At 66.3% G+C, this 112949-nt stretch carries 106 protein-coding genes and 2 tRNA genes (2 of these 108 cut by a window edge); 67 read left to right on the forward strand and 41 right to left on the reverse strand.

Translation table 11 applies throughout. The features are described 5' to 3' along the window. The 3 genes from ACFPQ5_RS22125 to ACFPQ5_RS22135 form a co-directional block, all read left to right on the forward strand. Positions 1-600 carry the final stretch of a methyl-accepting chemotaxis protein gene (locus tag ACFPQ5_RS22125; RefSeq protein ID WP_379760867.1) on the forward strand. 1335 nt of this gene lie to the left of the window's left edge, so 600 of the gene's 1935 nt are visible here — the last part of the coding sequence; its start codon lies beyond the left edge, outside the window; it ends in the stop codon at positions 598-600. 77 nt (positions 601-677) lie between these two features. Beyond that, on the forward strand, positions 678-1508 hold the full coding sequence (locus ACFPQ5_RS22130) for a transporter (RefSeq protein ID WP_379760869.1): 831 nt from the start codon (positions 678-680) through the stop codon (positions 1506-1508). 183 nt (positions 1509-1691) lie between these two features. Beyond that, positions 1692-3839, forward strand: coding sequence for a family 10 glycosylhydrolase (locus ACFPQ5_RS22135; protein WP_379760871.1), 2148 nt, complete (start codon positions 1692-1694; stop codon positions 3837-3839). 45 nt (positions 3840-3884) lie between these two features. On the opposite strand, the gene ppc is transcribed toward ACFPQ5_RS22135, so the two are convergent. Further along, positions 3885-6692 carry a phosphoenolpyruvate carboxylase gene (gene ppc / locus ACFPQ5_RS22140; RefSeq protein WP_379760873.1) on the reverse strand — a complete coding sequence of 936 codons (2808 nt, stop codon included), beginning with the start codon at positions 6690-6692 and terminating at the stop codon, positions 3885-3887. Positions 6693-6857: 165 nt separating this feature from the next. On the opposite strand from ppc, the gene hemC reads away from it, so the two are divergent. The 5 genes from hemC (at position 6858) to ppa (ending at position 11787) form a co-directional block, all read left to right on the forward strand. Beyond that, on the forward strand, positions 6858-7832 hold the full coding sequence (hemC, locus tag ACFPQ5_RS22145) for a hydroxymethylbilane synthase (protein WP_379760875.1): 975 nt from the start codon (positions 6858-6860) through the stop codon (positions 7830-7832). 15 nt (positions 7833-7847) lie between these two features. After that, positions 7848-8615 carry a uroporphyrinogen-III synthase gene (locus tag ACFPQ5_RS22150; protein WP_379760877.1) on the forward strand — a complete coding sequence of 256 codons (768 nt, stop codon included), beginning with the start codon at positions 7848-7850 and terminating at the stop codon, positions 8613-8615. A gap of 32 nt (positions 8616-8647) precedes the next feature. Then, positions 8648-9745 carry a uroporphyrinogen-III C-methyltransferase gene (locus tag ACFPQ5_RS22155; protein ID WP_379760879.1) on the forward strand — a complete coding sequence of 366 codons (1098 nt, stop codon included), beginning with the start codon at positions 8648-8650 and terminating at the stop codon, positions 9743-9745. Positions 9746-9749: 4 nt separating this feature from the next. Continuing rightward, positions 9750-10946: a heme biosynthesis protein HemY gene (locus tag ACFPQ5_RS22160; RefSeq protein WP_379760881.1), complete on the forward strand. Its 1197-nt coding sequence runs from the start codon at positions 9750-9752 to the stop codon at positions 10944-10946. A gap of 301 nt (positions 10947-11247) precedes the next feature. Then, positions 11248-11787, forward strand: a complete 540-nt coding sequence (ppa, locus tag ACFPQ5_RS22165; RefSeq protein WP_379760883.1) for an inorganic diphosphatase — start codon at positions 11248-11250, stop codon at positions 11785-11787. An 81-nt stretch (positions 11788-11868) separates the two neighbouring features. On the opposite strand, the gene ACFPQ5_RS22170 is transcribed toward ppa, so the two are convergent. The 9 genes from ACFPQ5_RS22170 to ACFPQ5_RS22210 all read right to left on the reverse strand — a co-directional run bounded on the left by ACFPQ5_RS22170 (position 11869) and on the right by ACFPQ5_RS22210 (position 22188). Next, on the reverse strand, positions 11869-13299 hold the full coding sequence (locus tag ACFPQ5_RS22170; RefSeq protein WP_379760885.1) for a PA domain-containing protein: 1431 nt from the start codon (positions 13297-13299) through the stop codon (positions 11869-11871). Then, positions 13292-13759: a post-PEP-CTERM-1 domain-containing protein gene (locus ACFPQ5_RS22175; protein WP_379760887.1), complete on the reverse strand. Its 468-nt coding sequence runs from the start codon at positions 13757-13759 to the stop codon at positions 13292-13294. The genes ACFPQ5_RS22170 and ACFPQ5_RS22175 overlap by 8 nt, the downstream gene beginning before the upstream one ends. Before the next feature lie 315 nt (positions 13760-14074). Then, entirely contained in the window at positions 14075-15148 is a 1074-nt protein-coding gene (locus tag ACFPQ5_RS22180) for a branched-chain amino acid ABC transporter permease (protein ID WP_379760889.1), read from the reverse strand. A gap of 4 nt (positions 15149-15152) precedes the next feature. Beyond that, entirely contained in the window at positions 15153-16178 is a 1026-nt protein-coding gene (locus ACFPQ5_RS22185) for a branched-chain amino acid ABC transporter permease (RefSeq protein WP_379760891.1), read from the reverse strand. A gap of 10 nt (positions 16179-16188) precedes the next feature. After that, the gene (locus ACFPQ5_RS22190; protein WP_379760893.1) at positions 16189-16929 is read right to left on the reverse strand and encodes an ABC transporter ATP-binding protein; all 741 of its coding nucleotides are present in this window, start codon (positions 16927-16929) and stop codon (positions 16189-16191) included. Next, positions 16922-17704, reverse strand: coding sequence for an ABC transporter ATP-binding protein (locus ACFPQ5_RS22195; RefSeq protein ID WP_379760895.1), 783 nt, complete (start codon positions 17702-17704; stop codon positions 16922-16924). Before ACFPQ5_RS22195 ends, ACFPQ5_RS22190 begins: the two co-directional genes overlap by 8 nt. A gap of 1 nt (position 17705) precedes the next feature. Next, complete coding sequence (locus ACFPQ5_RS22200) at positions 17706-18902, reverse strand: substrate-binding domain-containing protein (RefSeq protein WP_379760897.1); 1197 nt, start codon at positions 18900-18902, stop codon at positions 17706-17708. Positions 18903-18935: 33 nt separating this feature from the next. After that, positions 18936-19808: an alpha/beta fold hydrolase gene (locus ACFPQ5_RS22205; RefSeq protein WP_379760899.1), complete on the reverse strand. Its 873-nt coding sequence runs from the start codon at positions 19806-19808 to the stop codon at positions 18936-18938. Positions 19809-19914: 106 nt separating this feature from the next. Beyond that, positions 19915-22188, reverse strand: coding sequence for a TonB-dependent receptor (locus ACFPQ5_RS22210; RefSeq protein WP_379760901.1), 2274 nt, complete (start codon positions 22186-22188; stop codon positions 19915-19917). A gap of 297 nt (positions 22189-22485) precedes the next feature. Here ACFPQ5_RS22210 and ACFPQ5_RS22215 point away from each other — a divergent pair, with 297 nt between their 5' ends. From ACFPQ5_RS22215 to ACFPQ5_RS22265, 11 genes are all read left to right on the forward strand, one after another. Further along, complete coding sequence (locus tag ACFPQ5_RS22215; RefSeq protein ID WP_379760903.1) at positions 22486-23379, forward strand: LysR family transcriptional regulator; 894 nt, start codon at positions 22486-22488, stop codon at positions 23377-23379. Between the two features lie 38 nt (positions 23380-23417). Then, the gene (locus tag ACFPQ5_RS22220; RefSeq protein ID WP_379760905.1) at positions 23418-24332 is read left to right on the forward strand and encodes a LysR family transcriptional regulator; all 915 of its coding nucleotides are present in this window, start codon (positions 23418-23420) and stop codon (positions 24330-24332) included. A gap of 226 nt (positions 24333-24558) precedes the next feature. Beyond that, the gene (locus ACFPQ5_RS22225) at positions 24559-25980 is read left to right on the forward strand and encodes an SLC13 family permease (RefSeq protein WP_379760907.1); all 1422 of its coding nucleotides are present in this window, start codon (positions 24559-24561) and stop codon (positions 25978-25980) included. Between the two features lie 31 nt (positions 25981-26011). Then, the gene (gene mdcA, locus ACFPQ5_RS22230) at positions 26012-27679 is read left to right on the forward strand and encodes a malonate decarboxylase subunit alpha (protein ID WP_379760909.1); all 1668 of its coding nucleotides are present in this window, start codon (positions 26012-26014) and stop codon (positions 27677-27679) included. Positions 27680-27688: 9 nt separating this feature from the next. Continuing rightward, positions 27689-28003 (forward strand): malonate decarboxylase acyl carrier protein, encoded by a 315-nt coding sequence (gene mdcC / locus ACFPQ5_RS22235; RefSeq protein ID WP_379760911.1) that lies wholly within the window; start codon positions 27689-27691, stop codon positions 28001-28003. Further along, positions 28000-28908, forward strand: coding sequence for a biotin-independent malonate decarboxylase subunit beta (locus ACFPQ5_RS22240; RefSeq protein WP_379760913.1), 909 nt, complete (start codon positions 28000-28002; stop codon positions 28906-28908). The genes mdcC and ACFPQ5_RS22240 overlap by 4 nt, the downstream gene beginning before the upstream one ends. Next, positions 28908-29624 (forward strand): biotin-independent malonate decarboxylase subunit gamma, encoded by a 717-nt coding sequence (gene mdcE / locus ACFPQ5_RS22245; protein WP_379761396.1) that lies wholly within the window; start codon positions 28908-28910, stop codon positions 29622-29624. The genes ACFPQ5_RS22240 and mdcE overlap by 1 nt, the downstream gene beginning before the upstream one ends. Then, positions 29608-30285 (forward strand): malonate decarboxylase holo-[acyl-carrier-protein] synthase, encoded by a 678-nt coding sequence (gene mdcG / locus ACFPQ5_RS22250; RefSeq protein ID WP_379760915.1) that lies wholly within the window; start codon positions 29608-29610, stop codon positions 30283-30285. The genes mdcE and mdcG overlap by 17 nt, the downstream gene beginning before the upstream one ends. Next, positions 30273-31184: a triphosphoribosyl-dephospho-CoA synthase MdcB gene (gene mdcB / locus ACFPQ5_RS22255; RefSeq protein ID WP_379760917.1), complete on the forward strand. Its 912-nt coding sequence runs from the start codon at positions 30273-30275 to the stop codon at positions 31182-31184. The genes mdcG and mdcB overlap by 13 nt, the downstream gene beginning before the upstream one ends. Further along, positions 31184-32116: an ACP S-malonyltransferase gene (locus ACFPQ5_RS22260; RefSeq protein WP_379760919.1), complete on the forward strand. Its 933-nt coding sequence runs from the start codon at positions 31184-31186 to the stop codon at positions 32114-32116. The genes mdcB and ACFPQ5_RS22260 overlap by 1 nt, the downstream gene beginning before the upstream one ends. Before the next feature lie 125 nt (positions 32117-32241). Beyond that, on the forward strand, positions 32242-32382 hold the full coding sequence (locus ACFPQ5_RS22265) for a hypothetical protein (RefSeq protein WP_379760921.1): 141 nt from the start codon (positions 32242-32244) through the stop codon (positions 32380-32382). Between the two features lie 118 nt (positions 32383-32500). Here ACFPQ5_RS22265 and ACFPQ5_RS22270 read toward each other — a convergent pair whose 3' ends face one another. Further along, positions 32501-33091: a PEP-CTERM sorting domain-containing protein gene (locus tag ACFPQ5_RS22270; protein ID WP_379760923.1), complete on the reverse strand. Its 591-nt coding sequence runs from the start codon at positions 33089-33091 to the stop codon at positions 32501-32503. 185 nt (positions 33092-33276) lie between these two features. Next, complete coding sequence (locus ACFPQ5_RS22275) at positions 33277-34416, reverse strand: GNAT family N-acetyltransferase (protein ID WP_379760925.1); 1140 nt, start codon at positions 34414-34416, stop codon at positions 33277-33279. A gap of 63 nt (positions 34417-34479) precedes the next feature. Between ACFPQ5_RS22275 and ACFPQ5_RS22280 the strand changes: the two genes are divergently transcribed. Together ACFPQ5_RS22280 and ACFPQ5_RS22285 are read left to right on the forward strand one after the other, a co-directional pair. Then, positions 34480-36528 carry an NAD(+) synthase gene (locus tag ACFPQ5_RS22280; protein WP_379760926.1) on the forward strand — a complete coding sequence of 683 codons (2049 nt, stop codon included), beginning with the start codon at positions 34480-34482 and terminating at the stop codon, positions 36526-36528. 30 nt (positions 36529-36558) lie between these two features. Continuing rightward, positions 36559-36897, forward strand: coding sequence for a P-II family nitrogen regulator (locus ACFPQ5_RS22285; protein WP_136222194.1), 339 nt, complete (start codon positions 36559-36561; stop codon positions 36895-36897). Between the two features lie 15 nt (positions 36898-36912). Here the strand turns inward: ACFPQ5_RS22285 and ACFPQ5_RS22290 are convergent, their stop codons facing one another. From ACFPQ5_RS22290 to trxB, 4 genes are all read right to left on the reverse strand, one after another. Beyond that, the gene (locus tag ACFPQ5_RS22290) at positions 36913-37521 is read right to left on the reverse strand and encodes a trimeric intracellular cation channel family protein (RefSeq protein WP_379760929.1); all 609 of its coding nucleotides are present in this window, start codon (positions 37519-37521) and stop codon (positions 36913-36915) included. 409 nt (positions 37522-37930) lie between these two features. Beyond that, positions 37931-40120 carry an ATP-binding protein gene (locus ACFPQ5_RS22295; RefSeq protein WP_379760931.1) on the reverse strand — a complete coding sequence of 730 codons (2190 nt, stop codon included), beginning with the start codon at positions 40118-40120 and terminating at the stop codon, positions 37931-37933. 142 nt (positions 40121-40262) lie between these two features. Continuing rightward, complete coding sequence (locus tag ACFPQ5_RS22300; RefSeq protein WP_417568523.1) at positions 40263-40922, reverse strand: Smr/MutS family protein; 660 nt, start codon at positions 40920-40922, stop codon at positions 40263-40265. A 20-nt stretch (positions 40923-40942) separates the two neighbouring features. After that, positions 40943-41908, reverse strand: a complete 966-nt coding sequence (gene trxB / locus ACFPQ5_RS22305; RefSeq protein WP_379760935.1) for a thioredoxin-disulfide reductase — start codon at positions 41906-41908, stop codon at positions 40943-40945. Between the two features lie 194 nt (positions 41909-42102). Here trxB and ACFPQ5_RS22310 point away from each other — a divergent pair, with 194 nt between their 5' ends. The 4 genes from ACFPQ5_RS22310 (at position 42103) to ACFPQ5_RS22325 (ending at position 49777) form a co-directional block, all read left to right on the forward strand. After that, positions 42103-44595 carry a DNA translocase FtsK gene (locus ACFPQ5_RS22310; protein WP_379760937.1) on the forward strand — a complete coding sequence of 831 codons (2493 nt, stop codon included), beginning with the start codon at positions 42103-42105 and terminating at the stop codon, positions 44593-44595. Between the two features lie 108 nt (positions 44596-44703). Next, a complete protein-coding gene (gene lolA / locus ACFPQ5_RS22315; RefSeq protein WP_379760939.1) occupies positions 44704-45336 on the forward strand; it encodes an outer membrane lipoprotein chaperone LolA in 633 nt (210 codons plus the stop codon). 182 nt (positions 45337-45518) lie between these two features. Then, on the forward strand, positions 45519-48359 hold the full coding sequence (locus ACFPQ5_RS22320; protein WP_379760941.1) for a hypothetical protein: 2841 nt from the start codon (positions 45519-45521) through the stop codon (positions 48357-48359). A gap of 116 nt (positions 48360-48475) precedes the next feature. Next, positions 48476-49777, forward strand: a complete 1302-nt coding sequence (locus ACFPQ5_RS22325) for a replication-associated recombination protein A (protein WP_379760943.1) — start codon at positions 48476-48478, stop codon at positions 49775-49777. Between the two features lie 26 nt (positions 49778-49803). Here ACFPQ5_RS22325 and ACFPQ5_RS22330 read toward each other — a convergent pair whose 3' ends face one another. After that, positions 49804-50970 (reverse strand): hypothetical protein, encoded by a 1167-nt coding sequence (locus ACFPQ5_RS22330; protein WP_379760945.1) that lies wholly within the window; start codon positions 50968-50970, stop codon positions 49804-49806. A gap of 210 nt (positions 50971-51180) precedes the next feature. Here ACFPQ5_RS22330 and serS point away from each other — a divergent pair, with 210 nt between their 5' ends. The 3 genes from serS to ACFPQ5_RS22345 all read left to right on the forward strand — a co-directional run bounded on the left by serS (position 51181) and on the right by ACFPQ5_RS22345 (position 53039). Beyond that, entirely contained in the window at positions 51181-52479 is a 1299-nt protein-coding gene (serS, locus tag ACFPQ5_RS22335) for a serine--tRNA ligase (protein ID WP_379760947.1), read from the forward strand. Between the two features lie 66 nt (positions 52480-52545). Beyond that, a tRNA-Ser gene (locus ACFPQ5_RS22340) sits at positions 52546-52635 on the forward strand. Positions 52636-52949: 314 nt separating this feature from the next. Then, positions 52950-53039, forward strand: a tRNA-Ser gene (locus ACFPQ5_RS22345). Positions 53040-53073: 34 nt separating this feature from the next. Here ACFPQ5_RS22345 and ACFPQ5_RS22350 read toward each other — a convergent pair. Continuing rightward, positions 53074-53514, reverse strand: a complete 441-nt coding sequence (locus tag ACFPQ5_RS22350; RefSeq protein ID WP_379760949.1) for a thioesterase family protein — start codon at positions 53512-53514, stop codon at positions 53074-53076. Between the two features lie 95 nt (positions 53515-53609). Here ACFPQ5_RS22350 and ACFPQ5_RS22355 point away from each other — a divergent pair, with 95 nt between their 5' ends. After that, positions 53610-54575, forward strand: coding sequence for a GlxA family transcriptional regulator (locus tag ACFPQ5_RS22355; protein ID WP_379760952.1), 966 nt, complete (start codon positions 53610-53612; stop codon positions 54573-54575). Between the two features lie 70 nt (positions 54576-54645). Here ACFPQ5_RS22355 and ACFPQ5_RS22360 read toward each other — a convergent pair whose 3' ends face one another. Next, a complete protein-coding gene (locus ACFPQ5_RS22360) occupies positions 54646-55587 on the reverse strand; it encodes a methyltransferase (RefSeq protein WP_379760954.1) in 942 nt (313 codons plus the stop codon). 176 nt (positions 55588-55763) lie between these two features. On the opposite strand from ACFPQ5_RS22360, the gene ACFPQ5_RS22365 reads away from it, so the two are divergent. The 5 genes from ACFPQ5_RS22365 (at position 55764) to ACFPQ5_RS22385 (ending at position 60873) form a co-directional block, all read left to right on the forward strand. Further along, entirely contained in the window at positions 55764-55940 is a 177-nt protein-coding gene (locus tag ACFPQ5_RS22365) for a hypothetical protein (RefSeq protein WP_379760956.1), read from the forward strand. After that, a complete protein-coding gene (ypfJ, locus tag ACFPQ5_RS22370; RefSeq protein ID WP_379760958.1) occupies positions 55937-56812 on the forward strand; it encodes a KPN_02809 family neutral zinc metallopeptidase in 876 nt (291 codons plus the stop codon). Before ACFPQ5_RS22365 ends, ypfJ begins: the two co-directional genes overlap by 4 nt. A gap of 200 nt (positions 56813-57012) precedes the next feature. Further along, on the forward strand, positions 57013-58197 hold the full coding sequence (locus tag ACFPQ5_RS22375) for a zinc-dependent alcohol dehydrogenase (protein WP_379760960.1): 1185 nt from the start codon (positions 57013-57015) through the stop codon (positions 58195-58197). A gap of 10 nt (positions 58198-58207) precedes the next feature. Further along, positions 58208-58810 carry a hypothetical protein gene (locus ACFPQ5_RS22380; protein WP_379760962.1) on the forward strand — a complete coding sequence of 201 codons (603 nt, stop codon included), beginning with the start codon at positions 58208-58210 and terminating at the stop codon, positions 58808-58810. 266 nt (positions 58811-59076) lie between these two features. Then, complete coding sequence (locus tag ACFPQ5_RS22385) at positions 59077-60873, forward strand: M4 family metallopeptidase (RefSeq protein ID WP_379760964.1); 1797 nt, start codon at positions 59077-59079, stop codon at positions 60871-60873. 129 nt (positions 60874-61002) lie between these two features. Here the strand turns inward: ACFPQ5_RS22385 and ACFPQ5_RS22390 are convergent, their stop codons facing one another. Further along, positions 61003-61725, reverse strand: coding sequence for a M23 family metallopeptidase (locus ACFPQ5_RS22390; protein ID WP_379760966.1), 723 nt, complete (start codon positions 61723-61725; stop codon positions 61003-61005). 37 nt (positions 61726-61762) lie between these two features. Beyond that, on the reverse strand, positions 61763-62776 hold the full coding sequence (locus tag ACFPQ5_RS22395; protein ID WP_379760968.1) for a L,D-transpeptidase family protein: 1014 nt from the start codon (positions 62774-62776) through the stop codon (positions 61763-61765). A 113-nt stretch (positions 62777-62889) separates the two neighbouring features. Between ACFPQ5_RS22395 and ACFPQ5_RS22400 the strand changes: the two genes are divergently transcribed. Then, the gene (locus ACFPQ5_RS22400; RefSeq protein ID WP_379760970.1) at positions 62890-63189 is read left to right on the forward strand and encodes a 2Fe-2S iron-sulfur cluster-binding protein; all 300 of its coding nucleotides are present in this window, start codon (positions 62890-62892) and stop codon (positions 63187-63189) included. Here the strand turns inward: ACFPQ5_RS22400 and ACFPQ5_RS22405 are convergent. After that, the gene (locus ACFPQ5_RS22405; RefSeq protein WP_379760972.1) at positions 63158-64093 is read right to left on the reverse strand and encodes an alpha/beta hydrolase family protein; all 936 of its coding nucleotides are present in this window, start codon (positions 64091-64093) and stop codon (positions 63158-63160) included. The genes ACFPQ5_RS22400 and ACFPQ5_RS22405 overlap by 32 nt on opposite strands. Positions 64094-64224: 131 nt before the next feature. Between ACFPQ5_RS22405 and ACFPQ5_RS22410 the strand changes: the two genes are divergently transcribed. Then, the gene (locus ACFPQ5_RS22410; protein WP_379760974.1) at positions 64225-64407 is read left to right on the forward strand and encodes a hypothetical protein; all 183 of its coding nucleotides are present in this window, start codon (positions 64225-64227) and stop codon (positions 64405-64407) included. Positions 64408-64512: 105 nt separating this feature from the next. Next, entirely contained in the window at positions 64513-64689 is a 177-nt protein-coding gene (locus ACFPQ5_RS22415; protein ID WP_379760976.1) for a hypothetical protein, read from the forward strand. 58 nt (positions 64690-64747) lie between these two features. On the opposite strand, the gene ACFPQ5_RS22420 is transcribed toward ACFPQ5_RS22415, so the two are convergent. After that, complete coding sequence (locus ACFPQ5_RS22420) at positions 64748-64936, reverse strand: hypothetical protein (protein ID WP_379760978.1); 189 nt, start codon at positions 64934-64936, stop codon at positions 64748-64750. A gap of 172 nt (positions 64937-65108) precedes the next feature. Between ACFPQ5_RS22420 and ACFPQ5_RS22425 the strand changes: the two genes are divergently transcribed. Further along, complete coding sequence (locus tag ACFPQ5_RS22425) at positions 65109-65243, forward strand: hypothetical protein (RefSeq protein WP_379760980.1); 135 nt, start codon at positions 65109-65111, stop codon at positions 65241-65243. Positions 65244-65320: 77 nt separating this feature from the next. Beyond that, positions 65321-65692 carry a hypothetical protein gene (locus ACFPQ5_RS22430; RefSeq protein ID WP_379760982.1) on the forward strand — a complete coding sequence of 124 codons (372 nt, stop codon included), beginning with the start codon at positions 65321-65323 and terminating at the stop codon, positions 65690-65692. A 90-nt stretch (positions 65693-65782) separates the two neighbouring features. On the opposite strand, the gene ACFPQ5_RS22435 is transcribed toward ACFPQ5_RS22430, so the two are convergent. From ACFPQ5_RS22435 to ACFPQ5_RS22445, 3 genes are all read right to left on the reverse strand, one after another. After that, entirely contained in the window at positions 65783-65986 is a 204-nt protein-coding gene (locus ACFPQ5_RS22435) for a hypothetical protein (protein ID WP_379760984.1), read from the reverse strand. 89 nt (positions 65987-66075) lie between these two features. Continuing rightward, entirely contained in the window at positions 66076-68925 is a 2850-nt protein-coding gene (locus ACFPQ5_RS22440) for a bifunctional diguanylate cyclase/phosphodiesterase (protein WP_379760987.1), read from the reverse strand. 121 nt (positions 68926-69046) lie between these two features. Then, positions 69047-69775, reverse strand: a complete 729-nt coding sequence (locus tag ACFPQ5_RS22445) for a fused MFS/spermidine synthase (RefSeq protein WP_379760989.1) — start codon at positions 69773-69775, stop codon at positions 69047-69049. 147 nt (positions 69776-69922) lie between these two features. On the opposite strand from ACFPQ5_RS22445, the gene ACFPQ5_RS22450 reads away from it, so the two are divergent. The 4 genes from ACFPQ5_RS22450 (at position 69923) to ACFPQ5_RS22465 (ending at position 73124) form a co-directional block, all read left to right on the forward strand. After that, complete coding sequence (locus ACFPQ5_RS22450) at positions 69923-70198, forward strand: hypothetical protein (RefSeq protein WP_379760991.1); 276 nt, start codon at positions 69923-69925, stop codon at positions 70196-70198. Further along, on the forward strand, positions 70192-71382 hold the full coding sequence (locus tag ACFPQ5_RS22455; RefSeq protein ID WP_379760993.1) for a GGDEF domain-containing protein: 1191 nt from the start codon (positions 70192-70194) through the stop codon (positions 71380-71382). Before ACFPQ5_RS22450 ends, ACFPQ5_RS22455 begins: the two co-directional genes overlap by 7 nt. Positions 71383-71452: 70 nt before the next feature. Beyond that, a complete protein-coding gene (locus ACFPQ5_RS22460) occupies positions 71453-72430 on the forward strand; it encodes a Ppx/GppA phosphatase family protein (protein ID WP_379760995.1) in 978 nt (325 codons plus the stop codon). A 40-nt stretch (positions 72431-72470) separates the two neighbouring features. Next, on the forward strand, positions 72471-73124 hold the full coding sequence (locus ACFPQ5_RS22465; RefSeq protein ID WP_379760997.1) for a hypothetical protein: 654 nt from the start codon (positions 72471-72473) through the stop codon (positions 73122-73124). A gap of 149 nt (positions 73125-73273) precedes the next feature. On the opposite strand, the gene ACFPQ5_RS22470 is transcribed toward ACFPQ5_RS22465, so the two are convergent. From ACFPQ5_RS22470 to ACFPQ5_RS22495, 6 genes are all read right to left on the reverse strand, one after another. Then, a complete protein-coding gene (locus ACFPQ5_RS22470) occupies positions 73274-73561 on the reverse strand; it encodes a hypothetical protein (protein ID WP_056339789.1) in 288 nt (95 codons plus the stop codon). A 207-nt stretch (positions 73562-73768) separates the two neighbouring features. Then, positions 73769-74413, reverse strand: a complete 645-nt coding sequence (locus tag ACFPQ5_RS22475; RefSeq protein WP_379760999.1) for an ABC transporter ATP-binding protein — start codon at positions 74411-74413, stop codon at positions 73769-73771. A gap of 11 nt (positions 74414-74424) precedes the next feature. After that, a complete protein-coding gene (phnE, locus tag ACFPQ5_RS22480) occupies positions 74425-75210 on the reverse strand; it encodes a phosphonate ABC transporter, permease protein PhnE (RefSeq protein WP_379761001.1) in 786 nt (261 codons plus the stop codon). Beyond that, positions 75207-76034, reverse strand: coding sequence for a PhnE/PtxC family ABC transporter permease (locus tag ACFPQ5_RS22485; protein WP_379761003.1), 828 nt, complete (start codon positions 76032-76034; stop codon positions 75207-75209). The genes phnE and ACFPQ5_RS22485 overlap by 4 nt, the downstream gene beginning before the upstream one ends. Further along, a complete protein-coding gene (locus ACFPQ5_RS22490) occupies positions 76035-76847 on the reverse strand; it encodes a phosphonate ABC transporter ATP-binding protein (protein ID WP_379761005.1) in 813 nt (270 codons plus the stop codon). Positions 76848-76863: 16 nt separating this feature from the next. Beyond that, positions 76864-77736, reverse strand: coding sequence for a putative selenate ABC transporter substrate-binding protein (locus ACFPQ5_RS22495; RefSeq protein ID WP_379761007.1), 873 nt, complete (start codon positions 77734-77736; stop codon positions 76864-76866). 161 nt (positions 77737-77897) lie between these two features. Between ACFPQ5_RS22495 and egtD the strand changes: the two genes are divergently transcribed. The 4 genes from egtD to ACFPQ5_RS22515 all read left to right on the forward strand — a co-directional run bounded on the left by egtD (position 77898) and on the right by ACFPQ5_RS22515 (position 81345). Further along, positions 77898-78884 carry an L-histidine N(alpha)-methyltransferase gene (egtD, locus tag ACFPQ5_RS22500; RefSeq protein WP_379761009.1) on the forward strand — a complete coding sequence of 329 codons (987 nt, stop codon included), beginning with the start codon at positions 77898-77900 and terminating at the stop codon, positions 78882-78884. A gap of 20 nt (positions 78885-78904) precedes the next feature. Beyond that, entirely contained in the window at positions 78905-80113 is a 1209-nt protein-coding gene (gene egtB, locus ACFPQ5_RS22505) for an ergothioneine biosynthesis protein EgtB (RefSeq protein WP_379761398.1), read from the forward strand. Next, positions 80110-81066 (forward strand): YihY/virulence factor BrkB family protein, encoded by a 957-nt coding sequence (locus ACFPQ5_RS22510; protein WP_379761011.1) that lies wholly within the window; start codon positions 80110-80112, stop codon positions 81064-81066. The genes egtB and ACFPQ5_RS22510 overlap by 4 nt, the downstream gene beginning before the upstream one ends. A 108-nt stretch (positions 81067-81174) precedes the next feature. Continuing rightward, positions 81175-81345, forward strand: coding sequence for a hypothetical protein (locus ACFPQ5_RS22515; RefSeq protein ID WP_379761013.1), 171 nt, complete (start codon positions 81175-81177; stop codon positions 81343-81345). A gap of 4 nt (positions 81346-81349) precedes the next feature. Here ACFPQ5_RS22515 and ACFPQ5_RS22520 read toward each other — a convergent pair whose 3' ends face one another. The 3 genes from ACFPQ5_RS22520 to senB form a co-directional block, all read right to left on the reverse strand. Then, positions 81350-82501: a GGDEF domain-containing protein gene (locus tag ACFPQ5_RS22520; RefSeq protein ID WP_379761015.1), complete on the reverse strand. Its 1152-nt coding sequence runs from the start codon at positions 82499-82501 to the stop codon at positions 81350-81352. Between the two features lie 168 nt (positions 82502-82669). Continuing rightward, positions 82670-83737 (reverse strand): selenide, water dikinase SelD, encoded by a 1068-nt coding sequence (selD, locus tag ACFPQ5_RS22525; RefSeq protein ID WP_379761017.1) that lies wholly within the window; start codon positions 83735-83737, stop codon positions 82670-82672. Positions 83738-83759: 22 nt separating this feature from the next. Beyond that, the gene (gene senB, locus ACFPQ5_RS22530; RefSeq protein ID WP_379761021.1) at positions 83760-84737 is read right to left on the reverse strand and encodes a selenoneine biosynthesis selenosugar synthase SenB; all 978 of its coding nucleotides are present in this window, start codon (positions 84735-84737) and stop codon (positions 83760-83762) included. 192 nt (positions 84738-84929) lie between these two features. Between senB and ACFPQ5_RS22535 the strand changes: the two genes are divergently transcribed. Further along, positions 84930-85196, forward strand: a complete 267-nt coding sequence (locus ACFPQ5_RS22535) for a hypothetical protein (RefSeq protein ID WP_379761023.1) — start codon at positions 84930-84932, stop codon at positions 85194-85196. 55 nt (positions 85197-85251) lie between these two features. Here ACFPQ5_RS22535 and ACFPQ5_RS22540 read toward each other — a convergent pair whose 3' ends face one another. Together ACFPQ5_RS22540 and ACFPQ5_RS22545 are read right to left on the reverse strand one after the other, a co-directional pair. Further along, the gene (locus ACFPQ5_RS22540) at positions 85252-86796 is read right to left on the reverse strand and encodes a DEAD/DEAH box helicase (protein ID WP_379761025.1); all 1545 of its coding nucleotides are present in this window, start codon (positions 86794-86796) and stop codon (positions 85252-85254) included. A gap of 412 nt (positions 86797-87208) precedes the next feature. Continuing rightward, positions 87209-88522 (reverse strand): transglycosylase SLT domain-containing protein, encoded by a 1314-nt coding sequence (locus ACFPQ5_RS22545; RefSeq protein ID WP_379761027.1) that lies wholly within the window; start codon positions 88520-88522, stop codon positions 87209-87211. A 445-nt stretch (positions 88523-88967) separates the two neighbouring features. Here ACFPQ5_RS22545 and ACFPQ5_RS22550 point away from each other — a divergent pair, with 445 nt between their 5' ends. The 4 genes from ACFPQ5_RS22550 (at position 88968) to ACFPQ5_RS22565 (ending at position 95259) form a co-directional block, all read left to right on the forward strand. Then, complete coding sequence (locus ACFPQ5_RS22550; RefSeq protein ID WP_379761029.1) at positions 88968-89537, forward strand: DUF1415 domain-containing protein; 570 nt, start codon at positions 88968-88970, stop codon at positions 89535-89537. Continuing rightward, entirely contained in the window at positions 89518-89742 is a 225-nt protein-coding gene (locus tag ACFPQ5_RS22555; RefSeq protein ID WP_379761031.1) for a DUF1289 domain-containing protein, read from the forward strand. The genes ACFPQ5_RS22550 and ACFPQ5_RS22555 overlap by 20 nt, the downstream gene beginning before the upstream one ends. A gap of 95 nt (positions 89743-89837) precedes the next feature. Continuing rightward, positions 89838-92984, forward strand: coding sequence for an EAL domain-containing protein (locus ACFPQ5_RS22560; RefSeq protein WP_379761033.1), 3147 nt, complete (start codon positions 89838-89840; stop codon positions 92982-92984). Further along, the gene (locus ACFPQ5_RS22565; protein WP_379761035.1) at positions 92944-95259 is read left to right on the forward strand and encodes a xanthine dehydrogenase family protein molybdopterin-binding subunit; all 2316 of its coding nucleotides are present in this window, start codon (positions 92944-92946) and stop codon (positions 95257-95259) included. Before ACFPQ5_RS22560 ends, ACFPQ5_RS22565 begins: the two co-directional genes overlap by 41 nt. A 4-nt stretch (positions 95260-95263) precedes the next feature. On the opposite strand, the gene ACFPQ5_RS22570 is transcribed toward ACFPQ5_RS22565, so the two are convergent. Then, positions 95264-96397, reverse strand: coding sequence for a putative sulfate/molybdate transporter (locus ACFPQ5_RS22570; protein ID WP_379761037.1), 1134 nt, complete (start codon positions 96395-96397; stop codon positions 95264-95266). Then, positions 96394-97488, reverse strand: coding sequence for a substrate-binding domain-containing protein (locus tag ACFPQ5_RS22575; protein ID WP_379761039.1), 1095 nt, complete (start codon positions 97486-97488; stop codon positions 96394-96396). The genes ACFPQ5_RS22570 and ACFPQ5_RS22575 overlap by 4 nt, the downstream gene beginning before the upstream one ends. 176 nt (positions 97489-97664) lie before the next feature. Between ACFPQ5_RS22575 and ACFPQ5_RS22580 the strand changes: the two genes are divergently transcribed. Continuing rightward, positions 97665-98504: an ABC transporter substrate-binding protein gene (locus ACFPQ5_RS22580; RefSeq protein ID WP_379761041.1), complete on the forward strand. Its 840-nt coding sequence runs from the start codon at positions 97665-97667 to the stop codon at positions 98502-98504. Positions 98505-98603: 99 nt separating this feature from the next. Here the strand turns inward: ACFPQ5_RS22580 and ACFPQ5_RS22585 are convergent, their stop codons facing one another. Further along, positions 98604-99029, reverse strand: a complete 426-nt coding sequence (locus ACFPQ5_RS22585) for a thioredoxin family protein (RefSeq protein WP_379761043.1) — start codon at positions 99027-99029, stop codon at positions 98604-98606. Between the two features lie 90 nt (positions 99030-99119). Between ACFPQ5_RS22585 and tsaB the strand changes: the two genes are divergently transcribed. The 4 genes from tsaB to ACFPQ5_RS22605 are packed head-to-tail and all read left to right on the forward strand — an operon-like array spanning position 99120 to position 102133. After that, positions 99120-99836, forward strand: a complete 717-nt coding sequence (tsaB, locus tag ACFPQ5_RS22590; RefSeq protein WP_379761045.1) for a tRNA (adenosine(37)-N6)-threonylcarbamoyltransferase complex dimerization subunit type 1 TsaB — start codon at positions 99120-99122, stop codon at positions 99834-99836. Further along, positions 99833-100309, forward strand: coding sequence for a ribosomal protein S18-alanine N-acetyltransferase (rimI, locus tag ACFPQ5_RS22595; RefSeq protein ID WP_379761047.1), 477 nt, complete (start codon positions 99833-99835; stop codon positions 100307-100309). Before tsaB ends, rimI begins: the two co-directional genes overlap by 4 nt. After that, the gene (locus tag ACFPQ5_RS22600) at positions 100306-101184 is read left to right on the forward strand and encodes a uracil-DNA glycosylase (protein ID WP_379761049.1); all 879 of its coding nucleotides are present in this window, start codon (positions 100306-100308) and stop codon (positions 101182-101184) included. The genes rimI and ACFPQ5_RS22600 overlap by 4 nt, the downstream gene beginning before the upstream one ends. Next, positions 101165-102133, forward strand: coding sequence for a DUF1853 family protein (locus ACFPQ5_RS22605; RefSeq protein ID WP_379761051.1), 969 nt, complete (start codon positions 101165-101167; stop codon positions 102131-102133). The genes ACFPQ5_RS22600 and ACFPQ5_RS22605 overlap by 20 nt, the downstream gene beginning before the upstream one ends. Before the next feature lie 112 nt (positions 102134-102245). Here the strand turns inward: ACFPQ5_RS22605 and lplT are convergent, their stop codons facing one another. Continuing rightward, on the reverse strand, positions 102246-103496 hold the full coding sequence (gene lplT, locus ACFPQ5_RS22610; RefSeq protein ID WP_379761053.1) for a lysophospholipid transporter LplT: 1251 nt from the start codon (positions 103494-103496) through the stop codon (positions 102246-102248). A gap of 138 nt (positions 103497-103634) precedes the next feature. Between lplT and alr the strand changes: the two genes are divergently transcribed. From alr to phoR, 10 genes are all read left to right on the forward strand, one after another. After that, positions 103635-104741, forward strand: coding sequence for an alanine racemase (gene alr, locus ACFPQ5_RS22615; protein ID WP_379761055.1), 1107 nt, complete (start codon positions 103635-103637; stop codon positions 104739-104741). Beyond that, on the forward strand, positions 104734-106113 hold the full coding sequence (radA, locus tag ACFPQ5_RS22620; protein WP_136222584.1) for a DNA repair protein RadA: 1380 nt from the start codon (positions 104734-104736) through the stop codon (positions 106111-106113). Before alr ends, radA begins: the two co-directional genes overlap by 8 nt. A 67-nt stretch (positions 106114-106180) precedes the next feature. Continuing rightward, complete coding sequence (locus tag ACFPQ5_RS22625) at positions 106181-106501, forward strand: PilZ domain-containing protein (protein ID WP_379761057.1); 321 nt, start codon at positions 106181-106183, stop codon at positions 106499-106501. A 575-nt stretch (positions 106502-107076) separates the two neighbouring features. Beyond that, positions 107077-108114 (forward strand): phosphate ABC transporter substrate-binding protein PstS, encoded by a 1038-nt coding sequence (gene pstS / locus ACFPQ5_RS22630; RefSeq protein ID WP_379761059.1) that lies wholly within the window; start codon positions 107077-107079, stop codon positions 108112-108114. 154 nt (positions 108115-108268) lie between these two features. Beyond that, the gene (gene pstC / locus ACFPQ5_RS22635; protein ID WP_379761400.1) at positions 108269-109201 is read left to right on the forward strand and encodes a phosphate ABC transporter permease subunit PstC; all 933 of its coding nucleotides are present in this window, start codon (positions 108269-108271) and stop codon (positions 109199-109201) included. Further along, entirely contained in the window at positions 109201-110052 is an 852-nt protein-coding gene (pstA, locus tag ACFPQ5_RS22640) for a phosphate ABC transporter permease PstA (protein ID WP_379761061.1), read from the forward strand. Before pstC ends, pstA begins: the two co-directional genes overlap by 1 nt. 39 nt (positions 110053-110091) lie before the next feature. Continuing rightward, positions 110092-110871, forward strand: a complete 780-nt coding sequence (pstB, locus tag ACFPQ5_RS22645; RefSeq protein WP_379761063.1) for a phosphate ABC transporter ATP-binding protein PstB — start codon at positions 110092-110094, stop codon at positions 110869-110871. A gap of 29 nt (positions 110872-110900) precedes the next feature. After that, positions 110901-111593 carry a phosphate signaling complex protein PhoU gene (gene phoU / locus ACFPQ5_RS22650; protein WP_379761065.1) on the forward strand — a complete coding sequence of 231 codons (693 nt, stop codon included), beginning with the start codon at positions 110901-110903 and terminating at the stop codon, positions 111591-111593. Between the two features lie 3 nt (positions 111594-111596). Beyond that, positions 111597-112280, forward strand: a complete 684-nt coding sequence (locus tag ACFPQ5_RS22655; protein ID WP_379761067.1) for a response regulator — start codon at positions 111597-111599, stop codon at positions 112278-112280. 15 nt (positions 112281-112295) lie between these two features. Next, positions 112296-112949, forward strand: partial view of a phosphate regulon sensor histidine kinase PhoR gene (phoR, locus tag ACFPQ5_RS22660; RefSeq protein ID WP_379761069.1) — the 5' portion only. Its footprint extends 639 nt past the window's final position; 654 of the gene's 1293 nt are visible here — the first part of the coding sequence; its start codon is at positions 112296-112298; its stop codon lies beyond the right edge, outside the window.

Raw genomic sequence — 112949 nt, forward strand, 5'->3', positions numbered from 1 at the left:
GGCGGCCAGGTGGTGGGCGAAGTCGTGAGCACCATGGGTTCGATCACGCAAAGCTCGTACAAGATCGTGGACATCATCGGCGTCATCGACGGCATCGCCTTCCAGACCAATATCCTGGCCCTGAATGCCGCCGTGGAAGCGGCGCGCGCGGGCGAGCAGGGCCGCGGCTTCGCGGTCGTCGCCAGCGAGGTGCGCAACCTGGCGCAGCGTTCGGCCGCCGCGGCCAAGGAAATCAAGACCCTGATCGACGCCTCGGTGCGCGAAGTCGAAACGGGCGCGCGCCTGGTCGACACGGCCGGCGCGACCATGAGCGGCATCGTGCAGGCGGTGGGCCGCGTGGCCGACCTGATGCGCGAGATCGATGCCGCCAGCAGCGAGCAAAGCCAGGGCATCGGCCAGGTCAACCAGTCGATCGCAACCATGGACGACGTCACCCAGCAGAACGCGGCCCTGGTCGAGGAAGCGGCGGCCGCGGCCAGCGCGCTGGAAGAGCAGACCGCGGCGCTGGCGCAGGTGGTGGCCGGCTTCAAGCTCGAGGACGGCGCCGCGCCCCCCGCGGCGTCCGCGTCCGGGCGGCCCCGGCTGGCATTGGCGGCCTGAACGGCCAATCGGGCGATGCCGCTGAGCTCGCGGCGGTAGAATCGGGACTTGCCCATCGATCCGCCTGGAGCCTGCGCATGTCCCGATCGCGTGCCCGCAGCCTGTCCCGTTTGCCTCTTTGCCTGGCGCTGCTCGCCTGGCTGCCGGCGCATGCCCAGGAGTCGTCATTCGACGGGCCGCTCAAGACCGACCGGCCGGACTTCGTCGAATCGAGCGAATCCGTGGGCAAGGGCCGTTTCCATCTCGAGACGAGCTTCCTGGTCGAACGCGAGCGCAGCGGCGAGGAGCGCGAGCGCAGCTATTCGACGCCGACCATGCTGCGTTTCGGCCTGAGCGACGCGCTCGAACTGCGCATCGAGAGCGAAGGACGCATCGTCCAGCACACCCGCGACAAGGAAAGCGGCGAACGCAGCACGACGGCCGGCTATGCCGACTCGTCGATCGGTGTCCTTTGGCATGTCATGGATGGCGAAGGCAGGCGACCCTCGCTCGGTGTGCTGTTTGACGCGAGCTTGCCGACCGGCTCGAACGCCCTGCGCGGCAAGGGCGTGCGGCCTTCCTTGCGCGTCGTCGGCGAGTGGGAGCTGCCGGGCGGGATGGAACTCGGCATGATGCCCGGCATCGCCTTCCGGCACGAGGAAGAGAACGACCGCAGCACAGCGCGCCACGCCTACGGCCTGTTCGGCATCGTGCTGGACAAGGCTTTTACCGAACGCTTCCACGGCCTGGCCGAGATCTCGCTGCCGCGCATCGCCCACGTGCGCCACGGCGGTACCCAAGCCACCTTCGACATCGGCGCGACTTATTTGCTGAGCAAGGACTGCCAGCTCGATACCCTGTTTTCGCGTGGGCTGAACCACCGCACGCCGTACGCGAGCTGGACCGTAGGTCTGTCGATTCGCCTCTAGCCGGCTCATGCTTTCAAGTTATGCAACACGCACCCAATTTCATTGGTTGGCGTGATTTTGCGCGCATGATCTGCGCGTAAGCTGTTGGGCGGATGGCAACACTGTGACGCGAGGAGAGGCGCCGCAGGTCGCCACTGGTGCACCGAAGTGGTGCACCCACTCAACCTCGCAAAAAACGACAACATGAAAAAACTTTTGCTTGCCGCGGCTGCAGCCATGCTCGCCGCGTCCCTGGCGCACGCCGATACGACCAGCCTGTCGCCCAAGCGCGAACTGCGCGGCGTGTGGATCAGCACCCACCTGAGCCTGGACTGGCCGAACCGCACCCAGACCCCGGACCAGCAACGCGCGGCGCTCAGCGCCATCCTCGACCACAACCTGGCGACCGGCATGAACGCGGCCTTCCTGCAGGTGCGCAGCCAGTCCGACGCCATGTACCCGAGCGAACTCGAACCCTGGTCCTACTACTTGACCAACAACCAGGGCAGCGCCCCGGCGCCGAGCTGGGACCCGCTGCAATTCGCGATCGACGAATCGCGCAAACGCGGCCTCGAATTCCACGCCTGGATCAATCCCTACCGCGCAGTGGCGAACACGGCCACCGAGACCAATACCGCCCAGTACGCGGCGAACCACGTCTCGCGCACCCATCCGGAATGGATGCTGCAGGTGGGGACCGTGAAAATCCTGAACCCGGGCCTGGCCGCCGTGCGCGAGCACGTCACGAAGGTCATCATGGACATCGTCGAACGCTATGACGTCGACGGCATCCACTTCGACGATTACTTTTATCCGGCCGGCACCATCAACGACGACGCGGCCTACGCGGCGGACCCGCGCGGCTTCCCGGCCACCACGGCCGGCCGCGCGGACTGGCGCCGCGACAACATCAACCTGCTGATCGCGGGCGTCAACGAGCGCATCCGCGCCGTGAAGCCCTGGGTGAAATTCGGCGTCTCGCCCTCTGGCATCTACCGCAGCAGCAGCGATCCCGCCGTCGGTTCGCCGACCTCGAGCGGCGCTTCCCAGCACTACCTGAGCAATTTCGCCGACACCCGCGGCTGGCTGCGCGAAGGCTGGGTCGACTACCTGGCGCCGCAAGTCTACTGGTACATCGGCCAGGCGGGCTCCGACTACAAATTACTGGTGCCGTGGTGGAACGAGAACGCCTTTGGCCGCCACATGTACATCGGCATTGCCGACTACAAGATGGGCACGACAGGCTGGACGGACCCGAAGCAGGTCGCCAATCAGATCGCCCTGAACCGCGCGCAGGGTCACGTCGCCGGCCAGATCCACTTCCGCCACGCCTTCCTGCAAGCCAATCCGCTGGGCTATCGCACGGACCTGCAGCAGAACGTCTATCAGCGGCCGGCCCTGGTGCCGGCGATGCCGTGGAAGAGCACCGTTGCGCCGCTGGCGCCGTCCGGCTTGAGCGCTTCGCAGGGCGAGAATGCCCTCGTGCTGAGCTGGACCGGGGCCGACGCGCGCGACGAGCTGGAGAAGGTGCGCCAGTTCGCCGTGTACCGCTCGGCGGATCGCACGATCGACATCGAGGCGCCGCGGAACCTGTTGGGCGTCACGCACGGCACGGCCAACGCCTATGCGGACACCAAGGTCGAAGCCGGCCAGTATTACTACTACACGGTCACGGCCCTGAACCGCCTGAGCAACGAGAGCGCGCCCGCAAACGTCGTCAGCAACGACTTCGAAGCGCCGACGGTGCGCACGCGCGCGGCCAGCGTCACGCTGGCCAACGGCAGCGCCGGTTTGCAGCCGGCCGACATCGACGGCGGCAGCAGCGACAACTGGGGCATCGAATCGCTCTCCGCCTCGCAAACGACCTTCAGCTGCGGCGACATCGGCACGCGCCAGGTGGTGCTGAGCGCGGTCGACAAGGCCGGCCTGACCGCGTCCGCCGAGACGACGGTGAACGTGCTGGGGCGCGTGCCGCAGCCGGTCATCACGGCCAGTGCGAATGCGGTCACCCTCGGCTACGGTCCGCAAAGCGTGACGCTCGCTGCCGGCGATGCCGACAGCGGCACGACGCTGGCATGGATGCCGGCCGCGGGCCTGGCTGCGAACGGCGCCACGGCGAACTTCACGCCGACGGCGGCCGGCAGCTACACCTTCAGCGTGCAGGCCGTCAGCGCAAACGGCTGCCCGGCGCCGGCCAGCGTGACCGTGCAGGTGATCGACGCGCGCTGCGGCGACGGCAAGGTGGCCGTGTGCCACAAGCCGGAGCAGGGCAGCGCCGGCACCATCTGCGTGGCGCCGAGTGCCGTGCAGGCCTTCATCCGCAAGGCCGAGACGCTGGGAAGCTGTTCTTGATACGGCGGACGATACCGGTCCATTGAACCGGTATCGTCCGGAACATCAACCCGTATTGCGCAGGCCCGCCGCGACGCCGTTGATCGACAGGTGGATGCCGCGGTGGACGCGCGGGTCCATCTCGCCCGGCTCCCGTGACATGGCGCGGTGGCGGTGGATCAGCTCGACCTGCAGGTGGTTCAGCGGGTCGAGGTAGGCGAAGCGGTTCTGGATCGAGCGCGCCAGCAGCGGGTTCGACGCCAGGCGCTCGCTGGCGCCGGTGATGGCTTCCAGCTGTCGCAGCGTCTCGCCGTGTTCGGCCGCGATGCGCTTGAAGATGCGCTCGCGCAGGGCCGCATTCGGCACCAGGCCGGCGTAGCGCGAGGCGATGGCCAGGTCGGTCTTGGCCAGCACCATGTCCATGTTCGAGAGCAGGGTGGCGAAGAAGGGCCACTCGGCGAACATCGCCTGCAGTGTCTGCAGCCGCTCGCCGCTGGCGTCTTCCTGCAACCAGCCGCTGACCGCCGAACCGAAGCCGTACCAGCCCGGCAGCAGCAGGCGGCACTGGCCCCAGCTGAAGCCCCAGGGAATCGCGCGCAGATCTTCGATGCGGCGTGTCTTCTTGCGCGAGGCCGGGCGCGAACCCAGGTTCAGTTCCGCGATCTCGGCGATCGGCGTCGCCGCGAAGAAGTAGTCCGTAAAGCCAGGGGTCTCGTAGACCAGGTCGCGGTAGGCCGTATAGGCGCGCTGCGAGAGTTCCGCCATCACGCCTTCGAACACGGCCAGGCGCTCGGCCTTGCCGCCCTCCGACTCGTGCGGCATCAGGCTCGCTTCCAGCGTAGCGGCGACCAGCAGCTCGAGGTTGCGGCGGCCGATTTCCGGATTCGAGAATTTCGAGGCGATGATCTCGCCCTGTTCGGTCAGGCGGATCTGGCCGTTCACGGTGCCCGGCGGCTGCGCCAGGATCGCCTGGTAGCTCGGACCGCCGCCGCGGCCGACGGTACCGCCGCGGCCGTGGAACAGGCGCAGCTTGACGCCGGCGCGTTTGAACACTTCGACCAGTTTCAGCTCGGCCTGGTACAGCTCCCAGTTCGACGTGAGGAAGCCGCCATCCTTGTTCGAATCCGAGTAGCCGAGCATGACTTCCTGCAGGCGTCCCTGGTTGTGCACGATGCGCGTGACCGGCGCCAGCGCCATCCACTCTTCCATGATGGCGGCGGCGCGCTGCAGGTCGGGGATGGTCTCGAACAGCGGAATCACCATCACGTCCGAGACCCCGGCGTTCGGACGCACCAGGCCCGCTTCCTTCAGCAGCAGCAGCACTTCGAGCAGGTCGGATACGGCCTCGGTATGCGAGATGATGTAGTTGCGGATCGCGCGCGCGCCATAGCGCTCGCGGATGTCGCGCGCGGCGCGCACGATGGCCAGCTCCGACTGCGTCTCGTCGCTGTAGGTCTCGAAGGGCGAGTACAGGAGGCGCGGCTGGGCGATCTCCGCCAGCAGCAGCTTGACCTTGTCTTCCTCCGACAGGGCCGCATAGTCGGCTTCGACCTGCGCCTTTTCGAACAGCTCGGCCAGCACGCGCTCGTGGATGTCCGAGGTCTGGCGCATGTCGAGCGAGGCCAGATGAAAACCGAAGATGTGGGCGGCGCGCGTCAGGCCGGCCAGGCGCGGCGTCACCAGCATGGCGCCGTGGTTGGCTTTCAGGGACTGGGCGATGGTTTCCAGGTCGGCCGCAAACTCCGCTGCGTCCGCATAGGGCTCGGCGTGGCCGACTTCCTTGCGCAGGATGTTGGTGGCGCCGAGTTCGCGCGCGCTGGCGGCCAGGCGCGCGTACATGCCGATCAGGGCGCGCCGGTAAGGCTCGTCGGCGCGGTGGTCGGACTGGTCGGTCGAGCGCTCGGACAGGGCCTGCATGGCGGGCGTGATGTCGACCATCAGCGTGGAGGTCGACAGTTCCGCGCCCAGCGTGTGCACTTCCTCGAGGTAGTAGTCGAGGATGGTGGTCGCATGGCGCATCGTGGCGTGGCGCATGGTGTCGGCGTTCACGTTCGGATTGCCGTCGCGGTCGCCGCCGATCCAGCTGCCCATCTGCAGGTAGGCCGCGTCGCCCAGCCGCGGCGCTTCGCCGTGGTACTGCGCGCCGATTTCGTCTTCGATGTCGTCGTAGAGCGAGGGCAGCTCGCGCAGGAAAGTAATGCGGTAGTAGGAAAGGGCGTTCTCGATCTCGTCGGCCACCGTCAGCTTGGTGTAGCGCAGCATGCGCGTCTGCCACAGGGTCGCGATGCGCGCTTGTAAAAGCTGCAGGTTGCGGACTTGCTCTTTTGGTGTCAACGGCTGGTCGCGTTCGGCCAGCAGGCGCGCGATGTCGTGCTCGGCGTCGAGGATGGATTTGCGTTGGACCTCGGTCGGGTGGGCCGTCAGCACCGGGGCGATCAGGGCGTTGCGCAGGAAGGTCTCGACCGTCTTCTGGTCGACGCCGGCGCCGCGCAGCTTGCCCAACGCGTGGCCGACGCTGCCTTCGCGCGGACGGGAACCCTGCAGCAGGTGCGCGCGGCGGCGGCGGTTGTGGTGCTGGTCCTCGGCGATGTTCGCCAGGTGCGAGAAGTAGGAAAAGGCGCGCACCACCGAAATGGTCTGGTTGCGCGTGAGCTTGTGCAGCAGGGCGGTCAGCTCTTCGCCCGCTTCCGGATCGGCGTCGCGCCGGAAGCGCACCGCGGTCTGGCGGATGGTCTCGACGACGTCGAAGACGGCATCGCCCTCCTGGTCGCGCAGCACGTCGCCGAGCAGGCGGCCGAGCAGGCGAATGTCTTCTTTCAGCGGGGCGTCCTTGTCGACGCTGTTATTCGTTTCGGGTGCGACGGGTTTGTCCATATCGGGCACTGTTCTCTAAGTCAGGTACACCAAAAATAGGCATGGCGATCAGCCATGTTTTGCAAGGGGCCGCATGCTAAAATTTGTGATCTTATGCAAGAGGCGTTACTGGGTCGGCCCGGTCGGCGCAACGACAGTGAAAGAATCCGTTTTGAAAGCAAAGACATGACGCAGCCAGCAGTACGCTTGCCATCCCAGCTGATCATCGCCTCGCGCGAGAGCCGCCTCGCCATGTGGCAGGCCGAGCACGTGCGCGATCGTCTCGCCGCATTATATCCAGATTGCCAAATCAGCATCCTCGGGATGACGACGCGTGGCGACCAGATCCTCGACCGCACGCTCTCCAAGGTCGGCGGCAAGGGCTTGTTCGTGAAGGAGCTCGAAGTGGCGATGGCCGAAGGCCGCGCCGACCTGGCCGTGCACTCGCTCAAGGACGTGCCGATGGACCTGCCGGAAGGTTTCGCGCTGGCGGCCGTGCTCGAACGCGAAGACCCGCGCGACGCCTTTGTCTCGAACGACTACGCCAGCCTCGACGAGCTGCCGCCCGGCGCGGTCGTTGGAACGAGCAGCCTGCGCCGCCAGGCCCTGGTCGCGGCGCGCTATCCGCATCTCGTCATTAAACCGCTGCGCGGCAACCTCGACACCCGCCTCGGCAAGCTCGATCGCGGCGAGTATGCAGCGATTATCCTGGCCGCCGCCGGCCTGAAGCGCCTCGGCCTGCCGCAGCGCATCCGCAGCGTGCTGGCGCCGGAACTGAGCCTGCCGGCCGCCGGACAGGGCGCGATGGCGATCGAGATCGCCGACGGCGAGCGCCTCGACGGCGTCGATCTGAAGGCGGTGCTGGCGCCGCTGAACCACGCCGACACGCTGCAGGCCGTGCTGGCCGAGCGCAAGGTGTCGAAGATTTTCGGCGGCAGCTGCCAGATCCCGCTGGCCGCGCACGCAACCGTCGACGGCGGGCAGATGCACCTGCGCGCGATGGTTGCCACGCCGGACGGCAAGCGCAGCGCCTTTGCCGAGCTGACGGGTCCGAGCGACCGTCCGGAACTGCTGGGCGAGCAGGTGTCGTCGCTGCTGGAACAGCAGGACGCCCAGGCGATCCTGGAAGTGTGCCGCCAGGACGCGGCGCAGGACGCCTGAATTTTGCCGTCGCCGATGCCGGGTTTCGTCGTCATCACCCGCCCGCGCGCCCAGGCTGACGGCCTGGCGCAGGCCGTGACCGCGCTGGGGCGTACGCCGGTGCTGTTGCCGCTGCTGGAGATCGCGCCGCTGGCTGACCAGTCGCAGCTGTCCACGGTATTGGCTGGGCTGGACGGCTACGCGCTGGTCGCCTTCGTCTCGCCGAATGCGATCGACGCAGCCTTTGCCCACGTGGCGCACTGGCCGCGCCAGGTGGCAATCGCGGTGCTGGGCGAAGGCAGCCGCATGGCACTGGCGCGCCACGGCCTCGACGCGTCGAATGCCACCATCCTCGGTCCGCTGGACCCGACGCGCAGCGACTCGGAAAACCTGCTGGCCTCGCTCGACCTGGCCCAACTCGCCGGCAAGCGCGTGCTGATCGTGCGCGGCGAGTCCGGACGCGAGCTGATGGCCGACGGTTTCCGCGCCGCAGGCGCCGAGGTGACTGTCGTGGCGGCCTACCGGCGCAGCGTGCCGGCCCTGGACGCGGCACTGGCCGCACAGCTGCATGCCTTGCTGGCCGCCCCGAACGACTGGATAATCACGAGTTCGGAAGCGCTGCGGGGGCTGGTCGACCTGCTGCGCCAGCTTGGCGACGTTGAAGTAGAAAAGATGCAACAGCAGCACGTCATCGTGCCGCACGCCCGGATCGCCGCCACCGCGCAGGCGCTTGGGCTGGCGCGGGTGACGCTTACCGGCTCGGGCGACGAGCGTTTGCTTGCCGCGTTACAATCTCAAAAATGAACGAATTGCCGAATCATCCAGAGCTGCCACCGATGCAGCCACCCGCTCCCGACACCTACCGCACGCGTGCGCCCGAGCGCAGGGCCGGCCCCGGCCTGGGCGAACAGCTGACCCGTCCGCTGTCGCTGGCCGTGATCGCGCTTGGCGTGCTGCTGGCGGCCCAGACCTGGTCGAGCCACAGCCGCATCAACACGCTGCGCCAGGAAATGGCGCGCAGCCTGCAGAAGGGCAATGAGACCAATGCCGAGACCGCCTCCCTGGCGCGCGACGTGGTCGAGCAGTCCAAGGCCTTGCAGCTGAAAGTCGGCGTGCTGGAAAGCCGCCAGCTCGAGAACCAGAGCCAGCAACTGGCACTGGAGCAGCTGTATTCGGATCTGTCGAAGAGCCGCGACGAGTGGGCGCTGTCCGAGGTCGAGCAGGTGCTGTCGACCGCCAGCCAGCAGCTGCAGCTGGCCGGCAACGTGCAGGGCGCCCTGCTGGCGCTGCAGAACGCCGACCGCTCGCTGGCCCGCTCCGACAAGCCGCAGTTCATCGCCGTGCGCCGCGCGATCGCGGCCGACATGGAAAAACTCAAGGCGACCCCGGCCGTGGACCTGGCGGGCGTGGCCGTGCGCCTCGACAGCGTCATCGCCCAGGTCGACACGCTGCCGCTGTTGTCGGACGAGAAACCGCTGCTGCCGGCCGCGCCGGTGCGTGCCCAGCGTGCCCAGCCTGCGGGCAAGCAGGCTACCGCTCCCGCGGCACCACTCGGCATCGGCGAACGCATGCTCGCGACCTGGCGCAACTGGAGCGAGGAAATGTGGGACGACGTGCGCCAGCTGATCCGGGTGCGCAGCGTCAACACGCCGGAAGCGCTGATGCTCTCGCCGGAACAGAATTATTTTGTCCGCGAAAACCTCAAGCTGCGTCTTCTGAATGCGCGCCTGGCCTTGCTGTCGCGCGACGAGACCACCTTCGCCGGCGACCTGACGGCGGCCCAGGACACGCTCAACAAGTATTTCGACACGCGCGCCCGCACCACCCAGCAAGCCCAGTCGGCGCTGCGCCAGGTGCAGGCGAACAACCTGGCGATCGAGATGCCGACGCTGGCCGACAGCCTGAGCGCGGTGCGCAACTACAAGAAGCCTTAACAATATGCGTCTACTTCTCTGGCTAGTCGCCCTGATGGCCGCGGCCATCGGCATCGCCGTGACGGCGCGCTTCAATCCGGGCAACGTGGTGCTGTTCTACCCGCCGCACCGGATCGACATGTCGCTGAACCTGTTCGTCGTGTTCATCGCCTTGCTGTTCCTGATCCTGTACGGCGTGGCGCGCGCGGTGAACGCGACCCTGCGCATGCCCGAGCGCGTGGCCGCCTACCGCCTGCGTAAACGCGAGCGCGAAGGCAACAAGGGCTTGCGCGATGCCTTGAAGGCGCTGTTCGAAGGCCGCTTCGGCCACGCCGAAAAGGCCGCCATGCGCGCCGCCGAGCTGCCCGAGAACGCGGGCCTGGCCGCCCTGATCGGCGCCAGAGCCGCGCACCGCATGCGTGAACCGGCCCGGCGCGAGGCCTGGCTGGCCGGCGTCGCCCACGACAACACCCTCAAGACGGCGCGCCTGATGACGGTGATCGAGCTGCTGGTCGACGACCACCAGCCGGAAGCGGCACTGGCGGCCGTGGCCGAACTGAACGCCAGCGGGCAGCGCCACATCCACGCCCTGCAATGGTCGATGAAGGCCAACCAGCAGGCGCGCAACTGGCCCGAAGTGCTGCGCCTGGTGCGCATCCTCGACAAGCGAAAGGCGCTGCACCCGGCCCTGGCCGCGCGCCTGCGCGAGCTGGCCTACGAGGCGCTGCTGTCGGAAGAGGGACGCGATCCGGAAGCGATCCGGCGCGTCTGGGCCGGCGTGCCCGCCAGCGACCGTACGCAACCCTATATCGCGGCGCGCGCGGCGATGGCCTTCAACGCCAGCGGCCTGCAGGACGAGGCGCGCGTGATCGCCGAGGAAGCGCTGAAGGCGGGCTGGGACGAGCGCATCGTCCGTGCCTACCGCGACGCCGCCGGCCCGGCCGGTTCGCCCACGCTGCTGGCCCAGATCGAGCACTGCGAAGCCTGGCTGCGCGAGCGCCCGAACGATCCGGAACTGGCGCTCACGCTCGGTTCGTTGTGCCTGCGCCAGAAGCTGTGGGGCAAGGCGCAGCGCTATCTGGAGCAGGCGCTGTCGGACGCCACCCAGTCGGATATGGTGCGCGACATCCACCTCAAGCTGGCGCAGCTGCACGAGGCGCTGGGGCAGGAGGTGCCGGCCGCCAGTCATTATCGGCAGAGTGCGTTGGCGACGATGTTGTGAACATCACGTTCGGGGGATCCGACCACATCGGCCGCACAGACCCGTAAGGTGGGCGGGTCTCCCGCCCACGCGTTCAACAGACGGATGCGAACCGCGACTCGACCCGGAGCCGTGCGCTGAACGCGTGGGCGGCATTCGCAGCGCGTTCGATCGTCGGTAAGGTAGAGCCGCCCACCTTACGAGTGGTGCAACAAGATCCTAAGCGACCAATCCGCACGGCAAGCTGCTGCGCCGCACAAGCGTATGCCGATTAGATATAATGCCTCCCTTTATTGAATTTTCAGCAACCAAGGATTAGCTCATGAGCCTCAACAACGTCCCAGCCGGCCGCGATGTGCCGAACGACTTCAACGTCATCATCGAAATCCCGATGAACGCCGATCCGATCAAGTACGAAGTGGACAAGGACACCGGCGCGATCTTCGTCGACCGCTTCATGGGCACCGCGATGCACTACCCGTGCAACTACGGCTATGTTCCGCAGACCCTGTCGGACGACGGCGACCCATGCGACGTGCTGGTCATCACCCCGTTCCCGCTGATCCCGGGCGTCGTCGTGCGCTGCCGCGCCATCGGCGTGCTGAAGATGACCGACGAAGCCGGCGGCGATGCCAAGATCCTGGCCGTGCCTGTCGACAAGATCCTGCCGATCTACAGCCACTGGCAAAAGCCGGAAGACCTGCAAGACCTGCGCCTGCAGCAGATCCAGCACTTCTTCGAGCACTACAAGGACCTCGAAAAAGGCAAGTGGGTCAAGGTCGAAGGTTGGGAAGGCCCTGAAGCCGCCAAGGAAGAAATCGTCAACGGCGTTGCTGCATACAAGGCAAAAGAGCAGAAGTAATTCTTTGCTTGTCGTAGGAAGGCCCGGCACCACGAAGGTGGCCGGGCCTTTTTTTATTGCAGTGTCACCGGGCCGGTGTGCTTACCAGCCAATATCGCGCAGCAAGGGGTAAGTAAGATCGCGCGGCGGCGTCACCGTGTGCGACAGGTCCGCGTTGATCGACGGCTCCATCAGCTGGTTCGGCTTGGCCTCGGTGGTGTAGTGCGAGGTCGAGGAGCCGGGCTGGTTCGGATTCGGCGTGTACATCAGGATGCGGCGCTGATCGTCGGCGCCGGCCAGGCGGTGCTTGTAGACGCCGAGGCTGGCCAGCACGTTCGAGCGGTGGCGGCTGCGCGATTGCAGCGCCGCACGCAGCCTCACGCCGTCCGCCTGGCTGATGCGCACCGAGGGGATCCTGATGCTCGGATCGCTGCCGCTCATGCCGGTCGGCGCGCCCGTCGCATTGTCGGCCACGATCATGCCGATGGCGCCGGCCGCCTGCACGTTGCGCGCCTTGTCCACGAACGCACAGGTGCCGCGCGAGACGAGCGCGATGTTGCCGCGGATGGTCCAGGCCTGCTGCTTGCTCAGCGGCGCGCAGGCGAGACCCGTGCCGTCCGGCTGGTCGATCACCGGCATGACCTGCCCCTTGACGGGCTTGCGGCCGAGCGGCGGACCGAAGGACGCGTCGCCGACCGCGTAGTCGCCGGCGGCCTTCCCGGCGGCCTTGCCGAAGATGGTCAGGCGCGACTGCGGATCGAGCACTGCCGGCAAGGCCGCGGTGACGATGGGGCCGTTCCACGACAGGCCGTTGACGCTGATGGCCGAGGCCACCCGCTGTTCCGGCGTCATGTTGACCCACAGCTGCTCGCTGCGGTTGTCGATCAGGAAGTGATCCCAGACCGAGGGAATGTCGTTGATTTCGGCACCGGTCTCGTCGTCGGTGAAGGTCTGGAAGCCGAGGCCGTGCGCCATCTCGTGCAGCAGCACGGTGACGAGGTCGATCGCTTCGCCGGCATTGTTGTCGAGGCCGAGATAGAAGCCGGGACCTGGCAGGCAGTCCGGGAACAGGCCCAGGCGCGAATTGAAGCGCGCGATGATGTGCGGCTCTCCCGGTGTGGCGACATCCGTTCCGGCCAGCTTGCTGGCCAGCGCGCTCGGGTACCAGGTATTCGTGCGCGGGGCGTTGGTGAAGTCGGACCAGATCTCGTTGGCGCCCGCCGAGCCCAGCACGGCGCTGCTCTCGGTGCAGGACAGCGGCACGAAGGAGGCGCCGATGCGGATCGGCACATTGCTGCTGAGGGTGGCGCCCCAGACGTCGGCCGCGTGCTGGAAGGCGATCAGGCGCTGCTGGCCGAGCGTGGTGCCGGTATTGCCGCCGACGGGGGCGGCCGGCGTCGGGTCGTTGAAGCCGATGCCCGGCGCGTTCTGGTTGACGATGGTGATGGTGGCGGCCTGGGCGCCGGCAACGGTGCCGGCGAGGACGGCGCCGGAGAGGAGCAGGGACGACAGGATCTTGGCGGTCTTAGTCATGGCGATGTTCCTCATGGTGCGCGGCGGATGCGGGGGCGTGGACGGCTTTCTCCGCGGCGGCGGCTCCCTGCACGCACTGGTCGTGCAGCTTGCCGTCGGCGCCGCGCGTGACGACCGAATAGACCAGGCCGCGCTCGCCGAGCTTGACCTGCTTGCTGCCGCCCGGATGCGCGACCAGCGCCGGCGGCGTGGCGCGCATGGCGGCCGACATCGCCGGGCTTGGGCTCAGCGCGCGGGCTTCGGCTGCCGTCGGGGCGCGCAGCTGGCCGGTCTGGGCGTCGCGCACGACGATCATTCCCGACTGGGCCGGGCTGGGGTGCTGCACGGCGGATGGCTGGGCCTGGGATGGTTGTGCGCCGGATGGGGGCGCCTGCGTGTGTTCCTGGGCAGCGGCTGCCGGCGGCAGGCCGGCGCAAAATGCGGCGCAGGGCAGAACTGCGAGGTAGTTTTTGTAGGACATGGTGGGTCTCCGCTCAAGCTTCAGTTCGACGGCTTGCGGCGCATGAGACTCAAGCGCCCCAGGCCAGGGGCCAACATCAGGTACGACGGCAGTGCCGGCGGCACCACCGATACGACTCGGACCATGCCGGCCCGCGTTGGTTCAGGAACCGGCCCGATCCATCATATGAGCTGAACGGGCACGAACCTTGATCTGGCTTGAATGTGCTTTGCGCTGGAGCGGGCAGGAATACCTGTGCCCTGGAGCAGGAATTTGCACCATGTTGGTGCAAGAAGAGGAGGGGTACGGGCGGCGGACGCCGCCCGCAGGAAAGGATCAGCGCTTGGCCAGGATGCCGCGCAGGCGCAGCTTGCCGACGATTCCGATCGGGAAGAAGTAGATCGACAGCACGAACAGCACGCCGAGCCACAGCATCCAGCGGTCCGGATGCAGCGCGGCGGCCAGCAGCGGCACGCCTTCCATCGCGGTGGAGGCGTGGCCCATCAGTTCCTTCAGGTAGTTCTGCGCCAGGATGAAGAGGGCGGCGCCGACCACCGCGCCATACATCGTGCCCATGCCGCCGATGACGACGATCAGCAGGATGTCGGTCATCACTTCGAAGCCGAGCGAGGTCTTCGGGCCGACATAGCGCAGCCACAGGGCCATCAGCGCGCCCGCCAGTGCCGCCACCAGGGCCGCCAGGCAGTTGGCCCAGATGCGGTAGACGACGGTGCGGTAGCCCAGCGCCTCGGCGCGGAACTCGTTTTCTCGGATCGCCTGCAGCACGCGGCCGAAAGGCGAATTCACGAGGCGCAGCAGGAACAGGAACAGCACCAGGCAGCCGAAGAACACCAGGTAATAGGTGAGCAGCTTGCCGTCGATGGCGCGCCCGAACACTTCGTTCTCCATCAAGGTAAAGCCGGGCGAAAGCACTTCGGGTACGCTGAAGGTCTTGCCGTCCTCGCCGCCGGTGAAGTCCGACAGCTGGGACGCCAGCACGGCGAAGGAGGAGGCCACGGCCAGCGTGATCATCGCGTAGAAGATGGCGCGCACGCGCAGGGCGAACAGGCCGACCAGGAAGGCCAGGCCCAGCGCCAGCAGCAGCGCGAGGCCGAGGCCCGTGAGCGCCGCCGACCAGGTCGGCTCGTCCACCGAGGCCAGCCCGAGGCCGATGCCGTAGGCGCCGATCCCGTAGAACATCGTGTGCGCGAAGGAGACGATGCCGGTATAGCCGAGCAGCAGGTCATAGGACGCCACCAGCACGATGTAGACGCAGATCGTGGCCGCCGTGTTGAGCGGCCGCGCGCCTTGCGTGAGGAAGGGCGCAAAGGCCAGGCCGAGGAAGACCAGCAGCAGCACCAGGGTCAGGATGCGGCTGCGCGGCAGGTCGCCGGAGAGAAGTCGAGTCATCTGATTAACCCCGCGATTTCGAATACAGGCCGGCCGGACGCCACATCAGCACCGCGATCATCAGGACGATGTTCGAGACCAGCGCGAATTTCGGCGCGAGAAAGCCGGCGTAGTTGGCCACCAGCGCCATCAGCAGCGCGCCGATGAAGCACCCGCCGACCGAACCCAGGCCGCCGATGATGATGACGATGAAGATCATGACGATGGTCTCGCCGCCCATCGCGGCCGACAGGGTTTCCTTGTACAGGCCCCACATCACGCCGCCCAGGCCGGCCAGCGCCGAACCAGCCGCGAACACGGCCACGAACAGGCGCCGGATGCGGTAGCCCAGGCTTTCGACCATGTCGCGGTTCTCGACGCCGGCGCGGATCAGGAGGCCGATCTTGGTGCGGTTCAGGGTCAGGAACAGCAGCGCGAACACGATGAGACCGACCACCACCGCCAGCAGGCGGTATTTTTCGATCGCGGCGTCGCCCAGGAAGATCGCGCCGCGCAGGGAGGTCGGCAGCGGCAGCGGGATGGTTTCCGCGCCCCAGATCACGTTGATCAGCTGCTCGGCGACGATCATGCCGCCCATCGTGATCAGGATCTGTTTCAAATGCTGGCCGTAGACCGGCATGATGATGATCCGCTCGAAGGCCCAGCCCAGCAAGGCCGTGACGACCATCGCCAGCGTGACGGCGAGGCCCAGCACGGCGAGATTCATCAGCAGCGAATCGGCTTCCATCCAGCCGCGCATCGGCAGCAGCACCATGGTCGCGGCAAAGGCGCCGACCGAGACGAAGGCGCCGTGGCCGAAGTTCAGCACGTCCATCAGGCCGAACACGAGGGTCAGACCGCTGGCCATGATGAAGATCATCATGCCCATGGCGAGGCCGGCGACGGTAAGCGTCACCCAGGTCGGGAAACTGCCGACCAGCGGCAGCATGAGCAGGGCCAGCACGGGAATGAGCAGCAGCGGCGCGATGTCGCGCGGCGCGCTCGGCAACGGCGTGTCCGCTGCTTTGGGAAGGGGCAGGGTTGCACTCATCGTTTGCATCCTATTGGTGGGAGTCGAGCGACAGGCCGAGCAGGCGCTGCTGCAGCTCGTCGTCATTGGCCAGCGCCGCCATGCTGCCTGCATGGGCCACGCGGCCGTCGTCCATCACGCTCACCGTGTCGCCGAGCGAACGCACGAAATTGAAGTTCTGTTCGACCAGCAGGATGGTGGTGTCGGTTTCCTTCAGCTCGCGGAAGGCCGCGATCAGGCTTTGCACGATGGCGGGCGCCAGGCCCTTGGTCGGCTCGTCCACCAGCAGCAGCTTCCGCGGTTCGACGATCGCGCGCGCAATCGCCACCATCTGCTTCTGGCCGCCCGAAAGATTCCCCGCCGGGTAGTTCCAGAATTTTTTCAGAGCCGGGAAGAAGCCGAAGATCCATTCGATACGGGCCGAATCCATTGGCCCGTTTCGTGCCGCCAGGTGCAGGTTCTCGCGCACGGTCAGATCCGAGAACACGGCCATGCTTTCCGGGACGTAGGCGATGCCGGCGCGCGCGATGTCGGGCGTGGCGAGCTTGGTAATGTCCTGGCCGTCGAAGACGATGCGGCCGGAACTGGCCTTCCACAGGCCCATGATGGTGCGCAGGGTGGTGGTCTTGCCGGCGCCGTTACGGCCCAGCAGCACCGACAGGCCGCCGCGCGGCACGGCCAGGTCGACGCCTTGCAGGATGTGGTACTGGCCGATGTGGGTGTGCACGCCGGAGAGAGTCAAGACGGGTTGAGAGCCCAGTTTGTCAGGCATGTTCGGTTTCCGGTGTTCCAAGATAGGCTTCCTGTACGATCTTCGATTGCATGACTTCGCCGGGGATGCCGTCGGCCACTAAGGTCCCGTTGTGCAGCACGATGATGCGGTCGGCCAGCTGGCGCACCACGTCCATCTTGTGCTCGACCAGCAGCACGGTCTTGTTGGCGTCGCGCTTCACGGCGTGGATCAGGTCGAGCACGACCGGCACTTCGTCCACGCTCATGCCGGCGGTGGGTTCGTCGAACATCAGGATGTCCGGTTCCAGCGCCAGCAGGATCGCCACTTCCAGCTTGCGCTGGTCGCCATGCGAGAGGGCGCCGACGCGCATCTCGCGCTTGCCCTGCATCGCCACGCGCTCCAGATAGTGTTCGGCGCGGGCGATGAGTTCCTTGTGCCCGAACCAGACCGAGAACATGTTCATCCCGAGCCCGGCGCGGCTTTGCACGGCCAGGCGCACGTTTTCCATCACCGTCAGATTGGGGAACAGGTTGGTCAGCTGGAAGGCGCGGCCGATGCCCAGGCGCGTGCGGCGCGCGGCGCCTGCGCGGGTGACGTCGACGCCCTTGAGCAGCACGCTGCCGGACGTCGCCGGCAGCTGGCCCGAGACCAGGTTGAAGTAGGTGGTCTTGCCGGCCCCGTTCGGGCCGACGATCACGGTCAGCGTGCCGGGATAGAAATCGGCCGTCACCGCGTTCACGGCGACGTGTCCGCCGAAGCGGATCGTCAAGTCGCGCGTGGACAGCGACGGCTGCTGTGCTGGAGCGTTTGCCATCTCAGCGCTTGTTGCGGACCGGCAGCGGCAGCTCCGCGGTCGGGATCTCGCGCACCAGTTCCAGCAGGTCCCATTCGTTCTTCTGGTCCTTCTTGATGCGGAAGTGGTACATCGACTGCAGCGCCTGGTGGTCTTCCTTGCGGAAGCTCATCGGACCTTTGGGCGTCTCGAACGTCATGCCTTCCATCGCCGCCGCCAGCTGGTCGCCATTCCCGCTCGGGACCTTGGACAGGGCGTTGAACACGGCGCTGGCCGCGGCGAAGCCGCCGGCGGTGAACATGTCGGGCGGTGCCTTGAAACGCTTGGTGTGCTCAAGCACCAGCCAGTCGTTCATCTTGTTCTTCGGGAAGGCGTAGTAGTAATAGATCGTGCCTTCGGTACCGGCGTAGTTCTTCCAGGTCTTCATCACCGGCAGGATGTTGCCGCCCGGGGCCAGCGAGATGCCGAAGCGCTCCGGCTTCATGTCGGCGATCTTGTTCATCGGGTTCGGACCGGCCCAGACGATGCCCAGCACGCGCGGCTGCGGCTTGTCCTTCAATGCGTCGAACAGGCGCTGGGTCGGCGCGGTGAAGTCGGTGGCGGTGGCCGGCGCGTATTCCTCGTGCACCACCTTGGCCTTGCTGCCGGTCGCCGCCAGCGCTTCCTTGCCGGCCTTGACGCCGTCGCGCCCGAAAGCGTAGTCCTGGGCCAGGAAGGCGACGCTGCCGCCTTTCAGGGTGGAAGCCGCGGCCAGCGCGTCCTGCATCGAGCTGCGCGCGGTGCGGAAGATGTACTTGTTCCACTTGTCGCCGGTGATGGCGTCGGCCACGGCCGGCTCCACGATCAGCACCTTCTTGTATTCCTTCGCCACCGGCAGCATGGCGATCGCCGAGCCGGAAGAGGTGGTGCCCACCGCGATCGCGACCTTGTCGTCGCCGTAGGCTTCGGCCAGCAGGGTGCGGCCGAGGTCAGGTTTGCTCTGGTCGTCCTTGACGATGACCTTCAGCTTGCGCCCGCCGATCTCCATCTTGCCGCCGGTGAGATATTCCAGGCCCATCATGAAGCCGGTTTCCGTTTCCTTGGCATAGGCTTCCAGAGGCCCGGTCTTGCCGGCGATGAGGGCGATCTTCAAGTCGTCGGCGGCCAGCGCATATGGGGCGGCGGTGGCGGCGAAGGCGACCAGGATCGCGGCGCTGAGTGGTTTCACGAGATGGTGCATGCTGTCTCCTATTGCTGTTTTATGGAAGCCGTTTCACGGGAGCCGATTCAGGAACTGGCGGATCGAGTCGAGCGCTTCCGGTTCGGTGAGCATCGGCGCATGGCCGACGTTCGGCACTTCGGTGTACTGCATCGCGGGGGCGGCGCGCCGCATCCACGCGGCCTGGTCCGGTTCGACCAGGTCCGACAGCGCGCCGCGCACCAGCAGCGTCGGGCGCTTGTGCGCGAGGCGCTTGAAGGCGAGACGCGCGGCCAGCGAGGTCGGACGCAGTTTACCTGTTTGCAATGCTATCGCAATACTCGGGTCGTAGCGCAGCGCCAGCTTGCCCGATTCGTCCTGCTCGAAGGCGCGCCGCGCCCACTTGCCCCATTCCTCGTCGGGGGAATCGGGAAAGGCGCAGCCATTGATGTCTTTCAGGTAGGCGGCCGCATCGTCCCAGTTGGCGAGCGTATTGCAGCGCCCCGCGTAGCCGGCGATGCGTCCCAGGCCTTTCACGGACAGGACCGGACCGACGTCGTTCAGCACGGCGCCGGCGATCAGCTCGAGGTTGCGCACCGCCAGGGTCATGGTGATCAGGCCGCCCATCGAGGTGCCCACAAAAACCGCGCGGGCGATCCCCAGGTCGTGCAGCAGCCTGACGACGTCGCCGGCATACACGACCGGGTTGTAGTTGGCGGGATTCGGGTCGCGCGCCGAGTGGCCGCGGCCGCGCACGTCGGGGGCGATCACGCGCCGGCCGAGGCGGGCGATCTCGGGCGCCAGCTCGTCGAAATCGCCGGAGTTGCGTGTCAGGCCGTGCAGGCAGACGACCGGCAGGCGCGCCGGGCCGCCCTGGGAAGGGTAGTCGCGTGCGTACAGCGCCAACCCGTCGGTGCTCTGGTAACTGATTGGTGTAAAGGTGGACACGCTGGCAGATCCTGTTGTTATTGTTGAGCCAAGAGCCGGGCAGCACCGTCCCGACCGGCGCCCCTGGAGAGGGCGCCGGTAAGAGGAAACGCTGCCCGCGGCGGGCTTAGAAGCGGTACTCGAGCGTGGCCGAGACCGTGCGCGGATTGCCGTAGAAGGCGGTCAGCGTGCCTTCGTTGCCCAGGGTCGGGAACAGGTAGCCGGCGGTCTTGTAGCGCTCGTCGCTCAGGTTCTTGCCGTGGATGCCGGCGCGGATCTTGCCGTCGGCGCGGGTCCAGACGATGCTGGCGTCGTACAACTTGTACGACTCCTGGTCCAGCAGCGACACGGTTTCGAACTGGTTGGTGGCGCCCTTGTACGAGACGCTGCCGATCAGCGAGATCTTGCCGTTGTAACCCGCGATCGGCATCGCGATGTCGTAGTTGGCGCGCAGGTTGGCCGAGTTCTTCGGCGTGTTCTGGAACACGCGCTGGTTGGCCACGTTGACGCCGGCGACGATGTACTGCTTGTACTCGGCGTCGATGTAGCTGTACATGCCGGCCAGGGTGAAGTCGCGCGTCAGGTTGGCGATGGCTTCCAGTTCGACGCCGCGGATCTTGGCCTTGCCGGCATTCGTCGTGACGCCGGCGAAGCTGTCGTCGCGGCCGTCGCCGTTGGTGTCGATCGCCACCGAACCCGGAATCTGCACGTCCTGGTAGTCGCTGTAGAACACGGCCGCGTTGGTCGTGATGCGGCCGCCGTTGAAGGCCGACTTCAGGCCCAGCTCGTAGGTCTCGATGGTTTCCGGCGCATAGCCGGCGCGCGCCTGCGACAGCGGAATGCGGGTGCCGACGATGTTCAGGCGCGGGTCGAAGCCGCCGCCCTTGAAGCCTTCCGAGTACGAAGCGTAGACGTTGTGGTCGGCGTTGAGCTTGTAGTTGACGGCGACGCGCGGGGTGAACTTCTTGTCCTCGCGTTCCAGGCCCGAGCGCAGGTCGGTGTCGGTGCGGAACAGGATGGCGCCCGGGTTGCCCATCTCCGGTGTGCCGGCGGCACCCAGGTAGATCTGGCGGTAGATCGAGGCGGTACGCTTGTCGACCGTGTAGCGCCCGCCCAGCGAGAGCGACAGCGCATCGGTGAAGTTGTAGCTGCCGTCGGCGTAGACGGCCCAGGCCTTGGTGCCGATGTCGCCGCTGGTGAAGGTCGAGGTCGGGACGGCGCCGGCCAGGATGGTGTCGAACTTGTTGTAGGCCTGGGCGTCGATGTAGTACACGCCGGCCACGCCCTGGATCTTGTCGCCCGTGTAGGTGAGGTTGAATTCCTGGCTGGTCTGCTCGTTGGTGTACAGCGCCGGCACTTCCATGTCGACCACCGACAGCGAATCGAAGTCGATCGGGGCCCAGGACTTGTCCTTGCGGCTGGCCGTGATCGATTTCAGGGTGAACTGGTCGTTGAAGCGGTATTCCACCAGCGCCGAGACGCCGTGCGCGGTGACTTCCTGCTCGTGGCCGAGCGCGCGGGTCAGGTTGGCGCGGGTGTCGTACTCGTTCTGGAGGATGGGTGCGCCGCTGGTGCGGCCGACGATCAGGCGGTGGCCGTTCTTCGGGTTCGAATCGTCCTGGGTGCCGTCGGCGGCGACGCGGATGAACAGGTCAGGGGTCGGCGTCCATTCGCTTGATAAGCGCAGCGCGGTGACGTCCTTGTCGTAGTTCTCGGCGCCGGTGAACAGGTTCTTGCCGAAGCCGTCGCGCTTGAAGCGGGCGACCGTGCCGCCGATGCGCAGGGTATCGCTGACCGGGGTGCTGGCGGTGACGACGGCTTCCTTCTGGCCGTAGTCGCCGATGGTGCCGCGCAGGCGCACGTCGGTTTTCGGGCCGAGCTTGCGGGTCACATACTTGACGGCGCCGCCGATGGTGTTGCGGCCGTACAGCGTGCCTTGCGGGCCGCGCAGCACTTCGATGCGCTCGACGTCGTAGATGTCGGCTACGGCCGCCTGCGGACGCGCCAGGTAGATGTCGTCGATGTAGATGCCGACGCCCGACTCGAATCCGGCCAGCGGGTCGGCCTGGCCGACGCCGCGGATGAAGGCGGTCAGGGTCGAGTTGGTGGCGCGCGAGGCCTTCAGGGTGGTGTTCGGCAGCGCGAGGGCGAGGGCGGTCACGTCCGGCACGCCCTGTTTCGAGAGCTGGTCGGCGCTGAAGGCGGTGACCGAGACCGGCACGTCCTGCAGGGATTCCTCGCGGCGGCGCGCGGTGACGACGACCTTTTGGACGTCGCTGGCGGTGTCGCCGTCGGGTGCCGGTGCGCCGGACGCCTGCTGGGCGTGGGCCGCGCCCATGAAGCCGCTGGACAGGGCCAGCAGCACGGCGGTCGACATGGCGGAACGTTTGATGACATTCATTTTGTTATCGGTCAGGCGCATTTCTTGTCTCCTAATTATTGGAATACTTGGCAGGACGGCGGCGCGGAATCGCACGCGTTGCAGTGTGCCCCTGTTCGGACTGGCTGAAAAGATAACAGCACGCCCACCCCTTGTGCGTAATTGCACAGCCTTCCGCACCGGCTTGGTGCCTTATGCGTAGAGGGAAAATGCTGCAAGTGCACAATTTGCGTGCCGTCAAACGTGCATACGGGAATTGATTGCGGGAAGAATGTGCACTGGTGCACAATGAGGATATTGATAAGGAACAATGCCGCGATGAATACCTTGCCCGAGTGGACCGACCTGCGCTTCTTCCTCGAACTGGCCCGTGCCGGCACCCTGTCGGGCGCCTCGCGCCGGCTCGACGTCGAGCACACCACGGTGGCGCGCCGCATCGACCGCCTGGAAAAGGAGCTCGGCACGACCCTGTTCGACCGCTCGCGCGAAGGCTACGAGCTGACCGAAATGGGCCTGGCGCTGCTGCCCCATGCCGAGGCGATGGAGGGCGCGGCCCTGGCCGCGGCCGAGCAGCTGGGCGGGGCGGAAGTGGCGGCCCACGGCGTAGTGCGCCTGGGCGTGCCGGAAGTGTTCGGCGTGAAGGTGGTGGCGCCGCTGCTGGTCGGGCTGCTCGACGCCAATCCCGATCTCACCATCGACCTGCTGGCGCTGCCGAGCTTCGCCAACCTGGCCAACCGCGAAGCGGACCTCGGCGTGATGCTCGATCCGCCCACCACCGGACGCTACATGGTCACGCGCCTGGCCTCCTTCCGCTTCTACCTGTACGCCTCGCCATCGTATCTGGCGCGGCACGCGCCGATCCGCAGCCTGTCCGACCTGTCCCAGCATTACTTCGTCGACTACGTGCAGGACCGCCTCGCCAGCCGCGAGCTGTCCTACCTCGACGAACTCGGTTTCACGCCGCGCCGGCGCCTGTGCTGTTCGGGCATGACGGCCCAGATCGAAGCCGCCGCGCTCGGCATGGGCTTGATGATGGCGCCGCCCTATGCGATCCCTGCCGACGGCAGCCTGGTGCCGGTGCTGCCCGGCTTCTTCGCCGAGCGTTCGTTCTGGCTGGCCGCACCCACCGACCTCTACCGCCTGCGCCGCGTGAAAGCGGTGTGGAACCTGCTGCGCGACTATGCGGACAGCCAGCCTTCGTTGTTCGTGTAATGTCCATGGTTTGAACCGTCCCACGTATCCATAACACCATGCGCAGCCAGATCAGCGACGAGATCACCTTTCGCAAGCTCGAAATCCTGCTCGCCTACATGGAGGGCGGCAACCTGAACGCCGCCGCGCGCAAGCTCGACATCAGCGCCGTCAGCGTGCACCGCGCCCTTCATTCGCTGGAAGAAAGCACGCGCTGCCAGCTGTTCACGCTAAAGGGCCGCAACCTGATTCCGACGGAGGCAGCCGAGGTGCTGGCCGAGGCCAGCCGCGAAGTCATCAAGCTGATGGGGGAGGGCATCGCCGCCACGCGCCAGGCGGCCGGCTATTCGGCCGACAGCCTCAAAATCGGCTCGCTCTACTCGCTGACCACGCAAGTGGTGCCCGAGGTGATCATCGGCATCAAGCTGCGCAAACCCGAGCTCGAGACCGAACTCGTGCTCGGCTCGAACGCCGAGCTGCTGCACAAGCTCAAGCAGAACATGGTCGACGCCGCCCTGATGGCCATGCCCGATCCCGACCCCGAGCTCGAATCGATCGCCCTGTTCGAAGACGAGATCTTCTTCGCCGCGCCCGCCGGCTCGCCGTATGCGGGACATGCGGAAATCGACCTGCGCGAGACCGCGGGCGAGAAATTCGTGAGCCTCGGCGACGGCTTCGCCACCCTGCACGGCTTCCAGGGCGCGTTTCGCATCGCCGGTTTCGAGCCGACCGTGGTGATGAAGACGGGCGACATCTTCTCGCTGATGAACCTGGTCAGCGCCGGCATCGGGTACACGCTGCTGCCGGGCCGGGTGCGCGACGTGTTCGGCGACAAGCTGCAGCTGATCCCCTTGAAGAAGGAATTCCTGCTGCGCCAGACGATTGGCCTGTCCTTCCTGCGGGTGCGTGAACGTGATCCGAACCTGCTCGCGCTGGCGGCCGTTTGCCGCATGCTTAGACATCGCAACGGCTGAACTTCCTCTGCGGGCGCACCTCCAACACTTACGCTGACCGTAAACGTCTTCACCCGGCCGTAATTGATCGCCGCGCCTTTCGACGTTACCTTAGCGCTTCATAAAGTACTGACAAAAGAGCATGCCTCTTCCGGCCGCCGTCCTGCGGTGTCCGGGCAGGGCAATGCAACGGAGACGTTTCACACAAGCGCCGCGACAGTCGGCGCACTTCATGAAGGAGATGGCGGTGTCTTCTCATATGCTTTCGATCTATGCGCTGGTGCTGATGTTCATCATCGCCACCATCTTGCCGATTAACATGGGCGTCATCGCCTTTGTCGGCGCCTTCCTGGTCGGCACCCTGGCGGCCGGCATGACGACCAAGGCCATCATGGCCAGCTTCCCGGCCGAGCTCTTCCTCACGCTGGTCGGCATCACCTTCCTGTTCGCCCAGGCGCAGAACAACGGCACCATCGACTGGCTGGTGCGGCTGGCCCTGCGCGCGGTCGGCGGAAGGATTGCCGCCATTCCCTGGGTGATGTTCGCGATCGCGGCCCTGCTCACGGCCGTGGGCGCGGTCAGCCCGGCGGCGGTGGCGATCATCGCCCCGATCGCCCTCGGCTTCGCCGCCAAGTACGGCATCAATCCGCTGATGATGGGCCTGATGGTGATCCACGGCGCCCAGGGCGGCGGCTTCTCGCCGATCAGCATCTACGGCGGCATCACCAACAAGATCGTGCAGAAGGCGGGCTTGCCGATTTCCGAGCTGACCACGGCCTTCGTGAGCCTGGGAGTCAACCTGGGCGTGGCGGTCATCCTGTTCTTCCTGTTCGGCGGCATGCGCCTGATGCGCCAGGCCGCGCCGGGCAAGGGCGGCGCCGGCATGACCATGCCGGGCTTTAATACCCAGGTCGCGGTCGCCGCGCAGGGACCGCAGATCTACGACGAATCCGAAGGCGAAGCGCTGAGCGAGGAAAAGCTGACGATGGCCCGCTCGCAGGAGGCGCTGACCGCCACCGGCCCCGGGGCGGGCGCCGCGGCCGCGGCCGCTGCTTCCGCACCGGCCGTCGATGCGCCCGCCACGCTGCAGCAGCTGGCCACCGTCGTCGGCCTGGTCGCGCTGGCGGTGCTGACCCTGGTCTACAAGCTCGACATCGGCTTCGTCGCCGTCACCATCGGCCTGCTGCTGTCGATCATGGCGCCGCAGGTGCAGAAACGCGCCATCGGCCAGGTCTCGTGGCCTGAAATCATGCTCATCGTCGGCGTCAGCACCTATGTCGGCGTGATGGAAAAGATGGGCACCATCTCGTTTGTCGGCACCAGCGTGGCCAGCCTGACCTCGCCGCTGATGGTGGCCTTGCTGCTCTGCTTCGTCGGCGCCGTGGTCTCGGCCTTCGCATCGAGCACAGCGGTGCTGGGTTCGCTCATCCCGCTGGCCGTGCCCTTCCTGCAGGCGGGCACCGGCGTCGATCCGATCGGCTTCATCGCCGCGATGGCGGTGGCCTCCACCATCGTCGACGTCAGCCCCTTCTCGACCAACGGCGCGCTGGTGCTGGCCAATGCCCAGGGCATCGACCGCGACGTATTCCTGCGCCAGCTGATGATTTATGGCGGTATCGTGACGCTGGTGGCGCCGCCCGTGGTCTGGCTGCTGTTCGTGGTGCTCTGAGTCTGCTTTGCGCTTTAAAAAAGGAATCTACATGGCTGAAGCTGAAAACCGCTGGAACCGCCAGCAAAGCAATCGCGAGGCCCGGCTGGCACGGGCCCGCGCAGCCCTCGGCCCTGCGCTCGCGGGCAAGATCGTCGGCGCCGGCCAGATCGTCGAGCTGCTGCACGCGGTGCTCGAATCCGGCGACCGGGTCTGCCTCGAAGGGAACAACCAGAAGCAGGCCGACTTCCTCGGCAAGGCGCTGACGAAACTCGATCCGCAGCGCGTGCACGACCTGCACATGCTGCTGTCCGTGCTGTCGCTGCCCGAGCACCTCGACGTCTTCGAGAAGGGAATCGGCTCGCGCCTCGACTTTTCCTTCTCCGGTCCCCAGGCCGGGCGGCTGGCCAAGATGGCGGCGGCGGGCAAGCTGAATATCGGCGCGATCCACACCTATCTCGAACTGTTCGGGCGCTATTTCGTCGACCTGACGCCGCGCGTGGCGCTGGTGGCCGCCGAAATGGCCGACCGCGAGGGCAACCTGTACACCGGACCGAACACCGAAGACACCCCGGCCATCGTCGAAGCCACCGCCTTCAAGAGCGGCATCGTGATCGCCCAGGTGAACAAGATCGTCGACAAGCTGCCGCGCGTGGACATCCCGTCCGGCTGGGTCGAGTTCGTCGTCGAATCGCCCACGCCTTACTACATCGAACCGCTGTTCACGCGCGACCCGGCCCAGATCTCCGAGATCCAGGTCTTGATGGCGATGATGGCGATCAAGGGCATCTACGCCGAATACAAGATCGAGCGCCTGAACCACGGCATCGGTTTCGACACCGCCGCGATCGAACTGATCCTGCCGACCTATGCGGCCGAGCTCGGCCTGAAGGGCAAGATCGCGCGCCACTGGGCGCTGAACCCGCATCCGGCCCTGATCCCGGCGATCGAAGCCGGCTTCGTCGAGTCGGTGCACTCCTTCGGCTCGGAACTGGGCATGGAAAACTATATCCGCGCGCGGCCCGACGTCTTTTTCGTCGGTCCCGACGGCTCGATGCGCAGCAACCGCGCCTTTTCCCAGGCCGCCGGCCACTACGCCTGCGACATGTTCATCGGCTCGACCCTGCAGATCGATTTGCAGGGCAATTCCTCGACCGCGACGCTGGGCCGCATCTCGGGTTTCGGCGGCGCGCCGAACATGGGGTCGGATGCGCGCGGCCGGCGCCACACGAGTCCGGGCTGGCTGAAGGCCGGACGACAGGCGCGCGAAGGGCGCAACGTCATCCCGCGCGGGCAGAAGCTGGTGGTGCAGATGGTCGAGACCTTCCGCGAGCACATGGCGCCGGCTTTTGTCGAGCGCCTCGACGCCTGGCAGCTGGCCGAGCAGGCTGGCATGGCGATTCCCCCGGTGATGATTTACGGCGAGGACGTGACCCACATCCTGACCGAAGAGGGCATCGCCAACCTGCTGCTGTGCCGCAGCGACGAGGAGCGCGAGCAGGCGATCCGCGGCGTGGCCGGCTACACGCCGGTGGGCATGGGACGCGACAAGCGCATGGTCGAGAACCTGCGCGACCGCGGCATCGTCCAGCGTCCCGAAGACCTGGGCATCGACAAACGCCTGGCCACGCGCGACCTGCTGGCCGAGAAGAACATGAAAGGCCTGGTGCGTGCATCGGGCGGCCTGTACGAGCCGCCGAAGCGCTTCAGGAACTGGTAAGGAGAACGGATGGAAACCCTGCATTTTCGTTTTGAAGCGGGCGCCAAGCCACCGGCGGGGACGCCGCAGCTGGTCGGCGTGGTCAGCTCGGGCAACCTCGAAGTGCTGATCGAGCCGGCCGCCTTGTCCGGCGCCTGCGAGATCGAGGTGCGCACCGCCGCCGTCGGCTTCGGCGCCACCTGGGAGGCGGTCATGCGCGACTTCCACGCGCGCTGGCAGCTGGCCGACACCCGCATCTGCATCAACGACATGGGCGCGACGCCGGCGGTGGTCAGCCTGCGCCTGGACCAGGCCGTAGAATCGATGACCGGAGGCCTGCCATGAGCAGCTATCTCGAACTCTCGGCGCGCCAGCGCATTCCGCACATCTTCGACGCCGGCAGCTTCGAGGAATTCCTGCCCCCAAGCGCGCGTGTGGTCAGCCCGCACCTGGCCCAGCTCGACGCGCCGGTCTCCTTCGACGACGGCGTGATCGTCGGGCGCGGCCTGCTCGACGGGCGGGTCGTGTTCGGCGCGGCCCAGGAGGGCGGCTTCATGGGCGGCGCCGTGGGTGAAGTCCATGGCGCCAAGCTGGTGGGCATGCTGCGCCGCGCCGTCGACGAAGGCGCGCACGCCGTGCTGCTCCTGCTGGAGTCGGGCGGCGTGCGCCTGCACGAGGCGAATGCCGGCCTGATCGCGGTGTCCGAAGTCATGCGCGCCATTCTCGACGTACGCGCCGCCGGGATACCCGTGGTGGCGCTGGTGGGCGGCGCCAACGGCTGCTTCGGCGGAATGGGCATCACGGCGCGCTGCGCGAACGCGGTCGTCATGTCGGAAGAAGGGCGCCTCGCGATGTCGGGACCGGAAGTGATCGAGACGGCGCACGGCGTCGAGGAATTCGATGCGCGTGACCGGGCCCTGGTCTGGCGCACCACGGGCGGCAAGCACCGCTACCTGCTGGGCGATTGCCAGGCGCTGGTGGCGGACGACACCGACGCGTTCCGCCAGGCGGCGATCGCGGCGATTGCCGCAGCGCAGGCGAGCGAAGTGCCCCTGAGCCTGGCCGAACTGCTGGCCGAGCAGGACATGCTGGCGCGGCGCCTGCGCGATTTCGGCGGCCAGATCGAGCCGATGGAAGTCTGGCGCGCGCTCGGCGTGCCCGACCCGAAAGCGATTCCGATGCTCGAAGCCGACGCCTTCGTCGCGCTGGCCGACAACTACCGTGCCGGCACCGGCGCAGGAGGACGATGATGGATTGGCAGACATTGGCGACGCAGCTGTTCCCGGAGGGGCACGACATCGCCGAACGCGAACACTTCCTGTCCGGGACGGGCCAGGTAAGCGGCCGCACGGTGGCCGTGATCGGCACCACCGACCACGCGCCGATCGGCATCGAGATCGCGCTGGCCCAGGCCCAGGCGGTCTTGCAGACGGTGCAGGATCATCCGGGACGGCCGATCGTGATCCTGGTCGATACGCAAGGCCAGCGCCTGCGCCACCGCGACGAAATGCTCGGCATTAACAGCTACATGGCGCACCTGGGAAAATGCGTCGACTTCGCGCGGCGCCAGGGCCATACGGTGCTGGGGCTCGTGTACGACCAGGCCCTGTCGGGCGGCTTCATCACCAGTGGCCTGATCGCCGACGCCTGCTTCGCGCTGCCGCAGGCGACCATTCGCGTGATGGGACTGCCGGCAATGGCGCGCATCACCAAGGTGCCGGAGGAAAGGCTGACCGAGCTGGCCAAGGACAATCCCGTGTTTGCGCCGGGCGCCGAGAACTACCTGCGCATGGGCGGCGTGCACGCGATCTGGGAAGGCGACCTGGCGCGCCGGCTGGCGGCGGCGCTGGCCGAGTCGGACGCGCTGGACCGTCGCATGGCGCTGGGCCGGGAGCGCGGCGGACGGCACATGGCGCAGCAGGTGGCGGAGGCGGTCAGGACGGGCAGCAATGTTGGCCCGGCATGATCTGCTCTGGCTGAGCGAGGGAGGCTGGCGCGAGGCGGTGTGGACGGTGCCCGACGAGGCGGCGCCCGCGTTGCTGCGCTGGCGGGAGGCCGGCTGGCCGGTCGTCGTGCGCCGGGCCGATGCCGACCTGGCGCCTGGCCAGGTTTCGGTCGGGATTCCCTTGCCGCCGCGCGCGGAGGATGGACGCAAGCTGCGCGTCGGCGGACGCGTCGGCCTCGATGGCGTGTGCCGGCATGCGCCGCCGCTGCCGCTGGCCCAGCTGACCGGCATGCCGCAGCACTGGCAGGGGGCGCTTGCCGCTTTGTCGCAGCAGGCCCAGGCCCAGGGTCTGGCGATCCGCGTCTACGGATCGGCTGCGCTGCAGGCGATCACCGGGCAGGCCTACCTGCGTGCCGGCTCCGACATCGACCTGCTGCTGCAGCCGGGCGGCGTCGCCGAACTGGACGCCGCGCTGGCGCTGCTGCGCACGCACGCGCAAGCCCTGCCGCTGGACGGCGAGATCGTCTTCCCGGGCGGCCGCGCGGTGGCGTGGAAGGAACTGGCGGCCGCGCGCGATGGAGCCCTTGCGAGCCGCGTGCTGGTCAAGGAAATGACGCGCGTCGCGCTGGTGAGAATCGACGAACTGCTCGCTTCGCTGGAGGAACAGGCATGCCTGAATTGATGCTCGAGGCGCCGCTGCGGCGTGCCAGACCGAAGCGGCCCGTGCCCGTCCCGGCCAGGCCGGTGGTCGACCGGGCCTTTTGCGCGGCGATCGCGCGCCGGACGGTGCGCAGCCTGTATGCGGAACTGACCCTGTATCCGAAGCCGGGCCTCGTCTCGCTGGTCGACAACGGCAGCCACGACGACATGACGGCCGCGACCTTCATGCGCAGCCTGTTCGCGCTGCGCCACTACTTTCGCGACATCACCCGCGCCGGCATGGAAGACGCACCGTTCACGACGCTGAAACGCCTCGGCATCGCGGCCGAAGCGCGCATGCTGGCCGCCACCGGCGGCATCAACACCCACCGCGGCGCCGTGTTCTGCCTGGGCCTGCTGTGCGCGGCGATCGGCAGCTGCCGTGCGCGCGGCACGCCCTTGACGGCGGCCTCGGTGCGCGCCACCTTGCTGCTGCGCTGGGCCGAAGGGCTGGCCGCGCACACGCAAGTGACGAGCGGCGATTCGCACGGCCTGCGCGCCGCCCAGCGCTACGCCGCCAGCGGCGCGCGCGAAGAAGCCGCGCTCGGCCTGCCTTCGGTATTCGAGGTCGCGCTGCCGGCGCTGCGGCGTACCCTCGCCGCAGGGCGCGGCACGCGCCGGGCCCGCATCGACGCGCTGTTCGCCCTGATGGGGCACATCAGCGACACCAACCTGTACCACCGCGGCGGCGAGGAGGGCGCGCTCACAGTGCAGCGGCATGCGCGCGCCTTCGTCGATGCCGGCGGCACCGGCGCGGACGGCTGGGAAGCGCGCGCGCTGGCCTGTCACCACGCCTTCGTCGCCGCGCGCCTGTCGCCGGGCGGCGCGGCCGATTTGCTGGCCGCAGCCTGCCTGGTGCAGGACGTCTGCCCGGGCGACTGATGCATAGCCGGCTCGCGCTCCTCTGTCCCGGCCAGGGCGCCCAGGGCCCGGCCATGTTCGACTTCGCGCGCCTCGATCCTGCCGCCGGCGCCGCACTCTACGCCTGGCTCGCGGGCGCCGGCCTCGACCTGCCTGTGGAGGCGATCCTGGCCGACGAAGGGCTGCTGTTCGCCAACCGCTACGCCCAGCCGCTGATGGTGGCCGCGACCCTCGCCAACTGGATGGCGCTGGGACCGGACCTGCCGGCGCCAAACATCGTGGCCGGCTACAGCATCGGCGAACTGTCCGCCTACGGCGTGGCCGGTGCGCTGAGGCCCGAAGACGCCGTCACGCTGGCGGCGCAGCGCGCACGCTTGATGGACGGCTGCCTGGCCGCCACGCCGCGCCAGGCGCTGATCGCGCTCTCCGGCCTGCCGATCCGCGTGGCGGCCGAGATGGCGCGCGCTTTCGGTTTCGCCGTCGCCATCGAGACGGGCGAAGACAGCCTGATCGCCGGCGGCGAACACGACACGCACACCGCGCTGGCGCAGGCGATCGAGGCGGCCGGGGGCAGGGCCAGCCTGCTGCCGGTGACGGTGGCCTCTCACACGCCTTTCATGGCAAAGGCGGTCGGGCCGTTCGCCGCGCTGCTGCGGCAGCAGCCCCTGGGCGAGCCCGCGGTACCCGTCGTCTCCGGGATCACGGCCGAACCGATCGGTGTGGCGGAACGCGCCGTCGAACACCTGTCGCGCCAGCTCGCCGAGCCGATCCGCTGGAAGGACGGCATGGACGCGCTGGTGGAAGCAGGCGTGACGGTCGCGCTGGAACTGGGGCCGGGCGCGGCGCTCACCCGCATGCTGTCGGCGCGCCATCCGCAGATCGCCTGCCGTTCGATAGCCGATTTTCGTTCGCCGGCCGGCGTGCGCGCCTGGTTATCCAGGCATGTCGAATAATCTATTCACATGCGCGATACCTGATATTGCTACTCGGAATTGGATGTTCCGTGTAAACGCCCGTATAACGGTAGGATCGTTGAACAGGCGGCTGCAGCACATGCAGCGCAATCCAGGAGTCGAACATGAACAAGTTGTTGAACGCCATCGCAGCGACCCTCGTCGCCCGCGCCCATGCGCGCGCCGAAGCGGTGATGCGCAAACAGGCCGCCGTGCAGGCCCGTCAGCAGGAAGTCTATAGCGCGAATGCGGGCGGCTGGAACTGAGACCCTCCTGCGCTCGCCCGCAGCATCCGAAAAAAAAAGGATTCACGATCGGCGTGAATCCTTTTTTTTTGCGCGGCGCCGTGCATGAACAGCGCCGCTGTGATCGGACCGAGGCCGATCAGGCCTTGCGGCGGCGCACCGCGCCTGCCAGGCCAAGGCCGGCGAGCAGCAGGGCGATGCTGCCTGGCTCAGGCACTTCGGCGGTGGCGGCGTCGGCCAGCACCAGGTTGTCGATGCTGCCGTAGTTGCCCGGACCGGAGAAGGTCACTTCGCTCACGCCCGCGTACGTGAAGGCGTAATGACCGCTGTTGCCTATGGTGATGTCACTGTAGCCCGGGGCGCTGATTGTCAGGATACTGCCGTAGAACAAAGAATAATCGAAACTGCTCAGGTCGAAGGCAGCGCCGTCGTTGCGGGTCAGCTTGACGTACGCGCCATAAGCGTTGAGATCGCCGTCGTGCCAGTTGAAAGACTGGTCATAAGTGACATCGCCGATATGCGTGTTATAGGCATAGCTGTTCGGCGTGTACAGGGTCAAGGTGTAGCCTTGCTCGGTATAGCTCAGGCTATTGGCGGTCAGGCTCATGCTGGGACCGGGCGTGCCGTAACCGTACTGGCCGGCGATGTCGTCGAAAGTAAGAACGGCCGCTTGCGCGGTGAAGGATGCCAGGAACAGCGCTGCTGCGGAAGCAAAGGTTTTGATTTTCATATGGGAATCCCTAGTTATTGAGTAGCAACGATAACTATGCAATTCCCGTGCCAATATGTACTAAATGGAAATAAAAATTCTTATGAAACAAGAAGTTGTGTCGATCAGTCCACTTTTTAAGAGGAGCTTGTGCTTGACTTTATGGACGGCCGTGTAAAAAATTCCGACAGGAATGCTTCGTTGCTTTAAACGCTAGCGCGGAAGGGATTCCGCTCGTTCAACTCATCCATGTAATCGTCGATCCCGCCCGCTTCCCGCTCCAGGAAGCGCTCGATTGCATCCGCGAACGAGGGATGCGCCAGCCAGTGCGCCGACCAGGTCCGCGTCGGCAGGAAACCGCGCGCCATCTTGTGCTCGCCCTGGGCGCCCCCTTCGAAGGTCTTGATGCCTTGCTCGATGCAGAACTCGAGCGGCTGGTAGTAGGCCGCCTCGAAGTGCAGGCAGGGCACGTGCTCCAGTTCGCCCCAGTAGCGGCCATATAGTGTGTCCTCTGAATGGATGACGAGTGAAGACGCGATCGGCCGGCCCTCGCGTTCGGCGATCACGAGCAGGATATTCTCCGGCATCGTCTCCCCGATGCGGCGGAAGAAATCCAGGTTCAGGTAAGGCGTCGAATAATGCGCCGCGTAGGTGTGGCGGTAGCAGCGGTTGAACAGCTTCCAGTCGGTGTCGGTGATGTCAAACCCGCGCACCCGGCGCAGCGTCACGCCGGCCTCGCGCACCTTGCGCCGCTCGGCGCGGATGTTCTTGCGCTTCTTCTGCTCCAGCGTGGCCAGGAATTCCTCGAAGTTCGCGTAGCCGGGATTGAGCCAGTGGAACTGCACGCCGCTCCGTAGCAGGAAGCCGGCCTCCTGCAACTGGCGCGCGTGTTCCTCTGGCGGGAACAGGATGTGGGTCGACGAGACCTCGGTCGCGCGCTGCGTCGCCTTCAAGACCTCGATCAGGGCCGCGCGCGCGGCATCGTCCACCGCCAGCAGGCGCGGACCGGCCACCGGCGTGAAGGGCACGGCGGCCAGCAGCTTCGGGTAGTACTCCAGGCCATGGCGCTGGTAGGCGTCGGCCCAGGCCCAGTCGAACACGTACTCGCCGTAGGAATGGCCCTTCACGTACAGGGGCAGGGCGGCGGCCAGCGCGTCTCCGTCGTAGAGCGCCAGGTATTGCGGCTGCCAGCCGGTCTCGGGCGCGGCGCTGCCCGACTCGTGCAGGGCATGCAGGAAGGCGTAAGAAAGAAACGGGTTGGCGTCTTCCTGCCGTGCCAGCAAGCCATCCCAGGCGGCCTGGCCGATCTCGGACAAGGAAGAAACGATATGCGTGCGATAATTCAAGTGATCTAATACCTAGTGAAGTGGTTCCCGCAGACCGCACTTCCCGCATGCGAAAGGGGTTCAATGAACAACCGATTTTTCAATCTCTATTCCCACGGATTCGCGCGCGTGGCCGTGGCGATTCCCCGTTGCCGCATCGCCGACCCGGCCTATAACGTCGAGCAGACCTTGACCCTTGCGCGCCAGGCGGCGGAGCAGGGCGCGGCCCTGGTCGCCTTCCCGGAACTGGGCCTGTCCGCCTACAGCTGCGACGACCTGTTCCACCAGAAGGCCCTGCTCGACGCCTGCCAGGACGGCCTCGCGGCCATCGTCGAGGCATCGAAGGAGCTGCCTCTGGCGATGGTAGTGGGCCTGCCCCTGCGGGTCAATCACCAGCTGTTCAATTGTGCGGCCGTGGTGGCAAGCGGGCGCGTGCTCGGCCTGGTGCCGAAGAGCTTCCTGCCGAACTACGGCGAATTCTACGAGTCGCGCCAATTCAGCGCCGCCGATTGCGCCGCGGTCGATTCGGTCGAGCTGTTCGGCGACATCGTGCCTTTCGGCCCGAACCAGGTATTCGAAGTCGAGAACCTGCCGCTCTTGCGCTTCCACGTCGAGATCTGCGAGGACGTCTGGGTGCCGGTGCCGCCGTCCTCGTTCGCCGCCATGGCCGGCGCCACGGTGCTGGTCAACCTGTCGGCTTCGAACGTGCTGGTCGGGAAGAGCACCTATCGCCACCAGCTGGTCAGCCAGCAGTCGGCGCGCTGCATGGCGGCTTATCTGTACACCTCGGCCGGACGCGGCGAATCGACCACCGACATGGCCTGGGACGGCCAGGCGATCATCTACGAAAAGGGAGAAATGCTGGCCGAGTCGGCGCGTTTCCTCGACGAGTCGCACATCATCTTCGCCGACGTCGACCTGGAACGCCTGTCGCAGGAACGCATGCGCGCCACCACTTTTGCGCAGTCGGCGCGCCGCCATGCGCAGGAGGCGGCCGCTTTCCGCGTCCAGCGCGTGAAACTGGCGCTGCCCCTGGAAAGCACGCTGCCATTGAATCGCGAAATCGAGCGCTTCCCCTACGTGCCGGCCGACCGCGCGCTGCGCGACGAGCGCTGCACCGAGGTCTACAACATCCAGGTGCAGGCCCTGATCCAGCGCCTGTCCTCGAGCGGCATTCAGAAGGTCGTGATCGGCGTCTCGGGCGGCCTCGATTCGACCCACGCCTTGCTGGTCTGCGCCGCCGCCATGGACCGTCTCGGCCTGCCGCGCACGAATATCCTGGCCTATACCATGCCCGGCTTCGCCACCAGCGGCCGCACCCTGCAGCAGGCGCACGCGCTGATGGAAGTGGTGGGCTGCACGGCGCGCGAAATCGACATCCGCCCGAGCTGCCTGCAGATGCTGAAGGACCTCGGTCACCCCGCCGCCGAAGGGGCGGAGCAGTACGACGTCACCTTCGAGAACGTGCAGGCGGGCGAGCGCACGAATCACCTGTTCAGGTTGGCGAACCACCTGGGCGCGATCGTGATCGGCACCGGCGACTTGTCCGAACTGGCGCTGGGCTGGTGCACCTACGGCGTGGGCGACCACATGTCGCACTACAACGTGAACGGCAGCGTGCCGAAGACCCTGATCACCCACCTGGTGCGCTGGGTCGCGGAGACCGAGGCCGTCGTGAAAGGCGGCAGCGAGGTGCTGCTGAACATCCTCGGCACCGAAATCAGCCCGGAACTGGTGCCGGGCAAGGCGGGCGACGACAAGCCGGCGCAGATTACCGAAAGCGTGATCGGCCCCTACGAGCTGCAGGATTTTAATTTGTACTACATCCTGCGCTACGGGTTCACGCCATCGAAGGTCGCCTTCCTGTCCTACTCGGCCTGGCGCGCCAAGCACGAAGGCCGCTGGCCGGACGAACATGGTGCGCGCAACGAGTACGACCTCGCCGCCATCAAGCGCAACCTGTCGATCTTCCTGTGGCGCTTCTTCAAGACCAGCCAGTTCAAGCGCAGCTGCGTGCCGAACGGTCCGAAAGTCGGAAACGGCGGCTCGCTCTCGCCGCGCGGCGACTGGCGCGCCCCGAGCGATTCGGAAGCCACCGTCTGGCTGGACGACCTGGCGAATATTCCGGACTAATTAAAATATCTTTCTAAAACTGGAGCAGACATGAAACAGATTACCTGCGTAATCAAACCCTTCAAACTCGACGAAGTGCGCGAGGCGCTGGCCGACGTCAACGTGACGGGCCTGACCGTCACGGAGGTGAAAGGCTTCGGCCGCCAGAAGGGCCACACCGAGCTGTATCGCGGCGCCGAATACGTGGTCGACTTCCTGCCGAAGGTGAAGATCGAGGTCGTGGTCGACGATGCCGTGGTCGAGCAGGTGGTCGACGCCATCATCAAGGCCGCGCGCACCGGCAAGATCGGCGACGGCAAGATCTTCGTGCAGGACGTGCAGCAGGTGATCCGGATTCGCACCGGTGAGACCGGCGCGGACGCGGTGTAAGCGAGGGATGGGGCCTCAGCGCCCCATCTGCACGTCGAATTTCCAGCTGACGAGCCGCATCACGCTGATCGTCAGCGCGCTGCTCCACAGCGCGAAGTCGTGCGATACGTCGGTGTAGAGCCCCATCAGTAAAAACATCCAGTTGCCGAGGAAGGCGCAGATCGCGTACGGTTTGCCGTCCCGGAACACCATCGGCACTTCGTTGCAGACGATGTCGCGCAGCACGCCGCCGAAGATCCCGGTGATCACGCCCATCATCGAGGCGATGAAGAGGGGCATGTTGGCGTCCAGCGCGGAAGACACGCCGGCAATCGAGAACAGGCCCAGGCCGACGGCGTCGGCGATGACGATCAGGCGTTCGGAAACCATGTGGCGCAGGGTGCGGATCAGCGGAGAGGCGATCAGCGCCAGCACGAAGATGGCGATCGCGTACTCCTGGTGCGTGACCCAGAACAGGGGACGTCGGTCGAGCAGGATGTCGCGCAGGGTGCCGCCGCCGAAGGCGGCGATGAAGGCGACGGTGAAGACGCCCACCAGGTCCATGCGCTTGCGGCGCGCCTCGATGAAGCCGGAAAAGGCTCCGACCAGGATCGCCATGATTTCGATGAACTTGATGAGGGTCATGCAGCGGGCTATTCTGTTGGCATGTTGCTAGACTAACACATGGCCCTGCTGTTGTAGGGGGCCATGAGGCCAATGGCCTCATGGCCAGCTGCACCGGGCATTCTGTGCCCACGCGGTACGGCGCGTGATTGGTGATTGCGGATGAAAAAGGAGGGGCGGCATACGTCACGTCCGCATTCAGCATCGCCGCAGATCGAACGGTGATACCGCGTGGGCATGGAATGCCCACCCTACGTTACTAACACATGGCCCCGGGGTTGTAGGGTGGGCACTCTGTGCCCACGCGGTGCGGCGCGTGATTTGTGATTGCGTATGAAAAATGATGAGCGGCATACGTCACGTCCGCATTCAGCGGCGCCGCAGATCGAACGGTGATACCGCGTGGGCATGGAATGCCCACCCTACAAAATCACATTGGGCCGGCGCGCTCGGTTTCAGCGAGCGGCAGGCGCACGCTGAAGATCACCTGGCCGTTTTCGTGGCGGTACGCAATCTCGCCCTCGTGCTCACGCACGATGGTGGCGACGATGTACAACCCTAGTCCCATGCCGGTGCGGTTGAGCGGATTGTGCAGCGAACTGCGCTTGAAGGGGTTGAACAGGGTTGCTGCCTGGTCCTCGGAAATCGGCGTCCCGTTGTTGGTCACCTCGACGGTCGCCCAGCCAGCGTGCGTATTCAGGCTCACGCCGATCGGACCGCCCACCTCGCCATGGTGGCGCGCGTTGCTCAGCAAATTCGACAGCACCTGCGACATGCGGCCGGCGTCGGCGCGCACCATGGTGGCGCCGGGATTGGTCCAGATATACGTGATCGTCGGATAGGCCAGGCGCATCTCGTCGACCAGGTCGTCGACCAGCGCCGACAGGTCGATCGGTTCGAGCAGCATGCCCAGTCCCAGGCCGCCGTCGATGCGGCTCATGTCGAGCACTTGCCCGATCAGGCGCTGCATGCGGTTCGAGGAAGACTGGATGCGCTTGCCCAGGGTCGGCTGGTTGCCGCCGCCGCTGCCGCGCTCGAGCAGGGTGCCGGCCATGTTGATGGAGTTGAGCGGGTCGCGCAGGTCGTGGCCGAGCATGGCCAGCAGCTGGGCGCGCGTGGACTCGGTCTGGGCGCGGCGCGCGTTGGAGGCGCGCAGCAGTTCCGACAGCATCAGCCGGGCATTGCTCTGCACCGGCGCTTCCCATACGTGGGCGCGTCCGCGGACGGTTTCCTGCCAGGCGTCGAAGGAGCCGCGCGGCGTCAGGCGCGGACCCAGCGGGCCATAGGTGACTGTCTTTTCCGGCCGGCCGGCCCAGGACACGTGCTCGATCTGTTCGGTGCGCAGCAGCAGGCACCAGCCGCCGCCGGGCGGATCGAAGGGCAGGCCGAGCATGCCGACCCACTTGCCGAGCAGGGGTTGCAGCCCGGGCGGCCACTCGTCCAGTGCGTCTCGCAGCACCAGGTCGCTGGCATCCAGCGGCAGGGAGCGCACGATGGCCTCCGCCGTCTCCCGTTCGATCGCGCCGAAAGAAATGATTTTGCCGTTGTGGACGCACACCATCGCATGCGAGCCGGTGGCCTTCTGCAAGGCTTCGGCGTGGTGCGCCAGGGCGTCGAGCGGTTCCTCGTCGATCAGCAGCGACTCGACCAGGCTGGTGCGGACCTGGGCGGCCTGTTCGACCAGTTCGGCATCCTGGCGCGCCTCGATGCTCTGGATGGTCGAGGCCATCACCTGGGCCAGCACGTCGGCCGCCATGCGGATCGAGTAGGGCACCTGCTTCGGTTCATGGTGGTGGCAGGCCAGCAGGCCCCACAGGCGGCCGTTGATCACGATCGACACGCTCATCGAGGCCTGCACGCCCATGTTCCGCAGGTATTCGACGTGGATCGGCGAGACGCTGCGCAGCACGCTGTAGCTCATGTCCAGCGGCGCGGCGCCCGGCACGCCCAGCATCGGCACCGCCGCATAGCTGACGTCGGCGATCATGCGCAAGGTCGTGAGGATGTACATGCGGCGCGCCTGGGCCGGGATGTCGCTGGCCGGGTAGCGCTGGCCGAGATAGGGAACGATGTCCTCGCGCCGCGCCTCGGCCACGACGTCGCCGCTGTCGTCCTCGCGGAAGCGGTAGGCCATGACGCGGTCGAAGCCGGTGAACTCGCGCACCTGGCGCACGGCCGTCTCCAGCAGCGATTCGATGCTTTTCTGGCGCCGCACACGTTCGATCGAGCTGTGGGCCTTGACGGCGAACAGGGCGACCGTGTCGGCTGGCACGTTACGGGTTTCAAATTCGCAGACGATGCGGCCCTGTGTGGCGTGTACGATGCAGTCGTAGTCGATCCCACCCAATTCGGCGGCGGCAAAGGCCGGCGCGCATTCCCCGTCGACCTGGCTGGAGACGCATTCTTCGATCAGCTCGAGGGCGACCGGGGGCAGGGCGAAACCCGTGAAGTAGCCGCCGATTTCGAGGCCGGCCAGCTCGGCGGGGACGTTCGCACTCCAGCCCTCGAGCACGCCATCCACGCCGAAAAACAGCAGGAAGCCGTGGGGCTGGATAAATCCGGGGATATGGATCGGTTCGTCCGCGCAGGATTGCAGGTCAACCAGGGGCGCCTCGGACATGGGAACGATCGTACTGGACTTCAATGAATTTCCCTTATGGTTGGCGCCGAAATTGACGAAATTTGACGAATTCTACAACAGCCGCAGCTCAGCTGTCGCACTACCGCTGTTGTACTGCAAGGAACGTTGTATCTTTTCCGCACTAACGATCAAGTGCCGGTTTTAGCAGCACGATCAGGGCGCCGCTGCCGCCGTCGGCCCGGTTCGCCACGCAGAAGGCCACGACTTCGTCGAGCTGCACCAGCCAGCTGTGCACCACCGAACGCAGCACCGGTTCGCCGTTCGGCGAGCCGTAGCCGACCCCGTGGATGATGCGCACGCAGCGCACGCCGCGGCGCAGGCAGCGCCGTACGAAGTCGCCGACCTGGCCGCGCGCGACGTCGCGGGTCATGCCGTGCAGGTCGAGTTCGTCCTGCACGGGCCAGTGGCGCTTGCGCAGCTTCTTGACGACGTCGGGGCCGACGCCGTCTTTCGCATACGAGAGGGTGGGATCGTCGTCGAGCAAGCCATCGACGTCGAACATGTCGGAGAGGGATTGCTGCAGCACCAGGGCGTCGTCTTCCTCCTGGCTCAGCACCCGTTTGGCCGGCGCCTCGCGCAGCAAGGCTTCCTGCACCGGCCGGTACACGTAGCGGTTCGATTCCGGCATCTTCTTGACGCCTTCCATCGCGCTGCGGAATTCGATGGCGCGTTCGCGGGCGATGCGTTCGCGCTTCTCGCGTTCGGCTTGTTCGATGGCGCGCAGGCGTTCGTCTTCCCTGAGCTGGTCGCGCAAGGATTTCAGGTCCGCAAAGTCTTTCATGCCCGCCATCGTTCTCCTGATTACTTCTGGTCGTCTTCCAGTGCTTCCAAATAGCGCTGGGCGTCGAGCGCGGCCATGCAGCCGGTGCCCGAGCTGGTGATCGCCTGGCGGTAGATGTGGTCCTGCACGTCGCCGGCCGCGAACACGCCCGGCACGCTGGTGGCGGTGGCCATGCCTTCGGTGCCGCTGCGGGTCTTGATGTAGCCGTTGTGCATCTCGAGCTGGCCTTCGAAGATCATCGTGTTCGGCTTGTGGCCGATCGCCACGAACAGGCCGTGCACGGTCAGGTCCTTCACCGAATTGTCGGCGGTGGAGCGGATCTTGAGGCCGGTCACGCCGCTGTTGTCGCCCACGACTTCGTCCAGGGTGTGGTTCAGTTCCAACACAATCTTGCCTTCCTTGACCTTGTGCATCAGGCGGTCGACCAGGATCGGCTCGGCGCGGAACTTGTCGCGGCGGTGGATCAGCGTGACCTTGGAGGCGATGCCGGCCAGGTACAGGGCTTCCTCGACCGCGGTATTGCCGCCGCCGATGACCGCCACTTCCTGGTTGCGGTAGAAGAAGCCGTCGCAGGTGGCGCAGGCCGAGACGCCGCGGCCCATGAAGGCCTGTTCCGATTCCAGGCCCAGGTACTGGGCCGAGGCGCCGGTGGCGATGATCAGGGCGTCGCAGGTGAATTCGTGGGAATCGCCGACCAGGCGAATCGGCTTTTCGTTCAAATAGGTCGTGTGGATATGGTCGAACACGATCTCGGTATTGAAGCGCTCGGCGTGCTGCAGCAGGCGCGCCATCAGCTCCGGACCTTGCACGCCCAGCGGGTCGCCCGGCCAGTTCTCGACGTCGGTGGTCGTCATCAGCTGGCCGCCCTGTTCGACGCCGGTGACCAGCATCGGGCTCAGATTGGCGCGCGCGGCGTAGACGGCGGCGCTGTAGCCGGCGGGACCGGAACCGAGGATCAGGACTTTGGCGTGTTTCTTAGTGGTCATGGCGTGCAAGGTAGTGAGGGTAAGAAATCGGAAACTGGGGGCGAAAGGGAGACAAATCAAGCGCAGTTTGCCGCCCGGGATGCGGGATGGATTATAGACGATGATGCGCAAGAGCATGAATCATAGGCCGTGGCGCGCCATATGGCTTAGAATGATCGGATTCCGCAAAGGCGAACCCATCCGCAGCCAGCAGCATGAGCAAGAAGAGTACCGCACAGTCCACGACACCCCCCCGTCATCCGGCCCCCAGGTCGCCGATGCCGCGCCGCCTCGCCCGTCTCCTGCTGGAGGCGCGCTGGATCGCGATGGCCGTCGTCTTCCTGTATTTCGTGATGATATTGCTGAGTTACAACAAGGCGGATCCGGGCTGGTCGCACGCGAATACGGTGTCGAACATCTCGAACCTCGGCGGCAAGGCCGGCGCCTGGCTGGCCGACCTGCTGCTGTTCATTTTCGGCTTCTCCACCTGGTGGTGGGGCGCCCTGTTCCTGCGCGCCGTCTGGCGCGGCTGGCGCAAGCTGACCGACAAGTCGCCCACGCCTGCCGAACCGGAACACCAGGACGAATTCATCGTCCGCTGGATCGGCTTCGGTTTGATGTTCGCCGGCAGCGTCGGCCTGGAATACCTGCGCATGTGGTCCTGGGACGTCGAGCTGCCGCGCGCGCCGGGCGGCGTGCTGGGCCAGCTGCTCGGCCACGCCTCCCAGGTCGCCTTCGGCTTTACGGGCGCGACCTTGCTCTTGCTGCTGCTGTTCGGCCTGGGCTTTTCTCTGTTCTTCCACGTCTCCTGGCTGGCGGTCGCCGAGCGCATCGGCGAAACCTTCGAGGCGACCGTGGACTGGTTCCGCATGCGTGTCGAGGATCGCGAAGACCGCCGCCAGGGCGAAGCCGCGGCCGTGCAGCGCGACGAGGCCGTGGTGAGCGAACGGGCCAAGCAGGTAGATAAACCGCCTGCGCCGCGTCGTGCGGAGCCGAAGCTGGCGCCGGCGGACGAGGACGAGGACTTCGAGATGCCGGCCCCGGTACGGGTCGCGCCGACCTTGAGCGCGCCGACGCCAGCCGTGCCGGCCGTGGCGGCCCAAACGATGCCGGCCGAGCCTGCTCCGATCAAGATCGAACCGCAAATGATGTCGGTGCCGAAGGGCGAGCGCGCGGTGAAAGAGCAGCAGACGCCGCTGTTCCGCGACCTGCCGGGCGACTCGCCGCTGCCGCCGCTGTCGCTGCTGGACGAGCCGCCGCCGGTGCAGGAAACCGTGGCGGTGGACACCCTCGAATTCACGAGCCGCTTAATTGAAAAAAAGCTGTCCGACTTCGGCGTCGAAGCCAAGGTCGTGGCCGCCTTCCCGGGCCCGGTCGTCACGCGCTACGAGATCGAGCCGGCCACCGGCGTGAAGGGCAGCCAGATCGTCAACCTGGCGCGCGACCTCGCGCGTTCGCTGTCGCTGACCTCGATCCGCGTGGTGGAAACCATCCCGGGCAAGAACTACATGGCGCTGGAACTGCCGAATCCGAAGCGCCAGATCGTGCGCCTGACGGAAATCGTCGGCTCCAAGGTGTACAACGACAGCGCCTCGAACCTGACGGTCGCGCTGGGCAAGGACATCGCCGGCAAGCCGGTGGTGGCCGACCTCGCCAAGATGCCGCACCTGCTGGTGGCAGGTACCACCGGTTCCGGTAAGTCGGTCGGCATCAACGCGACGATTCTGTCGCTGCTGTACAAATCCGATCCGGCCGACGTGCGCCTGATCCTGATCGACCCGAAGATGCTGGAAATGTCGGTGTACGAGGGCATCCCGCACCTGCTGGCGCCGGTCGTGACCGACATGCGCCAGGCCGGCCACGCGCTGAACTGGGCGGTGAACGAGATGGAACGCCGCTATAAGCTGATGTCCAAATTGGGCGTGCGTAACCTGGCCGGCTACAACGCCAAGATCGCGGATGCGGCCAAGCGCGAGGAGCACATCCCGAATCCGTTCTCGATCATGCCGGACAATCCGGAGCCGCTGGAAAAGCTGCCGACCATCGTCATCATCATCGACGAGCTGGCCGACCTGATGATGGTCGTGGGTAAAAAGGTGGAAGAGCTGATCGCCCGTATCGCCCAGAAGGCGCGTGCGGCCGGCATCCACCTGATCCTGGCGACCCAGCGTCCGTCGGTGGACGTGATTACCGGCCTGATCAAGGCGAACATCCCGACCCGCATCGCGTTCCAGGTGAGCTCGAAGATCGACTCGCGCACCATTCTCGACCAGATGGGCGCGGAAACCCTGCTGGGCATGGGCGACATGCTCTACATGCCGCCCGGTACCGGCCTGCCGGTGCGCGTGCACGGCGCTTTTGTCTCGGACGACGAAGTGCATCGAGTTGTAAAACATCTTCAATCGCTGGGCGAGCCGAATTACATTGAAGGCATCCTGGAAGGCGGCACGCTGGAAGAGGGCGGTGCAGGCGGCGGCGATGCCGTGGCAGGCGAAGGCGGCGGCGAGTCTGACGCCATGTACGACCAGGCCGTGGCCGTGGTGCTGAAAAACCGCCGCGCCTCGATCTCGCTGGTCCAGCGCCACCTGCGCATCGGCTACAACCGCGCCGCTAGATTGCTCGAGCAGATGGAGCAAAGCGGCGTCGTCTCGCCGATGCAAAGCAACGGCAACCGCGACATCCTCGTGCCCGCAACCCAGGCTGAATAAGCGAGCCGTTAACTTCCGCACCGACTGATTCGGTTGCGCACCGTAGGGTGGGCTCTTGAGCCCACGCGTACGTGCTCATGCACACCGTACATTCAACAAAGGACCACGATGACGACTAAGAACAATATTGCCGCCCTGATTGCCACCTTGACCCTGGCCCTGTCCGGCACCGCCCACGCGACCGCCCTCGACCAGTTCAAATCCTTCGTCGCCACCACCAAGGCGGCAAAGGGCGAATTCACCCAGCAACAGCAACGCAAATCCCAGACCGGCAAGATCTCCCCGGTTTCGAGCGGCAACTTCGTCTTCGCCCGTCCCGGCAAGTTCATCTGGAACTACACCAAGCCCTACGACCAGCTGCTGCAGGCCGACGGCGACTCGCTCTACATCTACGACAAGGACCTGAACCAGGTCACCGTCAAGAAGCTCGGCAATGCCCTCGGTTCCTCGCCCGCCGCTATCCTGTTCGGCAGCAACGACCTGGAAAAGAATTTCACGCTCTCGGAAGCAGGCACCCGCGACGGCCTGGAATGGCTGAACGCCGTGCCGAAAGCCAAGGACACCACCTTCGAGCAAATCAGCATCGGCCTGAAGAACGGTACGCCGGAAGCGATGGAACTGAAGGACACCTTCGGCCAGACCTCGGTGCTGAAATTCACCCGCTTCGAGCGCAATCCTTCGCTGGGCGCGCAGCAGTTCAAGTTCGAGATCCCGAAGGGCGCCGAGGTCAACAATCAATAAACAATTGTTTTAATCTAATAAACAATTGTTCAGCTGAACAGGGCTCCACCACGGGGCCCTGTTGCGTTAACGCCTTCGCAACATTCGCCGCCTACCCAAAGTAAATATCATCTTGTCAACATCAGATTGACGGGGATACAATTGCAATATTTGCAATTCCACTCCTCGCCGATCGGATTTTCATGGTCTCCTTGCGCGCACTGCGGCAGCACTCCCTTTCTTCGATGATGGTGCTGCTCCTGCTGCTGGGCGGCTGCGGAGGCGGTGGAGGCGGTTCGGCAACGCCTGCTCCGCCTGCCGGCACGAGTGCGGGAAGCGGCAGCGGGACCACGACACCGCCCGCCGGATCCGGCGGCGGCCAGACCGACACCGGCACTGGCAACAACACCAACACAGGCACCGGCGCAGGCACCGATAGCGGTACCGGCACGGGCGCCGGCAGCGGTACGCCGACGACACCGGTCACCGGCACCACGCCGGCGACCGACCCTGGTTTCCGTGTCACGGTCGACCGCAGCGCACTGGCCTTCAAGGGTGAAGAAGACGCGGTGATCGCGCCGCAAGTGGTACTCGGAACCGGTTCCGGCACGCCGAGCGCGACGGTCTACACGGGCAGCCTCGACCTGGGCGTCGCGATCGAACGCGTCTTCGTCGAGACGGTCGGCACCCAGGTGAAATTCACCGTGCAGCCGAAAGTGCTGCCGGCAGGGGAATACCGCGGCTCGCTGCAGCTGTTCGCCTGTCCGGACGCGCGCTGCGCCACGCACTTCGAAGGCTCGCCGGTCACCATTCCCTATACGATTTCGGTCGCCAAGGGCTTCAAGGTGCAGGGCCCTGCGGGCGGCCTGACGGCGCTCAGCGGCGCCACGGCGAGCGCCGATATTCCGGTGCAGCTCCCCGCCGGCACCACCAGCTTCACGGCGCGCTCGGGCGCGGACTGGCTCACCATATCGAACCTGAGCCCGGCCGGCTTCAGCGTGACCGCACAGCCGATGCCGCCCGGTACCTACAAGACGGCGGTGACGGTCGTGGCCGGCACCCGGAGCAGGGAAGTGGAGATCGGCTATGCCGTCACCGGCAACGCCGGCACCATCATGCGCATCACGCCGGCCGCCGACAGCATCGACATGGCCGCAACCATCATGGCAAGCGCGGATCGCACACTCGAGGTCGCCTTGCCCTCATGGAGCAAGGTACTCGAGACCACGGTGAGCTATGTGCAGCCGCAGTCGGGCTGGCTGGACGTCGCCAAGACCGGCGAGCATACGCTGGCCCTGAGAGCCTCGGCGGCGACCTTGCCGCCCGGCCGCTACGGTGCCTATGTCACGCTCGCTTCCGGTCCGCTGACCTATCCGGTCACGGTCGCGGTCAACTTCACGGTCGGCAACGCCTCCTGGCAGGTCACGGGCGACACGAATTTCCTCGTGACCAGGACCACGGCGGCCACGCAACTGGGCACCGACCTGCGTATCGACATACCGCAGTTGCCCGTCCAGCCCTGGACCGCAAGCACGAACGCGCCCTGGCTCGTCCTGTCGCGCGCCAGCGGCAGCACCGGCGGCACGCTGCGCGCCACGGTCGATCCCGCGAAGCTGCTGGCCTTGCCCAACTACCAGACGCACGCGGCCGATATCGTCCTGGGCACGACCGACAGCCGGATTGCGCCGCTGACGCTGCGGATGACTCTGAACAAGGCTCTGCCGGAAGTCCATTACGTCGGCCCGAGCACGCGCCTGCCGGGCGAGGGCGGCAGCTATATCGTGCGGGGGCGCGGCTTCGACAGCATGGCCGACCTGCAACGCGACCTGGTCATTTCCGGCGCCACGCCGCTGCAGGTGACGCGCGTGAACGATACCCAGGTCACGGTACAGCTGGCCGGCGCGCCAGGCGGTGCGGTCGGCTTCAACGTGCCGAACCAGCTGGGCGCGGCGACCGGCAATCCGACCCTGCGCGTGGTCGCGCCGGCGACGTTCTCCGCGCAGCTCATTGCGACCGCGGGAGAGAAGGGCGGCATGCTCTACGATCCCGAGCGCAAGGCGGTGTATGTGGCCAACAAGGCGCTTCATTCGGTCATGCGCTTCAGCTACAACGGCAGCAGCTGGGACATGTCGAGCGTACCGGTGCCGAGCGTCGGTTCGCTTGCCATGACGCCGGACCGCAAGAGCGTGGTGGTAACGTCGGCGTCGAGCGGGATCGTCCTGCTCGACCCGGCCACGCTGCAGGTACAGGCAAGCTATGCCGATCGTAACGTCGGCAACCAGTGGATCACTCTGCCTTTCCTGGCCGTGACGAATAATGGGCGCGCCTACTTTGGAGGCGAATCATGGAGCGACCTGCGGTATTTCGACCTCGTCGCGCGTCAGTTCGTGACCGTCCCGGATGCATACTACTCGCTCCACAACGGCCCATGGTTCAGCATCTCGGGCGATGGCGCGCGCCTCAACCTGGTGCAGACTTCGGGTCTCTCGTCTTTCCCGCCGATGCTGTACATGGATAGTGCGGATGGCATCGTCAAGACGAACCCGGTCGGCCTGAACTTCTGGTACACCGCTTCGCAAAGCCTGCGCGGCGAACGCTTCGTCGAAGACACCTACCGCGTCTGGGACCGCGACTTTGCCCTGATCGGCAACCTCGCGCTGCCGGATTACAGCTGGCGCGGCACCACCACGGCCGTGTCGCCGGATGGCGCCCGCGTCTACATGCTTGCCTTTAATTGGGGCGCCTACAACATGACGGGCGCCGCGCCGCGGGTGTACGTTTTCGACAGCAGCAAGCGGGTCGTCTCCACCACCGATTTGCCCCTGCTCGGCTACTTCACGCTGGGCGGTTCCCCGAGCTGCCAGACGTCTTCCGACTGCAACCTGCGTGCCTGGACCGCGATCAGCCCCGACGGCAAGACGCTGTTCTTCGCCGGCGACACGCATCTGGTGGTGGCGCCGATTCCCGCCACGCTCGAGGCGCTGCCGGCCGCCGTGTCAGCGCGGAGCGCCCCGATGATGAAGGGTGTGCGCATGGGGCACTGAACGAAGGGCGGGCAGCCGTGCGTTCGTCACGGTGCCTGCCCGCATCGGCTACACTAGCCGCATGCACAACAACTCGCGTCATTTCATGTTCGTACCATGCGCGCCGGGAGGCCATCGTGGATGACCTCTTCAAGAACGAGCCCGCCGCCCCGCTGGCCGAAGCCCTGCGTCCGCGCACCATCGACGAAGTCATCGGCCAGAGCCATTTGCTCGGCCCCGGCAAGCCGCTGAACCTCGTCTTCAAATCCGGCAAGCCGCACTCGATGATCCTGTGGGGCCCGCCGGGCGTGGGCAAGACCACGCTGGCGCGCCTGACGGCCTATGCCTTCGACTGCGAATTCATCGCCCTGTCCGCCGTGCTGTCGGGCGTCAAGGATATTCGCGCCGCTGTCGAACAGGCCGAGCAGTACCTGGCGCGCGGCAAGCACACGATCCTGTTCATCGACGAGATCCACCGTTTCAACAAGTCGCAGCAGGACGCTTTATTACCTTTCGTCGAATCCGGCCTGGTGACGCTGATCGGCGCCACCACCGAGAACCCGTCCTTCGAAGTGAACTCGGCGCTGCTGTCGCGCTCGCAGGTCTACGTGCTGAAGGCCTTGAGCGACGACGAGATGCGCCAGCTCCTGAAGCGCGCCCAGGAGCGCGTGCTGGCCCACCTGAAATTCGACGAGATCGCGGTCAGCACCCTGATCGGCTACGCCGACGGCGACGCGCGCCGCTTCCTGAACCTGCTCGAGCAGACCAAGACCTCGGCCGAAACGAGCGGCATCACGACGATTACCGGCGAGTTCGTCGACAACGCGCTGACCCTGAATTCGCGCCGCTTCGACAAGGGCGGCGACAATTTCTACGACCAGATCTCGGCCCTGCACAAGTCCGTGCGCGGCTCGCATCCGGACGCGGCCCTGTACTGGCTGTGCCGCATGCTCGACGGCGGGGCGGATGCCAAGTACCTGTCGCGCCGCATCGTGCGCATGGCCTGGGAAGACATCGGCCTGGCCGACCCGCGCGCCATGCAGATCGCGAACGACGCTGCGACCACCTACGAACGCCTCGGCTCGCCGGAAGGGGAGTTGGCCCTCGGCCAGGCCGTCGTGTATCTGGCGATCGCGGCGAAGAGCAATGCCGGCTACAACGCCTTCAATGCGGCCATGGCCTTCGTTCGCAAGGACAAGTCGCGCGAGGTGCCGGTGCACCTGCGTAACGCCCCGACCAAGCTCATGAAGGAACTCGGCTACGGCCACGAATATCGCTACGCGCACGACGAGCCGAACGCCTACGCGGCCGGCGAAACCTACCTGCCCGAGGGCATGCCGGAGCCGCGCTGGTACCAGCCGGTGCCGCGCGGGGTGGAGAGCAAGATTGCGGAAAAGCTGGCCTTCCTGCGCCAGCTGGACGAGGACGCGCAGGGCTGACGTCGGCGGCGGCCGGCGTCATGCGCTTACTGCAGGCTGACCTTGCAGGTCGAGCGTGCCGTGCAGGCTTTCTGGCAGGCGTAGACGCCGTCTTTCGGTCCCTTCAGGCACTCGCCCCAACACTGGCGTTCGGTATTGCAGTTCAGGTCCTTGCCGTTCTGGGTCGGCAGCGGCGGCGGGGCGGACGCGCTTGTCGCCGGCTTCGACGGGATGGAGTTGACCTGGCTCGCGGTCTTGTTGCCGCTACCGGTTTGCGCCACCGTCAGCGCGGCCTGCTTGCGTGAGGCTTCCTGGCGCTGCCGGTTCGCCGCATCCTGCCTGGCCTGGGCTTCCGCCTTGCGCTGTGCTTCGGCTTCGGCCTTGCGCTGGGCCTGGGCAGCCTGCTGCTGCTCGTACTGGCGTGCGATGTCGTACTGCCTTTGCGTCGCCTGGCGCGCGTTTTCCTGCGCCTGCTGGTATTGGCGCGCCGCCGCGTCGCGCTGCGCCTGGGCCTGGCTCTCGCGGCGCGCCTCCGCCTGCGCCCGGATCTGCGCCGCCTGCGCGGCCTGCTGCTGGGCGACCTGGTTCGCCGCGCCGCTCAGCGTTGCCATCGCATTGCCAAAGGCGCGGGCAGTCGCTTCACTGGACGCGCGCTCGTCTTCCCGTCGCTGGCGTGCCTCTTCGGCCATCCTTTGCTCATGCCACGCCGCGGCCTGCATTTCCTGGCGAAGGGCTGCTTCGCTGTATGGCTTCGTTTGCCACTCGTTGACGTACTCGTAGTCTTGCAGGAAATTCAGCCCAGCGGTGCTTTTCGACTCGAAGAGCCTGTCAAAACCACCCGCCGTATTCGGGGTGTAAGTGAGGCGCTGATTGTCGTCCCAGGTCTCGCAATTGATGACCAGTTTGTTCGCTCCCTGCATCACTGCACTGGCTGTGCGGCATCCGGGCGGTTTGGCCATGACCTGCAGGACGCCCGGCTGCGCCGTATTGCGCAGTTTAAATCCATCGAACACATAAGTCAGGCCATTGTCTTCACGCGTTGGCGTCCACGACATTGTGCGCAAAATGTACTTCTTGTTGACGAGCTTGTTCAGGAATCCGAAGTCGGCGGATCCGGCTTGCCAGTTCGGCGCGACCGGTGCCGGCGCGGGTTCGATCGCCGCGCAGGCCGACAGGAGACAGGCCATGGCCAGAAGCGAGAGTTTTTTCAGCATGATGTCAAAGGGGGTAAATAGAATTTCCAAGAGGTAACTGTGGAGTATTCATGAGCCTGTATCCGCCGTCAATCGGCGTCGAAAGGCATGCGATGTGCTTACAACAATCGAGCCTGGGCGCCGGGGTGCTGCTTTTTCGGAAACGCGCCGATAATCGTGAGCGGCTTGGTACAATTGCGTTTTCGACATACTGCTGGCCTGACCTCCACAATGATAGACATCCAACTCCTCCGCAAAGACATCGACACCGTCGCCGCCCGCCTGGCCACGCGCAAGTTCCAGCTCGACGTGGCCGGCTTCAACGCGCTCGAAGCCGAGCGCAAGGCGATCCAGACCCGCACCGAAGAGCTGCAGGGCAAGCGCAATTCGCTGTCGAAGCAGATCGGCATCCTGAAGGGCAAGGGCGAGGACACGGCCGGCGTGATGGCGGAAGTCGCGGGCCTGGGCGACGAGCTCAAAGCCAACGAAACGAAGCTGGGCGAGGTCCAGGGGAAAATGGCCGACTTCATGGCCTCGATCCCGAACCTGCCGCACGAATCGGTGCCCGCCGGCACTGACGAGACCGGCAACGTCGAAGTGCGCAAGATCGGCACGCCGCCGAGCTTCGATTTCGAGGTGAAGGACCACGTCGACATCGGCGAGAAGCTGGGCCTGGACTTCGATACCGCCACCAAGCTGACCGGTTCGCGCTTCTCGGTGATGAAGGGCGGCATCGCCCGCCTGCACCGCGCGCTGGCCCAGTACATGCTCGACACCCATACCGACAAGCACGGCTACACCGAGTGCTACACCCCGTACATGGTCAACGCCGACTCGCTGCGCGGCACCGGCCAGCTGCCGAAGTTCGAGGAAGACCTGTTCTCGGTGAAGAAAGGCGGCGCGGAAGGCGAGGGCGAGACCTTCTACCTGATCCCTACCTCGGAAGTCTCGCTGACCAACATCGTGCGCGACGAGATCGTCCCGCTGGACACGCTGCCTCTGAAGATGACGGCGCACACGCCATGCTTCCGCTCGGAAGCCGGCAGCTACGGCCGCGACACCCGCGGCATGATCCGCCAGCACCAGTTCGACAAGGTCGAGATGGTGCAGGTCGTGCATCCGGAGCAGTCCTATGCGGCGCTGGAAGAGATGGTCGGGCACGCCGAAACCATCCTGCAGACCCTGGGCCTGCCGTACCGCGTGATGTCGCTGTGCACGGGCGACATGGGCTTCGGCGCCGCGAAAACCTACGACCTCGAGGTCTGGCTGCCGGCGCAGAACACCTACCGCGAGATCTCGTCGCTGTCGAACTGCGAAGCCTTCCAGGCCCGCCGCATGGGCGCGCGTTTCCGCAACGCCCAGAACAAGCCGGAACTGCTGCACACGCTGAACGGCTCGGGCCTGGCGGTCGGGCGCACGCTGGTGGCGGTGCTGGAGAATTACCAGCAGGCCGATGGCAGCGTCGTGATTCCGGAAGTGCTGCGTCCGTATATGGGCGGGCTCGAACGCCTGTCTGCCACTGCAGCGTAAATAGCTCTTCCGTTTTCGCGGGCGGCTGCTATAATGTGGCCTCTCGCGACAAGCGACCGGTTACCTGGAGAGGTGGCAGAGTGGTCGAATGTACCTGACTCGAAATCAGGCGTACGTTAAATCGTACCGTGGGTTCGAATCCCACCCTCTCCGCCAGTAGTAAAAGAAGGGCTCCCAGATGGGAGCCCTTTTTGTTTTTGTAATGCGGCCGGGCAGACTCTTGCGTCCGTAACAGCAGCGCATCGTAGGGTGGGCACTTGTGCCCACGCGGTAGTGACGTCGCATGCCACACAGCATATAGAAACGCACAATGCGAATGTGGGCGAGTTCAAAATCTGCGGTACGCATGAGTACGACCGCGTGGGCACGGAGTGCCCACCCTACGGTATGCCTCCGATATCGTTCCCTTGCACAACACGGAATCGCTCGCTATAATGCGAGCCTCTTGCAGCGACCGCAACACCGATTTAGGAGAGGTGGCAGAGTGGTCGAATGTACCTGACTCGAAATCAGGCGTACGTTAAATCGTACCGTGGGTTCGAATCCCACCCTCTCCGCCAAACAAAGAAAAAGCTCCCGACGGGAGCTTTTTTTTCATCTAACGCTCCCCGGCAACACCCGAAAATCCACCGTCCGTGGCGTCGCTTTCAACGGCTCCGCTAATCCGGACGGCGGCACCGTCAACTTCCGATTCGCGAGGTCAAACCACCCGGCGGTCGACGTCACCCGCGCACACAAGACCCCATCCCGGAAAAACTCATTCCGGAGCATCATCCTGCTCGCATCCTCCGACAGCCCCGCAATGCTGAGCGTCACCTGCATCTCGTCGAGCAGCCGCACCTCGCGAAAATACTCGATCTCGTCCTTCATCACGACCGGCCCCAGGCGCAGCCTGACGAATTCCGACATCGGAAACCCGTGCTCGGCGAAATACATCATGCGCACGTCGGCCGACTTGTCGAGGTAAGCCGTGTTGCGCATGTGCGCATTGAAATCCATGTCGCCCCAGCCGGCGACCAGCGTTTTCGTGTACATCGTCCTTTCTTCCAGAGCGTTCGATACCCTCACTGTACACAGGCCCGTGCTGATGAGACACTGGCGAGATTGACATTATCGGTAGCGAACTTGCCATGCGCATCGTCATCCTCGTCCTGAACGGCGCCTTCGACACGGGCCTGTCCGCCTTCCTCGACGCCTTCCAGGCCGCCAACCAGCTGTCGGGCATGCTGGGCACCCCGCAGCCGCGCTTCGACGTCACCCTGGCCGGCGTACGCGCCGAGGTCCGGAGCGGGCAAGGCATGCTGGTGCCGGTGACGCCGGCGGGCGACTGCGCCGCGCCGGACCTGGTGCTGCTGCCGGCGCCCGGCGAGAGGATGCCGCAGCCGCTGGCGCAGCGGCTGGCCTCGAGCGAGGTGCGGGACGCGATCGCGCTGCTGCGCGGCTGGTCGGATCGAGGCGCGCGCATCGGCGCGGCCTGCATCGGCAGCTTCGTGCTGGCCGAGAGCGGCTTACTGGACGGGCGGGACGCGACCTGCACCTGGTGGCTGACGCCGATGTTCCGCGAGCGCTATCCGCAGGTGAATCTCGACGCGCGGCGCATGGTGGTCGCATCAAGCCGCTTCGTGACGGCCGGGGCGGCGCTCGGCCACCTCGACCTGGCCCTGTGGGTAATCCGCCAGGCCAGTCCCGCGCTGGCGGCGCTGGTGGCGCGCTACCTGATCGTGGACGAGCGGCCGGCGCAGTCGAGCTACGTGATTGCCGATCACCTGGCGCATGAGGATCCGCTGGTTTCAAGCTTCGACCGCTGGGCGCGGGCGCGGCTGGCGCAGGGGTTCCGGCTGGAGGAGGCGGCGGCTGCGCTGGCGACCAGCAAGCGGACGCTGGCGCGCAGGTTGTCGGAGGTGGTGGGGAAGACGCCGGTGGCCTATGTGCAGGATTTGCGGATCGAGCGGGCGGTGCATCTGCTCAGGACCAGCGATCTGGCGATCGAGCGCATTGCGGAGCAGGTGGGGTATCGCGATGGGGTGACTTTGCGGACGCTGTTGCGCACGCGCTTGGGGAAAGGGGTGCGCGAACTGCGTGGAGCTTCGCGTTGAACTCGGGTGTTCAATCGCACGTAACGCGTGGGCATGCCCACCCTACGTTACGCAGCGGTTTCGGAAAACATTAGCGCCGCTTGGTTGCGCGCAGCCAGACGGCCGCGATCCTCTCCACGTCCTCGTAGCCTTCGCAATCGAGCTGGCCCCCGAAGATGTCCGGGTCGAGTTCCTCGTAGCTCCACGAGTCGCAGGTCGCCTCGATGCGTGGGCGGATCGTCTCCAGAAACTCGTCGCGGCCGTCGACGATGGCGATGCCGGTGTACAGCAGCAGCGTGCCGCCCGGCGCCAGGCGGTCGAGGGCGGCGTCGACGATTTGCACGGACAGGCCGGCGCCGTGCATGTCGCCGCCGTGGCGGTAGCGCAGCTTGTCGGGGTCGAGGATGTAGGGCGGGTTCGACAGGACCAGGTCGAATGCGCCGTCGAGGTCCTGCAGCAGGTCGCTGTAGCGCGCGTCCACCCGCGGCGTGGCGTTCAGGCGCGCGTTGACGGCGGCGAGCGCCAGGGCGCGATCGTTGATGTCGGCGGCGACCACTTGCGCCTCGGGAAAGCGCGCCGCGACCTCGATCGCCCCGGCGCCGCTGCCGGCGCCGATATCGACCACGCGACGCGGCGGGGTCAGCGTTTCCATGTCGCGCTTTAATGCAGCCACATAGCGGTAGGTGTCCGGGCCGAAGAAGACGGCGTCTTCGTCGCGCGTCGGGAAGGCCGAGTGGAAGTACAGGCGCTCGCCGATGCTGGAGGCGCGCACGGTGGCGCACAGCGCGCCGTCCTTCTCGGCCAGTACGCCGGCGCGGCGCATCAGCGCCAGGATCTCCTTTGCTACCGTCTCTTCGCGAAACGGGCGGCTCCAGCCGAATACCCCGCGCAGGTCGCGCGCCCAGGCATGTTCGGGCCGGCCGTTGACGCGGCGGTGCGTTGCCGGCGTGATCGTGGTGAACTGGTAGCCCGCCTGCAGCAGGGCCTGGCCCAGCGCGAGCAGGGCGTCGGAATCGTAGGGAGTGGAGGTCATGCAGCGAGAATGAACGATGGGGCGGACGCACTCTGTTCGCTGGCGTACAGAGCGCAGTATGGCCGTGCGCCGCTTATGTGAATGTCCGAACATACTCGTACAGTGGACACGTCCATACTGCATTCATGTTCACACCGGCAAGGGTGCCGGTGCGATGCCCACACTTCAGGACAGCCATGAAACCACTTTTACCCGATCAGGAACACGCCCGCGTCGAGCGCGAAATCGAACGCGAGCGGCATGAACGCAGCCTGCACGACGAAGCCCGTGCCGGCCTGGCCCCCGACGACGAATTCCGCACCAAGGATGCACGCGAAAGCATGAATTCGTCCACGCTGCGGCGGTCGAAATGAAGTGGGAAGGCGACCGCGAGAGCGGTAACGTCGAGGACCGGCGCGGCGGCGGCGGGGGCGGCGGCTTCAACATCGGCGGCCGCGGCGTCGGCCTGGGCACGGTGGCGATCGCATTGGTCGCTTCGCTGTTCTTCGGCGTCGATCCGGGCACCGTGATCGGCATGCTCGGCGGGGGCGGCGGGCCCGCGCCGCAGGTCCAGCAGCGCGACCCGAACGCGCCCCAGGCCAACGACCGCGAGACCCGCTTCGTGCGCACCGTGCTCGGCTATACGGAAGATGCCTGGACGCCGATCTTCGCGTCTCAAAACGCCACCTACCGCCCACCGACCCTGGTCCTGTTCGAAGGCCGCACGCCGACCGCCTGCGGCACCGGCAATTCGGCCACCGGCCCCTTCTACTGCCCGGGCGACCAGAAGGTGTATATCGACCTCAGCTTCTTCCGCCTGATGCAGGAACGCTTCCACGTTGGCGGCGAGTTCGCCCAGGCTTACGTGATCGCGCACGAGGTCGGCCATCACGTGCAAAAGCTGATCGGCGTGTCCGACCAGGTGCACAACGCCCAGCAGCGCGCCTCCGAGACCGAGGGCAACGCCTTGTCGGTGCGGCTCGAGCTGCAGGCCGATTGCTTCGCCGGCGTCTGGGCCAACCGCACCCAGCAGAAAGAAGCCTTCCTGGAGGCGGGCGACGTCGAAAGCGCGCTGGCCACCGCCACCGCGATCGGCGACGACACCCTGCAGCGCCAGTCGCGCGGCACCGTGGTGCCGGATTCGTTCACGCACGGCAGCTCCGAGCAGCGTGTGCGCTGGTTCAAGCGCGGTCTCGAAGGCGGCGATCCGCAGCAATGCAATACCTTCGAGGCAACGCGTCTCTAAGCGGAAAATTCCTGCAAGCATGGCTTGCAGGAACTTCGCGTTTCCTGCTGCGAAGTAATTGCTATCGTGCAGCTAAAAACCATTAAAAACATGCATTCGTTTCCGTGCGCGTATCGCATTCGATAGCGTTTTGACATAAGTTTATTGTCCACGCGCTCATCGTCAAACGGTGAGCACCGCAAACTTTCGAGGAGGAACTTATGCTGGCAATGAACTATCGGGGGCCTTACCGCGTTCGCGCGACACACAAGTCCGATCCCGTGATCGAGCATCCGGGCGACGCCATCGTGCGCGTGACGCGTTCCTGCATCTGCGGTTCCGACCTGCACCTGTATCACGGCATGGTGCCGGATACCCGGGTCGGCCATACCTTCGGACACGAATTCATCGGCATCGTCGAGGAAGTCGGTTCGCAGGTGCAAACGCTGAAGGTGGGCGACCGCGTGCTGGTGCCCTTCAACATCTTCTGCGGCTCCTGCTTCTTCTGCCAGAAAGAGCTCTACGGTAACTGCCACAACATGAATCCGCAGTCCACCGCGGTGGGTTCCATCTACGGCTATTCGCACACGGCCGGCGGCTACGACGGCGGCCAGGCCGAATACGTGCGCGTGCCGATGGCCGACGTCGGTCCGATCAAGATCCCCGACGACATCGTCGACGACGACGCCGTGCTGCTCACCGATGCGCTGCCGACCGGCTACCAGGCAGCCGAGATGGGCGACATCGAGGAAGGCGATACCGTGGTCGTGTTCGGCGCGGGTCCGGTCGGCATTTTTGCAGCGAAATCCGCCTGGCTGTTCGGCGCCGGGCGCGTGATCGTGGTCGACGAACTCGACTACCGCCTGGAGTTCGTGAAGAACTACGCCCAGTGCGAGGTAGTGAACTTCAAGGACGTGGGCGACATGGCGCTGCACATCAAGAAGATGACCGACTGGCTGGGCGCCGACGTCTGCATCGACGCCGTCGGCTGCGACGCGGCCGGCAGCGTGGCCCAGACCGTGACCGGGCGCCTGATGAAGATGCAGGCAGGTGCCGCCACCGTGCTGCACTGGTGCATCAACTCGGTGCGCAAGGGCGGCAACGTCTCCATCGTCGGCGTGTATGGCCCGACCTTCAACGCCGTCCCCATCGGCAATGCGCTGAACAAGGGCATCACGATGCGCATGAACCAGGCCAGCGTCAAGCGTCACGTGCCGCGCCTGATCGAGCACATCCGCGCCGGACACATCGATCCGAAGCAGATCATCACGCACCGCATCCCGCTGGAAGAAGTGGCCGACGCCTACCACATCTTCTCGAGCAAGCTCGATAACTGCATCAAGCCGATCCTGATCCCGCCGCGCGCCCATGAAGTGCGCGCCGTGACGGCCAGCGTCGGCAAATAAGGAGAACGGCATGCAAAACGGAACCGCCCTGGTCAAGCACGACAATAATCCAGACCACGACCACGACTTCGAGAACAGCCACGACCACACCCATCACCACCACGTGCAGCCCGAGCTGCGCCAGACCCGCCGTACGCGCGAGCAGCTGACGCATATCAAAGGCTGGGGTGCGGACCTCGATCGCAAGAACCGTCCCGGCGTGCCGATGGAGCGCACGCCGCCGCGCTACACCCCGGCCGACATGCCCACTCCGCCGGCCCAGGAGCAAAAGGTCGAAGTGCTGGTGTCGCCCGAGCGGCCCGGCATCACCCAGATCCACGGCTCGGTCCAGCCGCCGTCGGGCCTGTCGGGCATGCTGCGGCGCGCCGCCTTCAAGTACACCGAGAACGACCTGCGCCACTGGCTGATCCTGCTCGGCGCCGACCGCATCAACGTGGTCGAAGGCATCGTCGATGACCTGGCCCATGGCCACGTGCCGAACATCCTCGGCGAGATGGGCCTGAAGGCCGAATGGCAGCACAACAAGAAGGGGCTGGCGACCAAGGTCGCGATTGCCGGCGCCATCGGCGCGGCCGCCTACCTGCTGTTGAAGGACCGCGACGAGCGTTATTAAATGTAGGGTGGGCACTCCGTGCCCACGCGGTTACGGGCGCCTCTTTTGTAGGGCGACCGGCGCGGCTCACGGGCACGTGCGTACCGCGTGGGCTCGGAGAGCCCACCCTACGAAAATCTACCCCCGATTCGTTGAAGCCTCGCCGTTGCGTACTTGCGCAGCCGCGGGGCTTCTTGCGTTTGAGCAAGTTCCTTTTTTAAGGCTCATCCACACTCCGGTGATGTCCGGCCCGTTTTCGCGGCCGGGAACCTTCGACTGGAGAGACGATGAAGTTTCGAACCCGCCTGCTGGCCACGCCCCTCGGCGTCCTGATCGCAAGCGCCTGCGCCGTCGCCGCGCAGGCCCCCGCCGCGCCGACTCCCATGATGAGCGCGCCGCAGCCGCAGTCCATGGCCGCCAACGCCGCCCTGGTAGCGACACTGACGCAGGGCCGCGGCGCCCGCGGCCTCGACAACAACCACGGCTTCTCGATCGCCCAGCAGCATCCGGGCGTGCAGGGCACCCAGGTAGTGCGCGCCGCCCACACCTATAAAGGCTTGCGCGTGTTCGGCTCCGAGTCGGTCGTGGTGGTCGATGCGCAGGGCGGCATCGTGTCCGAATCGGCCTCGACGCGCCGCCTGCACCTGGGACGCGGCCCGGCCAACCGGCTGGGTGCGGCGACCAGCGACTTCAAGGTCAAGCCCTCGATGCCGCCGAAAGCCGCGATCGACGCCGCCGTCGGCGCGACGCTCGCGGCCACCGGCCCCGACGCGACCCACATCACGCCGCCGAGCGCCGAGCTGCTGATCTGGCCGGTGATGAAAACCGAACGCGTGGCAAGCGCCGCCGGCAAGCTTGACGAAGAACTGAACGCCCTCGACCTGCAGGAAGTCGTCGACCACTACGAGCTGGCCTACCTGGTGCGCACCCGCATGCGGCGCGGCGACCATCCCTACTATCACGACACCGTGGTCAGCGCCAACGACGGCCACATCATCGAGCGCTGGAACGCGCTGCAGACCGTGATCGGCGTGGGCAAGAGCCAGTACAACGGCGAGGTGCCGATCAGCACCACCTTCAGCGAAGGCCTGTACCGCATGCTCGATCCGGAGCGCGGCACCGGCGGCACCTATGGCGCGATGGCGATCACCAACGCCAACGGCAGCAGCAGCGCCGGCAAGATGTACACGCATACCGAGAATACCTGGGGCGACGGCAAGCAGTACGTCCGCGGCGGCAGCACCACGAATGCCAACGGCCAGACCGCCGCCGTGAACGCGATGTGGGGCCTGATGAATACCTACGACGCCCTCAAGAACGCCCTCGGCTGGCAGTCGCTCGACGGCAAGAACACGGCCACCTACATCGCCGTGCACGTCAACACCGCCTACGACAACGCTTATTACAGCGACACTTGCCGCTGCATGTTCATCGGCGACGGTTCCAGCTTCAACAGCCTCGGTTCGATCGACGTGATCGGCCACGAGATGGGGCACGGCGTCACGGCCGCGACCTCGGACCTCGTGTATTCGGGCGAATCGGGTGGGCTGAACGAATCGAGTTCGGACATCGGCGGCGAAATCGTGGAAGCCTATGCGCGCGCCGGTGGCAAGGGCGAGAGCATTCCGCTTTCCGGCAACGACTGGATGCTGGGCACCGAGATCGCCCGCGACGGCCAGCCGCTGCGCTGGATGTACCGCCCGAGCAAGGACGGCAGCAGCCCGGACGCCTGGAGCACCTCGCTGAAACGCCTCGACGTCCACTACAGCAGCGGTCCGAACAACCGCATGTTCTATTTCCTGGCGATGGGCTCGAAGGCCGACAAGGCGGGCGACTACTACAGCAAGTACCTGGTGAAGTCGCCGGCGGCGATGACGGGCATCGGCACCGACAAGGCGTTCCGGATCTGGTTCAAGGCGAATACGACCAAGTTCACGTCGAGCACCAACTACGCCGATGCGCGGGCGAAGATGATCGAGGCGGCACAGGAGTTGTATGGAGCCGATAGCCGCGAGGCCGTTGCCGTGCAGCGCGCCTATGCCGCCATCAACGTCGGGGCAGACGTCGACGAGCCGGCGCCCTGATTGCCGGATTGGGGCTGTTGCCTGATGCGCTAGCGGCCCGCATGATCCGCGTGGGCATGGAATGCCCACCCTACCAGAGGCGCCGCGGTATTTGTAGGGTGGGCATTCCATGCCCACGCGGATGCAGCGTCAATCCCCCAACAAGGGATACGGATTGACCGGCGTTCCCTTCCACCACTGCTTCTCGGGCGTGAGCGCGACCACCGCGAAATGCAGGTGCGGCGCGCTCGGGTCCGCGTTGCCGGTGGCGCCCACATAGCCGAGCAGGTCGCCGCGCTTGACCTGCATGCCTTCCTTGATGCCGTCGGCGTACTTGTCGAGGTGCGCGTAATAATACGCGTGCTCTTCCTGCGGATCGAACTGGTAGAGCGTGATCCCGCCCGGCTTGCTGTTGAAGAGCTTGACGATCTTGCCGTCGCCCGCCGCACGCACCGGCGCGCCGGTCGGGGCCATGATGTCGAGCGCCTCGTGGTGGCGCTCCTGGCCGCGCGGCTGGTCGAAGGTGTCGGTCAGCCTGGCGTAGGGCACGCCTTCGACCGGCACCAGCAGCTTGGCCGGCATGCTGCCGCCGGCGGTCAAGGCCGGCGTGCCGGAGGTGGCCGTCGCCGTCGTCGTTTGCGGCGCGGGACGGATCGGCAGGTCCGCATCCGAGAGGTCGGTCTGCACCAGGCGGTCGCTCGCCGTACCCGTGGGCGCGGACGCGGCGGAGGCCGGCGCAGTGGCCGATGGCGCCGGCAAGGCCCCGCCATCGGTGATGATCGGATTCGGCGCGTCAGCGAACTGGCGCAAGCCGACGAACAAGCCGCCGGCGCCGACCAGCACGCCGAGCAAAAAAGTGACCAGCCATCTCATGGGTGCAAACCTCCTCTAGGTAATGACTCCTGCGTGATTACTCCTGCAAAACAACCTGGGTGCCGGCCGCCACCACCGCCGCCACTTCGGCGGCGCTCCAGTTGGTCAGGCGGATGCAGCCGTGCGATTCGGTCTTGCCGATGAACTTCGGCACCGGCGTGCCGTGGATGCCGTAGTGCGGCTTCGACAAGTCGATCCAGACCACGCCGACCGGATTGTTCGGGCCTGGCGCGACCTTCGCCTTCTTGTCGCCCGGTTCGGCATCCCAGAACAGTTTCGGGTTGTAGTGGTAGGTCGGGTTCGGGTGCACGCCCTCGATCTTCCACTCGCCGATCGGCAGCGGATCGTACTGGCTGCCGGTCGAGGCCGGATACTGGGCGATCAGGCGGTCGGCGCCGTCGAACAGCATCAGCACCTTGCGGCTGTCGCTGACGACGACCTTCGAGGCGGCAGGCAAGGTCGGGCCGCCGTGCACGCTCGGCACCACGATCTGCTCGCCCGCTTTGGCCAGGTTCTTGCCGGGATTCAGGCGCACGATCAGGTCCGGACTGGCGTGGAATTTTTCGCCGAGCCCCTCGGCCGGGCTGGCGTAGCCGAGCTTGGGCAGCTTGGCCTTGTCCATCATGTCTTCGGGAATCGGCTGGAAGGGGCCGGCCACGTCCTCATTGGTCAGCACGTAGGCGGTGAGAGTCGGCGTCGTATCCGTGTTCAGCGCATTCCAGGTGGCGTCGTCGAGCTTGCCGCTCGCTTCCAGGTTGCGCGATTTCTGGAAGGAGGCCAGGGCCTGGCGCATGTTGGAACCGTAGGCGCCGTCGATCTCGCCCGGCGAGAAGTGCAGGCGGTCGAGCAGGACCTGGGCGCGCAGCAGGCGCTCGAATTCGGCCCGTTCGGCAGCGGCTGGATCGCTTACGCCAGGTTGGGCGGCTTGCTGTGGCGCTGCTTGAGGCGCCGGCTGCGGCATTTGCTGGCCGGCGGTGGCGGTGGCGGGAAGGGCGCCGGCGAGGACGGCGGCCATGGTCGAGACGAGAAGCGGAGCAGCGATGTTTTTCATATGGCACCTGCAATACTTACTAAAGGAAACCTCAGCGTAGAGGGGTGCCACTCAGCGGTCTGTGCGCGAACGAACCCAGGCTCAGGCCGGTCTGCGGCGTTACAATCGCGGCCATGAGCACCGCCGCCGACACCCATTCCATCACGCTCCTGCCCCTCGGCGCCACTGTTGCGGCAGGCGGGGCGACCGTACTGCAGGCCTGCGAGGCGGCCGGCATCGATCTTCCGAATTCCTGCCGCAACGGCACCTGCCGCACCTGCCTGTGCCACCTGCAAGCGGGCAGCGTGCGCTACCTCGTCGAATGGCCGGGCCTGTCGATCGAGGAGAAGCGCGAGAATTACCTGTTGCCCTGCGTCGCCGTGCCTACCAGCGACCTCGTCGTCAGCGCGCCGCTGGCGAAGCGGCGGGTTTGAGTTCAGCGACGTTCTTCCGCTCGGTCCGCGCCAGCGCGCGTTCGATCGCCGCGAACACCAGCGGCCAGGACGGCGAGCTGGCCGCGACTTCGTCGTAGTGGCTGGCGCCCGGCAGGATCACGACTTCGGCGCTGTCACCGGCCGCGCGTGCGCGCGCCGCGTAATCGTGGGCCACGCGCGGCGGCGAGATCGTGTCCAGCTCGCCCGTGACGAGGATGGTGTGGCTGCCGTTCGGGATCAGCTCGGCGGCATTGGTGTCGGCATACACGTCGGGCCGGGTGCTGCTGGGCAGGCCGGCCAGCTCGGGCGTGTCGCGGCCGCAGCTGGACTTGATCAGCTCGCGCTCGCGGCGCAGGTCGGCCAAGCCGCCCAGGCTGACCACGGCGCGCACGGGCAGCATGGCTTCGCGGAAAAGCGGACTGGTCGCGGGAATGCGCGAGCGTCCGGCGATCCACTGCACCAGCTGGCCGCCGGCCGAATGGCCGACCGCCACCACCCGCGTCAGGTCGAGCGGGCGGCTGCGGCCCTGCGCGGCCAGGGTGTCGAGCGCGGCATGCATGTCCTCGTACATGCCGGGATAGCCGCCGCCGGCTTCGTCCACGCGGCGGTATTCGACGTTCCACACGGCGATGCCGCGCGCCACCAGGGCGCCGGCCATGTTGCGCAGCTGGGCGATGCCGCCGAACTTCTCGGTCCAGCAGCCGCCGTGCACCAGCACGGCGACCGGGAAGGGTCCACTGCCCTTGGGCAGGAACAGCTCGGCATACTGCGATGGAGCAGGGCCGTAGGACAGGCGGGCGGAAGGGGCGGGGCCGGTCAGGGCCATGTAGTCGTCGAGTTTCATCGGGGCAGCCGACACGAGGGCCGGGAAGAGGGCGGTGAGGAAAAGGAACCGGATGTTCATAGCTCGCTTAAGTTGGCAAAACATGAACTATACGCATCTTTTAGCGCTGCGCACGATTGAAAACCTCCGCCGTTCTTCCATGCTAGTCTGCGCAAAACGTCAATGTTTTCAACCACCACGGGAGGCATTCCATGAGCAACGAATCGAAAGCGAAGGACACCGGCAGCAAGCAATCCGACCGCATGTCGGAAGAAGAGATGGCGAAACAGCGCGCGGGCAAGGCCGACAAGAGCAGCCACGACCACATGTCGCGCGAAAAGGCCGGCAGCCATGAAGGCGCCGGCGGCGGCGCCAAGCAGAAGCAGAACCACTGAGAAACAAACACGGCCGGCATTGCCGGCTGATTCCTCGCTTCGGCGGCGCGGTCCTCCCGGCCGCGCCGCCGCGAGCCTGACTATTTCCAAGGAGACTGGACGCTGATGGACACCATCGATCCGCACGACGGCGGCCGGGGCGCGCTGCAGGCCCATTCGACGCCCGATCCCGAACCCGCACCGACGCCACCCACGATTCCGGTTCCCGACGACGTGCCCGATCCGGCGCACGCGCCTGTCGAGGAGCCCGTGATTCCCGAGCCGCCGATTCGCGCGCGCTGAACGAACATGCAAAGTAAAAGCGCCACCCGAGGGTGGCGCTTCGTTTTGGGCAATCCGTTCAGCTTTTCTGCTGCTGGTCGTTACTGCTTTTCAGCGGCGGAATTTCCTTGATCATCTCTTCGGTTTCCTTTTCCGCCGGCGTCTTCTCGCCGCTGCCGATGTCGTCCTCGTGCAGGATGGCGCCGCCCTTGGCGGCCGGGTCTTGTGGTGGTCGTGCTTGCGGCATGGTGCGTCCTCCCTGGTTCATGTTGTAGCTATCCTAACAGTCGCCGCATGCTACCGGCGCGCAGTACGACACTGTGGCGATCTTGCCTAATCACACACAAAGTTACAATTATGTTCGGTGCCGAACGTTCCCAAAGTGTGAGTTTTTTTATAATATCGACTCATGAATTTGGATCGAATCGACGGAGACTCAGATGGGCAATTCGCTGCATAACAAGATTTACCTGGGCCGGAGTACCGGTTTCGCATCGCGCCGTTTCCAGGGTGTACTGGCCGTGGGCGCTATCCTCGCCGCAGGGCTGCTGTGGATTGCATTGCGCGCGCACTGACCGGATCACCGCTCTTTGAGTTGCCGCTGCCTTCCGTGGCGGTTACCATGACGGCCCAATCCACCTTTTGAGCCGTAATGAAGAACGAAAAACTGACGACCGACGAATACAACGCCCTCGGATTCATCCGTGGCGGCGCGCGCAACGACCGCGTGAACGCCTGCGTCGGACGCAATGCCAAGCGCCTGGCCGGCCTGAAGATGATTGCCTACACGCGCGACGGCCGGCTCGAGATGACGGAAAAGGGCCAGCAGGTGCTGTTCCTGCGCGCCTGCATCGAGGCGCTGACGAGTCTGTCGCAGGACCCGGCGGCGGAGGTGGCGGGTGACGTCGCGCAGTTCCTGATCCGCAAGTCGCACATCGCGCCACGCGCGGAAGGCGGCTTCGAGGTCACGCCGCGCGGACTGGAATCGCTGGCCGATATCCAGGCGCAGGAACCGAAGAAGTAATACAAGACGTAAACAGACAATCCCCTGCGGGGCAGGGGATTGTTGCATTGCCCCTACGCAGGCAGGGGATCGGTCACTACACCGCTACGCTCAATAACGGCGGCGGCGGTGCGGATATACCAGCGTACGCACGGCAATTTCGGCCGGCACGTTCATCGCCGCCAGGAACTCGGCTGCGCGCTGCAGCCCGAGCGTCGGGATCGAGGCTACCGCCTGGTTGACCAGATCGCGGGTGCGCAGGTCGGTCCTGACCACGCGCGCATTCGCCGACGGGCGTGCCTGTACTTCTTCCATGTTCATCGTGTTCCCGCACATTGCAATAGAGACATTCCTATTGTAGAGCAACGATGTGCAAATTGCCACAATCTTGTAGGAATACTCCTTCAAGCCGCTGAGACGGCTTCTTCCGGCGCGATGATTTCATGGGGCGCCAGGCCGCGGCCCTCGACCAGCAGCTGCTCGAATTCGTTCGCCGGCAGCGGCCGGCTGAAGTAGTAGCCCTGCATTTCGTCGCAGCCGTGGCGGCGCAGGTAATCCAGCTGCTCGCCCGTTTCCACGCCTTCCGCGATCACCGCCAGCTTCAGGTTGTGGGCCAGCGCGATGATCGAGGTGACGATCGCCTCGTCGTTGGCGTCGCGCGTGATGTCGGCCACGAAGGAGCGGTCGATCTTCAGCACGTCGATCGGGAAGCGCGACAGGTAGGACAGGCTCGAGTAGCCGGTGCCGAAGTCGTCGATCGAGAGGTTCACGCCCAGCGCCTTGATACGGTGCAGCAGCTCCACGGCCGGCGTGATGTCGCTCATGAACAGGCTTTCGGTAAGCTCGATTTCCAGGTATTTCGGTTCCAGCCCGGTATCCTGCAGCACGGCGGCGAGGTTCTCGATCAGGTCGGCCGCGCCGAACTGGCGCGCCGACAAGTTCACGGCCACGCGCAGCTTGTCGAAGCCGGCGTCCTGCCAGGCCTTGTTCTGGGCGCAGGCGGTGCGCAGCACCCAGGCGCCGATCGACACGATCATCCCGGTTTCCTCGGCAATGCCGATGAAGCGGCTCGGCGGCACCATGCCCAGTTCCGGATGCTGCCAGCGGATCAGCGCTTCCATGCCGCAGACCTTGCCGGTCTTCATGTCGAGCTGGGGCTGGTAGTACAGCACGAACTCGTTGCGTTCGACGGCGTTGCGCAGCGCGCTTTCGATGCGCACCCGTTCCAGCGATTCCTCGTTCATGGCCGGCGTATAGAACTGGAAGTTGTTGCGGCCCAGCTTCTTGGCGCGGTACATGGCGATGTCGGCATGCTCGATCAGGGTATCGGCCGCCGTGCTCTCGCTCGGGTAGACCGACACGCCGATACTGCAGGTGACGAAGAATTCCTTGGTGCCGAGCATGACCGGCTGGGCCACCGCGTTCATCACGCGCTGCACGATGTCGGGCGTCAGTTGCTGGTCGCCGGTTTCCGAGACGATGACGACGAATTCGTCGCCCGACAGGCGCGCCACGGTATCGGCGTCGCGCAGCGAGGAGCGCAGGCGCGCGGCCACCGTCATCAGGAGCACGTCGCCGGCCTTGTGGCCCATGCTGTCGTTGACGAATTTAAACCGGTCGAGGTCGATCAGCATGACCCACATCGGGCTGCCGCTGCGCGTGGAATAGGCCACGGCCTGGCCGAGGCGGTCCTGCAGCAGCGAGCGGTTCGGCAGGCCGGTCAGGGCATCGTGCTGGGCCACGTGGTGCACGCGCTGCTCGGTGAGTTTGCGCTCGGTGATGTCGCTGCCGGTGCCGCGGTAGCCGGCGAACTGGCCGAGCTCGTCGAACATGGGCTGGCCGTTGACCAGGAACCAGCGGGTCTGGCCGTTGTCGTCCTGCAGCTGGTATTCGAAATCGTTGAAGGGCTGGAAGTCGCGCACCTGGGCGATGTGGGTGCGGCCGCGTTCGCTGTCGCCGAGCGTCGGGATGAATTCCCAGCGCGTCTTGCCGAGCAGGTGCTCGACCAGGATGCCGGCCTTCTCGCTGAAGCCCCCGGTGACCATGGTGAAGCGGAACTGGTTGTCCTGCTCCCAGTACCAGTCGGAAGACATCGACACCAGCTGGCGGAAACGCTGCTCGCTTTGCTGCAAGGCCTTTTCGGTGCGTTCGCGCGCCACCATGTCGTCGACCAGGCGGCGGTTGGTGCGCTTCAGGTCGGCCGTGCGCTTCCTCACCAGCTGCTGCACGCGGCGGGCTCTGGCGCCCGAGGCTTGCACCCAGGCCGTCGTCATCAGCGTCAGGAGAATGCCGCCGGCCAGCATCGCCAGCGAGGCCAGGTGGTCGGCCGCGTAGGGGCGCGGCTTGGTGCCGACTTCGACCAGCCAGGGACGCCCGGCCACGTCCAGCGTGCGGGCCAGGTAGGCTTCGTGTTCCGGCGCGATCCAGCTGCCCAGCAGCTCGCGCTGGGGACGGGCGCCGGTGGCGCTGGTGGTGAAGACCAGGTCGGCCGGGTCGGAGCGGGCGCCGGCGTAGACGGACATCACGATCTGGCTGTCGTCGAGCAGGCCGGCGCCGGCCAGGGCCATGCTGACCAGTTCCTGGGCACGCACGACGACGGCGGTATCGCCCGTCAGCTTGCCCCGGCTGTCGTAGACCGGCAGGATGACCTGGAAGCTCGGCTGCGGGCTCGGGTCCTGCACCAGGCGGAACAGCGGGGTGGCGGCGGCGCGGCGTTCGGCATGGGCGCGCGCCAGCGCGGCGTTGATCTGGGGCCGGGTGCCGGAATCGAAGCCGAAGGCGGCCTCGTTGCCCCCCATGGGCACCAGGTAGTCGACGATGCTATAGCTGGGGCGGCGCGCGGCCGGCACCTGCTTGCCGTCGCGCTCCTCGTGGATGACGGCGCCGGGAACGATGCGCCCCAGCTCGGCCTCGACCGCGGCGCGTTCGGCGTCGCTCACGATGCGGTGGTAATTGAAAGCCTTGATGAAGGGATGGCGCAGCAGCAGCGGCGTGGTGAAGTCCTCGAACTGGGCACGCGTGACGGGAGCGCCGAGGGCAAACAGCTGGTTGGTGACCGTCACCACCTCGACCGCGTCGTGCAGGCCCTGGCGCACCGTGGCCACGCGCTGGTCGGCGCGCTGGCTGAAGGACAAGGCCAGGTTGTCGTACTCGAGGTGGCTCACGCCCACGAACAGCGCGCTGGACGCGGCCAGGCCGGCCCCCAGCGTGAGGGCCGCCGCGCGGGTGAGAGAAAACGGCAGGCGACGCAACATGTCTGTTCCCAAGGAAAATATTTGCCCGAAAGCACCAAAGCAGCCAAGTGTGTCATTTTCGGCCGGTTTCCGCAAACAAATCCTCGCGAGGGAGCCTACTAAGCGGCCTCTGTCGCCGCGATCAGACAGGGCGCCATGCCAGCCAGGCAACGAGCGCGCGCGCCAGCAGCCGGTTCAGGAAGCCGAAGCGCAGCCCGCCCCGGCGTGCGAAGCCTTCCTGCCGGCGCGCGGCGAGCCCGGTATCGCCGGCGCCGGCGCGCACGGCGAACAGCAGGTGGTTGTTGCCGGCGATGCCGGGAAAATCGCAGACCCGCCCCCGGAACGCGGACCCGATCCGTTCGACCATGGCGTCGTGGCAGGGGTCGTAGCTGAGCAGGTTCGCCGCCAGCACGCCGCCCGCGCGCAGCGCACGCCGGCAATCGGCGTAGAAGGCGGCGCTGCCGAGTGCGGCCGGCATGCCGGCGGCATCGAAGCCGTCGACCAGGATCACGTCGCAGCTGGCGGGCGCCTCGCGCAGGTAGTCGGCGGCGTCCGCGTGGACGATGCGCAGCCGGGCGTCGTCGGGTGGCACGCAGAAGGCTTCGCGCAGGGCGATCACCTCGGCGCTGATCTCGAGCACGGTGATGCGGGTATGCGGAAAATGGCGGTAGCAGAACTTGGCCAGCGAGCCGCCGCCCAGGCCGGCCATCACGATGTGGCGCGGCGCCGGCACGAACAGGGCGAAGCACATCATGGCGCGGGCGTAGTCGAGCACCAGGGCGTCGGGCTGCGAGAGCAGCATCTCGCTCTGGATGTCGCCGGGCTGGAATTCGAGCGTGCGCCGGTCGCCGTGGGTGCGTACACGGGGCACGGAAGATGGCGTCGAATCGCTGGGGTCGGAACGCGGCGGCATGGCGCCAGTATAGAAGAGAATGCGGGGCGGATTGAGCCCGCCTGGTGTCTTGTTCGCAGGCATGAAACTCTGCTAAGCTGGCCTTTGCAGCCACACGGAGTTCCCATGTTTCTCGATCATCCCACCATCAGTGCCACCAACGGCGACGTCGAGCCGGACCGCATCGAGCGGCTGGAGCGCGTCTACGGCTATGCGATGGCCCTGGCCGACAGCGCCGGCAACGCGCGTTTCGTCGAGAAGCTGACCCAGCTGCACGACCACAAGGGCACGCTGATCGTGTTCTGGAACGAGGTGCCCGACGCGCTCGAGCGCGGCTATTTCGCGCGCGCCTGGGCCAGCAAGGTCGGCGACGGCACCGAGAACGTGGAGCACGAATGCTGAGCGGCGCGATGCTGACCATGGACTCGACCACGATGGTGCTGGTCCTCGCGCTGGGCAACCTGGCCTTGTGCAGCCTGCTGTTCTTCTTCGACTACGGCGCAGTACGCACGCCCAGTCTCGCCAGCTGGGGCCTGTCGAAACAGGTGCAGGCGGCCAGCTGGATCCTGCTGGCGCTGGGCGGCGCGCGCGTCGTGCCCGAGCCGCTGGCGCTGCCGGGCGGCTGGGCCCTGCTGATCGTCGGCGTCGCGCTCGAATCCGCGGCGCTGTGGGAAAACGCGCAGCGGCGCCGCGTGCAGCGCGCCATGGTACCGCTCGCGCTGGCGGCCGTGTCGATCTTCCTGGTCTCGTACTGGATCGATCCGCTCGGCCTGCGCACCCTGGCCGCGGCCCTGATCCTGGGCGCTTTCTACCTGCTCGGCGCGGCGGCGCTGGCGCGCGGCTGGCGCAATGCCTCGATGCTGCAGCGCGCGCTGGCGGTGACGACGGCGCTGCTGGCGCTGCTGGTGGCTGCGCGCGGCATCCTGGTGCTGGTCATGCCCGACGGCTGGCGCTGGCTCTCGCACGACCTGCTGCGCCAGCTTTCGACCATCGCCTTTTATCTGCTGATGCTGGCGAACGGCTTCGGCTGCCTGCTGCTGGCGCGCGAACGCCTGCAGGTCGACGTGGCGCGCCTGGAAACGCTCGACCTGGTCACCGAAGCGCCGAACCGGCGCGGCTTCTACAACGCGCTCGCGCCCTGGATGGCGCTGGCGCGGCGTCCCGGTTCGCCGACCGCGCTGATCGTGCTCGACCTCGACAGCTTCAAGCGCGTCAACGACGGCTACGGCCATCCGGTGGGCGACGTGGTGCTGCGCCACGTGGCCGACCTCTGCAAGCGCCAGCTGCGCGACAGCGACCTGCTGGGCCGCCTGTCGGGCGGCGAATTCGCGCTGCTGCTGCCGCGCACCGGCGGCGAGGAGGCCATGCTGGTGGCCGAGCGCATGCGCGCGGCGATCGAGGCGACGCCGGTGAAAACCGAACGCGCGATGATCTCGATGACGGCCAGCTTCGGCGTCACCACGATCCGCCCCGACGACAGCAACGTCATCCTGTTCGGCCGCGCCGGCGCCGCCATGCGCGCGGCCAAGGACGCCGGGCGCAACCGGATCCATCTCGCTCCGCGCGAGACCGTGCCGGAAGCCTAGCGTTCGCGTCCCGTCATCGGGGCGTCACATTGGTTTGCCATACTGCGGCATCTTCCAGCCAGGGCGAACCGTGCCTTCCTCACACCGCGCTCCCCTTTACGCCGCCGTCGAACTCGGCTCCGACAGCTTCCGCCTGCACGTGGGCAGGTGGGAGGAGGGCGTCCTGGCGCTCGCCGCGACGCTCAACGAACCGATCCGCCTCGGCGCCGCCATCGGCCCGGACGGCGCTCTCGACGCCGGCACCGTGCGCCGCGCGCTCGACTGCCTGCGCCAGTTCCGGCTGGCCCTGGCCATGTGGGAGGTGCGCGCGGTGCGCGTCGTCGCCAGCGCCGCGCTGCGCGTGGCTTGCAACGCGCCGGCCTTCCTGCCCGCGGCCGAAGCCGCGATCGGGCATCCGGTCGAGGTGCTCGGCGGCGAGGAGGAAGGGCGCCTGGTCTACCTGGGCGTGGCCGCCGCGCTCGGCAAGGACGCCGGCGAGCGCCGCCTGGTGTTGGACGTCGGCAGCGGCTCGACCGAGATCGCGGTCGGGCGCGGCGACAGCGTCGAACTGGTGCAGTCCTACGGCGTGGGTGCGCTGCGCCAGGGCCTGGCTTTTTTCCGCGACGGGATTTCGGCGGCCGCCTTCGAGGCCGCGCTGGCCTCCTCGCGCAGCCGCTTCGCCGACGCCGGCGCATTTGCCAACGGCATGGCCGGCGCCCCCGGATGGCGCCGCGCCTACGGCGCCTCGGGCACGGTACGCGCCCTGTTCGAGCTGGCCGGCGCCGATGCGGCGGCCGGACGCGGCGCCGGCATGGCCGGGCTGCTGGCGCTGCGCCATGCCCTGGTCGAAGAGGGCGGCTTCATGCGCATCGCGGCCCTGTCGAACCAGCCGGCGCGCGTGGCGCAGATGGCGGGCGGCCTCGCACTGCTGCTGGCGCTGGTCGAGGAGTTGCGCATCGAGACCCTGGTGCCGGTCGGCGCCGGGTTGCGCGCCGGAGTGATCCGCGAGCTGCAATGGCGTGCGGAAGGCTGCGCACGGGAGACACCCCTCTTTCCGGAATGCGCCTGATCGACTATATTGTTTACCTTGTTAAGTAGTGGAATACCCAATGAGCAGAAAACCGGTTCCCGCGACGGGAGCGGCCACGGCCGCATCGACGCGGGCGAAAGCCGCCGCGGCCGCAGTCAAGACAGCACCCGCACGCGCCAGGGCGGCCGCCACGACAGGCGGCGCCGCATCTCCCACCACATCCTCGTCCGCCAGAAAGACCGCCGTGAAGGCCGCCGTGCGTGCGCCTGCGAAGAGCGCAGTGAAGGCGGCGGCGAAGCCTGCCGTCAAGGCCGCGGCGAAAGCGCCGGCTAAGAAAGCCGTCAAGGCCACGCCGAAAGCCGCCGCTAAAGTGTCAGCCAAGGCGCCTGCCAAAACACCTGCAACGGCCGTCAAGAATGCGGCCAAGGCGCTGGTCAAGGCGGCGAAGGATGCGCCGGGCGGCGGCCGCGCCCGCGCCACGCAAGCCGCACCCGTGCCGGCGGACAGCGCGCGCCCGCAGCTGGTGCGCGACAGTTTCACGATGCCGGAAGGGGAGTATGCCGTACTGGCGAACGTGAAGCAGGCCTGCCTGAAGGCCGGCTTCGAGATCAAGAAGAGCGAACTGCTGCGCATCGGCGTGGCCCTGGTCGGCCGCCTCGATGTGGCGACCTTGCGCCAGGTGCAGGATAGCCTGCCGCAGCTGAAGACGGGACGGCCGCCGGGGAAGCCGTAGGGCGGGCATGCCCGCGCGTGACGCCGGCATCGTGTTGGCGGGGTCTTTCCTCAAACGAAACCAACATAACGCAAAGTTCACGCGCGGGGCGTAGCGGGGAATTCGGGCAGCCTGCGGCGCGCCCTGCCCGACAGGGCAGGGCATGCCTACTAATGCAGCGCCGCCGAGGTCAGCTCCTTCAGTTCGCGGATCGGGATATTCGATTTCTCGTGCATGCGCAGCAGGATGGTCGCGCCCACGTTCAGCTTGCGGTGCCGGATCTTGCTGATGATCGGCGGCTGCACCTCCAATACACGGCATAGCTCCGCATCATTCTTGAGGTGCATCTTTTCGATCAGCGTGTCGAGCAGCTTGTTCGGCACGAAACTCGACGGCTCGAGAGCGCGGGCGCGATGCATCGCGGCCAGCATTTCCTGTTTTTTTTGGCGTACGTTCATGTACTCCTCCAATGCATTTGTTTGAGGTACAGGACCGTTTTGGAAGCGCCCGAGGTTGTGTTTAGCTAGCTTGGCTGATGCGTACGGGTCGTTGTGATATTACTACGCTGGCGCGACAGGGGCCGCACTATTCGTTGCGAACAGTGTCTAACGTGCTTGTTTCCGTGCGGAACTTGCAGCTAATTGTTGCTAAAATGCAGTAAATTTTCAGGCTGCCCTGAGGCCTTCACGCGTCAGCAGCAGCACCTCGTCGGCCATCTCGGCCGCGGCGTGCGAGTGGGTGACCATGATCGCGCCGGCCCCGTTCGCCCTGATCTCGGCGCGCAGCAGGCGCAGGATGCCGCCGGCCGTTTCCGGGTCCAGGTTCCCGGTCGGTTCGTCCGCCAGCAGCAGGGCAGGCTTGTGCACGAGGGCGCGTGCGATCGCCACGCGCTGCAATTCGCCACCCGACAATTGGCGCGGAAAATCGGTGCCACGTCCACCCAGGCCGACGGCGTCCAGCATGGCTTCCGCACGCGCGGTGCCGTCGCGGTTCAGCAGCAAAGGCAGGGCTACGTTCTGCTGCAGGCTCAGGTGCGGCAGCACGTGGAAGGCCTGGAAAATAAAACCCATGCGCGTGCGGCGCAGGCGCGTGGCCGCGTCGTCGTCCAGCGCCGCCATCGGCGTGCCGTCGACGATCACCTGTCCGCTGTCGGGCGCGTCGAGCCCAGCGATCAGGTTCAGCAGCGTCGACTTGCCCACGCCCGACTCGCCCATGATGGCGACGAAGCGGCCGGCCTCGAAGGTGTGCGACAGGTTCGAGAGGACCGTGCGTCCGCCGTAGGTCTTGGTGAGCTGGGCCAATTCGAGCATCGTCTCGTCTTTTACCTTGTAAGGGCGCGCCGCAGCGCGTAACTGATCGCATCGACCAGGGCCACCAGCAACAGCATCGCCAGCACCACGGTCGCCGCGCTCTGCATCTGGAACAGAGACAGGTGGTACTTCAGCATCTGCCCCAGGCCGCCGGCGCCGACCACGCCCAGCACGGCCGCGGCGCGGATGTTGTTCTCCCAGCGGTACAGGGTGTACGACAGCATCTGCGGCAGGGTCTGCGGCAGGGTGGCGTAGAAGAAGGCGGCGAGGGCCGGCGCGCCGTTGATGCGCAGCGCCGCTTCCGGCGCCGGCTCGGCGTTTTCCAGCGCGTCGGCGAACAGGCGCCCGAGCACGCCCGCCGTGTGCGCGGCCAGCGCCAGTGTGCCGGCAAAGGGCCCGAGGCCGGCGGCGACCAGCAGCAGCGCCGCCCAGACCAGTTCCGGAATCGAACGCAATACGTTGAGCACGACGCGCACCAGCGCGCGCGCCGCGCCGCCCCAGCGGCCGCTGGCCGGCAGCGCCAGCACCAGGCCGGCGATCACGGCGAGCAGGGTGCCGAGCGCCGACATCGACAGGGTCTCGAGCGCCGCGTTCAGGGTCTTCATCAGAAACGGCGCAGCCGTTTCGGGCGGGGTAAAACCGCCCAGGAATTCCAGCGTGGTGCCGGCCGCTTCCGGCGTGAAGAAGGCGGCCAGGTCAAGGCGCAGCGTGGCGAAGCTGGCGACGACCAGCCCTAGCAACAGCACCAGCAGCACCGGCGTGGTCCATGAGCGTCGCGGCGGCAGCGGCTGATTCATCCGAGCCTCCGGCGCAGCAGGGTGGACACGAGATCCGCGGCCGCGACCAGCAGCACGAACATCAGCAGCATGGTCGCGACTTCGCCGCCCGCCATCATCTTGGTCGATTCGTCCATCCGCTGTCCGAGCCCGCCGGCGCCGACAAAACCCATGATCGCCGAGCCGCGGATCGCGCATTCCCAGCGGTAGATCGTGTACGAGACCAGTTCGGCCGCCGCATCCGGCAGGGCGCCGTAGAGCAGGGCCGGCAGGCGCGCCGCGCCGTTGGCCAGCAGGGCGTCGGTGGCGTGGGCGTCGCTCGATTCGAGGATCTCGGCGTAAACCTTGGCCAGCATGCCGGCATAGGTGAGGGCGATCGCCAGCACCCCGGCCGTGGGGCCGAGGCCGACCACGCGCACGAACAATAAAGCCCAGACCAGTTCCGGCACGCTGCGCAGCAGCACCAGCACCCAGCGCACGCACTGGCGCAGCAGGGCCGCCGGCCAGCGCACGCGGCCCGTGCCCAGGCGCGAGATCGACAGCCGCTCGCTCACCAGGAGGGTCGCCGGAATCGCGCCCAGCAGGGCCAGCGCCAGGCCGGCGGTGGCGATCGCCACCGTGATCCAGGTCTCGCGCAGCACCATCGCCAGGAACTCGAGCCCGTGCGCCGGATGCAGGAAGTCGGACAGGAAGCCGGCCGCGGCGGCCAGGCTTTGCGGATCGAAGAGGAGCCAGGGCTTGAATTCAGAGTAGACCAGCGCCGGCCACAGCACCAGCAGGGCGAGGCCGCAGGCCAGCAGGCGCCCGCGCCAGGCCGGATCGGGGTGCAAGGGAAGGGCCGCCATTCAGAAACAGGCGCCGACGGCGATGCGTTCGGGCGTCTCGTGAGGCGGGTGCGGATACGCTTCGATGCGTTCGTTTTCGTAGAGGGCGGCGATCATGGCGTCGGTGACCTGTTCGCGCGGCAGGTCGAACACGATGCGGCCGTCGCGCAAACCGACGATGCGCGCGAAGTGGACGCGCGCCATGTCCACCTGGTGCAGGCTGCAAACGAGGGTCGCCTTGCGCGCGGCCGCTTCTTCCTGCAGGGTCGCGAGCGTGATGCGGGCCAGCGCCGGGTCGAGCGCGGAGATCGGCTCGTCGACCAGGAAGGCCTCGGCGTTCGACAACAGCAGGCGCGCCAGGCTGCAGCGCTGGCGTTCGCCGCCGGACAGGCGGTCGACCCGCGCATACAGCTTGTCGCCCAGACCGAAGCGGCGCAGGGCCTCGAAGGCGGCGTCGGGCTCGACCGGCTTGAACAGCGAACGCAGCGCGCGTCCCAGGCTCCAGCCCGGCAGGCGCGCGGCCAGCACGGCGGTCACGACGCGCTGGCGCGGCGGCAGCGGCGGCGTCTGCGGCGCCAGGAACAGGCGCGCGCGCAGGCGGTGACGCACCGCCTGCGGCAGGGCCCACGGATCGAGGCCGAACACGGATAGCGCGCCTTCGGCCGGCTGGTGCGCGCAGGCGAGCGTCGACAGCAGCGTGGTCTTGCCCGCGCCCGACGGACCGATCAGCGCCAGCTGCTCGCCCTGCTGCACGTCCAGGTCGAGCGCGTGCAGCGCCGCCGCCTGGCTCCCGGCCAGGTGACGCACGGTCAGTTTGTCGAGCTTGAAACTCATGACGCTGGTGCCGGTCTTACTTCAGCAGGCCGGCATTCTTCGCCGCCGCTTCGATGGCCTTGTAGTTCTCGGCCTTGGTCGGAATGAATTTCGTCGCACGCTGCAGCTCGAGGATTTCCTTGCCTTGCGGGGTCGATGCGTCCAGCGCCAGGAAGGCGTCGCGGATCTTCTTCTGCAATGCCGGCGCCATGTTGGCGTGCACCGACCAGTTGTAGTCGTAGTAGCCCGGCGTGGTGTAGAACACGCGCACGGTCTTCGGGTCGACCTTGTTGGCTTCGACCAGCTTTTCCCAGACCGAGATGTTCAGGGCGCCGGCATCGACCTTGCCGCCGGCCACCGCCGCCACCGTCGCGTCGTGCGCGCCCGAGAAGGCGACGCGCTTGAGGTCGGTGTCCGGATTGATTTTCGCGCCCAGCAGGAAGGAGCGCGGCATCAGGTGGCCCGAGGTCGAGGATTCGGAACCGAAGGACAGGGTCTTGCCGCGCAGGTCTTCGAGCTTGTTGATGCCGGGCTGGGTCGTGATGAACACCGAGCGGAATTTTTCGTCCTCGGCGCGCTGCACCAGCGGCACGATCTGGCCCTTGCTGCGCACATTGGCCTGCACGAAGGTGAAGCCGCCGAACCAGACCATGTCGAGCTTGTGGTTGATCAGGCCTTCGACCGAGGCGGCGTAGTCGGTCACCGGGGTGAACTCGACCTTCAGGCCGGTCGCCTTGGACAGGTAGTCGCCCAGCGGCTTGAACTTGCGCTGCAGTTCGGTCGGCGCTTCGTCGGGGATGGCCGAGACGCGCAGCACGCCCGGGGTATTCTGGGCGGAGGCGGGGGCGGCCAGCAGGACGGTGGCGGCGCAGGCGGCGAGCAGGGACTTCAGGACGGTCGATGGAAACATGGAGAGCTTTCTTCTTGTAAAGGACAACGGCAGGACGGCGAGCACGCCAGAGCGGCTGGCAAACGCGGAGGATTTCAGACTTCCGCTATGATAGCAAAAACAGCAACATCTTCCCTAGCAGGGGCGCATCCGGCACCCCGGCGGCACGAATGATAAACCTTATGCTGACGTCCTGCACAACCGAGAAGCCCGCGCCGGCCGCGATTGCGGCCACCCCAGGCGCTGCCAGTGCCCACGTGCCGGCCGAGCTGTACGACGGCCTGGGCGCGCGCCACGCGACCATTTCGCCGAAGTTCCTCTACGATGCCCTCGGCTCCAAGCTGTTCGAAGCCATCTGCGAGCTGCCCGAGTACTACCCGACCCGCACCGAAGCCGGCATCTTCGCCCGCTACGGCCGCGAGATCGCGCGCGCCTGCGGGCTCGGCACGACCATGATCGACCTCGGCGCCGGCAATTGCGCCAAGGCGGCAAAGTTGTTCCCGCTGCTGCGCCCGGCCCAGTATGTGGCGGTCGACATCTCGACCGAGTTCGTCAGCGATGCCCTGGCGCGCCTGCGCCTGCGCTTCCCGCACATCGACATGCAGGCCCTGGGACTCGATTTTTCCAGCGGGCTGGAACTGCCCGATAACGTACGCGCCGAGCGCCGTCTGTTCTTCTATCCGGGTTCTTCGCTCGGCAACTTCACGCCGCCCGAGGCGCGCGTGTTCCTGACCCGGCTGCGCAAGGGCTGCGGACCGGACGGCGGCCTGCTGATCGGCATCGACCTGGCCAAGGACAAGGCCATCCTCGATGCCGCCTACGACGACGCCCTCGGCGTCACGGCCGCCTTCAACCTGAACGTGCTGCGCCACGTAAACCAGCTGCTGGGCAGCGACTTCGACATCCGCCAGTGGCGCCACGTCGGCTTCTACAACGAGGCGGCCGGCCGGGTCGAGATGCACCTCGAGGCGAAGCAGGCCCAGCGCGTATGCTGGCCGGGCGGCGGGCGCGATTTCGCAGAAGGCGAGCGCATCCATACCGAAAACAGCTACAAGTACCGCCAGGCCGACGCCATCGTGCTGCTCGAACAGTCCGGCTTCGAGGCGACCCGGGTGTGGACCGATCCACGCTGTCCGTTCGCCGTCATCCACGCCCAGGCCATCGCCTGACGTATTACTCAATGACCGTTATGCTGCGCGACGATTTCCAGGCCGTACGCCAACGCTCCCTGCACCTGGCCGCGCCGCTCTCGAACGAGGATTGCTGCGCCCAGTCGATGCCGGACGCCAGCCCGATCAAATGGCACCTGGCGCACACGACCTGGTTCTTCGAGACCTTCATCCTCGAAGCGCGCGAGCGGGACTTCCGGCCTTTTCACAGCGCCTTCCGGGTGCTGTTCAATTCCTACTACAACGGCGTCGGCGCCAAGCATCCGCGTGCGCAGCGCGGCCTGCTCACACGTCCCTCGCTGGATGAAGTCAAGGCATACCGGGCCGACGTCGACGCGCGCATGCTGCGCCTGCTGGAAGCGGAGGGCGGCGACGCCGCGCTGGCCGCCCTGGTCACGCTCGGCCTGCAGCACGAACAGCAGCACCAGGAGCTGATGCTCACCGACGTCAAGCACCTGCTGGCGCAAAATCCGATCGCCCCCGGCTACGACGGCGAGGGCATGGCGCCGGACAGTCCGCCCGGGCCGCTCGCCTTCATCGACTTCGACGGCGGCCTGGTCGAAATCGGCTTCGACGGCCGCGGCTTTTGCTTCGACAACGAGCTGCCGCGCCACCGCAGCTACGTCGCGCCCTTCGCGCTGGCCTCGCGCCTGGTGACGAACGGCGAATATGCCGCCTTCATCGAAGCCGGCGGCTACCGCGATCCGGCCCTGTGGCTGGCCGAGGGCTGGGACCGGGTGGCGTCAGGCGAACTGGCGGCGCCCCTGTACTGGCGGCGCCAGGAAGATAATTCGTGGCGCGAGTTCACCCTGCACGGCGAAGTGCCGCTCGATCCCGCGCGTCCGGTCACGCATTTGTCGCTGTACGAGGCCGACGCCTATGCGCGCTGGTGCGGTGCGCGCCTGCCCACGGAAGCCGAATGGGAATTCGCCGCCCGCCTGGCCAGCATCGAGGCCGGCCGCCTGCATCCGGAAGCGGCCGCCGGCCAAGGCTTGACGCAGATGTTCGGCGCCTGCTGGCAATGGACCAGCAGCAGCTACGCGCCTTATCCCGGCTATGCGCCGGCGCCGGGTGCGATCGGCGAATACAACGGCAAGTTCATGGTCAACCAGTACGTGCTGCGCGGCTCGTCCTGTGCGACGCCGGGCGGACATGCGCGTGCCAGCTACCGCAATTTCTTCCCTGCTTACGCGCGCTGGCAATTTACTGGCATCAGGCTGGCGCGATGAAAGGGCTCGCGCCCTTGCGCCTGCGCCGCCTGCGCATCCGCCGTACGCGCATCCGCATCCTGAACCGGCGCGCCAACGCCTACATCTTCTCGCATCCGCTCGCCTTTACCCTCAGCGTCCTGAAGGGCTTTCGCGCCAACCAGGGCCTGCTGCTGGCCGGCGCGGTGGCCTATTACGCGCTGCTGTCCATCGTGCCTTTCCTGATGCTGGTGGTGGTGGCGCTGTCGCACTTCATCGACCAGGCCGAACTGCTGGTGACGCTGCGCCGCTACCTGGAACTGCTGGTGCCGGGCCAGTCGGCATCGATCGTGGCCGAGGTCGCGAACTTCCTCGACAACCGCGACCTGATCACCTGGGTGCTGGGCGTGACCATGCTGTTCTTCAGCTCCTTCGCCTTTACGGTGCTGGAAAACGCGATGAGCGTGATCTTCGTGCACCGGGTCGCGATCCGGCGCCGCCATTACCTGGTCTCGGCGGTGCTGCCTTACTGCTATATCCTGGCGCTGGGCGTGGGCGTGATGCTGGTCACGCTGGTGGCCAGCACCCTGCAGGTGATGGGCACGGAAAGCGTGTATTTATTCGGCGCCACCTGGTCGCTGGGCGGCGTCTCGGGCGCGCTGCTCTACCTGCTGGGGCTGCTGGGCGAGATCCTGGTGCTGACCTCGATCTATCTGGTGATGCCGGTCGGGCGCCTGTCGCTCTCGCATGCGCTGGTGGGCGGCGTGACGGCGGCGCTGCTGTGGGAAATCGCGCGCCACGTGCTGGTCTGGTATTTCTCGACCCTGTCGCAAGTGAACGTCGTCTACGGTTCGATGACGACGGCGATCGTCGTCATGTTCAGCCTCGAGATCGGCGCCACGCTGCTGCTGTTCGGCGCCCAGGTGATCGCCGAGTACGAACGTGTCGGGCGCGGCCGGCCCGAGTCCCATCCGCCGCTCAAGATGCGCGCCTGAAACGCGCCGTGGCGCTGTTTTGCGCCGCCTCAATTTCCCGTAAGTAAGCCAATGGCACAGTAGGCTCTTGCGCCGGCATAACGCTGGGCAATAGACGACGGAGCGGTCATGGATACAACGGGCGTTTTCCTGGGTTTGCCTTTGCCGGTCATGCTGGCATTCATCGCGCTGCTGGCTGGATTGATCCTGCTGGCGCGCCAGCTGCACAAGCTGCGCCAGCCCGTCGTGGTGCGGCGCGCCGCCCCCATCCAGCACAAGGGATCGTCCCGGTCCGACTAAGACCTCAAAGCACGACGCTGCGATTGCGTCCCGCCGACTTGGCCGCGTACAGGGCCCGGTCGGCGCGCTCGATCGCCTGGTCGATCGGCTCGCCTTCCTCGTAGCGCGCGAAACCGGCCGAGAACTGCACGCGCAGGTCGTGCAGGGCGGGGCTGGCCGGCAAGTCCGCCAGGCTTTCGCGCAGGCGCGCCACGCCCAGGGTCGGGTCGCCCGGGGCGCTTTCGGGCAGCAGCAGCAGGAATTCCTCGCCGCCCCAGCGCCCGATCATGTCGGTGGTGCGCAGCACGACCTGGGCCTGGGTGGCGAACGCGCGCAGCACGGCGTCGCCGGCCGCATGGCCGTAGGTGTCATTGATGTTCTTGAAGTGGTCGAGATCGATGATGCAGACGAAAAAGCGCGGCCCGCCGCGCGCGTGGCGCGTCGCGTGCTCCTGCAGCAGCGTCATCATGCGGCGCCGGTTCGGCAGGCCGGTCAGCTCGTCGCGCGCGGCCATTTCCTTGATGTGGGCCAGGGCCTGCTCCAGGGCGATCTTCTGCGTTTTCAGGCGCGTGCGCATCTCCGACAACTGGCCCGACAGCCTGGAAATGGCCAGCATGACGATGGCGGTCAGCGCGAAATTGAAGAGCTCCTGGCCCAGCGGATAGTGCAGGGGCTGTTTCTGCGAGCACCAGTACATCACGACGCCCATCAGGACCACCGTGTAGACGCTGGCGTGGCGCACCGCATTCGGGCGCAGGCTGAACATGCCGAACACCATCACCAGCGACAACATGATGACGGTCGCGCCATGCACCGGCCCGGTCACGGCATAGGCGCCGGCGATCAGGGTCTGGGCCAGGATGGTCTGCGGCATGGCCAGCGTGGGATCGGCGAAACGCTGGTTCAGGCCGCTGCGGATGACGCCATAGAAGCCGAGGATGAATATGAAGAACAGGCTGGTCAGGACGGCGACCTGGAGCACGTCGGCCACCCCGATGCTGGCCGCATAGACGAGCAGGATGACGACGGTGGCCGTGACCAGGGCAGCCAGGCCCAGCAGCTGCAGGGTGGGGCGTTGCCGGCTGTCGGTGCCGAGGAGGGCCTGGGCCAGGCGGGTGGTCCGCCCGGGCGAAGGAAGCGAGTCGAGCGCCGCTGGAGCGGCCTGTTGCGTAGGCATTGTCTCTGGAGATTTTGTTGGAACTGTCGAGGCCGGTCTGCGCCGGCAGCAGGCATTATACAACCGACAATTCTCAAAAAAACAAAGCTGCGCCTTGCATGCATAAAATAAAAATGTTGACACGGCAATATTTTCCTTGCCGTGGCATATGCATATCGCAGTGCGGAATCAGGCTTTGACCAGCACGCCCGGCATGCCCGCCGCCATGCGGCCGATCACCTTCGCTTCGCCGAAACCTGCGCGTGCGAACAGGGCCAGCACGGCATCGGCGGTTGCCGGGTCGCAGGAGACAAGCAGGCCGCCCGAGGTCTGCGGGTCGGTCAGCAGCGCCTGCTGGGCCGGCGTCACGTTCTCCGACAGCGTCACCTCATTGCCATACGCCTGCCAGTTGCGGCCGGAGGCCCCGGTGAAGTAGCCGTCGTGGGCCAGTTGCAGCACGCCGGGCAGCAGCGGGATGTCGGCCATCTCGAGTTCGGCCGAGAGTTTGGCGCCGCGCGCCAGTTCCAGCAGGTGGCCGAGCAGGCCGAAACCGGTGACGTCGGTCAGCGCATGCACGCCTTCCATCGCCGCCAGCGCCTGGCCCGGCTTGTTCAGCTTGGTCGTGTTGGCGATCATCGCGGCATAGCCGTCCGCGCCCAGCACGTCCTTTTTCAGTGCGGCCGAGAGCACGCCCACGCCCAGCGGCTTGCCGAGAATGAGGACGTCGCCGGCTTTGGCGTCGGCATTGCGCTTGACTTTATCCGGGTGCACCAGGCCCATGACCACCAGGCCATAGATCGGTTCGACCGAATCGATGGTGTGGCCGCCGGCGATCGGGATGCCGGCTTCGGCGCACATCGATTCGCCGCCGCGGATGATCTCGCCGATGGTCTCGAGCGGCAGCTTGTTGATCGGCATGCCGACCAGGGCCAGGGCCATGATCGGGGTGCCGCCCATCGCATACACGTCGGAAATGGCGTTGGTGGCGGCAATGCGGCCGAAGTCGAAGGGATCGTCGACGATCGGCATGAAGAAGTCGGTGGTGGCGATCAGGGCCTGCTCGTCGTTGAGCTTATAGACGGCGGCATCGTCGGCGGTCTCGATCCCGACCATCAGCTGGGGCGGCACCGGGAAGCCGCTCGACCTCTTGAGGATTTCGGCCAGCACGCCGGGCGCGATCTTGCATCCGCAGCCGCCGCCGTGCGAGAAGGAAGTCAGTTTGATGGTCTGCTCATTGACCTGCGTTTGGGCGTTCATGTTCGGTTCCATTATTGAGTTGTCAGGCTGTCCGGGGTGCGGGCAGCAGATTATCCACCAAGTCGGTAAGTAGCGCTCGTTCGGCCGCCGGCAGGAACAAGCCGGCGCGGGCGGCGCACTGGCGCCGCAGCAGCGCGTCGAAATCGGGGTCAAACACGCAGCGCTCGATCAGCGCCGCCAGCGCGCCGGCATCGCCCGCGTCGAAATAGCCGGCGTAGTCCGGTCCGAGCATGCCGACATTGCCGTCGATGCGCGAAGCCAGCACCGGCACGCCGCTGCTGACGGCCTCGATGATCACGTTGGCACCGCCTTCCATGCGGGAGGCAATGACCATCGCGTGGCAGCGTTTCAGGCGCTGGCGCGTGCGCGCGTGCGGCAGCGGCCCGAGCCAGCGGTAGCGCGATGTCGCGGCTGCGGTGTCGCGCGCGGCCTGTTCCAGGATCGGATCGAGTACGCCGCCGATGTGCAGCAGGCGCACGCCGGGCGTGGTAACCAGCGCGGCTGCCCGCATGAAGGTTTGCGGATCTTTTTCCTGGCGCAGGTGGCCGATCATGCAGATGTCCACGTAGCGCTTCGTCGCGGGCGGGGCGGGACTCAGGGGCGGCGCGGACTGGTAGATCACGCGCGCCTTGCTTCGTACTGGCGCCGGCAGGCGCGCCAGTCCCGCTTCCTGCAGCACGACCAGGGCGTCGGCCAGGTCGAGCGAGGCGCGCGCTTCGGGCACGCTGTCGATGTCGCGGTACAGGTCGGTGCCGGTCAGGACCAGCAGGGCGGGGCGCTCGGGGTAGGCCGCCTTGAAGCTGGCCAGCGCCTGCGCCGAGCGCCGCGCGTGCAGGGCGACCAGCAGGTCGGGCGCCGGGTCGTTCACGTTCCAGCCGCCCGCCACCGTCACCGCGTAGGGGCCGCGCAGGAAGCGCGCCCAGCGGCTGGCGGTCTGCCAGTTGCCGTTGTTGTCGGCTGCCGCCGCGGGGCTGGCGATGAGGATGCGGGGGCGATCCATGGTCGATGGGGAGCAGTTAAGGTGAACGGTTCGCGATTATACGGGGCGTCTTGTCTGCCCGCCCACTGGCTTCGAATCCGATCGTCGAACTGGGCATTGGCCGACACCAGCGTAGGACTGCGGCCATGTCGCAGCGGGGCATGCTTGGGGTTTAATGACGTCAGATCAACAGAAATGCAGCAGAGGCGCAGTATGAAAGCTCGATCCAACAGCACCAGTGAAATACGCCAGGCGTCCATTGCCCGCGCCTGCACCCGCTTGCTGGCCCTGAGCATCGCCTTCCTGCACTCGGTACTGCGCACCGACTGGCTGCGCCTGGTGTGCTCGCCGAGCATCGCAGCCGGCTTCCTGTTCGTCATCCCGGCAACCTGGCTGGCCGTTCGCGAGCATTGCTTTGGTATGAGGATGTTTGGTACCGAACGGCGCCGGCGGGTGCGCCTGCACCCGAACGCCGCCTGAAACCGGCGAAAAAAAAGGCTGCCGAAGCAGCCTTTCTCATTTACATGATCGACGATCAGTTGTCGCCGAAGGTACGGCGTGCATTGTCGAACGAGCGCGGGTGACCGCTGTTGCCGCGGTAGCCGCCATTGCCTTCGCGGCGCGGTGCGGCATCGCGGTTGTAGCCGCCTTCGCGCGGGGCTGCGTCACGGTTGTAGCCGCCGGTACGCGGTGCCGCGTCACGATTGTAGCCACCCTCGCGGTTGTAGCCGCCTTCACGGTTGAAACCGCCTTCGCGCGGGGCGCCCTCGCGCTGGCCGTACGGCTTGCTGAAGCTGCGCTGGCCCGGCTTGGCGGCGCTGCGGCCGTCGCCCGGTTTCCAGCCCGGACGGGCGCCGGTGCGTGCCGGCGCCGAACGCTTCGGCTCGAAACCTTCGACCACGTCGACCGGGATGGTCTGCTTGGTGAAGCGCTCGATGCGCTTGACGTTCATGCCTTCGGCGTGGTTCACCAGCGACACGGCGATGCCGTTGCGGCCGGCGCGGCCGGTACGGCCGATACGGTGCACGTAGTCTTCCGGGAACTTCGGCAGGTCGTAGTTCACCACGTGGGTGATGGTCGGCACGTCGATGCCGCGCGCGGCGACGTCGGTCGCCACCAGCACGCGCACCTGGCCGCGGCGCATGCTGTCCAGGGTGCGGTTGCGCGCGCCCTGGTGCATGTCGCCGTGCAGCGCGGCGGCTGCGAAGCCGGCGATGTTCAGGCGGTCGGCGATGGTGTCGGCATCACGCTTGGTGGCGGTGAAGACCACGGCCTGGTCCATCGACTCGTCGCGCAGCAGGTGGTCGAGCAGGCGGTTCTTGTGCGACAGGTCGTCGACGAAGTGCACTTTCTGCACGATGTTCTCGTGGCGCTTGGTGCCGCTGGCGATCTGGATGGTCAGCGGATCCTTGGTGATGCGGCGTGCCATGTTGCCGACGACGCCATCGAGCGTGGCCGAGAACAGCATGGTCTGGCGGGTTTCCGGGGTCGCGGCGACGATCTTCTCGATGTCCTCGATGAAGCCCATGTCCAGCATGCGGTCGGCTTCGTCCAGCACCAGGATTTCCAGTTGCGAGAAGTCGATCTTGCCCGACTCCATGTGGTCGATCAGGCGGCCCGGGGTCGCGACCAGGATTTCAGGATTCTTCGACAGCAGCTGCATCTGCTTCGGGTAAGGCATGCCGCCCAGGATCGAGACGGCGCGGATGCGGCGCATCGAGGTGGTGTATTGCTCGGTCGCGGTGGTGACCTGCAGGGCCAGCTCGCGGGTAGGGGTCAGCACCAGCATCTTCGGCTGGGCTGGCTTGAAACGGACGCGCTCGCCGCGCGAACGGGCCGACTGCGCTTCCTGCGCAGGGGTGCGGCTCATCGGCGCCGGCTCGATGTTGGCGAACTTGTTCAGCGACGGCAGCATGAAGGCCGCGGTCTTGCCCGAACCGGTTTGCGACGACACCAGCAGGTCGCGCCCGCCGATGGCGGCCGGGATAGCCTGTTCCTGGACTGCGGTCGGCTTCAGGTAGCCGGCTTCGGTGACTGCCTTGACGAGGGACGCGTGGAGACCTAGTGCTTCAAAACTCATTGTTAGCTTTTCTTTCGGTAGTGATCGGCGCTCGTCAGTATGAACGGGCGCAAAATAGCAACGCGAACCAACACAACGAAATGACTCAGAAATGAAAGAAATTTCGGCACAAAAGCTTTGCGCCGGGACGGTGTCAAAGTACGACACGCAGGGCGGGAGGGCTTTATGGGAGGCTGCCTGGAACGGCTGGCCTGGGCTGCGATGCTGCTAAATATTACTTGCTTGCGTTGTGGGCTGACAGGCGACGTATTGTCGAGTTATTGCAGCGCACAAACGACACTATACAGTAGTTTGCGAATGCTTGCACAGGACGCCTGATTTGAGCTAGCGCAAAGAATGGCGCGATGCCGCACAAGGCGGCATCGGATCGGAAGGGAAGCCGGCCCGGCGCTCCCGCCCGGGCCACAGCCGCTTAACGGTGTTTACGGCGGCTGTTGGTATTACGGGACACGCGCGAGTTCGACGCGGCCGTCGCCTTGGTCTTGTAGCGGCTGCTGCGCACCTTGTCGCCACGGTCCGCTTCCAGCGCCATCACGGCGGTGTCGACGATGCTGTCGGCGATGTCGGCACCGGCCGAGGCCGAGGTCTTCGGCACCAGGATGGTCGAACCGGCCTTCAGGCGGGTTTGCATCGGGATGTTGTTGGCCTGGCGGATGACTTCCGGCGTGGTGCCGAACTTCGAAGCGAGCGAGGAGATGCTTTCCTTGGCGCTGGTGATACGGTGCGTGGTCCAGGTCGACAGCGCCTGGCCCCATTGCGCCAGGTTCAGGTGGAATTTCTCGGCATTCTTCTGCGGCAGCAGGATCTTGGTGCGGTCGTCGCCGGTGATGACCGGACGCTTGAACTGCGGGTTCAGGGCCTTGAATTCGTCGATCGACATTTCCGCCAGTTGGGCGGCGACGGCCAGGTCGATGTCGCTGGTCTTGTCGATCGCGGTGAAGTAAGGCTGGTTGTCGATCACGGGCAGGGTGACGTTGTACTGGCCCGGATTGGCGACGATGTTCTTGACGGCCTGCAGTTTCGGCACGTAGTTGCGGGTCTCGGCCGGCATCAGGTCGGCCAGGCTTTCGAAGTCGGTCGGTTTGCCCAGCGCCTGGTTCTTCTTGATCGCCTTCTGGACATTACCCTCGCCCCAGTTGTAGGCGGCCAGGGCCAGCTGCCAGTCGCCGAACATCGTGTACAGGCGCTGCAGGTAGGTCAGGGCGGCATCGGTCGAAGCCAGCACGCCGCGGCGCTCGTCCTTGAACATGTTCTGCTTGAGGTCGTAGTCCTTGCCGGTGCCCGGCACGAACTGCCACAGGCCGGCGGCGCTCGCGGTGGAGAGGGCTTGCGGATTGAAGGCCGATTCGATCACCGGCAGCAGCGCCAGTTCGGTCGGCATGCCGCGCTTTTCCAGCTCCTGCACCACGTGGAACAGGTAGAGCGAAGCGCGGCCGGAGATGCGGGCCATATAGTCGGGCTTGGCGCTATAGGAGCGGGTGTGGCGCTCGACCAGGTTATTGTTGATGTCGGGAATCGCGTAGCCGCTGCGGATGCGGCCCCAGACGTCGGTTTCCTTGTATTCGTCGACTTTCAGTGCAGGAGCACCGTTTGCGGCGACAGGTGCGGCTGGGCGCAGCACGGCGGCGCCTTGCAGCGCGTTGACCGGGGCATTGTCGATGGCCTGGGCGAGGGGAGCTGAGAGCAGAAGCACCAGCGCGGCAGCAATAGAGGTTTGGCGGGTCATGTCGTTAGGCTTTCCAGTGTTGCGTCCAGGAACTGCGGGACTGACGATAAGGAGGCAGTGTACGAAGCAGCTGCTGAGACAGTCAAGCAATAATCCCGGGCGGTTACAAAATTTCTTATCTATCTTTTTTGCCAACTCGAAACTATTTTGATAACACATCAAGGGGGTATGCGATTGCTTCCAGTTTCTGCCATAGGAGAAAATGTGCTGCCAGGCAGAGTACTAGCCGGGAGTATAGCGCTACCCTTTAAGGAAACATATTCCTCAGAGAAACAACTCATCCATGCTGCATGCTTGTCGAATCGATAAGGAAATCCCGGTCTCGCTGTCCCGTCCGGCACGTTTTCAAGTTACCCGCCTCGAATACCCGACCTATGAGCACACGCAAACTGTGCGTACAATCCACCTATTGCACCGCGTTTCCTTTTCGAGAACATCTATATATATGAGCACCGCCAACCTCAACGCGGACGATGACGCCATCATCGCCGCCACCCGCAACTGGCTGGAAAAGGCCGTCATCGGCCTCAACCTCTGCCCCTTCGCCAAGTCCGTGTATGTCAAGGAGCAGGTGCGCTACGTCGTCTCTTCCGCGCGTACGCCCGAGGCCCTGCTCGAGGAATTGATGAACGAGCTGCAGAACCTGTCCGACACGCCGGCCGAGAAAGTCGACACCACGCTGCTGATCCATCCCTTCGTGCTCGACGATTTCCTCGACTACAACGAGTTCCTGGACGTGGCCGACGCAGCGGTCGAGGACATGCAGCTCGACGGCGAGCTACAGGTGGCCAGCTTCCATCCGGAATACCAGTTCGCCGACACCGACAAGAACGACATCGAGAACTACACCAACCGCGCGCCTTATCCGATCCTGCAGATCCTGCGCGAGGAAAGCATCGAGCGCGCCGTCGAAGCCTTCCCCGATGCGGCCGAGATTTTCGAGAAGAACATCGAGACCATGGAACAACTGGGCCACGAAGGCTGGGACAAGCTCGATGTCGGACCAGCCCGTTAATAAAGAGGGAACTGCGCCGGCCCAGCTCCCTCCGCGTCCGGACACACCCTGCGTCGCCGTCTGCTCCACCACCTTCGACGAGGTCTGCCGCGGCTGCGGCCGCACCTACATCGAAGTGGCCCAATGGGTCGCCATGTCGGCCGAGCAGAAGGAAATCGTCTGGCAGCGCATCCTGGCCGCCGGCTACCCGCGCCGCAACACCTGAACACGGTTGGGCAGCCACGCCGCCCGTCCCCGCACGCCTATGCGATGATAGGTTAACAGCGGACCATTGCGGCCACGACCATGCCACGAATCGACTTGCGCGGATTCACTTCCAGAGTAGGCAGGCTGTACACCAAGTCGGTGTACGGCGCTATGCTGATGGTCGTCATCGGCGGCCTCGTGATTCCCGCGCTGGTGGCCAGTTATTTCCTGCTTGCCGTGCAGGAGCGCCAGAACACGGTCGCCGAACTCAACGACACCCTGCAGCGCAATGCCGAAATCCTCGCGCTCGGCATGCGCGAGTCGCTCTGGAACATGAATCCCGAGGCCGCGCGCTCGCTGGTCGACTCGGTGATGCGCGACCCTTCCGTCGTACACATCCAGGTGCGCGGCCAGTCCGGTACCGGCACCATCGACGTGCGCGCCCCCGAACGGGCACGCGGCCACGTGCTGCGCGCCGAGCGGCGGGTCGAGATGCAGGGCCAGCACATCGGCGACCTGGTGATCGAGATGGACGACCTGCGCAGCCAGCAGGAGCTGGGCCGCAAGCAGCGCGACTATGCGCTGGTGCTGGCGGTCCAGGTGACGGTGTCGCTGCTGCTCATCCTCGCCTTCCTGCGGCGGCGCCTGCAGGCCCCGCTGCGCACCGTCGCCAATTTCTCCGACCGCCTCTCGCGCGGCGACTTCGATACGCCCCTGGTGCTCGACGTCGACGGCGAACTGGGGCGTCTCGGCAAGCAGATGGAGCGCATGCGGGTGGCGATCCGCACCCTGTTCGTCGACGTCGCGCGGCGCGAGGAGCAGTTCCGCTCGATCGTGACCCAGGTGCCGGGCGCCGTGTTCCGCGCGCGGGCGCGCGGCAGCATCGATTTCGTCAGCGAGGCGATCGAGGACATCGCCGGCATCCCGGCGTCCGAACTGATGCGCGGCGACACCGACGCCTGGTCGCGCATGATCTGCGAGCCGGACCAGGCCCTGCGCAGCCAGGTGCTGCGCGCCGCGCTGCAGTCCGGGAACAGCTACGAGGTCGAATACCGCATCGTCGATGCCCGGGGCCGGGAGCGCTGGGTGCTGGAAAGCGGCCAGCCGCAGCGCGTGGCCGCCGAGGAAGGCTTCTGGGTCGACGGCATCATCTCCGACATCAGCGAACGCAAGCACAACGAGATGCGCATCGGGGCGCTGCTGGCCGAGCAGAGCGCGATCCTCGACAACGTCATGTTCGGCGTCGTCTTCACGCGCGAACGGCGCATCGTCTCGGTCAACCGCCGCACCGAGCAGCTGTTCGGCTATCCCGAGGGCAGCCTGGTCGGCCAGCCCGCCTCGATCCTGTTCGTCTCGGCACGCGAGCATGTGCGGGCCGAGGGCGAATTCTTCCCGCTGCTCGCGCGCGGCGAGGATTCCAGCCACGAGCGCCAGTTCCGGCGCCGCGACGGCAGCCTGCTATGGTGCCTGGTAAGCGGCAGCTCGATCGATCCCGGCCATCCGGAAGCGGGCAACGTCTGGGTCTTCGCCGACATCTCCGAACGCAAGGAGCACGAAGAGAAGCTGCGCCTGTCGAGCACCGTGCTGGAACACATCGCCGACGGCGTGATGGTGGTCGACGTCCACGGCAATATCGTCACCGTAAATCCCGCCTTCACCTACATCACCGGCTTCGCCATGGAGGAAGTCGTCGGCAAGCCCTGGAGCGTGACCCGCTCCGGGCGCGACGACCAGGAACTGTACTGGAACATGTGGCGCCAGCTGAACCAGACCGGCTTCTGGCGCGGCGAGCTGTGGAGCACGCGCAAGGACGGCGAGACCTTCCTCGAGTGGCTCACCGTCTCCACCGTGCGCGGCGACGACGGCAATGTAACGCACTACGTGGGCGTCTTCAGCGACATCACGCGCCTCAAGGAATCGCAGGAAAAGCTCGATTACCTCGCACATCACGATCCGCTCACCAGCCTGCCGAACCGCCTGCTGTTCCAGGACCGCCTGCTGCATGCGATCGGACGCGCGGCGCGCGAGGGCCAGCAGCTGGCCGTCATGTTCATCGACCTCGACCGCTTCAAGAACGTCAACGACACCCTCGGCCACCACGTCGGCGACGAACTCCTCAAACAGGTGGCGGGCGCGCTGGGCGAACGCCTGCGCGACGGCGATACGCTGGCGCGCCTGGGCGGCGACGAATTCATCGTCCTGCTCGAGAACGTGGACGGCAGCTTCGGCGCGCGCCAGGTGGCGGCCAAGATGATGGCGCTGTTCGAGCAGCCCTTCATGGTCGCCAGCCATGAACTCTTCGTCACCGGCTCGATCGGCATCAGCCTGTTCCCGGGCGATGGGCAGGACGCCAACCTCCTCGTGCGCAATGCCGACGTCGCCATGTACCAGGCCAAGTCGCGCGGCAGGAACGGCTACCAGTTCTACTCGCCGGCCATGGACGGCGAGGGCGTCGAGCGCCTGCGCATGGAAGCGCTGCTGCGGCGCGCGATCGAACGCAATGAGATCTTTCTCCATTATCAGCCGCAGGTCGAAATCGACAGCGGCAAACTGATTGGGGTCGAAGCGCTGGTACGCTGGCATAATCCCGAACTCGGCCATGTCAGTCCGGTGCGTTTCATCCCGATGGCCGAAGACACCGGCTTCATCAACCAGATCGGCGAATGGGTGCTGTTCGAGGCCTGCCGCCAGATGCTGCGCTGGGACGAAGCCGGCCTGCAGGTGCCGAAGATGGCGGTCAACCTGTCGGTGCGCCAGGTCGAGCGCGGCGCGATGGCGCCGCTGGTCGAGCAGGCCCTCGCCGCGACCGGATTGGCGCCGCGCCGCCTGCAGCTGGAAGTGACCGAGTCGGTGATCATGAACACGGGCGACGCGCTGGCCTTCGTGCACGCGCTGCACGCGATCGGGGTCGGGCTGGCGATCGACGATTTCGGCACCGGCTACTCGTCGCTGGCCTACCTGAAGCAGCTGCCGGTGGACGTGCTGAAAATCGACCGCAGCTTCATCAAGGACATCGCGCTCGATTCGAACGACGAGGCGATCGCGATCGCGATCATCCAGCTCGGTAAAAGCATGAACCTCTCGGTGATCGCCGAGGGGGTGGAAAACGAAGAACAGGCGGCATTCCTGCTGCGTCACGGCTGCGCGCGTGCACAGGGTTACCTGTACGGCCGGCCGGTGGCGCCGGAAGAGCTGCTGGAAACATGGGGAAGTCGCAAGCATGAGAGACACGAACACGGCACCGAAGACGCCGGCACCTGACGATACCGGCGTCACGCGGCGTTCGCGCCGGCGCTTCCTGCTGGGCGGCCTGGTGGCCGGCGGCGCACTGCTGGTCGGCTGGGGTACGCGCCCGCCGCGCCAGCGCCTGCACACGGGCGAGCCTTTGCCGGTGGAGCAGGGCACGGTCGCCCTCAACGGCTGGATCGCCATCGCGCCTGACGGCACGGTCTCGGTGGTGGTGCCGCGCAGCGAAATGGGGCAGGGCGTGCATACGGCGCTGCCGATGCTGGTGGCCGAGGAGCTCGACGCGCCTTTGGGTAGCGTGCGCATCGCGCCCGCCCCGATCGACAAGATCTTCGGCAACCTCGCCGTCCTGCGCGAGAATCTGCCTTTCCACCCGGACGAGCGCGGCAACGTCAAGGACGGCACCCAGTGGATGCTGGGGAAGATCGGGCGCGAACTCGGCATCATGTTCACCGGCGGCTCGACCAGCGTGAAGGACGCGTGGCAGCCGATGCGCGAAGCGGGCGCCGTGGCGCGCGCGATGCTTGTAAAGGCCGCCGCCGGGGACTGGAAGGCGGCGGACGCCGACCTGCGCACCGAGGACGGCTTCGTGATCCACAAGGACGGCCGCCGCGCTTCCTACGGCAGCCTGGCCGCGCGCGCGGCGCAGGTAGGCGCCGGCATCGACGCCGGGGACGTGCGCCTGAAAGAGCCGCGCGACTTCCGCCTGATCGGCAAGCCGGTACCGCGCCGCGACACGCCCGCCAAGGTCGATGGCAGCGCGCTGTTCGGCATCGACGCCCGTCCGCCCGGCATGCTGTACGCGGCCGTGCGGATGGCGCCCGTGGTCGGCGCCGGCGTCGCCTGGTTCGACGCGAAACCGGTGCTGGCCATGCCGGGCGTGCTGCGCGTGGTCGATGTGTCCTCGGCGGCCGGCCAGTATGCGGGAGCCGGCGCGGGCGTAGCCGTGATCGCGCGCAGCTGGTGGCAGGCCAAGACGGCGGCCGCCACGCTGACCGTGCGCTGGCACGAGGACGAGGGTGACAGGCTGTCCTCGGAGTCCATTTTCAAGAGCTTCGCCGATGCCCTCGATAACGAGTCCGGCTACGCCTACTTTGAAAGCGGCACGCAGGATGTGAGCGGCGCGGCGAAAACGGTGACGGCCGAATACCGCGCGCCCTTCCTCGCCCACGCGACGATGGAGCCGGTGAACTGCACGGCGCAGGTCGCGAACGGCAAGGTGCACCTGTGGGCCTCGACCCAGGTGCCGAGCATCGCGGTCGACGTGGCGGCGAAAGTCGCCGGCGTCGCGCGCGAGGACGTGACGATCGAGGTGATGCTGCTGGGCGGCGGCTTCGGGCGCCGCCTCGAAGGCGACATGGTGGCGCAGGCCGTCGCCGTGGCGCGCGCCGCCGGCGGCCAGCCCGTGCAGCTGATCTGGACCCGCGAGGACGACACCACCCACGACGTCTACCGCCCGGCCGCGCTGGCGCGCTTCAGGGCCAGCCTGGATGCGAACGGGAAGATCCTCGCCTGGGACAACAAGTCGGCCAGCGGCGCCATCGGCCACCAGTACTTCCCGCGCAACCTCGGCCTGCCCGGCATGGGGCCGGACAAGACCACGGCCGAAGGCGAGTACGACATGCAGTACGAGATCGCCAACCAGCGCATCGCCCACGTCATCGTCGACAGCCCGGTGCCGCTCGGCTACTGGCGCTCGGTCGGCCACTCGCACAACGCCTTTTTCAAGGAGGCGTTTCTGGACGAGGTCGCGCACGCGGCGGGGCAGGACGGCGTCGCCTACCGGCGCGCGCTGCTGAAGGAGCACCCGCGCCACCTCGCCGTGCTTGAGGCCGTCGTGCGCAAGGCCGGCACGCCGCCGGATGGGCGCGCCCACGGCGTGGCCGTGCACCAGTCGTTTGGGAGCATCGTGGCCCAGGTGGCCGAGGTCTCGGTCGAGGGCAAGGACATCCGCGTGCACCGCGTCGTGTGCGCGATCGACTGCGGCATGGTCGTCAATCCGAACATCGTGGCCCAGCAGATGGAAGGCGCGGTGGTGTTCGGCCTGTCGGCGGCGCTGGGCGGCGAGATCACGATCAGGGATGGGCGGGTGCAGCAGTCGAACTTCGGCGACTATCCGGTGCTGCGCATGGACCGCGCGCCGCATGTGGAAACCGTGATCATGCCGAGTGCCGAGCCACCCGAAGGCGTCGGCGAGCCCGGCGTTCCGCCGGTTGCGCCGGCGGTGGCGGCGGCCGTGTTCAGGCTGACCGGCCAGCGCCTGCGCAGCCTGCCGCTGCGCCTGGCCTGAACCCTCACGACCGGCGCACGACCAGGTGGACGATCATCCCGGCGAGAAAAGCCAGACCCACGTTCCACAGGGCGAGGCCGGCCGTCAGCGTCATCGGCAGCAGCACCCGCCAGTCGCGTGTATTCGGTGCGTTTGCCGCGGCCATGCGCGCGCCGGCCAGGAACAGGATCGCACCGAGCACCGCCGCAGGCAGCGCCTGCAGCAGGAAGGCGATCGACTCGCTGAAGCACAGGGCCAGCACCAGCAGCACCAGGCCGAACACGACCGGCGCGCCGCCCGTGCGCGCGCCGAAGGCGGTATAGGCCGCCATGCCGCCGGCGCCGTGGCACATCGGGATGCCGCCGACCAGGCTTCCGGCCACGTTCATGGCGCCGGTCGTCAGCGCAACGGTGCGCACGCCTGTGGGCTGCTGCGGGAACAGGCGGTTGTTCTCGCCGGTGACAGCAATTACCGCATTGCCCAGCGTGAGCGGCAGTTGGGGCAAGGCCAGCAGCAGGGCGCCGTTGAGCAGGTCGTGCCAGCCGATGGTGTGCAGGGCGAACGAAGGCAGGCGCGGCGCGAAGCCGAAGTGCGCTCCCTGCCACAGGCTTGGGTCGCGATACACGCCGTAGGCGAAGCCGCCCAGCAGCAGGAGCAGCATCGCCGGGAACAGCCGGCTGCGCCGCAGCGCGACGGCGACCAGCAGGGCGAGCAGGGCGGCCGGCCAGTCCGTGCCCATCATGCCCCCGCCCTGCAGCATGAAGGAGAGGCCCAGGCCGATCACGATGCCTTGCACGACTGCGTTCGGAACCAGCTTTGCCAGGCGCGCGGCCGCGCCGCTCAGTCCCAGCAGCAGCCAGGCCAGGCCGGTCACCAGGCTGGCGGCGACGATGGTGGCGCCCGTGACCGCGCCCGCCTGGGCCACGGCCAGCGCGCCGATCGCCTTCATCGGCTGCACCGGGAAGGGCGTGCGGTAGACGAGGCCGCAGACGACCAGCGCCGCGCCGAAGGGCAGCAGGATGCCGGCCGGGTCCATGCCGAAGACGCTGACATAGGCGAGCACGAAAGGGATGAAGGTGCCGAGATCGGCAAACGCGGCCAGGCATTCGACACGGTCGAAGCGCAGCCGCGCGCCGCCATCGTGCGCGCCGGGCTTCATTTCGGCTTGCGGAAGGCGTACCACGGCAGGGCGCGGCTGAGGGCGAGGACCTTGCCGGCGCCGTCGATGTCGTAGCCGGGCAGGTCGGCGGTCAATCCCTGCCACTCGCTGCGTTGCAATAGTTCGCGCAGCTTGCGGATCGCCGGAAGCTCGAGCGCTTCCTTCAGGCAGACAAAATAATACTGCTCGCGCATCAGGGGCAGGAAATCGAGCCCGAAGGCGCCGGCCGCGGCCTGGATGCCGAAGCCGACGTCGGCGCCGTTCGAGGCGACCGCGGCGGCCACCGCCAGGTGCGTCGGTTCGGCGCGCTCGAAGCCGTTGACGCTGGCGGGCGCGATGCCGGCGTTCGCCAGCAGCTGTTCGATTTCCAGGCGGGTGCCCGAGCCCTTCTCGCGGTTCACGAAGCGCAGATCTGCGCGCTTGAGGTCCTGCACGCCGGTGACGCGCTTCGGATTGCCGGGCGCGAGCATCAGGCCCTGCTGCCTGCCGACGAAAGCGATCAGCTTGTGGCGGCCCGGTTTCAGGAGCGCCTTGAAGGCCTTCTGGGTCATGCTGCCCGGCGCGCGCTCTTCGCTGACGTGAAAGCCCGCCAGCTGGCATTCGCCGCGCGAGAGCGCCGCGATCGATTCCAGGCTGCCGCGAAACTGCAGGTCCAGGTGCAGCCCGGCGTCGCGCGCCATGAAGTCCTTCAGGCGCGACAGCGCCAGATCGTGGCTGGCGAACATCGGGATGACGTGCACTTCCGGATCGAAGGCGAGCGCGAATTCGCGCTCCATCTCCGCCACCAGGTTCTCCACCTGCGGGAAGACGCGCATCTTGGCGCGCTGCTCGGCGAACAGCAGCTTCTCGCCGAAAGACGTGAGGCGCGCGCGCTTGCCCCGTTCCCAGACGATCAGCTCCGCCTCGAGGGACGCCTCCCATCGTTTGAGTTCGCCCCACACGTGGCGATAGGACAGCTGCAGGCGCGCCGCAGCCTGGCCGACCGAGCCCGAAGCGTGGATGGCCGACAGGATGTCGAACAGGGGATTCTCGAGCTGCACCCGCATCCCGGCGGCGCGTGTGAAGGTGTAGGCGAGCTTAACGTGCAACATATCGAAGGATAGACCTATGCAAAGCTGTTCATATTGAAAGTTTTTCAGGGCGGCTTACCATAGCACATCGATAACGATGAGAGATAGCGGATGGCGAGGCAGTCCACGAAACAGGCGCTCGGCGCGGCGGCGCAGGCCATCCTGCGCAAACACCGATTTCAATAAAAGGAACCACCATGCTGAACCTGAAGAAGCACCTGGGTTTGTCCGGCATCCTGCTGGGCTTCCTGTCGACTTTGCTGATGACCGTGAGCGCGCCCGCGCTGGCCCAGCAGGTCATCCGCCTGTCGACCACGACCAGCACCGAGAACTCCGGCCTGCTGCAATACCTGCTGCCGAAGTTCGAAGCCAGGGCCAATGCCAAGGTCAACGTCATCGCGGTCGGCACCGGCAAGGCGCTGGAGCTGGCGAAGAACGGCGACGTCGACGTGACCCTGGTGCATGCGCGTACGCTCGAGGACAAGTTCGTCGCCGAAGGCCATGGCGTGAACCGGCGCGACGTGATGTACAACGACTTCATCATCGTCGGTCCGGAAAGCGATCCGGCGGGCGTCAAGGGCAGCCGCGACGTGATCGCCGCCATGAAGAAGATCGCCGCCAGCGGCAGCAAGTTCATCTCGCGCGGCGACAATTCCGGCACCGACGTGATGGAAAAAGGCTACTGGAAGCAGGTGGGCACCCAGCCCCACGGCAGCGCCTACGTGTCGGCGGGCCTGGGCATGGGCGAAGTGCTGAACATGGCGGCCGAGCTGCGCGCCTATACGCTCACCGACCGCGCCACCTACATCGCCTACCGCGCCAAGACCGGCCTGCAGATCGCGGTCGAGGGCGATGCGAAGATGTTCAACCCCTACGGCATCATCGCCGTCAATCCGGAGAAAGCCAAGGGGCTGAACTACAAGGGCGCGATGCAGCTGGTGGAGTGGATCACCTCGGATGAAGGACAGAAGCTGATCGGCGCCTTCAAGGTCGAGGGCCAGCAGGTGTTCTTCCCTTCGTACAAGGCGGCGCAGTAAGGCCTGGCCGGGCTGCTTGAGCAGGCGGTAGGGTGGACTCGGGAGTCCACCCTACCGATCGCGAAACACCAGAGTGACCGGCAGGCGCCAGGAACCCATTCAGCCGGCCTGTTCGAGCAGGGTCAGCAGATTGCAGTCGCGCTGCCAGTCGCGCCGTTCCTGGTTGGATGTAGCCAGGCGCGCCAGTTCTTGCGGCGCCAGTTCGGCCTGGGCCTGCAGCAGGCGCTCGGCCAGTGCGGCGTCGGGCAGCGTCGGGCCGAAGAAGGCGACCGTGCCGCCCTGCTGCAGCAGCAGGGTGGGGAAGTTCTCGACGTCGAGGTCGCCGACGAGGTCGGCCTGGTCTTCGATGTCGATCCAGACGAAGGCCTTGTCCGGATGGCGCGCGGCCAGGTCTTCGAAGGCGGCGCGGTAGCTGCCGCAGGTGCCGCACCAGGCGGCGCACAGGCAGGCCACGACCCAGCGGCCGTCCTCGAGGGAGGCCGCGAGCCGGTCGCGGTTGGTGGTGTCCAGGGTCAGGGAATGCATGGGCGGATTCTACCCGGATTCGGCCGTTTGGCGGAATCGGGGGGCATGCGGACCATGGCCGGGGCCGGGCGCGGCGGGTTAAAATAGCGCATGCCTATCATCCTTGCCATCGAAACGTCTTCCGAACTTGCCTCTTGCGCGCTGCTGTCGGGCGACACCGTATTGTCCCGCGAGTCCGGCGGCGTGCGCACCCACTCGCAATCCGTGCTGCCGATGGTGCAGGAACTGCTGCGCGAAGCCGGCGTGCGGCTGGGCGACGTCGATGCCATCGCCTTCGGCGCCGGTCCCGGCTCCTTCACCGGCGTGCGCACGGCCTGCGGCGTGGCCCAGGGCCTGGCCTTCGGCGCCGAGCTGCCGGTGCTGCCGCTGGTGACCCTGGAAGCGATGGCCGAGGCCTGCCGCGCCGCGTCCGGCGCGACCGAGGTGCTGGCCGTGCTGGATGCGCGCATGAACGAAGTCTATTGGGCGCAGTACCGTTTCGACGGCGCCTGGCAAACCGTGATCGCACCTGCGCTCTCGAGCCCGGAAACGGTGGCGCCAGAAATGGTGGCGGGCCTGGCCGCGTGCGGCAACGGCTTCGCCGCCTATCCCGATGCCTTTATCGGCAAGGACTTTGCGCAGCAGCTTGATGCCGCCATCGTGCCGCATGCGCGCGACCTGGCGCGCATCGGCGCCGCGGCCTTCGCTGCCGGACAGGCCGTGCCGGCCGCCCAGGCCCAGCCGCTCTACCTGCGCAACAAGGTCGCCTACACCAGCGCCGAGCGCCAGGCGATCAACGCGGCCAAGGCCGAAGGGACGGCGCCATGAAGGATACGAGCGCAAGGGTAAGCACCGGCCTGGCGCTGGTGCCGATGACGATGGACGACGTCGACGACGTCCACGCCATGGAATGCAGCGTCTTCCCCCATCCCTGGAGCCGCGCCAACTTCAGCGATTCGATCCAGGCCGGCTACGACGCCTGGCTGCTGCGCGCGGAAGACGGCGAGCTGGCCGGCTACTTCCTGCTGATGTACGCGCTCGACGAAGCGCACCTGCTCGACGTCGCCGTGGCCGGCAAGCGCCACGGCACGGGCCTGGGCCGCTACCTGCTCGACACCCTGTGTGTGCGGGCGAAGCAGATGGGCGCGGAATCGGTGCTGCTGGAAGTGCGGCCGTCGAACGAACGCGCGCTGGCCGTCTACAAGCGCTACGGTTTCGAAGAGATCGGCCGCCGCAAGGGCTACTATCCGGCCCATGAAGGCAAGCGCGAGGACGCGATCGTGATGAGGCACGCACTATGAACTTGAGCGACCGCGACGAGGTTTTCCTGGCCGAGATGGGCATCACGCCGCTCTGGCGTTCGCGCCATGTGCCGGCTGACGAGGCGCAGCCCGAAGCGGCGCAAGCCGAGGCCGAGACGCCGGCTGCCCCCGCGCCTGAACCTGCGCCCAAGCCCGCACCCGCCTTCGTGCCGCCGCCACCGCGCGATCCGGCCTGGGGCGAGATTCCGATGACCGCGGCCCCCGCGCCCACCGCCTGGGAACCCACGCCGCCGCCCGTGGCGGAAGAAGAGCAGGGCGACAGCCCGGAGGCGATCGCCGCCATGGACTGGAGCGAGCTGCGCGCCGCCATCGCCCGCTGCACCCGCTGCGGCGACTGCGCCGGACGCAAGCCGGTGTACGGCGCGGGACCTGCGCAGGCGCGCTGGTTCGTCGCGGCCGGCGCCACCAGCGCCGCCGACGAAGCGGCCGGCACGCCGCTGGCGGGCGAAGCCGGCAAGCTACTCGACAACATGCTGTGCGCCGTCGAACTGAAGCGCGACGAGGACGTCTACGTCACCAGCCTGGTGAAGTGCCGTCCGCTGTCCGCCAATGGCGGCGACCGCGCACCGACCGGCGAGGAAGTGGCGGCCTGCCGTCCTTTCGTCGAGCGCGAGCTGGCGCTGAGCGGCGCCAAAGTCGTGCTGACCCTGGGCCAGATCGCGGCCAACGGCCTGCTCGGCAAGCCGCTGCAGGAGCCGCTGGCCGGCACCCGCGGCGCGAACCATGTGTTCAGGGACGTGCCACTGGTGCCGACCCTGCATCCGGGCGAGTTGCTGCGCCGCGGCGGCGACAAGGCGCTGGCCTGGGCGGACCTGTGCCGCGCAAGAGCTGTCTATGCGGGACGGAGCCGATAGCTACCAGGCCGCCTTCCACCGCCGCTGGGGCCACCTGCGGCGCGCGCGGGTGCGCGCGCTGGCCTGGCTGCTCGATTCGCCCGACCTGCTCGATGCGAACGCACCGCACTGGCAGGGCCGCATCGCGTCCACCGGCCCCGTCACGCCGGAGGTCGAGCGCTGGCTGCGCGACCTCGACCACGATCCATCGCGCCTCGACGCGGCATTAGGTCCGCGCGTCTACACGCGCCTCGGCCTGTACGCCGAAAAGCTGATGGCCTTCTACTTCCAGGAGCAGGGCCGCCTGGTCGCCCACGGCCTGCAGATCCGGGCGAATCGCAACGACACCGTCGGCGAATTCGACTTCCTGCTGGAGGCCGGCCCGGATGCCGTCGAACACATCGAATTCGCCACCAAGTTCTATCTGCTGCAAGGGGAGAGCGGCCAGCAGTTCGACGCCCTGGTCGGGCCCAACCTCGCCGACAGCCTGGGCGCGAAGATGCGCAAGATCTTCGGCCGCCAGCTGGAACTGGGCAGCCACCCGGCCGCGCAGCCGCTGCTGCCGCGTCCCGTCGCCGCGGCGCGGGCACTGGTGAAGGGCTGGCTGTTCTACCCGGCCGGCAGCTGGCCGGCGATGAGCGGCATCACGGCCGGCCACTGCCGCGGCTTCTGGTGTGCGCTGGAAGAACTCGACAGCCTGGGCGCCGACGCTTTCCTGATCCTGCCCAAGCTGCAATGGCTGGCGCCGTTCCGCGCCGCACAGGCCGCATGGCTGCTGAACCGCGCCCAGCTGCATGCGGAGCTCGAAGCCCAGTTCGAGACGAACGCCTCGCCGGTGCTGGTGTCGGTGGTGCGCGAAACGCCGGGGCTGGTGGAGGAAGTGGAACGCGGATTCATCGTCCCGAACGACTGGCGCGTGCGTGCCGAAGCCCGCAGCGCTAAGGACAATATGCGAAATATTGTTTGGTAAAATTGCAAATTATGCAAATATTATTTGCGTAGGGTGGGCCCCCCGTGCCCACCTGGTTTGACGCCAACGATGTGCGAACGTCCCCGTGGGCACGGGGCGCCCACCCTACGATTCAATGCTTATGCTCGCCAATCAGCGCCAGCGAATCATGCTGCGCCTGATTCCGATGATGCCGGCGCATGATGAGGTAGGTAATCCCCGCGATCGACAACCCGAACAGCACGATGATCACGTTCAGGTCGAGGTTCAGCGTGATCATGATCGCGTACAGCGCCAGCATGGTCAGGATCGACAGGTTCTCGTTGAAGTTCTGTACCGCGATCGAGTGGCCGGCCGACATCAGCACGTGGCCGCGGTGCTGCAGCAGCGCATTCATCGGCACCACGAAGAAGCCCGACAGGAAGCCGATCAGGGCCAGCAGCGGGTAGGCGATGATGACTTCGTGGACGAACACCATGACGGTCACGACCAGGCCCATGAAGATCCCCATCGGGATCACGGTCAGGGATTTGCGCAGCGGGATCATCTTGGCCGCCAGCGCCGCCCCGACCGCGACGCCGATCGCGACCACGCCGATCAGGCTGGTCGCCTTATCGAGCGGCATGCCCAGCGAGCGCTCGGCCCACTTCAGCACGATCAGCTGCAAGGTGGCGCCCGCGCCCCAGAACAGGGTGGTGACGGCCAGCGAGATCTGGCCCAGCTTGTCTTTCCAGAGCGTGGCCGAGCAGTTCGCGAAGTCGGCGATCAGCTTCATCGGATTGCGTTCCTGGTGCTCGTAACGGGCGCCGGTATCGGGAATACGCAGGTTGAACAGGGCGGCCAGGATGTAGATCGCGACCACCACGGCCATCGCCGCTTCGCTGGTGGTGTCGATGCCGGGCACGCCCAGGCCCAGCAGCAGCTCCGACCCCTTGACGCTGACCAGGGCGCCGCCCATCACGGTGCCGAAGATGATCGACATCACGGTCAGGCCTTCGATCCAGCCGTTGGCGGCGACGAGTTTTTCGGGCGGCAGAAGTTCGGTGAGGATGCCGTACTTGGCCGGCGAATACACGGCCGCGCCGAAGCCGACGACGGCATAGGCCAGCAGCGGGTGCACCGTCAGGAACATCAGGCCGCAGCCGAAGACCTTGATCAGGTTCGCGATGAACATCACGCGGCCCTTGGGCAGCGAATCGGCGAAGGCGCCGACGAACGCGGCGAGCAGCACGTAGAAGAGCACGAATGAAAGCTTGAGCAGCGGCGTGAGCGACGCCGGAGCGTTCATCGACACCAGCACGTCAATGGCTACAAACAGCAGCGCATTGTCTGCCAGCGACGAGAAAAACTGCGCCGCCATGATGGTATAAAAACCACGATTCATTCGAGTGAGTCTGAAAACAAGTGTGGGTTGCTTTATACCATGAAAGAACGGCAAGCCAAAGAAACGGACGGGCGGGAACTACCCTCATCCGGTAAAATAGAACCTTTCGCCTAAACGTCTTTTCGACCGAATTCCGCCATGCCACGCCCCCTCTGCGCCACCATCCATCTCGATTCGATGCAGCATAACCTCGCCCGCGCGCGCGCCTGCGCACCCGAGGCCAAGGTCTGGGCCGTGGTCAAGGCGAATGCCTATGGCCATGGTCTCGAGCGCGGCATGAAGGGCTTCGCGCTGGCCGACGGCCTGGCCCTGATCGAAACGGAAAACGCGCTGCGCCTGCGCGAACTCGGCTGGATCAAGCCGATCCTGCTGCTGGAAGGGATCTTCGACGCGTCCGACGTGCCGCTGCTGGCCGAGCACAACATCAACAGCACGGTGCACTGCGTCGAGCAGATCAAGCTGCTCGAATACACCCAGCTCTACCGCCCGATCGACGTCCACCTCAAGATGAACACGGGCATGAACCGCCTCGGTTTCAAGCCCGACGAGTACAAGGCGGCCTACAAGCGCCTGCGCGCGATTCCGGGCATCCGCAACATCACCCTGATGACCCACTTCGCCAATGCCGACGAACTCGAGCATCCGCGCCTGTCGGTGGCCGAGCAGGTCGAGCGTTTCGTGGGCGGCGCGCAAGGCCTGGAGGGCGAGCGCAGCTTGTCCAATTCCGGCGGCGTGCTGCACCAGGCGGTGCTGCAGGCCGAGCTGCAGAACGACTGGGTCCGTCCCGGCATCATGCTCTACGGCGGCACGCCGGGCGGGCGCACGGCCCAGGAATTCGGCCTGCGCCCGACCATGACGCTCACCTCCGAGATCATCGCGATCCAGAACCTGGTGGCCGGCGACACGGTCGGCTACGGCAGCCGCTTCGAAGCCACCGGGCCGATGCAGGTCGGTGTAGTGGCCTGCGGCTATGCCGACGGCTACCCGCGCCACGCGCCGCACGGCACGCCGGTGATCGTCGACGGCGTGCGCACCAGCGTGGTGGGGCGCGTCTCGATGGACATGATGACGGTCGACCTGACGCCGATTCGCAACGCCCGCGTCGGCAGCCAGGTCACCCTGTGGGGCGACGGCTTGCCAATCGACGAAGTCGCCACCATGTCGGGTACGATCGGGTACGAATTGATGTGCGCACTCGCGCCGCGCGTACGCGTAACGGAAGGAAGGTTGGGAACCCATGGCTAAGGCTAAAACCCAGTTCGTCTGCAGCGAATGCGGCAGCGTCGCGAGCCGCTGGACCGGCCAGTGCGCCGACTGCAAGGCCTGGAACACGATGGTCGAAACCACCGTCGAATCCGCCGGCGTCAACCGCATGTCGCAGACGGTCAATCACAAGGCGCTGGCGCAGACGGCGCCGGTGCTGTCGCTCGCCGACATCGAAGCGGTCGACGTGCCGCGCTTCGGCACCGGCATCGAGGAATTCGACCGCGTGCTGGGCGGCGGCCTGGTCGCGGGCGGTGTGGTGCTGATCGGCGGCGACCCCGGCATCGGCAAGTCGACCCTGCTGTTGCAGGCGCTGAGCAATCTCGCCGCTACGCGCAGCACTTTATATGTCAGCGGCGAGGAGTCCGGCGCCCAGATCGCGCTGCGCGCGCGCCGGCTGCAAGTGGAAGCGAAAGACCTCAAGCTGCAGGCCGAGATCCAGCTCGAGAAAATCCTCGGCACCCTGGCGGATCTCAAACCCGAAGTGGCCGTGATCGACTCGATCCAGACCCTGTATTCGGACGCGCTCACCGCGGCGCCGGGTTCGGTCTCGCAGGTGCGCGAATGCGCGGCCCAGCTCACCCGCGTGGCCAAGCAGACCGGCGTCACCATCATCCTGGTCGGCCACGTGACGAAAGAGGGCGCGCTGGCCGGCCCGCGCGTGCTCGAGCACATCGTCGACACCGTGCTGTATTTCGAAGGCGATACCCAGTCCAGCTTCCGCCTGGTGCGGGCGATTAAAAACCGTTTCGGCGCCGTGAACGAGCTGGGCGTGTTCGCGATGACGGAAAAGGGCTTGAAAGGGGTGTCGAACCCGTCGGCCTTGTTCCTGTCCCAGCACGACAACCAGGTGCCCGGCTCCTGCGTGATGGTCACGCAGGAAGGCACGCGCCCGCTCTTGGTCGAGATCCAAGCGCTGGTCGACGCCAGCCACCTGCCGAACGCGCGCAGGCTTTCCGTCGGCCTGGAACAGAACCGCCTGGCGATGCTGCTGGCGGTGCTGCACCGTCACGCCGGCATCGCCGCCTTCGACCAGGATGTGTTCATCAACGCGGTGGGCGGGGTGAAGATCGCGGAGCCGGCGGCCGACCTGGCCGTGCTGTTAGCCATTAACTCCTCCATGCGCAACAAGGCGCTGCCGCGCGGCCTGGTCGTGTTCGGCGAAGTGGGTCTCGCCGGCGAGATCCGCCCGGCCCCGCGCGGGCAGGAGCGTCTGAAGGAAGCGGCCAAGCTGGGCTTCTCGATCGCGCTGATCCCGAAGGGGAATGCGCCCAAGCAGAAGATCGAGGGGATGAACATCATCGCGGTCGAGCGCATCGACCAGGCCTTCACGAAGCTGCGCGAATTGGACTAGGCGAGCTCAGCGGGCGTAACCCATCTTGCATATAATTGCGCCTTGAACTTATCGTTATTGGCGTACCGTGCACACAGAACAAAGGCAGTCCCAGCGCAAGATCCTCAAAACCCGTGCCATGCTGGCCGTCGAAGGCGGTGCACCGGTCCTCGGGCGTACCACCGACCTCAGCGCGAACGGCGTCAGCATCACCGTGCCGCAGCCGGTCCAGGCGGGGCAGAACGCGCAGTTGCGCTTCGATCTGCTGGTCGAGGGAAAGCTGGTGCCCATCCATTCGAAGGCCCGCACCCAGTATTGCATTCTGAGCAATGGCGAATTCAAGGTCGGCTGCCAGTTCGTGAACCTGGAACTGGGCGCGATGACCGCGATCTCGCGCTTCCTGAAATAATCGCCCCGCCCATCAACGAAAGCGGCGAGCGCCCTCTGGGCCTCGCCGCTTTGTTTTACTGGACCCGCAAGCGGGTTGGACACTATTCGTGATAGTGGTCGTGCAGGGCTCCGGAACTGCCACCAATCTCCTGGAAAATCTCGTAGGCGATGAGGCCGACCATGCCCGATAAAATGGCAAACACAAACAGGTTGAACATAATGCAAAACGCTCTTCAGCATCCCTCCGTGCAGTGACTACACTTTGAGCATAGCAGTCGCCGGTGTATTTACAAGAGTGGCAAGCTCTTATATTTGCGGCTGGGTCCGCCCGGCATGCGCGGGGTTGTTCCTCTATAGACAAGTCAATCGTGTGCCGGACATTGGTGCATCGCGGCACTATGGCGCCACCGTACATACGAGGTTCATGTCATCGGCCTGAAACCGGTCTGTCACACGAATATGACAGGGTTCCAGGGCATGTCACCGGTTTGATGACATGCCAATCTTTCGATGTCATCAACTTGTCATATTCGGCCGCTAGACTGCGCAGCAACATCGGGGCGCAGCCTGCGCCTCTACACAAAGGAACCTGACATGCGCATGAAGCCCTGGCTCATTTCGATTGCACTTGCCGCCACCACCTTCGCAACTTCCGCCCAAGCCGTCAACATCACCGGCGCCGGCGCCACCTTCCCGTATCCGATCTACGCCAAGTGGGCGGAAATGTACAAGGCCGCCAGCGGCAACGGCCTGAACTACCAGTCGGTCGGTTCGGGTGCCGGCATCAAGCAGATCAAGGCGAAAACCGTGGACTTCGGCGCGTCGGACATGCCGCTGCCTGCCAATGACCTGAACGCCGCCGGCCTGTTCCAGTTTCCGGCCGTGATGGGCGGCGTGGTGCCGATCGTGAACCTGCCGGGCGTGGCCCCGGGCCAGGTCAAGTTGACCGGCGCCGTGCTGGCCGACATCTTCCTCGGCAAGATCACCAAGTGGAATGCCCAGCCGATCGCCGCGCTGAACCCGGGCGTCAAGCTGCCCGCCGACGACATCACGGTCGTGCGCCGCGCCGACAGCTCGGGCACGTCCTTCCTGTTCACCGACTACCTGTCCAAGGCCAGCCCGGACTGGAAATTGAAAGTCGGCGCCGGCACCGCTGTCAAGTGGCCGACCGGCGTGGGCGGCAAGGGCAACGAGGGCGTGGCCGCCAACGTGCAGCGTATCAAGGGCGGCATCGGCTACGTCGAGTGGGCCTATGCCAAGAAGAACAAGATGGCGCACACCCAGCTCCAGAACCGCGACGGCGCCTGGCTGCAGCCGGACGACGACGCCTTCAAGGCCGCCGCCGCCAGCGCCGACTGGGCCAAGGCGGCGGGCTTTTCCGTAGTGCTGACCGACCAGCCGGGCAAGGCCAGCTGGCCGATCACGGGCGCTTCCTACATCCTGCTGCACAAGGCGCAGGCTGACGCCGCCAAGGGCAAGGAAGTGCTGAAGTTCTTCGACTGGGCGTATAAAAACGGCGACGCCGCGGCCGCCGAGCTGGACTACGTGCCGATGCCCGACGCCGTCACCAAGCTGGTGCAGGACGCCTGGCGCGCCAACGTCAAGGACGCGGCCGGCAAGGCGGTCTGGTAAGCGCATGAATCGGAACGGACGCCGCGTACCACCGCGGCGTCCTTCGCAGCACACTCCATAAGAACACGACATGAGCGCACAACCATCCGTCGCCATCGACGAGCCGGCCGGCAAGGCCGCGGTCGACCTCCAGCACGCCGCCCTGCGCAAGACCATGCGCAACCAGCGCATCCAGGACTTCCTCTTCCATAAACTCACCTTGCTGTTCGCCGCCAGCGTGCTGCTGGCCCTGGTCGGCATCATCGTCTCGCTGGCGATCGGCGCGGCGCCCGCCTTCAAGGAATTCGGCGCCGGCTTCATCAACACCGTCGAGTGGGACCCGGTCGAAGACAAGTTCGGCGCCCTGATCGCGATCTGGGGCACGCTCGCCACTTCGCTGATCGCGCTGCTGGTCGCTTTCCCGATCAGCTTCGGCATCGCCCTGTTCCTGACAGAGATCTGCCCGATCCCGCTGCGCCGCCCGATGGGCACCGCGGTCGAGCTGCTGGCCGGCGTGCCCTCAATCATCTACGGCATGTGGGGCCTGTTCGTGTTCGCGCCCCTGTTCGCCGACCACGTCCAGCCCTTCCTGAAGGAAACCATCGGCCAGCTGCCGGTGATCGGCCAGCTGTTCCAGGGCCCGACCATGGGCATCGGCATCCTGACCGCCGGCCTGATCCTGGCCGTGATGATCATCCCCTTCATCTCCTCGGTGATGCGCGACGTCTTCGAGACCGTGCCGGCCGTGCTCAAGGAATCGGCCTACGGCCTGGGCTGCACTAAATGGGAAGTGGTGCGCAAGGTGGTGCTGCCTTACACCCGCAACGGCGTGGTTGGCGGCGTGATGCTGGGCCTGGGCCGCGCGCTGGGCGAGACGATGGCGGTCACCTTCGTCATCGGTAACGCCCACGAATTGTCGGCTTCGCTCTTCATGCCGGGCAACTCGATTTCCTCGACCCTGGCCAACGAATTCGCGGAGGCGGCTTCGCCCCTGCACGTGTCCTCGCTGTTCGCGCTGGCACTGATCCTGTTCGGTATTACCTTCGTGGTGCTGTCGGCTGCGAAACTGATGCTGGCGAATATGTCGCGCAAGGAAGGTACGAAATAATGTCGACCAATTCTGTCTACCGCAAGCGCCTGCTCGGCCACCGCATCGGCATCTTCCTGTCGGTGGTCGCGATGGGCATCGGCCTGGCCTTCCTGGCCTGGATCCTGTGGACCCTGCTGGCCAACGGCCTGGGAGCCTTGTCCGGCTCGCTGTTCACCGGCGACACGCCGGCACCGGGCGGCGAGGGCGGCGGCCTGCGCAATGCCATCGTCGGCAGCCTGATGATGGTCGGCCTGTCGACCCTGGTCAGCACGCCGGTCGGCATCCTGGCCGGCATCTACCTGGCCGAATACGGCGACCGCAACCGCTTCGGCCAGGTCACCCGCTTCGTCACCGACATCATGCTGTCGGCCCCGTCGATCGTGATCGGTCTGTTCGTGTACGCCCTGTACGTGGCCAAGGTCCAGCACTTCTCGGGCTATGCCGGCACGATCGCGCTGACCCTGATCGCGGTGCCGGTGGTGGTGCGCACCACCGACAACATGCTGCGCCTGGTGCCGAACAGCCTGCTCGAAGCCGCCTTCGCCCTCGGCGCGCCGCGCTGGAAGGTGGCGATGCTGGTGCGCCTGCGCGCCGTCAAGGCCGGCATCATCACCGGCATCCTGCTGGCCCTGGCCCGCATCTCGGGCGAGACCGCGCCGCTGCTGTTCACCGCGCTCGACAACCAGTTCTTCAGCACCGACATGAACGCGCCGCTGGCCAACCTGCCGTCGGTGATCTACAAGTTCGCGATGAGCCCCTACGACGACTGGCGCTCGCTGGCCTGGGGCGGCGCGCTGCTGGTGACCTTTACCGTGCTGTTCCTGAACATCCTGTCGCGTACCGTCTTCACCCAGAAGACTCCGCGCTAATTCATACTCATAACCATGATCCACGCATTGGCTACCCCTATGGCAACCCCGGCAGCGACGACGAAAACGAAAACCATCGAGATCTCCGGCCTGAATTTCTTCTACGGCAAAACGCAAAGCCTGAAGAACGTCTCGCTCGACATCCACGAAAAGCAGGTGACGGCCTTTATCGGCCCCTCGGGCTGCGGCAAGTCGACCCTGCTGCGCACCCTGAACCGCATGTACGACCTGTACCCGGGCCAGCGCGCCGAAGGCTCGATCCAGTACCGCGGCCGCAACATCCTCGAGCCCGGCGTAGACGTGAACATGCTGCGCGCGAAAATCGGCATGGTGTTCCAGAAACCGACCCCGTTCCCGATGTCGATCTACGACAATATCGCCTTCGGCGTGCGCCTCTACGAAAACCTGTCGAAAGGCGAGATGGACGAGCGCGTCGAGTGGGCGCTGAAGAAGGCGGCGCTGTGGGAAGAGGCCAAGGATAAGCTGAACAAGAGCGGCCTGTCGCTGTCGGGCGGCCAGCAGCAGCGCCTGTGCATCGCGCGCGGCGTGGCGGTGAAGCCGGACGTGCTGCTGCTCGATGAGCCGACTTCGGCGCTCGATCCGATCTCGACGGCCAAGATCGAGGAACTGATCAGCGAGCTGAAACAGGACTACACGATCACGATCGTGACCCACAACATGCAGCAGGCGGCACGCTGCTCCGATTACACTGCGTACATGTATCTCGGGGAACTGGTGGAATTCGGCGAGACCGACCAGCTGTTCATGAACCCGGCGCGCAAGGAAACGCAAGACTACATCACCGGTCGCTTCGGCTGACCGATATAAAAAGACACTAGGGAGCAGTTATGATTGGCGAGCACTCTTCAAAGCAATATGACCAGGAACTGGAAGCGATCCGCTCCAAGGTCCTGCTGATGGGCGGCATGGTGGAAACCCAGTTCGAGCAGGCCCTGAACTGCTTCCGCGTCGGCGACATCGCCGCCGCCGACAAGGTGATGGCGGACGACCATGCGGTCAACCAGCTCGAAGTCCAGCTCGACGATGCCTGCAGCCACCTGATCGTCAAGCGCCAGCCGGCCGCCAACGACCTGCGCACCATCATGGCGACGATCAAGGTCATCACGGACCTGGAGCGCATCGGCGACGAGGCCAGCAAGATCGCGCGCACGGCCAAGGGCCTGCACGAGCGCGGCGCCACCAGCTTCGCGCACTACGACATGATCCGCGCGATCGGCAAGAACACATCAAGCCTGCTGCACGACGCCCTCGACGCCTTCGCGCGCCTCGACGGCAAGCAGGCCATGGCCATCATCGCCGGCGACGAAATCATCGATCACGAATTCCGCACCATCCTGCGCAACCTGATCACCTTCATGATGGAAGACCCGCGCACGATCTCGTCGGCGCTGGACACGCTGTGGGTGGCGAAAGCCATCGAGCGCATCGGCGACCACGCGAAGAACATCGCCGAGTACGTGATCTACGTGGTCGAAGGCCGCGATATCCGCCACAGCAAACCGGCGACCCAGGAAGGCTGAGGCATGCAGAACACGAGCGTACTGGTGGTGGAAGACGAGCCGGCGATCGTCGAACTGGTGAGCTATTCGCTGCGCGAAGCCGGCTGGAGCATCTCTTCGGTCGGCACCACGAGCGCGGCCTGGGACAGCATCCGCCACGGCAAGCCCGACCTGCTGCTGCTCGACTGGATGCTGCCCGACCAGAGCGGTCTGCGCCTCTTGGCGCGCCTGCGTGCCGACCGCGACTTCCAGGACATCCCGGTGATCATGCTGACGGCGAAGAGCATGGAAGAGGACAAGCTGGCGGGCCTGAATACGGGCGCGGACGACTACGTCACGAAACCGTTTTCGCCGCGCGAGCTGCTGGCCCGTTCGCGCGCGCTGCTGCGCCGGAAAAGCCCGCACCTGGCCGAGGCGCCGCTGCGTGCGGGCGCGGTGGTGCTCGATCCGGCCAGCTGCACGGTCACCATCGACGGCCAGAATGCCGACATCGGCAATGCCGAATACAAGCTGCTCAAATTCCTGCTGGCGCACCGCGAGCGCGTGTTCTCGCGGGCCCAACTTCTCGATAAAGTGTGGGGCGACCACGCCGTGATCGAGGAGCGCACGGTCGACGTGCACGTGCTGCGCCTGCGTAAAGCCTTGAAGGGCGCCGAAGGCCTGATCCGGACGGTGCGCAGCGTCGGCTACATGCTCTCCGAAAAATAAGAAGACCGAGATCAGATGAATCCCAAACTGCTGTTCTGGGTGCCGGCCCTGCTGCGCCTGGCCACCGTGTTCGTCGCCGGCGGCGTGGCCTGGTGGATGGCAGGCCCGATCGCCGGCCTGTCGCTGGCGCTGGCCGGCGCCGTCGTCGCCCTGTTCGTCCAGTTGAGCTACCTGCACCGCCTCGGCAACTGGCTCGACGCGCCGGCCTCGCACCGCCTGCCCGACGGCTGGGGCGCCTGGACCGACGTCTTCGCGCGCCTGTACCGCCTGCGCCGCGAGGACGAGCGCAACCAGCAGGAACTGGCCGAATGGCTGGCGCGCTTTCGCCAGGCCATGCACCTGCTGCCGGAAGGCGTGGCGATCATGGACGACGTCCTCTTCCTCGAATGGTGCAACCCGGCAGCCGAGCGCCACCTGGGCCTGACCATCGAGCGCGACAAGGGCCTGCGGGTGACCAACCTGGTGCGCCATCCGGACTTCATCGACTACATCATCCTGGGGCGCTACGAACAGCCGCTGACGCTGTCGCTGCGCGGCCGCAAGATCGAATGCCGGATCATCCCCTTCGAGAACCGGCGCCAGATTTTGGTGACCCACGACGCCACCGACACCGAGCGCATCGAAGCGATGCGGCGCGACTTCATCGCCAACGCCTCGCATGAACTGCGC

The organism is Massilia suwonensis, assembly GCF_042655665.1.
GTDB classification, from domain to species: domain Bacteria; phylum Pseudomonadota; class Gammaproteobacteria; order Burkholderiales; family Burkholderiaceae_D; genus Telluria; species Telluria suwonensis.

Bases quoted from the DNA above. Each gene is read 5' to 3' on its own strand.
- ACFPQ5_RS22130 (WP_379760869.1), top strand. From the start codon at position 678: ATGTCCCGATCGCGTGCCCGCAGCCTGTCCCGTTTGCCTCTTTGCCTG.
- ACFPQ5_RS22135 (WP_379760871.1), top strand. From the start codon at position 1,692: ATGAAAAAACTTTTGCTTGCCGCGGCTGCAGCCATGCTCGCCGCGTCC.
- ppc (WP_379760873.1), bottom strand. From the start codon at position 6,692: ATGGACAAACCCGTCGCACCCGAAACGAATAACAGCGTCGACAAGGAC.
- hemC (WP_379760875.1), top strand. From the start codon at position 6,858: ATGACGCAGCCAGCAGTACGCTTGCCATCCCAGCTGATCATCGCCTCG.
- ACFPQ5_RS22150 (WP_379760877.1), top strand. From the start codon at position 7,848: ATGCCGGGTTTCGTCGTCATCACCCGCCCGCGCGCCCAGGCTGACGGC.
- ACFPQ5_RS22155 (WP_379760879.1), top strand. From the start codon at position 8,648: ATGCAGCCACCCGCTCCCGACACCTACCGCACGCGTGCGCCCGAGCGC.
- ACFPQ5_RS22160 (WP_379760881.1), top strand. From the start codon at position 9,750: ATGCGTCTACTTCTCTGGCTAGTCGCCCTGATGGCCGCGGCCATCGGC.
- ppa (WP_379760883.1), top strand. From the start codon at position 11,248: ATGAGCCTCAACAACGTCCCAGCCGGCCGCGATGTGCCGAACGACTTC.
- ACFPQ5_RS22170 (WP_379760885.1), bottom strand. From the start codon at position 13,299: ATGACTAAGACCGCCAAGATCCTGTCGTCCCTGCTCCTCTCCGGCGCC.
- ACFPQ5_RS22175 (WP_379760887.1), bottom strand. From the start codon at position 13,759: ATGTCCTACAAAAACTACCTCGCAGTTCTGCCCTGCGCCGCATTTTGC.
- ACFPQ5_RS22180 (WP_379760889.1), bottom strand. From the start codon at position 15,148: ATGACTCGACTTCTCTCCGGCGACCTGCCGCGCAGCCGCATCCTGACC.
- ACFPQ5_RS22185 (WP_379760891.1), bottom strand. From the start codon at position 16,178: ATGAGTGCAACCCTGCCCCTTCCCAAAGCAGCGGACACGCCGTTGCCG.
- ACFPQ5_RS22190 (WP_379760893.1), bottom strand. From the start codon at position 16,929: ATGCCTGACAAACTGGGCTCTCAACCCGTCTTGACTCTCTCCGGCGTG.
- ACFPQ5_RS22195 (WP_379760895.1), bottom strand. From the start codon at position 17,704: ATGGCAAACGCTCCAGCACAGCAGCCGTCGCTGTCCACGCGCGACTTG.
- ACFPQ5_RS22200 (WP_379760897.1), bottom strand. From the start codon at position 18,902: ATGCACCATCTCGTGAAACCACTCAGCGCCGCGATCCTGGTCGCCTTC.
- ACFPQ5_RS22210 (WP_379760901.1), bottom strand. From the start codon at position 22,188: ATGAATGTCATCAAACGTTCCGCCATGTCGACCGCCGTGCTGCTGGCC.
- ACFPQ5_RS22215 (WP_379760903.1), top strand. From the start codon at position 22,486: ATGAATACCTTGCCCGAGTGGACCGACCTGCGCTTCTTCCTCGAACTG.
- ACFPQ5_RS22220 (WP_379760905.1), top strand. From the start codon at position 23,418: ATGCGCAGCCAGATCAGCGACGAGATCACCTTTCGCAAGCTCGAAATC.
- mdcA (WP_379760909.1), top strand. From the start codon at position 26,012: ATGGCTGAAGCTGAAAACCGCTGGAACCGCCAGCAAAGCAATCGCGAG.
- mdcC (WP_379760911.1), top strand. From the start codon at position 27,689: ATGGAAACCCTGCATTTTCGTTTTGAAGCGGGCGCCAAGCCACCGGCG.
- ACFPQ5_RS22240 (WP_379760913.1), top strand. From the start codon at position 28,000: ATGAGCAGCTATCTCGAACTCTCGGCGCGCCAGCGCATTCCGCACATC.
- mdcE (WP_379761396.1), top strand. From the start codon at position 28,908: ATGGATTGGCAGACATTGGCGACGCAGCTGTTCCCGGAGGGGCACGAC.
- mdcG (WP_379760915.1), top strand. From the start codon at position 29,608: ATGTTGGCCCGGCATGATCTGCTCTGGCTGAGCGAGGGAGGCTGGCGC.
- mdcB (WP_379760917.1), top strand. From the start codon at position 30,273: ATGCCTGAATTGATGCTCGAGGCGCCGCTGCGGCGTGCCAGACCGAAG.
- ACFPQ5_RS22260 (WP_379760919.1), top strand. From the start codon at position 31,184: ATGCATAGCCGGCTCGCGCTCCTCTGTCCCGGCCAGGGCGCCCAGGGC.
- ACFPQ5_RS22265 (WP_379760921.1), top strand. From the start codon at position 32,242: ATGAACAAGTTGTTGAACGCCATCGCAGCGACCCTCGTCGCCCGCGCC.
- ACFPQ5_RS22270 (WP_379760923.1), bottom strand. From the start codon at position 33,091: ATGAAAATCAAAACCTTTGCTTCCGCAGCAGCGCTGTTCCTGGCATCC.
- ACFPQ5_RS22280 (WP_379760926.1), top strand. From the start codon at position 34,480: ATGAACAACCGATTTTTCAATCTCTATTCCCACGGATTCGCGCGCGTG.
- ACFPQ5_RS22285 (WP_136222194.1), top strand. From the start codon at position 36,559: ATGAAACAGATTACCTGCGTAATCAAACCCTTCAAACTCGACGAAGTG.
- ACFPQ5_RS22290 (WP_379760929.1), bottom strand. From the start codon at position 37,521: ATGACCCTCATCAAGTTCATCGAAATCATGGCGATCCTGGTCGGAGCC.
- ACFPQ5_RS22295 (WP_379760931.1), bottom strand. From the start codon at position 40,120: ATGTCCGAGGCGCCCCTGGTTGACCTGCAATCCTGCGCGGACGAACCG.
- ACFPQ5_RS22300 (WP_417568523.1), bottom strand. From the start codon at position 40,922: ATGAAAGACTTTGCGGACCTGAAATCCTTGCGCGACCAGCTCAGGGAA.
- trxB (WP_379760935.1), bottom strand. From the start codon at position 41,908: ATGACCACTAAGAAACACGCCAAAGTCCTGATCCTCGGTTCCGGTCCC.
- ACFPQ5_RS22310 (WP_379760937.1), top strand. From the start codon at position 42,103: ATGAGCAAGAAGAGTACCGCACAGTCCACGACACCCCCCCGTCATCCG.
- lolA (WP_379760939.1), top strand. From the start codon at position 44,704: ATGACGACTAAGAACAATATTGCCGCCCTGATTGCCACCTTGACCCTG.
- ACFPQ5_RS22320 (WP_379760941.1), top strand. From the start codon at position 45,519: ATGGTCTCCTTGCGCGCACTGCGGCAGCACTCCCTTTCTTCGATGATG.
- ACFPQ5_RS22330 (WP_379760945.1), bottom strand. From the start codon at position 50,970: ATGCTGAAAAAACTCTCGCTTCTGGCCATGGCCTGTCTCCTGTCGGCC.
- serS (WP_379760947.1), top strand. From the start codon at position 51,181: ATGATAGACATCCAACTCCTCCGCAAAGACATCGACACCGTCGCCGCC.
- ACFPQ5_RS22350 (WP_379760949.1), bottom strand. From the start codon at position 53,514: ATGTACACGAAAACGCTGGTCGCCGGCTGGGGCGACATGGATTTCAAT.
- ACFPQ5_RS22355 (WP_379760952.1), top strand. From the start codon at position 53,610: ATGCGCATCGTCATCCTCGTCCTGAACGGCGCCTTCGACACGGGCCTG.
- ACFPQ5_RS22360 (WP_379760954.1), bottom strand. From the start codon at position 55,587: ATGACCTCCACTCCCTACGATTCCGACGCCCTGCTCGCGCTGGGCCAG.
- ACFPQ5_RS22365 (WP_379760956.1), top strand. From the start codon at position 55,764: ATGAAACCACTTTTACCCGATCAGGAACACGCCCGCGTCGAGCGCGAA.
- ypfJ (WP_379760958.1), top strand. From the start codon at position 55,937: ATGAAGTGGGAAGGCGACCGCGAGAGCGGTAACGTCGAGGACCGGCGC.
- ACFPQ5_RS22375 (WP_379760960.1), top strand. From the start codon at position 57,013: ATGCTGGCAATGAACTATCGGGGGCCTTACCGCGTTCGCGCGACACAC.
- ACFPQ5_RS22380 (WP_379760962.1), top strand. From the start codon at position 58,208: ATGCAAAACGGAACCGCCCTGGTCAAGCACGACAATAATCCAGACCAC.
- ACFPQ5_RS22385 (WP_379760964.1), top strand. From the start codon at position 59,077: ATGAAGTTTCGAACCCGCCTGCTGGCCACGCCCCTCGGCGTCCTGATC.
- ACFPQ5_RS22390 (WP_379760966.1), bottom strand. From the start codon at position 61,725: ATGAGATGGCTGGTCACTTTTTTGCTCGGCGTGCTGGTCGGCGCCGGC.
- ACFPQ5_RS22395 (WP_379760968.1), bottom strand. From the start codon at position 62,776: ATGAAAAACATCGCTGCTCCGCTTCTCGTCTCGACCATGGCCGCCGTC.
- ACFPQ5_RS22400 (WP_379760970.1), top strand. From the start codon at position 62,890: ATGAGCACCGCCGCCGACACCCATTCCATCACGCTCCTGCCCCTCGGC.
- ACFPQ5_RS22405 (WP_379760972.1), bottom strand. From the start codon at position 64,093: ATGAACATCCGGTTCCTTTTCCTCACCGCCCTCTTCCCGGCCCTCGTG.
- ACFPQ5_RS22410 (WP_379760974.1), top strand. From the start codon at position 64,225: ATGAGCAACGAATCGAAAGCGAAGGACACCGGCAGCAAGCAATCCGAC.
- ACFPQ5_RS22415 (WP_379760976.1), top strand. From the start codon at position 64,513: ATGGACACCATCGATCCGCACGACGGCGGCCGGGGCGCGCTGCAGGCC.
- ACFPQ5_RS22420 (WP_379760978.1), bottom strand. From the start codon at position 64,936: ATGAACCAGGGAGGACGCACCATGCCGCAAGCACGACCACCACAAGAC.
- ACFPQ5_RS22425 (WP_379760980.1), top strand. From the start codon at position 65,109: ATGGGCAATTCGCTGCATAACAAGATTTACCTGGGCCGGAGTACCGGT.
- ACFPQ5_RS22430 (WP_379760982.1), top strand. From the start codon at position 65,321: ATGAAGAACGAAAAACTGACGACCGACGAATACAACGCCCTCGGATTC.
- ACFPQ5_RS22435 (WP_379760984.1), bottom strand. From the start codon at position 65,986: ATGGAAGAAGTACAGGCACGCCCGTCGGCGAATGCGCGCGTGGTCAGG.
- ACFPQ5_RS22440 (WP_379760987.1), bottom strand. From the start codon at position 68,925: ATGTTGCGTCGCCTGCCGTTTTCTCTCACCCGCGCGGCGGCCCTCACG.
- ACFPQ5_RS22450 (WP_379760991.1), top strand. From the start codon at position 69,923: ATGTTTCTCGATCATCCCACCATCAGTGCCACCAACGGCGACGTCGAG.
- ACFPQ5_RS22455 (WP_379760993.1), top strand. From the start codon at position 70,192: ATGCTGAGCGGCGCGATGCTGACCATGGACTCGACCACGATGGTGCTG.
- ACFPQ5_RS22465 (WP_379760997.1), top strand. From the start codon at position 72,471: ATGAGCAGAAAACCGGTTCCCGCGACGGGAGCGGCCACGGCCGCATCG.
- ACFPQ5_RS22470 (WP_056339789.1), bottom strand. From the start codon at position 73,561: ATGAACGTACGCCAAAAAAAACAGGAAATGCTGGCCGCGATGCATCGC.
- ACFPQ5_RS22475 (WP_379760999.1), bottom strand. From the start codon at position 74,413: ATGCTCGAATTGGCCCAGCTCACCAAGACCTACGGCGGACGCACGGTC.
- phnE (WP_379761001.1), bottom strand. From the start codon at position 75,210: ATGAATCAGCCGCTGCCGCCGCGACGCTCATGGACCACGCCGGTGCTG.
- ACFPQ5_RS22485 (WP_379761003.1), bottom strand. From the start codon at position 76,034: ATGGCGGCCCTTCCCTTGCACCCCGATCCGGCCTGGCGCGGGCGCCTG.
- ACFPQ5_RS22490 (WP_379761005.1), bottom strand. From the start codon at position 76,847: ATGAGTTTCAAGCTCGACAAACTGACCGTGCGTCACCTGGCCGGGAGC.
- ACFPQ5_RS22495 (WP_379761007.1), bottom strand. From the start codon at position 77,736: ATGTTTCCATCGACCGTCCTGAAGTCCCTGCTCGCCGCCTGCGCCGCC.
- egtD (WP_379761009.1), top strand. From the start codon at position 77,898: ATGCTGACGTCCTGCACAACCGAGAAGCCCGCGCCGGCCGCGATTGCG.
- egtB (WP_379761398.1), top strand. From the start codon at position 78,905: ATGCTGCGCGACGATTTCCAGGCCGTACGCCAACGCTCCCTGCACCTG.
- ACFPQ5_RS22510 (WP_379761011.1), top strand. From the start codon at position 80,110: ATGAAAGGGCTCGCGCCCTTGCGCCTGCGCCGCCTGCGCATCCGCCGT.
- ACFPQ5_RS22515 (WP_379761013.1), top strand. From the start codon at position 81,175: ATGGATACAACGGGCGTTTTCCTGGGTTTGCCTTTGCCGGTCATGCTG.
- ACFPQ5_RS22520 (WP_379761015.1), bottom strand. From the start codon at position 82,501: ATGCCTACGCAACAGGCCGCTCCAGCGGCGCTCGACTCGCTTCCTTCG.
- selD (WP_379761017.1), bottom strand. From the start codon at position 83,737: ATGAACGCCCAAACGCAGGTCAATGAGCAGACCATCAAACTGACTTCC.
- senB (WP_379761021.1), bottom strand. From the start codon at position 84,737: ATGGATCGCCCCCGCATCCTCATCGCCAGCCCCGCGGCGGCAGCCGAC.
- ACFPQ5_RS22535 (WP_379761023.1), top strand. From the start codon at position 84,930: ATGAAAGCTCGATCCAACAGCACCAGTGAAATACGCCAGGCGTCCATT.
- ACFPQ5_RS22540 (WP_379761025.1), bottom strand. From the start codon at position 86,796: ATGAGTTTTGAAGCACTAGGTCTCCACGCGTCCCTCGTCAAGGCAGTC.
- ACFPQ5_RS22545 (WP_379761027.1), bottom strand. From the start codon at position 88,522: ATGACCCGCCAAACCTCTATTGCTGCCGCGCTGGTGCTTCTGCTCTCA.
- ACFPQ5_RS22550 (WP_379761029.1), top strand. From the start codon at position 88,968: ATGAGCACCGCCAACCTCAACGCGGACGATGACGCCATCATCGCCGCC.
- ACFPQ5_RS22555 (WP_379761031.1), top strand. From the start codon at position 89,518: ATGTCGGACCAGCCCGTTAATAAAGAGGGAACTGCGCCGGCCCAGCTC.
- ACFPQ5_RS22565 (WP_379761035.1), top strand. From the start codon at position 92,944: ATGAGAGACACGAACACGGCACCGAAGACGCCGGCACCTGACGATACC.
- ACFPQ5_RS22570 (WP_379761037.1), bottom strand. From the start codon at position 96,397: ATGAAGCCCGGCGCGCACGATGGCGGCGCGCGGCTGCGCTTCGACCGT.
- ACFPQ5_RS22575 (WP_379761039.1), bottom strand. From the start codon at position 97,488: ATGTTGCACGTTAAGCTCGCCTACACCTTCACACGCGCCGCCGGGATG.
- ACFPQ5_RS22580 (WP_379761041.1), top strand. From the start codon at position 97,665: ATGCTGAACCTGAAGAAGCACCTGGGTTTGTCCGGCATCCTGCTGGGC.
- ACFPQ5_RS22585 (WP_379761043.1), bottom strand. From the start codon at position 99,029: ATGCATTCCCTGACCCTGGACACCACCAACCGCGACCGGCTCGCGGCC.
- tsaB (WP_379761045.1), top strand. From the start codon at position 99,120: ATGCCTATCATCCTTGCCATCGAAACGTCTTCCGAACTTGCCTCTTGC.
- rimI (WP_379761047.1), top strand. From the start codon at position 99,833: ATGAAGGATACGAGCGCAAGGGTAAGCACCGGCCTGGCGCTGGTGCCG.
- ACFPQ5_RS22600 (WP_379761049.1), top strand. From the start codon at position 100,306: ATGAACTTGAGCGACCGCGACGAGGTTTTCCTGGCCGAGATGGGCATC.
- ACFPQ5_RS22605 (WP_379761051.1), top strand. From the start codon at position 101,165: ATGCGGGACGGAGCCGATAGCTACCAGGCCGCCTTCCACCGCCGCTGG.
- lplT (WP_379761053.1), bottom strand. From the start codon at position 103,496: ATGAATCGTGGTTTTTATACCATCATGGCGGCGCAGTTTTTCTCGTCG.
- alr (WP_379761055.1), top strand. From the start codon at position 103,635: ATGCCACGCCCCCTCTGCGCCACCATCCATCTCGATTCGATGCAGCAT.
- radA (WP_136222584.1), top strand. From the start codon at position 104,734: ATGGCTAAGGCTAAAACCCAGTTCGTCTGCAGCGAATGCGGCAGCGTC.
- pstS (WP_379761059.1), top strand. From the start codon at position 107,077: ATGCGCATGAAGCCCTGGCTCATTTCGATTGCACTTGCCGCCACCACC.
- pstC (WP_379761400.1), top strand. From the start codon at position 108,269: ATGCGCAACCAGCGCATCCAGGACTTCCTCTTCCATAAACTCACCTTG.
- pstA (WP_379761061.1), top strand. From the start codon at position 109,201: ATGTCGACCAATTCTGTCTACCGCAAGCGCCTGCTCGGCCACCGCATC.
- pstB (WP_379761063.1), top strand. From the start codon at position 110,092: ATGGCAACCCCGGCAGCGACGACGAAAACGAAAACCATCGAGATCTCC.
- phoU (WP_379761065.1), top strand. From the start codon at position 110,901: ATGATTGGCGAGCACTCTTCAAAGCAATATGACCAGGAACTGGAAGCG.
- ACFPQ5_RS22655 (WP_379761067.1), top strand. From the start codon at position 111,597: ATGCAGAACACGAGCGTACTGGTGGTGGAAGACGAGCCGGCGATCGTC.